At 35.1% G+C, this 97,672-nt stretch carries 83 protein-coding genes and 13 pseudogenes; 61 read left to right on the top strand and 35 right to left on the bottom strand.

What is annotated here, in order from left to right; translation table 11 throughout:
* Nucleotides 1-111: 111 nt before the first annotated feature.
* A complete protein-coding gene (gene ltrA, locus BVG17_RS00890; RefSeq protein ID WP_143688734.1) occupies nucleotides 112-1,425 on the bottom strand; it encodes a group II intron reverse transcriptase/maturase in 1,314 nt (437 codons plus the stop codon).
* A gap of 578 nt (nucleotides 1,426-2,003) precedes the next feature.
* Here ltrA (BVG17_RS00890) and BVG17_RS00880 point away from each other — a divergent pair.
* From BVG17_RS00880 to BVG17_RS00840, 10 genes and pseudogenes are all read left to right on the top strand, one after another.
* Nucleotides 2,004-2,570, top strand: coding sequence for a hypothetical protein (locus BVG17_RS00880; RefSeq protein WP_241654109.1), 567 nt, complete (start codon nucleotides 2,004-2,006; stop codon nucleotides 2,568-2,570).
* A 636-nt stretch (nucleotides 2,571-3,206) separates the two neighbouring features.
* Entirely contained in the window at nucleotides 3,207-3,662 is a 456-nt protein-coding gene (locus tag BVG17_RS00875; RefSeq protein WP_143688771.1) for a crossover junction endodeoxyribonuclease RuvC, read from the top strand.
* Between the two features lie 102 nt (nucleotides 3,663-3,764).
* Nucleotides 3,765-4,997: a DNA modification methylase gene (locus tag BVG17_RS00870; protein ID WP_143688770.1), complete on the top strand. Its 1,233-nt coding sequence runs from the start codon at nucleotides 3,765-3,767 to the stop codon at nucleotides 4,995-4,997.
* Nucleotides 4,994-5,473, top strand: a complete 480-nt coding sequence (locus BVG17_RS00865; protein WP_143688769.1) for a hypothetical protein — start codon at nucleotides 4,994-4,996, stop codon at nucleotides 5,471-5,473. The genes BVG17_RS00870 and BVG17_RS00865 overlap by 4 nt, the downstream gene beginning before the upstream one ends.
* A 3-nt stretch (nucleotides 5,474-5,476) precedes the next feature.
* Complete coding sequence (locus tag BVG17_RS00860) at nucleotides 5,477-6,961, top strand: ankyrin repeat domain-containing protein (RefSeq protein ID WP_143688768.1); 1,485 nt, start codon at nucleotides 5,477-5,479, stop codon at nucleotides 6,959-6,961.
* Nucleotides 6,958-8,781, top strand: a complete 1,824-nt coding sequence (locus BVG17_RS00855) for a phage terminase large subunit family protein (protein ID WP_143688923.1) — start codon at nucleotides 6,958-6,960, stop codon at nucleotides 8,779-8,781. The genes BVG17_RS00860 and BVG17_RS00855 overlap by 4 nt, the downstream gene beginning before the upstream one ends.
* Before the next feature lie 3 nt (nucleotides 8,782-8,784).
* Nucleotides 8,785-9,000, top strand: coding sequence for a gpW family head-tail joining protein (locus BVG17_RS00850; protein WP_143688767.1), 216 nt, complete (start codon nucleotides 8,785-8,787; stop codon nucleotides 8,998-9,000).
* Nucleotides 8,997-9,191 carry a hypothetical protein gene (locus BVG17_RS09360; RefSeq protein ID WP_241654108.1) on the top strand — a complete coding sequence of 65 codons (195 nt, stop codon included), beginning with the start codon at nucleotides 8,997-8,999 and terminating at the stop codon, nucleotides 9,189-9,191. Before BVG17_RS00850 ends, BVG17_RS09360 begins: the two co-directional genes overlap by 4 nt.
* Complete coding sequence (locus tag BVG17_RS00845) at nucleotides 9,175-9,702, top strand: glycoside hydrolase family 25 protein (protein WP_241654107.1); 528 nt, start codon at nucleotides 9,175-9,177, stop codon at nucleotides 9,700-9,702. Before BVG17_RS09360 ends, BVG17_RS00845 begins: the two co-directional genes overlap by 17 nt.
* A pseudogene (locus BVG17_RS00840) lies at nucleotides 9,696-10,670 on the top strand (phage portal protein); the annotation flags it as partial. The gene BVG17_RS00845 and the pseudogene BVG17_RS00840, both read left to right, overlap by 7 nt.
* A gap of 4 nt (nucleotides 10,671-10,674) precedes the next feature.
* Here BVG17_RS00840 and BVG17_RS00835 read toward each other — a convergent pair.
* From BVG17_RS00835 to BVG17_RS00820, 5 genes and pseudogenes are all read right to left on the bottom strand, one after another.
* Nucleotides 10,675-12,021 carry an IS110 family RNA-guided transposase gene (locus BVG17_RS00835; protein WP_143688718.1) on the bottom strand — a complete coding sequence of 449 codons (1,347 nt, stop codon included), beginning with the start codon at nucleotides 12,019-12,021 and terminating at the stop codon, nucleotides 10,675-10,677.
* Nucleotides 12,022-12,058: 37 nt separating this feature from the next.
* Nucleotides 12,059-12,343: a hypothetical protein gene (locus BVG17_RS09355; protein WP_241654092.1), complete on the bottom strand. Its 285-nt coding sequence runs from the start codon at nucleotides 12,341-12,343 to the stop codon at nucleotides 12,059-12,061.
* 7 nt (nucleotides 12,344-12,350) lie between these two features.
* Nucleotides 12,351-12,863, bottom strand: coding sequence for a hypothetical protein (locus BVG17_RS00830; protein ID WP_241654091.1), 513 nt, complete (start codon nucleotides 12,861-12,863; stop codon nucleotides 12,351-12,353).
* Nucleotides 12,864-12,994: 131 nt separating this feature from the next.
* Nucleotides 12,995-13,549 carry a hypothetical protein gene (locus BVG17_RS00825; protein ID WP_063630414.1) on the bottom strand — a complete coding sequence of 185 codons (555 nt, stop codon included), beginning with the start codon at nucleotides 13,547-13,549 and terminating at the stop codon, nucleotides 12,995-12,997.
* 74 nt (nucleotides 13,550-13,623) lie between these two features.
* Nucleotides 13,624-13,866: pseudogene (locus BVG17_RS00820) on the bottom strand (phage major capsid protein); the annotation flags it as partial.
* Nucleotides 13,867-14,244: 378 nt separating this feature from the next.
* Between BVG17_RS00820 and BVG17_RS09920 the strand changes: the two are divergent.
* The 16 genes and pseudogenes from BVG17_RS09920 to BVG17_RS09915 all read left to right on the top strand — a co-directional run bounded on the left by BVG17_RS09920 (nucleotide 14,245) and on the right by BVG17_RS09915 (nucleotide 25,191).
* The gene (locus tag BVG17_RS09920; protein ID WP_255447004.1) at nucleotides 14,245-14,367 is read left to right on the top strand and encodes a hypothetical protein; all 123 of its coding nucleotides are present in this window, start codon (nucleotides 14,245-14,247) and stop codon (nucleotides 14,365-14,367) included.
* A 43-nt stretch (nucleotides 14,368-14,410) separates the two neighbouring features.
* Nucleotides 14,411-15,637, top strand: coding sequence for a group II intron reverse transcriptase/maturase (gene ltrA / locus BVG17_RS00815; protein ID WP_143688717.1), 1,227 nt, complete (start codon nucleotides 14,411-14,413; stop codon nucleotides 15,635-15,637).
* Nucleotides 15,631-16,929, top strand: a complete 1,299-nt coding sequence (locus BVG17_RS00810; protein WP_143688766.1) for a recombinase zinc beta ribbon domain-containing protein — start codon at nucleotides 15,631-15,633, stop codon at nucleotides 16,927-16,929. Before ltrA (BVG17_RS00815) ends, BVG17_RS00810 begins: the two co-directional genes overlap by 7 nt.
* Before the next feature lie 138 nt (nucleotides 16,930-17,067).
* Nucleotides 17,068-17,382, top strand: coding sequence for a head-tail joining protein (locus BVG17_RS00805; RefSeq protein ID WP_143688715.1), 315 nt, complete (start codon nucleotides 17,068-17,070; stop codon nucleotides 17,380-17,382).
* Complete coding sequence (locus tag BVG17_RS00800; protein WP_143688765.1) at nucleotides 17,375-17,887, top strand: phage tail protein; 513 nt, start codon at nucleotides 17,375-17,377, stop codon at nucleotides 17,885-17,887. The genes BVG17_RS00805 and BVG17_RS00800 overlap by 8 nt, the downstream gene beginning before the upstream one ends.
* Entirely contained in the window at nucleotides 17,884-18,357 is a 474-nt protein-coding gene (locus BVG17_RS00795) for a hypothetical protein (protein ID WP_143688713.1), read from the top strand. The genes BVG17_RS00800 and BVG17_RS00795 overlap by 4 nt, the downstream gene beginning before the upstream one ends.
* A pseudogene (locus BVG17_RS00790) lies at nucleotides 18,344-18,764 on the top strand (phage baseplate assembly protein V). Before BVG17_RS00795 ends, BVG17_RS00790 begins: the two are co-directional and overlap by 14 nt.
* A gap of 1 nt (nucleotide 18,765) precedes the next feature.
* Complete coding sequence (locus tag BVG17_RS00785; RefSeq protein WP_143688712.1) at nucleotides 18,766-19,020, top strand: PAAR domain-containing protein; 255 nt, start codon at nucleotides 18,766-18,768, stop codon at nucleotides 19,018-19,020.
* Between the two features lie 22 nt (nucleotides 19,021-19,042).
* On the top strand, nucleotides 19,043-19,378 hold the full coding sequence (locus BVG17_RS00780) for a GPW/gp25 family protein (protein WP_143688711.1): 336 nt from the start codon (nucleotides 19,043-19,045) through the stop codon (nucleotides 19,376-19,378).
* A 2-nt stretch (nucleotides 19,379-19,380) separates the two neighbouring features.
* Entirely contained in the window at nucleotides 19,381-20,181 is an 801-nt protein-coding gene (locus BVG17_RS00775) for a baseplate assembly protein (protein WP_143688710.1), read from the top strand.
* Nucleotides 20,182-20,458: 277 nt separating this feature from the next.
* Nucleotides 20,459-21,625 carry a phage tail protein gene (locus BVG17_RS00770; RefSeq protein WP_143688764.1) on the top strand — a complete coding sequence of 389 codons (1,167 nt, stop codon included), beginning with the start codon at nucleotides 20,459-20,461 and terminating at the stop codon, nucleotides 21,623-21,625.
* 168 nt (nucleotides 21,626-21,793) lie between these two features.
* Nucleotides 21,794-22,495 (top strand): ankyrin repeat domain-containing protein, encoded by a 702-nt coding sequence (locus tag BVG17_RS00765; RefSeq protein WP_143688763.1) that lies wholly within the window; start codon nucleotides 21,794-21,796, stop codon nucleotides 22,493-22,495.
* 31 nt (nucleotides 22,496-22,526) lie between these two features.
* Nucleotides 22,527-23,000: an ankyrin repeat domain-containing protein gene (locus BVG17_RS00760; RefSeq protein WP_019236494.1), complete on the top strand. Its 474-nt coding sequence runs from the start codon at nucleotides 22,527-22,529 to the stop codon at nucleotides 22,998-23,000.
* Between the two features lie 4 nt (nucleotides 23,001-23,004).
* On the top strand, nucleotides 23,005-23,436 hold the full coding sequence (locus tag BVG17_RS00755) for a DUF2924 domain-containing protein (RefSeq protein ID WP_143688762.1): 432 nt from the start codon (nucleotides 23,005-23,007) through the stop codon (nucleotides 23,434-23,436).
* A gap of 10 nt (nucleotides 23,437-23,446) precedes the next feature.
* Nucleotides 23,447-24,931: a recombinase family protein gene (locus BVG17_RS00750; RefSeq protein ID WP_143688921.1), complete on the top strand. Its 1,485-nt coding sequence runs from the start codon at nucleotides 23,447-23,449 to the stop codon at nucleotides 24,929-24,931.
* 134 nt (nucleotides 24,932-25,065) lie between these two features.
* Nucleotides 25,066-25,191 carry a hypothetical protein gene (locus BVG17_RS09915; RefSeq protein WP_255447008.1) on the top strand — a complete coding sequence of 42 codons (126 nt, stop codon included), beginning with the start codon at nucleotides 25,066-25,068 and terminating at the stop codon, nucleotides 25,189-25,191.
* Nucleotides 25,192-25,351: 160 nt separating this feature from the next.
* On the opposite strand, the gene BVG17_RS00745 is transcribed toward BVG17_RS09915, so the two are convergent.
* On the bottom strand, nucleotides 25,352-27,757 hold the full coding sequence (locus tag BVG17_RS00745) for an ankyrin repeat domain-containing protein (protein ID WP_143688761.1): 2,406 nt from the start codon (nucleotides 27,755-27,757) through the stop codon (nucleotides 25,352-25,354).
* 61 nt (nucleotides 27,758-27,818) lie between these two features.
* Nucleotides 27,819-29,372 (bottom strand): ankyrin repeat domain-containing protein, encoded by a 1,554-nt coding sequence (locus BVG17_RS00740; RefSeq protein WP_143688760.1) that lies wholly within the window; start codon nucleotides 29,370-29,372, stop codon nucleotides 27,819-27,821.
* Between the two features lie 723 nt (nucleotides 29,373-30,095).
* Between BVG17_RS00740 and BVG17_RS00735 the strand changes: the two genes are divergently transcribed.
* The 3 genes from BVG17_RS00735 to BVG17_RS08755 are packed head-to-tail and all read left to right on the top strand — an operon-like array spanning nucleotide 30,096 to nucleotide 40,821.
* Nucleotides 30,096-31,379 carry a hypothetical protein gene (locus BVG17_RS00735; protein ID WP_143688759.1) on the top strand — a complete coding sequence of 428 codons (1,284 nt, stop codon included), beginning with the start codon at nucleotides 30,096-30,098 and terminating at the stop codon, nucleotides 31,377-31,379.
* A 29-nt stretch (nucleotides 31,380-31,408) separates the two neighbouring features.
* Entirely contained in the window at nucleotides 31,409-40,657 is a 9,249-nt protein-coding gene (locus tag BVG17_RS00730; RefSeq protein ID WP_143688758.1) for an ankyrin repeat domain-containing protein, read from the top strand.
* Nucleotides 40,658-40,677: 20 nt separating this feature from the next.
* Nucleotides 40,678-40,821: a hypothetical protein gene (locus BVG17_RS08755; RefSeq protein WP_162848921.1), complete on the top strand. Its 144-nt coding sequence runs from the start codon at nucleotides 40,678-40,680 to the stop codon at nucleotides 40,819-40,821.
* Nucleotides 40,822-40,994: 173 nt separating this feature from the next.
* Here the strand turns inward: BVG17_RS08755 and BVG17_RS00725 are convergent, their stop codons facing one another.
* Nucleotides 40,995-41,948: an Rpn family recombination-promoting nuclease/putative transposase gene (locus BVG17_RS00725; RefSeq protein ID WP_063630630.1), complete on the bottom strand. Its 954-nt coding sequence runs from the start codon at nucleotides 41,946-41,948 to the stop codon at nucleotides 40,995-40,997.
* 382 nt (nucleotides 41,949-42,330) lie between these two features.
* Here BVG17_RS00725 and rnhA point away from each other — a divergent pair, with 382 nt between their 5' ends.
* The 8 genes and pseudogenes from rnhA to wmk (BVG17_RS00690) all read left to right on the top strand — a co-directional run bounded on the left by rnhA (nucleotide 42,331) and on the right by wmk (BVG17_RS00690) (nucleotide 49,770).
* Nucleotides 42,331-42,867, top strand: a complete 537-nt coding sequence (gene rnhA / locus BVG17_RS00720; protein WP_063630631.1) for a ribonuclease HI — start codon at nucleotides 42,331-42,333, stop codon at nucleotides 42,865-42,867.
* Nucleotides 42,858-44,648, top strand: coding sequence for a DNA mismatch repair endonuclease MutL (mutL, locus tag BVG17_RS00715; protein WP_143688757.1), 1,791 nt, complete (start codon nucleotides 42,858-42,860; stop codon nucleotides 44,646-44,648). The genes rnhA and mutL overlap by 10 nt, the downstream gene beginning before the upstream one ends.
* Before the next feature lie 67 nt (nucleotides 44,649-44,715).
* A pseudogene (locus BVG17_RS09350) lies at nucleotides 44,716-44,974 on the top strand (helix-turn-helix domain-containing protein); the annotation flags it as partial.
* A 183-nt stretch (nucleotides 44,975-45,157) separates the two neighbouring features.
* Entirely contained in the window at nucleotides 45,158-45,562 is a 405-nt protein-coding gene (locus BVG17_RS00710) for a helix-turn-helix domain-containing protein (RefSeq protein ID WP_410543279.1), read from the top strand.
* Nucleotides 45,563-45,732: 170 nt separating this feature from the next.
* Nucleotides 45,733-46,398, top strand: coding sequence for a JAB domain-containing protein (locus tag BVG17_RS00705; protein WP_143688756.1), 666 nt, complete (start codon nucleotides 45,733-45,735; stop codon nucleotides 46,396-46,398).
* A 170-nt stretch (nucleotides 46,399-46,568) separates the two neighbouring features.
* On the top strand, nucleotides 46,569-47,753 hold the full coding sequence (locus BVG17_RS00700) for a hypothetical protein (RefSeq protein WP_177429425.1): 1,185 nt from the start codon (nucleotides 46,569-46,571) through the stop codon (nucleotides 47,751-47,753).
* Nucleotides 47,754-47,842: 89 nt separating this feature from the next.
* The gene (wmk, locus tag BVG17_RS00695) at nucleotides 47,843-48,745 is read left to right on the top strand and encodes a WO male-killing family protein Wmk (protein WP_143688755.1); all 903 of its coding nucleotides are present in this window, start codon (nucleotides 47,843-47,845) and stop codon (nucleotides 48,743-48,745) included.
* Between the two features lie 89 nt (nucleotides 48,746-48,834).
* The gene (wmk, locus tag BVG17_RS00690; RefSeq protein ID WP_143688754.1) at nucleotides 48,835-49,770 is read left to right on the top strand and encodes a WO male-killing family protein Wmk; all 936 of its coding nucleotides are present in this window, start codon (nucleotides 48,835-48,837) and stop codon (nucleotides 49,768-49,770) included.
* Between the two features lie 58 nt (nucleotides 49,771-49,828).
* Here wmk (BVG17_RS00690) and BVG17_RS00685 read toward each other — a convergent pair.
* Nucleotides 49,829-50,748 (bottom strand): annotated as a pseudogene (locus BVG17_RS00685) (patatin-like phospholipase family protein).
* On the opposite strand from BVG17_RS00685, the gene BVG17_RS00680 reads away from it, so the two are divergent.
* Nucleotides 50,739-51,260, top strand: a complete 522-nt coding sequence (locus tag BVG17_RS00680) for a phospholipase D family nuclease (RefSeq protein ID WP_143688753.1) — start codon at nucleotides 50,739-50,741, stop codon at nucleotides 51,258-51,260. The pseudogene BVG17_RS00685 and the gene BVG17_RS00680 sit on opposite strands and share 10 nt — an antisense overlap.
* Here BVG17_RS00680 and BVG17_RS00675 read toward each other — a convergent pair whose 3' ends face one another.
* The 19 genes and pseudogenes from BVG17_RS00675 to BVG17_RS00585 form a co-directional block, all read right to left on the bottom strand.
* Nucleotides 51,261-51,476, bottom strand: a complete 216-nt coding sequence (locus tag BVG17_RS00675) for a hypothetical protein (RefSeq protein WP_077188530.1) — start codon at nucleotides 51,474-51,476, stop codon at nucleotides 51,261-51,263.
* Nucleotides 51,477-51,555: 79 nt separating this feature from the next.
* The gene (locus tag BVG17_RS00670; RefSeq protein ID WP_158621799.1) at nucleotides 51,556-52,032 is read right to left on the bottom strand and encodes an ankyrin repeat domain-containing protein; all 477 of its coding nucleotides are present in this window, start codon (nucleotides 52,030-52,032) and stop codon (nucleotides 51,556-51,558) included.
* A gap of 46 nt (nucleotides 52,033-52,078) precedes the next feature.
* Complete coding sequence (locus BVG17_RS00665; RefSeq protein WP_143688751.1) at nucleotides 52,079-53,029, bottom strand: contractile injection system protein, VgrG/Pvc8 family; 951 nt, start codon at nucleotides 53,027-53,029, stop codon at nucleotides 52,079-52,081.
* A gap of 1 nt (nucleotide 53,030) precedes the next feature.
* Nucleotides 53,031-53,240 (bottom strand): tail protein X, encoded by a 210-nt coding sequence (locus BVG17_RS00660; protein WP_063631168.1) that lies wholly within the window; start codon nucleotides 53,238-53,240, stop codon nucleotides 53,031-53,033.
* Nucleotides 53,237-53,584, bottom strand: coding sequence for a phage tail protein (locus BVG17_RS00655; protein ID WP_077188534.1), 348 nt, complete (start codon nucleotides 53,582-53,584; stop codon nucleotides 53,237-53,239). Before BVG17_RS00655 ends, BVG17_RS00660 begins: the two co-directional genes overlap by 4 nt.
* Nucleotides 53,584-56,004 (bottom strand): phage tail tape measure protein, encoded by a 2,421-nt coding sequence (locus BVG17_RS00650; protein WP_077188535.1) that lies wholly within the window; start codon nucleotides 56,002-56,004, stop codon nucleotides 53,584-53,586. The genes BVG17_RS00655 and BVG17_RS00650 overlap by 1 nt, the downstream gene beginning before the upstream one ends.
* A 109-nt stretch (nucleotides 56,005-56,113) precedes the next feature.
* Entirely contained in the window at nucleotides 56,114-56,371 is a 258-nt protein-coding gene (locus BVG17_RS00645) for a phage tail assembly protein (RefSeq protein WP_143688750.1), read from the bottom strand.
* 82 nt (nucleotides 56,372-56,453) lie between these two features.
* The gene (locus BVG17_RS00640; RefSeq protein ID WP_143688738.1) at nucleotides 56,454-56,960 is read right to left on the bottom strand and encodes a phage major tail tube protein; all 507 of its coding nucleotides are present in this window, start codon (nucleotides 56,958-56,960) and stop codon (nucleotides 56,454-56,456) included.
* Between the two features lie 15 nt (nucleotides 56,961-56,975).
* The gene (locus BVG17_RS00635; protein WP_143688749.1) at nucleotides 56,976-58,151 is read right to left on the bottom strand and encodes a phage tail sheath subtilisin-like domain-containing protein; all 1,176 of its coding nucleotides are present in this window, start codon (nucleotides 58,149-58,151) and stop codon (nucleotides 56,976-56,978) included.
* Between the two features lie 319 nt (nucleotides 58,152-58,470).
* On the bottom strand, nucleotides 58,471-59,952 hold the full coding sequence (locus BVG17_RS00630; RefSeq protein WP_143688748.1) for a hypothetical protein: 1,482 nt from the start codon (nucleotides 59,950-59,952) through the stop codon (nucleotides 58,471-58,473).
* Nucleotides 59,949-60,143: a hypothetical protein gene (locus BVG17_RS00625; protein WP_143688746.1), complete on the bottom strand. Its 195-nt coding sequence runs from the start codon at nucleotides 60,141-60,143 to the stop codon at nucleotides 59,949-59,951. Before BVG17_RS00625 ends, BVG17_RS00630 begins: the two co-directional genes overlap by 4 nt.
* Nucleotides 60,143-61,336, bottom strand: a pseudogene (locus BVG17_RS00620) (hypothetical protein). The gene BVG17_RS00625 and the pseudogene BVG17_RS00620 overlap by 1 nt, the downstream one beginning before the upstream one ends.
* A gap of 20 nt (nucleotides 61,337-61,356) precedes the next feature.
* On the bottom strand, nucleotides 61,357-63,291 hold the full coding sequence (locus BVG17_RS00615) for a DUF4815 domain-containing protein (RefSeq protein WP_143688747.1): 1,935 nt from the start codon (nucleotides 63,289-63,291) through the stop codon (nucleotides 61,357-61,359).
* 6 nt (nucleotides 63,292-63,297) lie between these two features.
* Nucleotides 63,298-63,969: pseudogene (locus BVG17_RS10120) on the bottom strand (hypothetical protein); the annotation flags it as partial.
* A gap of 1 nt (nucleotide 63,970) precedes the next feature.
* Nucleotides 63,971-64,511, bottom strand: a pseudogene (locus BVG17_RS09345) (hypothetical protein); the annotation flags it as partial.
* Entirely contained in the window at nucleotides 64,508-64,702 is a 195-nt protein-coding gene (locus BVG17_RS00600; protein WP_143688746.1) for a hypothetical protein, read from the bottom strand. The gene BVG17_RS00600 and the pseudogene BVG17_RS09345, both read right to left, overlap by 4 nt.
* A complete protein-coding gene (locus BVG17_RS00595; protein WP_143688745.1) occupies nucleotides 64,702-65,895 on the bottom strand; it encodes a hypothetical protein in 1,194 nt (397 codons plus the stop codon). The genes BVG17_RS00600 and BVG17_RS00595 overlap by 1 nt, the downstream gene beginning before the upstream one ends.
* Before the next feature lie 20 nt (nucleotides 65,896-65,915).
* On the bottom strand, nucleotides 65,916-67,850 hold the full coding sequence (locus BVG17_RS00590; RefSeq protein ID WP_143688744.1) for a DUF4815 domain-containing protein: 1,935 nt from the start codon (nucleotides 67,848-67,850) through the stop codon (nucleotides 65,916-65,918).
* Nucleotides 67,851-67,866: 16 nt separating this feature from the next.
* Nucleotides 67,867-68,550, bottom strand: coding sequence for a hypothetical protein (locus BVG17_RS00585; protein WP_143688743.1), 684 nt, complete (start codon nucleotides 68,548-68,550; stop codon nucleotides 67,867-67,869).
* Between the two features lie 145 nt (nucleotides 68,551-68,695).
* On the opposite strand from BVG17_RS00585, the gene BVG17_RS00580 reads away from it, so the two are divergent.
* Together BVG17_RS00580 and BVG17_RS00575 are read left to right on the top strand one after the other, a co-directional pair.
* Complete coding sequence (locus BVG17_RS00580; RefSeq protein ID WP_143688742.1) at nucleotides 68,696-69,931, top strand: hypothetical protein; 1,236 nt, start codon at nucleotides 68,696-68,698, stop codon at nucleotides 69,929-69,931.
* Nucleotides 69,891-70,961, top strand: a complete 1,071-nt coding sequence (locus BVG17_RS00575) for a hypothetical protein (RefSeq protein WP_143688741.1) — start codon at nucleotides 69,891-69,893, stop codon at nucleotides 70,959-70,961. The genes BVG17_RS00580 and BVG17_RS00575 overlap by 41 nt, the downstream gene beginning before the upstream one ends.
* Before the next feature lie 328 nt (nucleotides 70,962-71,289).
* Here BVG17_RS00575 and BVG17_RS00570 read toward each other — a convergent pair whose 3' ends face one another.
* From BVG17_RS00570 to BVG17_RS00545, 6 genes and pseudogenes are all read right to left on the bottom strand, one after another.
* A complete protein-coding gene (locus BVG17_RS00570; RefSeq protein WP_143688740.1) occupies nucleotides 71,290-71,784 on the bottom strand; it encodes a hypothetical protein in 495 nt (164 codons plus the stop codon).
* Between the two features lie 19 nt (nucleotides 71,785-71,803).
* Nucleotides 71,804-72,169 (bottom strand): annotated as a pseudogene (locus BVG17_RS00565) (AAA family ATPase); the annotation flags it as partial.
* Between the two features lie 65 nt (nucleotides 72,170-72,234).
* Complete coding sequence (gene ltrA / locus BVG17_RS00560) at nucleotides 72,235-73,704, bottom strand: group II intron reverse transcriptase/maturase (protein ID WP_241654105.1); 1,470 nt, start codon at nucleotides 73,702-73,704, stop codon at nucleotides 72,235-72,237.
* 450 nt (nucleotides 73,705-74,154) lie between these two features.
* A pseudogene (locus tag BVG17_RS00555) lies at nucleotides 74,155-74,598 on the bottom strand (AAA family ATPase); the annotation flags it as partial.
* A gap of 34 nt (nucleotides 74,599-74,632) precedes the next feature.
* Nucleotides 74,633-75,442: an ATP-binding protein gene (locus BVG17_RS00550; RefSeq protein WP_063630521.1), complete on the bottom strand. Its 810-nt coding sequence runs from the start codon at nucleotides 75,440-75,442 to the stop codon at nucleotides 74,633-74,635.
* Nucleotides 75,443-75,496: 54 nt separating this feature from the next.
* Nucleotides 75,497-75,991, bottom strand: coding sequence for an RNA polymerase sigma factor (locus BVG17_RS00545; RefSeq protein WP_063630520.1), 495 nt, complete (start codon nucleotides 75,989-75,991; stop codon nucleotides 75,497-75,499).
* A gap of 231 nt (nucleotides 75,992-76,222) precedes the next feature.
* Between BVG17_RS00545 and BVG17_RS00540 the strand changes: the two genes are divergently transcribed.
* The 21 genes and pseudogenes from BVG17_RS00540 to BVG17_RS00435 all read left to right on the top strand — a co-directional run bounded on the left by BVG17_RS00540 (nucleotide 76,223) and on the right by BVG17_RS00435 (nucleotide 97,628).
* Nucleotides 76,223-78,304 (top strand): AAA family ATPase, encoded by a 2,082-nt coding sequence (locus tag BVG17_RS00540; protein WP_063630523.1) that lies wholly within the window; start codon nucleotides 76,223-76,225, stop codon nucleotides 78,302-78,304.
* Between the two features lie 864 nt (nucleotides 78,305-79,168).
* Entirely contained in the window at nucleotides 79,169-80,587 is a 1,419-nt protein-coding gene (locus BVG17_RS00535) for an AAA family ATPase (RefSeq protein WP_143688739.1), read from the top strand.
* A 69-nt stretch (nucleotides 80,588-80,656) separates the two neighbouring features.
* On the top strand, nucleotides 80,657-81,508 hold the full coding sequence (locus BVG17_RS00530; protein ID WP_007302946.1) for a BRO-N domain-containing protein: 852 nt from the start codon (nucleotides 80,657-80,659) through the stop codon (nucleotides 81,506-81,508).
* Between the two features lie 653 nt (nucleotides 81,509-82,161).
* Nucleotides 82,162-82,628, top strand: a pseudogene (locus BVG17_RS00525) (crossover junction endodeoxyribonuclease RuvC).
* A gap of 112 nt (nucleotides 82,629-82,740) precedes the next feature.
* The gene (locus BVG17_RS00520; protein WP_010405490.1) at nucleotides 82,741-83,955 is read left to right on the top strand and encodes a DNA modification methylase; all 1,215 of its coding nucleotides are present in this window, start codon (nucleotides 82,741-82,743) and stop codon (nucleotides 83,953-83,955) included.
* Between the two features lie 35 nt (nucleotides 83,956-83,990).
* Nucleotides 83,991-84,461 carry a hypothetical protein gene (locus tag BVG17_RS00515; protein WP_077188538.1) on the top strand — a complete coding sequence of 157 codons (471 nt, stop codon included), beginning with the start codon at nucleotides 83,991-83,993 and terminating at the stop codon, nucleotides 84,459-84,461.
* A 2-nt stretch (nucleotides 84,462-84,463) separates the two neighbouring features.
* Nucleotides 84,464-85,933 carry an ankyrin repeat domain-containing protein gene (locus BVG17_RS00510; protein ID WP_077188539.1) on the top strand — a complete coding sequence of 490 codons (1,470 nt, stop codon included), beginning with the start codon at nucleotides 84,464-84,466 and terminating at the stop codon, nucleotides 85,931-85,933.
* A complete protein-coding gene (locus tag BVG17_RS00505; protein ID WP_077188540.1) occupies nucleotides 85,930-87,765 on the top strand; it encodes a phage terminase large subunit family protein in 1,836 nt (611 codons plus the stop codon). The genes BVG17_RS00510 and BVG17_RS00505 overlap by 4 nt, the downstream gene beginning before the upstream one ends.
* Nucleotides 87,755-87,979 carry a gpW family head-tail joining protein gene (locus tag BVG17_RS00500; RefSeq protein ID WP_077188541.1) on the top strand — a complete coding sequence of 75 codons (225 nt, stop codon included), beginning with the start codon at nucleotides 87,755-87,757 and terminating at the stop codon, nucleotides 87,977-87,979. Before BVG17_RS00505 ends, BVG17_RS00500 begins: the two co-directional genes overlap by 11 nt.
* Nucleotides 87,980-88,250, top strand: a pseudogene (locus BVG17_RS00495) (phage portal protein); the annotation flags it as partial.
* A gap of 1 nt (nucleotide 88,251) precedes the next feature.
* Nucleotides 88,252-88,556 (top strand): phage tail sheath C-terminal domain-containing protein (locus BVG17_RS00490; RefSeq protein WP_276528478.1); only part of this gene is annotated, 305 nt, incomplete at its 5' end.
* A gap of 15 nt (nucleotides 88,557-88,571) precedes the next feature.
* Nucleotides 88,572-89,078 (top strand): phage major tail tube protein, encoded by a 507-nt coding sequence (locus BVG17_RS00485; RefSeq protein WP_143688738.1) that lies wholly within the window; start codon nucleotides 88,572-88,574, stop codon nucleotides 89,076-89,078.
* 82 nt (nucleotides 89,079-89,160) lie between these two features.
* Nucleotides 89,161-89,418 (top strand): phage tail assembly protein, encoded by a 258-nt coding sequence (locus BVG17_RS00480; protein ID WP_143688737.1) that lies wholly within the window; start codon nucleotides 89,161-89,163, stop codon nucleotides 89,416-89,418.
* Between the two features lie 109 nt (nucleotides 89,419-89,527).
* Nucleotides 89,528-91,834, top strand: a complete 2,307-nt coding sequence (locus BVG17_RS00475) for a phage tail tape measure protein (protein WP_143688736.1) — start codon at nucleotides 89,528-89,530, stop codon at nucleotides 91,832-91,834.
* Nucleotide 91,835: 1 nt separating this feature from the next.
* The gene (locus tag BVG17_RS00470; protein ID WP_143688735.1) at nucleotides 91,836-92,183 is read left to right on the top strand and encodes a phage tail protein; all 348 of its coding nucleotides are present in this window, start codon (nucleotides 91,836-91,838) and stop codon (nucleotides 92,181-92,183) included.
* Nucleotides 92,180-92,389, top strand: a complete 210-nt coding sequence (locus tag BVG17_RS00465) for a tail protein X (RefSeq protein WP_096676762.1) — start codon at nucleotides 92,180-92,182, stop codon at nucleotides 92,387-92,389. The genes BVG17_RS00470 and BVG17_RS00465 overlap by 4 nt, the downstream gene beginning before the upstream one ends.
* Nucleotides 92,390-93,100: a hypothetical protein gene (locus BVG17_RS09055; protein ID WP_241654103.1), complete on the top strand. Its 711-nt coding sequence runs from the start codon at nucleotides 92,390-92,392 to the stop codon at nucleotides 93,098-93,100. It abuts the gene before it with no gap.
* 442 nt (nucleotides 93,101-93,542) lie between these two features.
* Entirely contained in the window at nucleotides 93,543-94,856 is a 1,314-nt protein-coding gene (ltrA, locus tag BVG17_RS00455; protein WP_143688734.1) for a group II intron reverse transcriptase/maturase, read from the top strand.
* A gap of 332 nt (nucleotides 94,857-95,188) precedes the next feature.
* Nucleotides 95,189-95,560 (top strand): JAB domain-containing protein, encoded by a 372-nt coding sequence (locus BVG17_RS00450; RefSeq protein ID WP_241654102.1) that lies wholly within the window; start codon nucleotides 95,189-95,191, stop codon nucleotides 95,558-95,560.
* Between the two features lie 288 nt (nucleotides 95,561-95,848).
* Nucleotides 95,849-96,406, top strand: a complete 558-nt coding sequence (locus BVG17_RS00445) for a hypothetical protein (protein WP_241654101.1) — start codon at nucleotides 95,849-95,851, stop codon at nucleotides 96,404-96,406.
* Nucleotides 96,407-96,482: 76 nt separating this feature from the next.
* Nucleotides 96,483-97,628, top strand: a pseudogene (locus BVG17_RS00435) (IS3 family transposase).
* Nucleotides 97,629-97,672: the final 44 nt, after the last annotated feature.

Below are 97,672 nucleotides of genomic sequence, written 5' to 3'. Positions count from 1 at the left end.
GTCTGGTAGAGACTTATGACCTTGAAAACCAGCGATTTGGTCTCTTAATCATAGTCCCCCCAAAAGAACCGTGCTTGCGGATTTCCCGCACACGGCTCCACAATACAGCGTTCACACTAGTGCTCCTGTGTACAAAGAAGCATATATCTTTGGCTTTGGTAGTGGATTTATTTTTAAATAGTATGTAAACTGTTCCCAATCCATACTTTTCTTGTGACTACGTCGGTTTATCCACTTAAATGCTAGCTTTGTTATCGGTCGATAGAATTGAATCAAACACCGATAATTTCCGCTAACTCCGAAGTAGCTATAGTGTCCTGTTACTTTGGCTTTAAGTTTCTGCCACCAATCTTTGAGACAGATACGACTTCGTACCATCTTCAACCACTCTTTGATTTCTTTAATCTTTCTGGCTAGGCTTATTTTTGAAGTTTTCTGCTTCATCATAAGTTTACCATTACGACTTTTTCCACAATAATGTGTAAATCCTAGAAAGTTGAAGCTAGCCGTCCTACGTTTCTCTCTTTCTGCTTGATACCATTCTTTCTTACCAAACTTTACTATTTTTGTTTTATTTTCAGCTATTTCCAACCCAAATTTACTTAGTCTTTGTTTCAGTAATTCTAGAAATTCTTTTGTGTCTTCTTCCCTCTCGCAGCCAACTACAAAATCGTCGCAAAACCTTATTAGCTGTATATATCCTCTGGCTTTTGGCTTAAATTTCTTTTCAAACCATAAGTCCAGCACATAGTGTAAGTATATATTAGCTAATACAGGACTTACTATACCACCTTGTGGTGTGCCTTGATCGGTTGCTTTATAACATCCAACTTCGACTATTCCTGCCTTTAGAAATCGTTTTATTAACCACAATAAATTTGGGTCAGCTATTCGTTCCCTTAGACAATTCATTAGCCATTTATGTTGAACATTATCAAAGAACTTCTTGATATCCACTTCTACAATATAGTTAATTGGTTTGTGCATAACTGCTTTATCTAGAGCGTTTATCGCCTGATGACAATTTCTTCCTGGTCGAAATCCATACGAGCTGTCCATAAAGTTTGCTTCATAAATATTTTCTAATATCTTCTTTAGCATTACCTGTACCAACTTATCTTCAGTTGATGGTATTCCGAGGCCGCGCTTCTCTTTGCTCCCGGCTTTGGGTATGTATACCCTTTTCACTGGTTGCGGTTGATATTGTTTTCTCTTCATACTATCCACTAGTGTTTTAAGTTTCTCTTCTAGATTTTCTCCATAAGCTTCCACTGTCACACGATCTATACCACAAGCCTTGTTGCGTTTTAGTTCCTTGTAACACTCTGCAAGATTCTCTTCATTAATCAAATGAACTAGCGATGTAAATTTTACTCGCTTATCTTGCTTAGCCCTTACTGCTATCTGGTTTAGTTTTCCTTGCATACTCCTCCAATCTCTGTTGTATTGGTATAGCAATCCCTATACCAGTCACTATATTGCTAACCGCTTCCCCTTGTATGTGGCTTTCCCACACTCCGAGTACTATCAGTTAGTCCGACTTCCTTTGCATCTTCCTCCAGTCCTCGCCTTTATTGACTTGTTCCAGAGTACCCTTACAGGAATACAAAGGATCTCCCAAGTTCACGTAAGGTCCCTCTCAACACATGACGCGGCCTTCGATCCCGACGGGGTGAGTAATACCTTGCCTTAGCGTTATTACCCATGCTGCCTTCCACCAAATGTAAAGTGTCGGCCCCCATGACGCGTGAATTACGGGACTCAATACCTTCACTTTCGTTGCACCCTATGTTGTCCATTCCATTAGCTTTACTACGCTCGTTACCTTACGCAGCATAATGGTTTGTTCCAGGCTGCTGGCTAAGCTTTACCCGTGTTGGATTTTCACCAACTGTTCCTTACGCACTTCTTGGCGCACACAATTTGTCACCCCCCTTGAAATTAAAACAAAAGGTGGTAAACAGAATGTTAATTGTACAAATGTTGAGGGGTTGTTTCGTATTTTGCAGTCTATTCCTTCCAAAAGAGTTGAACAATTTAAACGTTGGCTTGCAAAAGTCGGGTATGAAAGGCTACAAGAATATGAAAATCCTGAGCTTGCACTCAAACGAATCTATGCCGATTATGCTGCAAAAGGGTACCCTCAAGAATGGATACAAAAGAGAATAGAATCAACAGCTGTCAGAAATCAACTAACAAAAGAATGGGGTAATAGAAATATATCTGACCACAATAACAAGTATATTGAAGGTAGGGAATACGCAATATTGACAGACGTAATTTCTGAGGGAACATTTGGAGTAAAAACAAAGCATCATAAGGAAATAAAAGGCTTGAAGAAACAGCCTTTAAGAGATCATATGACGCCGATTGAGCTAATTTTCAATATGCTAGGAGAACAGGCTACCATTGATGAAATAAAAGATAAAGATGCGCAGGGTTATAATAAAAATTTAGAAGCGGCAAAGGAAGGAGGTAAGAACGCAGGCACAGCAAGAGAGGCATTTGAAAAAGCTAGAGGTGTGAAAGTCGTTTCTTCAGATAACTTTTTAAAGAGGATTAAAGATTAAAGTTCTCACTATGAGAAATCTCTGAATTTTATGATTTAAAACGTTTTAGAAGGTTATTATAGCGTTATCTCTGATTTAGATAGTTTGTTTTGTATGCTTTTACCAAAACACTCATGTAATTTCTGAGCTGCATTAAAATTATTTTAACTTTTTTTTAGAAAATCCCGGAAAAAGTAGTAAGAAATCCGGTATATATATAATAGAAGGGCTATAGTTTGTGGATGCGCTTCAAATACAAAAGCTTTAAGTGTCAATTCAAAACTCGGCAAACAAACATTGAGTATACTTGTATTTTTTTAGATGAGGTAAAAACTCCATTTTAAAGATGGATGTAAAATATAGCACTGCGTAAAAGAACGAGTGTAGCACCCTTTAAAACTTAATTAAATGGCATTCTTAGTAACCTTACTACTATAGAACAAATCTTCATGTAAGTCTAACACGATTTTTATCCTTTGCAAAAAAAATTGAACAGTTTTCGTAATTTTGGTGAATATATATAACAAGAAAACAACTTTCTGCAGTAGCACATAATTCTCGTTGTTGGCCTACAAAAACCTATGAATTTCTAGTGTATTTTGCAGAAACCAGACGATATTTTGGAGTAAGTGCTACTTGTAATTTTAATAATAGCAAATGTCAATTCTAACACTCGACCTCGGCAAACAAACGGGCTGGGCAATTCTTACAGATGGAATAATTGAAAGTGGAAGCAAAAGTTTTCATGGTAGCCGGTTTAGCGGAGGTGGTATGTGCTTCTTGAATTTTCGTAATTGGCTTAATTCTTTGAAGGACATTTCTGCAGTGTATTTTGAGGAAGTAAGAAGACACTTAGGAACTGATGCAGCGCATTGTTATGGCGGTTTTCTCGCAGTTCTGTCTGCTTGGTGTGAAGAGAACAATATTCCCTACCAAGGTGTTAATGTTAAAACTATAAAACGCTTTATAACAGGCAAAGGCAATGCAAGTAAGAGTGAAGTTATTGAAGCGATACGTGAAAAAAGTTTTTTACCTAGAGATGATAATGAGGCCGATGCTTTGGCATTAATGTTCTATATTAGTAAAGATTTTAACACATTAAAAATACAGTAAAAGTGGGTCCTTTCGGCCATAATGGCGGGTTTGGTGGGTTCGACCCCAGGCCTTCTTTAGCGTCAGAGATATTTTAAATATTAACTTTTTAACTATCAAGATATGAATTTAGCAATCCACTATTATCCTACTCAAGATCTCATCGAATATGAGCGTAATCCACGTAAAAATGACGATGTGGTCAACAGAATGTGCGCTTCTATTCGAGAATTCGGCTTTCGTATACCAATAGTTGCAAAAAGCGATGGAACTGTGGTTGATGGTCATTTAAGACTTAAAGCAGCAAGAAAACTTGGTATAGAAAGTATTCCTGTGGTTTTAAGTGATAATTTAAATGAACCACAAACTAAAGCTTTTCGGTTACTTGCCAATCAATCAGCTAACTGGGCAAAATGGGACGATGATCTTTTGAAGGTGGAAATTCAAGAATTAGAAGATTTGCAGTTTGATCTTAAAATGACTGGATTTGAGCTAGAAAAAGTTCAACATTTCCTTGATGACTTAGATGGTGAAAAAGAAGATTTTTCTGACTTGGTTGGTGATGAAAAAAGGGTAGAAATAACAAAACCAGGGGATTTATGGATTTTAGGTGATCATAGAATCTATTGTGGTGATAGCTCTGTAGTTGAATCATATAAAGCGCTGTTAGATGATAAAATGGCAGACATTACTGTTTGTGATCCTCCATATAACGTTGATTATGGTAGCAGTCAAGAAAGAGAGGATAAAAAGATACTAAACGATAATCAAGGTGAAAAGTATGAGCTTTTTCTCTATGATATTTGTACTCATATTTTAGCATATACGAAAGGTGCTATTTATATCTGTATATCATCATCAGAATTTTCGACGTTACAAAAAGTATTTGAAGAAGCAGGTGGTCGTTGGTCAACATTCATCATTTGGGCAAAGAATCACTTTACGCTAGGAAGGTCTGATTATCAAAGACAATACGAAGCAATGCTCTATGGATGGAAAAGCGGTAATAAACGTGAGTGGCATGGCGGTAGAAATCAAAGTGATCTGTGGTTTTATGACAAGCCAACGCACAATACACTACATCCAACGATGAAGCCAGTAGAGCTAATGGAAAGAGCAATAGTAAACAGCAGTAGACCAGGAGATATAGTACTTGATCCATTTAGCGGCTCTGGAAGTACACTAATTGCCTGTGAGAGGACAGGAAGAATCTGCAGAACAATAGAGCTAGATCCCAGGTTTGTAGATGTAACGATAAAGCGTTGGCAAGTGTATACAGGCAGGGAGGCAATTCTTTCTGGTGCTGGTAAAACTTTTCAAGAGATTCAAGAAGAAAAAAAGGAGCAAAAAAAGTGAAATTAATAACACAAACAGAATGGGCAAGAGAACAAGGATTTTCAAAGCAATATGTCTGTTATTTAGTAAAAAAAGGAATAGTTGAGTTGGAGGATGGTTTGATCAATAGAGAACAAGCAAATGAAGCGGTGGCAGCAATAAGAGATCCAAGTCAGCCACTTAGGAGGAAAAATCCAGAAAACGAAAATACAAATAACCTTTCTACAATGTTGCTAAAAACGCGAATAAAAAATGAGATGGAACGTGGTAAATTGCTTGAGGCAAAAGCTAAGGCTGAAATAGGAGAACTTGTAGCAGTAGAGGAAGTAAAGCGCGATGCATTTAACGTAGCAAGAGTTGTCCGTAATAATTTGCTTAATATTCCAAATAGAGTTTCAGCACTGCTTGCATCACTGAGTGACACTGAAAAAATTCATGGAACATTGACCGAGGAAATTACAAACTCACTTGAAGAGTTATCTAATATTAAATTTTAAATAATGGCTGATAACTTAAGTTTGGAGTTAATAAAGTGTCTCATTAATCAACCTGGATTAGATGTTAATGTCAGAGGATTAAATGGAAAGACACCACTACATTGTGCTATAGAATTTGATGAATTAAGCATGGTGGATTTGTTACTCACGAAGAAGAACATTAATCCTTTTGTGGAAGATAATGAAGGTAAAACATCTCTTGATTACGCCAAAGAAGAGAAAAAAGCAGAAATATTACAAGCGCTAATTAATAACAAGTACGGGTCAGAACAAGATAGCTTACTTCATTTAGCTGCAATGATAGGTGAAGTTAATGCAGTTAGATATTTGATAGGAAAAGGTATTGACGTTAATGTACGAAATGCTTTGCATCATACGCCATTACATCTAGCAGCAGGGATAGGACATGGAAATGTTGTCAAAATTTTAGTAAAAGAAGGAAATGCTGAAATAGATGTCTTTGATGCACGAAATCAGACACCAATGCACTATGCAGTTAATAACAAAAAGTTAGAGATAGTAAAGTTACTGCTAAAGCTTGGAGCAGATGTAAATAGCGCACGTATAGGGCAAAACTCAATGAAATTGTCGCCTGTGCATATAGCTGTAAGTAATACTAATTATGATGAAAGAGACTTATGTCTTGATATCCTCAAATCCTTAATAAAGGAGCCTAATGCTCAAGTCAATTTGCAAGACTACGAAAATAAAACACCACTACATTATGCTGAAAGACTCAAAACAATAGAAGTTTTACTAACGCGAGAAGATATAGATCCATTGGTAAAAGACGATAGCGGCAAGACACCATTTGATTACGCTAAACCTGAGATAAAGAAGGCTTTGGTGAGTAATAAATACGGTTCTGAAAAGAATAGTCTACTCCATTTAGCTGCACAAAGAGGAGAAATTGAGATTGTAGAATCTATTTTAAAGGAAGAAATCGATATTGATATTGTAAATAATAAAGGTCTATCACCGATTTACCTTGCTGCAGAAAAAGGACATTTACATGTAGTAAAATTACTACTGAAAAAAGGAGCAAATTATACACCTGTTTTGCACTTAGCAATCAAATCAAATAATTTGGAGTTACTTAAAGTTTTATTTACTGAAAAAAATGGGTCATTGCTCTGCAGAGATACCGTTATTAATTTTCCAACCCTTCATAATAAATATATAGCACAGAGAGAAATAGCAGATAAAAGGATGAAAAAACATAATAATATTATCTGCATCTGTATTACAGTTAGCGCAGTAGCAATGGCAGCATATATAGGTTTAACAGCAACAACAATAAGCAGTGCAATCATTTTTGCAACAACAACAGGGATATTTGCGCTTATTATAGCACTAATGATAAGTGAGATGAGCAAAAGATATATAGAAAAGGAATTTCAGAAAAAGATGTTTATGGAACTGGAGGAGTGTAGTTCTACTATTAATGATGTTGAGTTAGAATCAATTATGAGTAGATGCAGACAATGATATATGCTAGAGCTTTTTCTGAAGGTTTAAAACCAGATCCCCAGCTTAAAGTATCAGAGTGGGCAAATGAGTATCGAGTTTTAGCGCCAACTGCAGCATCAGAGCCAGGCAAATGGAGAACAGAGAGAACTCCTTATTTAAAAGAAATAATGGATTCACTATCTCCATCTTCGTCAGCGGAGAAAGTAGTATTCATGAAAGGAGCGCAGATTGGGGGAACAGAAGCTGGCAACAATTGGATTGGCTATATCATCGATCAAACACCAGGACCAATGCTAGTAGTACAGCCAACAGTCGAAATGGGAAAACGTTGGTCGAAGGGAAGATTTGCACCGTTGATAGAGAGTACACCATGTTTAAAGAGTAAAGTAAAAGACCCAAGATCAAGAGACTCAGGCAATACTGTACAAAGTAAGGAGTTTCCAGGTGGAATAGTAGTAATAACTGGAGCGAATAGCAGTGTAGGACTTAGATCCATGCCAGTAAAATATCTCTTTCTTGATGAAATAGATGCCTATCCAGGAGATTCAGGAGGAGAAGGTGATCCAGTACTGCTCAGTATTGCTCGAACTAATACATTTGCACGTCGAAAGATTTTTTTAGTATCAACACCAACGATTCATGGAATAAGCAGAATTGAGAAGGAGTTTGAAGCAACAGATAAGAGATATTTTTTTGTACCATGTCCGCATTGTAATTACTATCAAGTTCTAAAATGGTCACAAATAAAATGGGAAAATAACGACTCAAGAACAGCACATTATGTCTGCACTGAATGTAGCGGCAAAATAGAAAATCATCAAAAGACAGAGATGCTAGAACGTGGAGAATGGAGAGCTACAGAGGCAAAAGAAGGTGAGAAAAAAGGATTTCATCTTTCAAGTCTTTATAGTCCAGTTGGCTGGTATAGTTGGCAACAAGCAGTAGAGGACTTTCTCCATGCAAAGGAAAGTGAACAATTACTGAAAGTTTGGATAAATACCACGCTTGGAGAAACCTGGGTAGATAAAGGAGAAGTACCGGACTGGAAGCAATTATTTAACAGGAGAGAATTTTTTCAGATTGGCACAGTACCAAAAGGCGAAGTAGTTCTCACAGCAGGAGTAGATGTTCAAAAAGATCGCTTGGAAGTAGAAGTTGTAGCCTGGGGAAAAGGCAGAGAAAATTGGTCAATAGACTACCGAGTATTTGAAGGAGATACAGGAAGTGGAGAAGTATGGGGAAAGCTTTCGGAGCTTCTGAGTCATCATTTTATCGGTGAAAATGGGCTTGAATATATGATAAGTATGATGGCAGTAGATGCTGGATATGCAACGCAAGAAGTATACAATTGGATAAGAGGTCATCAAGGCTGTGGAAGAGTAATGGCAGTCAAAGGTGTAAATAAAGCTCTAGTACCACTTAGCAGTCCAAGCAGAGTAGATATAACAGTTGGTGGGCAAAAGCTGAAAAGAGGAATAAAGCTCTGGCCAGTAGGAGTATCAATATTAAAGTCAGAACTTTTTCAATTACTTAATGTTTTAAAAGAAGAAGAGAAAGTGCCAGCAGGGTATTGTCATTTTCCCGAGTATGCACCTGAGTATTTTAAGCAGCTAACGGCAGAGCAGTTAGTCAGCAAGGTAGTAAAGGGATACACCAAACAGGAGTGGCAAAAGGTAAGAGAAAGAAATGAAGTGCTAGATTGCCGAATTTATGCAAGAGCTGCATCTATTGCGCTTGGAATTGATAGGTGGCAAGAAAATAAATGGAATAGTTTAAGTGAAAAACCAGAAAGTAAAAAATCAAAGAAAATAGTGAAAAGTAAGTGGATCAGCAAGTAGTAAATGTATAACGAAGAGTATTTAGTTCAAATTGAAGAAGCGATAAAGAAGCTGCAAAACGGAGAGCGAGTGGTATCAATTGCATATGGTGACCATGTGGTGAGATATGCAGAAGTAGATATAAATGATTTACTAAGCTTAAGACAACGAATTAAAGTTGAGCTAAAGATTGCTGGAAAGAGGAAAATTGTTTTTGCTACTAATAAGGGAATTATATGAGAGAATATCAAAATTTTCTGAAACAATTAAAGTATGTAATAGTCAATAGTGGTGTATTAGAAAAAGAAGGTAAATGTAAGAAAATAGCTGATTTATCAAATAAAGTATATGCGAATGCAGTAGTAGACCTATCACATTGGAATGCAGATGTAAATTTTAAGCTAGTCAAAGAAGATGGAATATTGGGATAAGGCAACTCAAGGATTAAAATTTGTAGATCTAAAGTACGCAGAGAGAAGAAAAATTGCTGAAGAAGAAGGACTTCTGTATGGCGCATACCATTTTGGAGTAGGAGAAAACGTAAAAGACCAAGCTGAGCATTTTTTAGAGACAGTAAGCGATAGTTCTAAAGTTCTACTTGCTCTAGATATAGAAGAAAACAAAAATGGAGAAAACATAACACCAAAACAGGCGGAAGATTTTGTTACTAGAGTTCAAGAAAGAACTAATCGCTTACCATTAATTTGCGGAGGAGCTTATTTTCTAAAAGATTTTGCTACACCAATTTTAACTGAGTGTACACTATGGAAAATAAGATGGTCTAAACTACCAAAAGGATGGAATAAGTGGGTTTTGTGGCAATATACTAATGGTCAAATGGGACCTGAACCGCATTCAGTAAGAGGAAGAGGACCATGTGATAGAAGTAAATTTAATGGAACGTTAGAAGAATTAAGAAATTTTTGGTTATCAGGATGTTAAAGACCTTAAAACAACTATTTAGTAAGCAAAAAATCAAAAGTTCTGCATGGGATGCAGCAGGCTCAGGAAGAAGGGTAATGTATTGGCAAGGAGAAGCGGGAAGCATAAATAATTTGCTGTCTCAAAACCTTGAAACTTTACGTAGCCGCTCTCGTGATATGGTAAGAAAAAATCCATATGCAGCAAATATTATTGATACAATAGTAAGTAACTCTATTGGAACAGGAATAAAACCGCAATCAAAAGCAAGAGATGGAGAATTTCGAAAGAAGGTGCAAGAATTATGGCTAAAATGGACAGATGAAGCAGATAGCTGTGGAATAAGTGATTTTTATGGATTACAAGCTCTAGTATGCAGAAGTATGATAGAGGGAGGAGAATGTTTTGTACGTCTGCGGATCCGAAAACCTGAAGATGGTCTGTGTGTACCTCTGCAATTACAAGTACTTGAATCTGAACATTTAGATAATAAAACAAATCAAACTTTAGCAAATGGTAACATAATCCGTAATGGCATTGAGTTTAACAGGCTTGGGCAAAGAGAAGCATATTACTTATTTAGAGAACATCCAGGAGAAGGCTCATTTGGCGAATCAGTTAGAGTACCAGCAAACGATGTTTTACATATCTATAAACCACTGAGACCTGGGCAAATTAGAGGAGAGCCATGGCTTTCGAGTATACTGCTAAAGCTCTATGAACTTGATCAATATGATGATGCAGAGCTAGTCAGAAAGAAAACGGCAGCAATGTTTGCTGGGTTTATTACACGACTTGACCCTGAAGCAAATATAATGGGTGAAGGTGAAGCAAATGAACATGGGGTAGCTTTATCAGGACTTGAACCTGGAACTATGCAGCTACTTGACCCAGGAGAGGACATAAAATTTTCAGAACCATCGGACGTTGGGGGAAGTTATGAAGCATTTATGAGACAGCAACTGAGGGCAATAGCGATTGGTACAGGANCTCCTAAGAAACTCCATTAATCAACTCTTCTTGTTGAACTAGTGTGTAGCCAAACTCCTGCGCTTTCTTGATCAAATTTTTCACAATTTTCTCTTTGTAGCGTGTTTCATAATAACTCATTCCTTTTTCCACATACTCTTGTCCATACTTCAACATTTGGTAAAAAATACATGCTAATTTTCTTGCTGTGGCAGTAATTGCTTTTATTGCTCCTAGCCGTCTTTTTAATCTCCTACAATATGCACCTAATGCACTTGTGCTATTTCCCACAGCATAAGCAGCCATTCGCAGGGCATTTGTAGCGCGATTAATGACTTTACGAGTTTTTGTCCCAAATACTTTTTCTCCTGTGATCTTGTTAGCAGGGCTAAGTACTAACCATGAAGTAAAGTGCTTTTCTGATTGCCACTTATTATGGTTAATGCCAACTTCTGAAATAATAGTTTGTACAGTTAGTATATCAAATCCAGGAATTTTAGTAAAATCTATTCCGGTTATCCTATACAATTTCTCACGCAAGGTGAAGTTTGGTCTGCCTCTTCTAGACTTGTTTTTTTCCTTACCTAACTCTCTACTCTCATCGGACTTTGTTTCAAATGTTTTATAGTAATTTTCTATGCTTTTATCACATTCAGTTATTTGCTCTTGAAAAAAAGTATATGCTGTATATTCTTGTTTCAGTACAAATAAATGTTCTTCTCTATAATCGCCTGTTAATGCTTTTGCTATAGTAGCTTTGTCGTTCTTCATATTCACACTTCTGAATTCAGCTAGCTTCTCGGGATTCTTTTCACCTTCTACTATTGCTTTAATAATTTGCATTCCTGTGACGCCAGTGATATCGCTTATTACTTTATGTAAATGAATATTCATTTGTACCAACGCCTTTTGCATACGATTAATATGTGTAGCAGCATTTTCAATTAAGTTTTTACGTTGCCGCACATAACTACGCAATACACACATTTGATTATCTGGCCTAAATGATCCTTCGATTAACCCATAACTGTGTAGTTGTTGAAGCCATTGGCAGTCCTGGACATCTGACTTTCTTCCAGGTACATTTTTTACATGTCTTGCATTTGCAAGTTTTACTTCAAGTCCATATGATTCAAGTACTTGAAACAAAGGAATCCAGTACACTCCGGTTGACTCCATGGCTACTGTAGTAACTTCACACTTTTTTAGCCATTTTGCTATGTTATGAAGGTCCTCTGTAAAGCAGCTAAATTTTTGTATATGCTGTTCATCACTTCCTTCTGGTACACACACATAATGTATAGCCGAACCAACATCTATTCCTGCTGCGTTAGGGTTCATTATTTCTAATTTACTTTTTGTTTTTTTCATGGTAACTCCTTCATATAATTTATAGCAGGGAAACGCTTCAGCTTGGGACGGTTGATATAATACAATCTCCTAACCGAGGTAGTCTAAGGACTCCATCAATGATTTGACCGTTCCTCCAAAACCATGCTAAACGACGGGCACTTATGGCACCAGTGAAGATTCCGGTTATAACTGCATGAGGCGCTTCCTTCACAACTATACTTAAAACTACTAGAAACTTAAATTGATGAGTTTCTTCCTGGTTTGACAGATTCATTTTGTTCGATGCTATACGGTAAGTGTTATCTTTTTTACTCTGAATTTTATTAAGATTTAAATACACACCATTTTCATTCTTTTTTTGTTACTTCTTCTATAAGTACATTTTTGATCTCACTCAAGCCATTATCATTACCAACGATTTTATATTCATTTTTACCGCACTTTACATATACAAGTAGTTTAATCAATGAACTAGATTGAGCACTGAGACGATTGAGATTTGTATACTCTCCTTCTGCTAAAGGTTTATTTAATGAAAGAAAGAATTGGTTATCCTTAAATTTAATCTCACCTACTGCTTTAGGTTCATCATTTAATCTTTCTGGAAAATTTTCTGCTGGCTCGACGTTTATATCTGTTTTAGATACAGATTCTTCAGTCTCATTTTGCATAGGGGTGCTAACAGTTGGACTTTTATTTACATTCTCATCTGAAGGTCTCTTTGGTGATATATTTTTTTGAGCAGCATTTGCTTTACTGCTAAATAACCAATTCCAACCTGATGAAATTTTTCTTGCAATCCATGAAATTCCTGTACGATCAGCAATCGACTGAAAAAAGTTTTTTATACTTTTCCACATACTTTACTCCTTAAATTAATAATTTAATTATTATATATAAAATTTAATTTGTCAATTTTCCCTGTGGAGAAAACTTATAAAGAAAAAAAGAGCACCAAAGGAGGTGCTCTTTTGTGAAGAAAAGATACTCTTTAGAAAGTTGGTATAATAAGTTTTGACTTCATAAGTTGTTCTTTAGATGGATTATTTATGAACTTACTAGGTTCTTCTGAGCTTAGTACCTTGCTATCACTTGCAGGCACTTTAGATGTAGAACTTGCAAATTCAGGTTTCTTAGTTAGAGTTACAATATTCCTACCATTTAAACCCAATATCCTTTTCATGCCGTCTAACTCGTTAGACGAAGCTTTTTTTTCCTGTACCGAGGTTACTAAAAAGGTACAAAAATTATGTTGAGAATCAATGCAATTTTCATAAGTGATTTTTGGTCCAGTGAATCCAATATTTCTATAATCCATAGATTCTGCTATATCCTTGGTCCTTATATGGATTACTAACCGCTCACTCTTATCTTCTTCAATAGCACAAGAAAAATTGGCTTCACCATTTATTAGTTTCATTACCACATCTTTTCTCGTCAGAATCTTTTTATCCGATTGACCAGACCACAAGTTCTTAATGCTGTCCCAGCCTGATAAAATTTTTCCTGCAATCGACTGAAAAAAGTTTTTTATTTTTTCTAACATATTTTACTCCTTAAATTAATAATAATTTAATTATTACATAAAAAGTATAATATGTCAACTATTTCATAAAAATTTTAGTACTTGCTCGCAATTTTCAACAATTTAATAGCACTGGTGTTGACAACCTCCCCACCGACACGCTTAGTGACAAAAAATCTAACATAAGGTTTGTTTGTATAAGGGTCTCTAAGTATTCTCATTCCTCTGTTATCTACGATCTTATAAGCTTGTTTGAAATCTGCTACTGCAATCATTGTAGGTGGCATATCAGCAGATTGATATACCGGTATTCCCATTAAAGTATCTGGTGTTTCAAGGTGTGCCGTAGAGACACAAAGAATGCTTAAAAATGAGCAAACTAAGTGCAAAGCTGCACAATAGATGAGGGTGGGCCCCTCGAAGTCGGTTTGCAAGAATAGGCTTCAAACAGCCATAAGCTGCTGTGGTAAAGAGCTATGGTAGTGAGCGTTATGGAAAAGGTGCAATTATGCATCATGTGTAAAATAGAGAGGCGAATGAAAATGAACCACTGATGAAGTGTCGAAATTCCAAAGACGACGTCAAAACCATGGGCTCTTGAATCTCTTGGGATAAACCTATCAGGAACTTGTTTACTGGATAGGTGGCGTCCGGCATAGAGGTGGCGTGAATCTATTTTAGGCTATTGTGTGGAACTGCGGGAACCTGTCGTTTCGATGATAAGGGAGAAATTCGAGGAGCTAAACTCTAAGGATGAGAGTACCGATGCGGAAAACAGGGGCGGATCGGCTCGTAGTAGTGAAGAAGTTTCTGTAATGGAAATGGAGCGAAGGGGCTGAGTTATTTAGTTTTAATTATTTATCAACCGAAAGGGAGGAGTTAATGAATAAAACAAAGTCTTTTGATATACCGAAGCAACTTATTTGGAGAGCTTATAAACAAGTATCGAAAAATAAAGGTGCTGCAGGTGTAGATGAGGTTTCGATAACAAAGTTTGAGGAAAATCTAAAAGATAATCTGTACAAACTATGGAATCGGATGTCATCCGGAAGTTATTTTCCAGAGCCAGTAAAAGCTGTGGCAATACCGAAGGATACGGGAGGAGGACAAAGAATTTTAGGTGTTCCTTCAGTATTCGACAGGATAGGGCAAACGGCAGCTTCTATGTATCTTGAGCCGCTAGTAGAGCCAAAATTCCACGAGGATTCATATGGTTATAGACCGAATAAATCTGCACTGGATGCGGTAGATACAGCACGCAAGAGATGCTGGAGGTACGATTGGACGATAGATCTTGATATAACCGGATTTTTCGACAATCTGGATCACGAATTAGTTTTACAAGCTATCAAGAAACATACAAACTGCAAATGGGTCATACTGTATGTTGAGAGGTGGATGAAAGCCCCTATTCAACAAGCAGATGGCACTAGGGAAGTGAGGAATAAGGGAGTTCCGCAAGGAGGTTCTGTAAGCCCAATCATTTCTAACATATTTATGCATCATGCGTTTGATATGTGGATGAGGCAAAACTACCCCACAATACCATTTGAAAGGTATGTTGATGATGCAATACTGCACTGCAAAACTAAGAGACAGGCAGACTTTATGAGAGTAAAGATTGAAGAAAGATTGGCTGAGTATAAGCTAAAGTTGCATCCTGAAAAGACACGGATAGTGTACTGTAAGAATAGCAACAGGAAGAATACATTTCCTATACAAAGCTTTGATTTTCTAGGATATACCTTTAGACCTAGAGGAGCAAAGAGCAAAATAGGGGAATATTTTGTTGGATTTCTACCTGCAATTAGCAATAAGGCCAAGAAAAAGATCACTCAAACCATAAGGTCATGGAAAATACATAGATTTACAGGAAAGAAGTTGGAGGAAATATCAAAGGAAGTAAATCCAATAGTCAGAGGCTGGTGTCAGTATTATGGCAGGTTTTACCAAACGGAGATGTATAAACTTCTTAATAATGTAGAGCGGCATCTAGAAAAGTGGGTAAGTAAGAAATATCTGATTGGAAAAAGACTAGCAAGGAAACTTCTAGGAAAAATGAGAACAGAAAATCCGAATACTTTTTACCACTGGAGGTTGGTATGGTAATCAAAGTACTGAATAATGGGAGCTGTGTGAATCGAGAGGTTCATGCACAGTTCTGTGAGGGGCTGGTGGGGAAGTTCCACTGGTCTACTCGACTAATAGATAAATATCCAGCTTATATAGATTGGGAAAGTTTTATAAAAATTCAGACAATGCTAAAAGATAATTATCCAGAATATATGCATGGAAAAACACGCGGAATACCTAGAAAAGGAGCCTTGTTATTGCATGGAATAATCTATTGTGGAGAATGTGGATACAAAATGATAGTGAAGTACAAAAAAGGAAACCAATATATATGTAATCACTCGTACAAACATGGTCTTGAACCTATATGTCAAAGTTTACCTGCTGATGCTATTGACAATGAAGTAGTTCCTAAATTTTTTGAAGCACTTAGTCAAATTGAGTTGGATGCTTATACCAAAGCTATTGATTCACAGTTACAATCTGAACAAGCAATTAATAAAGTACGTTTGCAACAATTAGAACGCTTAAGATATCAAGCTAAGCTGGCAGAACGACAATTTAATCAAGTTGATCCTGATAATCGTCTTGTGGCTGCAGAACTTGAAAAGCGTTGGGAACAAGCATTGAGTGACCTGAAGGATGCGGAGGTTATATTTGAACGTCAACATCCAAAAAAACCTACTCCTCAATTATCTGAGGAACTGAAAGAGGTATTTCTAGATATAGGTAGGAAATTACCTGAAATTTGGTATAAACCAGTTCTGTCACATCAACAACAAAAATCTTTTCTCCGTTGCATAATTGACAAGGTAGTAGCGCACCGAATTAAACGTGATTGCTTACAAATACGTATTGTATGGCATGGTGGAGAAACTACCACTTTTCAGATTCCTATTTCAGTGAATTCTTTTCGTGAATTAACCAACGCAACAGAAATGGAACAACTTATAGTAAAGCTAAGCAAAGATGACAAAACAGATATAGAAATTGCTCAGTACCTGGAAAAACAAGGATATCGCTCTCCCAAGAAGAACACTGTTTTAAAAAGTACAGTAGAAAGGATTCGATTAAAAAATAATATTTCTCAAAAAAAGTATCATCCACTTCCCATCGAAGTACCTGGCTACCTTACTATTTCGCAAGTTGCAAAAATCCTTAAAGTTTCTAGGCATTGGCTTTATGATAGAATTAATAACGGTAAAATTAAAATACAAAAAGATACTAGTAAAGCTAATTGCAAATATTTATTTGAGGATAAATCAGAAACTATTAGAATGTTAATAGATTTTAAAAATGGTAAACTCAACATCATAAATTTTTTATAGGAGCATCAATATGAACGATCAGTAAAAGTCGCTATAGCATAACATGCTGGCAGAGTAATTACAAGTTGGTGAGGCACAGAACGACTCTACCGGTATGCGCTTTCTTAGCATGTAAAGGTTAGTATATCAAAAAGAAATATGCAAGAGAATATTAAGCGATTATTGGAGGATTGTTTTAAGCATCTAGGAGTGGAAGCCATATATTGTAATCGAAATAAGGAGGGTATTCGTAGAATAAAAGTGCTAATAAAACGTCCTGAGACTACGTACTCTCTAGGTGCAGATGGAGCATTAACTCAGCAAATTGCTGTAGAAATACGTGATCAGGACGTTACTTCCTTTAGCATAGGTGATTATATCAAGATTGAAAAAAGGTTCTACAAGATTTTTGAACCACCGTTGAAAGATTCTTCAGGTAAAATATTAAAAATTGAGGCAATAGAAAGTGTTTGATATAAAAACTAGTAACAATATTAATGAAATAATCTCCAATGTTGAAAGAAAAGAGCAGAAAATAAAACTGGCAGCTATAAAAGCGTTAAACAAAACGGCACTATGGCTAAAATTGAAGACAGCAAAAGAAATTAGTGAGGAAAAGAAGATAAAATTAAGTTTGATAAGAAAGAGATTAAGAATTTTTAAAGCAAAAACAAGCAGATTAGAAGTGTTAATTAGAGCAAATCTCTACGACATTAGAGCATCGACAATTGGTAAAATACAAAAAACAAGAAGAGGATCGAAAGTAGGAAAGCATGAGTTTATAGGAGGATTTGCAGCAGTTATGCCAAAAGGAAATAGCGGTATTTTTAAGCGTGAAGGAAGAACAGCCCTGCCAATAAAGGAAATTAAGTTGCCACTAGAACCTGAGGCTTCAAGGATAATAGGAAATCTTGTTAATTATGAGGTTGAGGAAGTATTTACAAAATTTTTTGAACGTCAATTGAGCTATAAAGGATGAATTTGAAAGATTTACATCAAGCAATTTGCAGCACACTGAAGGAAGAAATACCGGCTATACAGACATGTGAAATTTATCCAGCAATAAGAAAAGAATTAGTAGCGCCAGCGGTGTTTGTAGAACTAGTAAGTTTAGAACCAGGTAAAGATGCAGGTACTGAAGAATTAGCATTGAAAGCCAGGTTTGAAGCACGAATTGTAGTTGATAGCACAATAGAAAATGCACCTATTATTGTCAGATCATTAGCAGCAGAAGTAGCAAGGGTAGTAAATAAAAATACTTGGAACGTGGAAAATGTTTCACCAGGAGAATTTATCTCTTCAGAAATTGACGGATTTAGGCCAGAGCTCGATGCATATTTAGTATGGATGGTGGATTGGGTGCACGAGTTGCATGCGGGTAAATCAGTATGGTCAACTGGCATAATGCCACATGTTATTGAGATAGGTGAAGTTTATGTTAGACCATAGTTTTGCAATTTCAGAGCTGAATAGGAAGCTAGCAAACGTTAGTAAGAGTTAAAATAGGAGAATTTTTAACAGATTATTTACCATGGATAACGAGCAAAGCAGGAAAAGATAGAGATTGGTCTCCTCCAGATATTGATGAGCAAGTAGTTATACTTTCCCCGCTGGGAGAATTATCTTTAGGAGTAGTACTTCCTGGAATATATCAACAAAAGTACTCTGCACCAGAAAATAAAAAAGAGGTGAGTAGCTTAACATTTCAAGATGGAACAAAGTTGTCATACGATAAAGATAAACATCATTTAGAGATTGAAGTAGTAGATAAAATAACACTGAAAGCTGGGGAATCGAGTATAGAAATGACAAAAAGTGGAATAAAACTGAAAGGAAGTAGAATAGATTTAAATTGACATGAGAAGAGCTATAGTTTGTACAGGTGATAATTGTAATGGAGTACCTATTCATGTTTGCGTAAGCGGGAGTAAAGATGTGCGTATTAATGGTAGATCTGTCTGTCGTAGAAGTGATACATTAACTATGGGAGAGACACTAACACAAGGATCAAACAGCGTATTTGTAAATGGTATTGGTGTAGCGAGAACAGGTGATGTGGCGTCCTGTAGTTTTCAAGTAGTAAGTAAAAATCAAAGTGTGTTTTCAAAATAAAAAAAATTAAAGTAGTCGAAAAATGAGAGGAATGGATGCTAAAACAGGGAAAGAATTAGAAGGAATAGAACATCTGAAACAATCAATAATTGATATATTAACCACTCCTATTAACAGTAGAATCATGAGAAGGGATTATGGGTCTAGGCTATTTGAATTAGTGGATAAACCAATCAGTAGAGATTTAACTTTGGAAATCTATGCAGCAACAGCAGAAGCACTGGGGAAATTTGAGAAGAGATTTAAGTTAGAAAAAGTAAAGATTGCTGAAGCTAAAGAAGGAAAAATGACTCTTGTACTTGAAGGTATGTATCTTTCAGAAGGCAAATTCATAGGTATTAGTGGAATAGTTGTTTAGAAATGCAGACATCTAATATTATTGAAAAACTAAGCTATGAGGAAATATTTTCAAGAATGAAGGAAGAGTTAGTCCGTAGAGATGAAACCTTTTCAGCGTTAGTAGAATCCGATCCAGCGATAAAGATTCTGGAGGTAGCAGCCTGGCGAGAACTTTTGCTCAGACAAAGGATGAACGAAGCAGTAAAGAGTAATTTACTGAAATTTGCAAGGGGAGAAGATCTTGATAATTTGGCTGAATTTTATGGAGTAGAGAGAGAAAAAGAAGAAGAGGATGAAAGATTTAGAAAGAGGGTAAAAGCAAAAATAGCAGGTTGGTCAACAGGAGGAAGTAAGGAATATTATAAATATCATGCACTGTCAGCAGATAGTAGAGTAAAAGATGCACTAGTAGAATCACCTATACCAGGAAAAGTACAAATTTCAATCTTATCAACACAATTATCCACAACTGGCATGGTGTCAGAAGAGCTACTAGAAATTGTAAAAAAGCAGGTTACTAGAGATGATATAAGGGTTTTAACAGATACGATAACAGTAATTGGTTGCAATATTACGGAAATAGATATTCACAGCAGAATGAGCATAAGTCCTGTAATATCGAAGGAGGAAATCAAGAAGCAGTTTATTGAGAAGTTTGAAGCAAATAGAAGGCTGGGATGGAATGTTACAAGATCATGGATAATAGCCAATTTATTTGTAGATGGTGTAGAAAACGTAGAATTAATCGAGCCAAAAGAGGATGTTGTAGTATTGGGGAATGAGTGTGCAGTGCTTGGCCATGTCAAGTTAGATAGGATTTAAAACGTATTTTTTTGTTTTGTGCCAGTGAGGGGATTGCGTGCAATAAGTGGTTTACTGGATCCAATGTTAGGAAGAAGAAAGTATTGATTTTCTTCCAGAAGTTGTAACTTGTTTTTTAAAGTATGGATAATATGGTCAAATTAACCCTCTGACATTAACATCTATTATGGAAAGTGTTTTCGATATTAAGAACATCTTTATTTTTCTGCAACGATCTCTTGGTTACTCATAAGCTACCTAAATAAAGGAAATTAAAGCAACTTGAAAGAAAAGACAAATGAAAAATTTATTACCGCCAAACGCAACAAAGCAAGAGCAAGCACTGGTTGATGCAATAGATTATAAGGTTGATCCAAGCTGTATCAAAGGATTTAAGTTTAATCTTAAAGAAGAAACATTGCCTTGGATAATAGAAGAATATGGTTTAGAAGAGATACTACGTTGGGTAAAAGATAGAAGAAAAGCCGTAATAGAAGGAGTAAAATTTCAAAGACTGAGAGGAACACCAGCATCACTCAAAATAGCACTAAAATGGGCAAATATAGAAGATATTAAAATTATCGAAGAACCACCTGGTAAACATTTTTTCGAGTTGCAAATAGGAATAAGAGATGTTCCAAATAACTTTTTTGTAGATGCAGTAGTAGAACTTGCAAAACTATCACTACCAGCAAGATCAAGGCTAATGAGGATTTTTAACGATTATTACAACGTTGATAGGTTTATATTAGATGAAAGTTTATTTGGAAGTTTGTTATCAGACTACTCTGGTATAAAAGTTGAAAAAAATGGGCCAGTGTTATCGTTTGGAAGAATAAATTTTTTCAGTTCTAGAGGTCCGTTAGTAGAGATTGTAGACAACTATTTAAGAGAGCATTATGAACAAACATTTAGTAATGACATATATCGATTAGATGTAGCAGTACTTGGAGAAACAGAGGCTCATACAAAGGATTACAAAGGCATTTATGAAAGAAGTCATCATTGGTACAACTTAAAAGCACTATATCCTCTATCACAGAGCTTATTACCAGAAATAAAGTTTGCCAAAGCACAGATTGTACTGTCAGATAGCTGGAAATTAGGAGAAATAAATGGGTGCTTTCCAGTAAGTAGCGTAGAAGAAAAAGGAAATAAATTTGTATTGGGAAACGATAAACTTTCAGGGCAACGTTGGAATTTAAAACACAAGCCAATTTTAGAAAGGTTTAGCGTTACTCACCACTACAAAATAGAAAACTATACAGATCAGAAGATTACAAAATATGGTTTGGCAGAACACAACGTTTACTATAAAAATGATTTAGATTCAGAGCAAAAAGACTCAATACACGAATTAGAAAATTACATTTTAGTATTTTACCCGGGAGTACTGAAATGGCACGAACATCGACATTTGCACAGAAGTTGGAAAAGTAGTCAAGCAATATGTGTAATAAGTTAAATACTTATATTTAGATCCTCATATATTATATTAATAATAGGTAAAAGTGTATGAAATAAAAAGAAAAGGACTTGCTTTCTCATGCTAAAACGGACATGACTTGAATAGCAGCAGGTAAATATAAGAAATTTGTCTGGCGCTAGAAAAGCTAATTTTGTGAGGTATGAAATGAGTTTTAGCAAGAGTAAGTTTTTTAAAGAAGTATCAAGTAACGGATTTAAAGACATTAATAAAAGAAATGAAGAAGGAGAGACGATCTTGCATCAAGCATCTGATTACAAAACAGTGAGATTATTAATAAAAAAAGGGGCAGAGGTAAATGCAAGAGATAAAAATGGTTATACACCTCTACACTGTGCAGTATTTGCGAAAAGCTTAGAAAATGTAAAAGTGCTGCTAAGGTCGGGAGCAGAAGTAAATGCCACTCAATATGTCACTGGATGTACGCCACTCCACTCTGCGTGCAAAATGGGAGGAGCAGGAGTTGAAATAATAAAAGAGCTAGTAAAAGCAGGAGCTGAGGTTAATCAACTTAATAAATATGGTGCAACACCAATGTATTACATTTGGGAAAGTGAAAAGTATTCTCTGTGTGATAGTAAAGAAAGTGAAAAGGCAAGTAAATTTTTGAGAGAACAAGGAGGAGTAACAAAAAGTAGAGAACTGACATGCTATGGAATAGAGAGGCTAGTGGGAGAAATAGCAGACATGTTGAATGGGAGTTATTTACCAGAGCTAAAAATAATAGAGATAGGAGAAATAAGGAAGAAAGATAAGTCACTAATAAAGGAAGAATGTAAAAATTTAGCAAGCGAGATAATGAGCCAAGTAAACGAAATGATAGATGAGGTGGTGAGAAGGAAAGCTTAAAAAAAAGGTCAAAGAAAAGGTGAGGTAAATTATGTTAAAGTTTGGCAAATTTAATAAGTCAGCAAAAGAATTATTAGAGAACTCATATGAAAATATTTATGAAAGAGACAAGAAGGAAAGAACAGCTCTGCATTATGCAGTAGACGCAAAAACAGTGAAGTTGTTAGTTGAAAAAGGAGTGAATGTGAATGCAGCAGATGTGAAAGGATACACAGCACTGCACCTAGCGGTAACGGAGAAACGTCTAGAAATCGTGAGGGAATTGATAAAATCAGGAGGGAATGTAAATGCGGAAGAATATGGAAATAAATGCACACCGCTGCACCTTGCATGCATGATAGGCGAAAAAGAGATAGTGAAAGAATTAGTGAAGGCTGGAGGAGAAATAGAACAAGCGGATAAATTTGGAATGACAGCAATGGATTATGCGAAAAACAGTAAGGAGATCACTGAAATATTGAAGAAAGAAATAGACAGAATTGAAAAGCTATTTATGAAGGGCTAAAAATATGGAGAAAGAAATAGAAAAGAAAGTAATGAATTTAGAGAAAAAACCTTTGGGTGAAATGAGAAAAATATGGAAGAAGGTATATGGGGAAGAGGCGCCTAGATACTCAAAGAAATATCTGATACCAAGATTAGCTTATAGAATGCAGGAAAAAGCATATGGAGAAATGTCAAGAAAAGGAGCAAAAAGACTAGAGTATCTGGCAGATCGGCTAGAGAAGGGAAAAAGAATAAGTAGTGACAAATTACCAGTAGCAGGAACAGAGTTGATACTAGAGAGAGGAGAAGAGACGCATGCGGTAATGGTGACAGATAAGGGTTTAATCTACAGAGAAGAATTTTTTACGTCATTATCAGCAGTAGCCGGAAAAATAATGGGAATGAGCTACAACGGACCTTTATTATTTGGGATGCGTGATAAAAATGAAAATTGAAGAGAATAAAATGCTAAAAGAAGTAAGGTGTGCAATATATACAAGAAAATCAAATGAGGATGGACTAGAACAAAAGTTTAATAGTCTTGATGCGCAACGAATAGCATGTGAAAAGTACATAAAGAGCAGAGAGGGTTGGGTAATATTGGCAAAAAGGTACGATGATGGAGGTTTCTCAGGAAAAAACTTAGAAAGACCAGCGATAAAGGAATTATTTGAAGATGTAAAGGCAGGAGAAGTAGATTGTGTAGTAGTATATACATTAGACAGGCTCTCAAGGGAAACAAAAGATAGCATCGAAGTTACATCATTTTTTAGAAGACATAGAGTAAATTTTGTAGCAGTAACGCAGATATTTGATAATAATACGCCAATGGGAAAGTTCGTACAAACGGTGTTATCAGGAGCAGCACAGCTAGAAAGAGAGATGATAGTAGAGAGGGTAAAAAATAAAATAGCAACATCAAAAGAGCAAGGGTTGTGGATGGGTGGAACTTTGCCACTGGGGTATGATGTAAAAGATAAAGAATTAATAATAAATGAGAAAGAAGCAAAGTTGGTAAAACATATATTTGAGAGGTATATAGAGCTGAAGTCAATGGCAGAGTTGGCAAGAGAGTTAAACAGAGAAGGGTACCGAATAAGATCTGATATCTTTAAAAAGGCCACGGTGAGGAGAATAATAACAAATCCAATATATATGGGAAAAATACGGCATTATGAGAAACAGTATAAAGGAAAGCATGAAGCAATAATAGAAGAAGAAAACTGGCAAAAAGCGCAAGAATTAATAAAGAATCAGCCATATCAAGGGAAAAAATATGAAGAGGCACTACTAAAGGGGATAATCAAGTGCAAGAGCTGTGACGTAAATATGATACTAACGTATGCAAAAAAAGAAAATAAAAGGTACCGATATTACGTGTGCAATAACCATTTAAGAGGAAAAAGCTGTGCGTCAAAGAGTCGGAATATAGTAGCAGGAGAAGTAGAAAAAGAAGTAATGAAGAGAGCAGAGCACCTATACAAAAATTGGCAAGAAAAAGCGGAAGAATGGGAAGAGTTAAGCTTCGGAAAACAGAAGGAAGTAGTAAAGAACTTAATAAATGGAGTAATGGTAAGAGACGATGGAATAGTAGTAAGTTCTGAATCAGGAGAGATATTTATACCAATAAAGAAGAAAGGAAAAAAATGCACAGTAGTAGAGCCAGAAGGCAAAACAAACAATGCATTACTGAAAGCAGTGGTAAGAGCCCATCTGTGGAGACGGCAACTAGAAGAGGGAAAATATGCAAGTGTAGGAGAGCTGAGTGCCAAAATTAATATAGGTACAAGACGTATACAGCAAATTTTGAGGTTGAACTATTTAGCACCAAAGATTAAAGAAGACATAGTAAATGGGAGACAGCCAAGAGATTTAAAATTGTTTGATTTGAAAGAAATACCGATGCTTTGGAGTGAGCAAAGGGAGAAATTTTACGGCTCAGCGTCGTAACGTTTATAAAAACAACAATATGAAAAAACATCGAAAAAAGTATGTGACAGAAAATTAAAAAAGGTTATTGCAAAAGGAGCTACTACAAAGGGCCACACAAAAAGATGTTGAAATTGATATAGAAGAGCAAATAAATGTTACAAAATCAATTATGTGAAAATATCAATATAAATGATGAAGATTTTAGCATATTAGATGCAACAGTGATAGAAAATGATCCAATTTTAGCTGCATATTTTAATAGTAGATCTGGAGTGTAAAAGGCAGTTCAGCCAATTGTATGTTCCATATCCTCATTTTGTAGCCAGCTTAAAACAATATAAAAGAGTATTCTTAAAAGATCATAGACATTGGTACAATTTCCTTAATCTATAAATTATAGTAGTTTATATTTAAATAATAATCTTTAACTTTTATGATCTACCTAGCCCTAGAATCAGAAGTTCTTCTTAACTCTTCACGTCCTGCCCATTTGTTCTTAGACTCGCTTATTACTTCAGGATGCATTAATTTTCCAGACCTTTCAAAATATCCCCGTTCAATAGCATAGTAGACATAATCATTACCAAGTGCACAATCCTCGCCTAATTCTTCTTCATGACCTTTGAATTTTTCCAATACTTCCTCTTTATTACTCACTTCTACTATAATTTTGCTTTTATCTTGTACGTCAGGATACAGTTTAATGTCTATCTTTCCTAAACTAGTATAGAAAGTTAGTACTATATTGCCCGTAAGGTTAGTATAATTTCTTATCCCATCTTCCGTTACAATTTCTACCTCACTTTCACCTATTGCTATTACATCTCTTCTAGATTCTATACTTCCATGAGTTAAATTTGCTTCATTTATGATTTTCGCAACCTCAACTACACTATTTTCTGAATATTCCAAATAGAGAATAGAGTTATCCACTTTTACATTTTTCACCTTGCCAGTAGTTGCACTTTTAACAATTTCCATAAATTTCAAACTACGCTTTGCATAACTTTCATAGGCTTTTACCATATTAGCTTTGTGGCTTTTAAACTCTTCTAGTTCATCAATGACAAGAATGCTGCTTATAGTATGTAGTACTACTCCTTTTGATACTAAGTTACATACTATACGACTAGCAACCTCTACATCACTTGCAATTCTAGAGTTCTTTTTTAATTCACTAATTTTTCTTATTACACAATCTGCAAAGCCATATTTACTCTCATATTTCTTGTCATATAAACTTCCTGACACAGCAAAGTTCAGCATTACTCCTGCTTCTATAGCTCTTTTTACAACTTGCTCTAACTCGTTCATGTTTTCGGCTGCATTGGCCATATCTAAAAAAGTTTTCAATTCTTCCCGTTGGTTTAATATTAAAATGTTCCATAAAGCGGAATCTTTAGGTAAATGTTCTTTGTCCTTCCATCCTTTGTAATCAATTGCTCCTGCTTCTAACAGCAACCTTTCTGCTTCTTTAAAACGAATTTTATCACCATAACAAGCATCTCTAATCTTTTGAAAAATACGAGACTTTCCTTTGCAATCACGAAGATTTAAAATCTCTTTAAGACCTTCGTTTCCTCTATGCTGATTTAAAAACTCTCTTAGTTGATTAGTGCCAAGGCTATGACCGCAAATATTTTCTAAATGGCTTTTTGCTCTCATTTGCTCCTGAGTTAAAAAGATTTGTTCTAAAATATTCACTTCAAAAGGTTTTTTGTTAATAACTACAATATCTAGAGGAGTTTTTCCTTGTTTGTCAGGTTGATTACGTGCTCCTTTGTTCAGAAGTAAAGGTATATTTAAAGTATTATAATAAGCAGCATAGTGCAAAGGTGTTTGTCCTTCACTGTCAACTATGTTAGGGTCAGCTCCAGCTTTTAAAAGTAAAGTTATAAATGCTCCAACTGCCCAGGCCATATCTTTTTCTACTGCCAAATGCTCCATACTTTGTATTGCATGCAGTATTGTCAACTTGGACTTTCCTCTTTGAAGATTGAGAACGACCCTTAGATCATCATTACTTTTGTTATCTTGTAAAAAATTCTCAAACTTTGTAATGTTAGAAAATGGAAAGTCTTTTAGGAGACTTAACAACGCCTTATTCAAATTTTTTTGGCCCTCTTTTAAGTCAGGTGCACCTGAAGACCACTCAGATATTAAATTATTGAATTCTTCCCTTTTTATAATAGAGATCAAAGAGCTGTTATCACTAAGCAGCAATGAGTATTTAAGTGATTCATATCCATCATCCACTTGCTCTTCTTTCTGTTTCGCTTCTCTCTTCTCCAAATTATCTATATCACCATCTTTAATGAGTGCAATTAAATACTTCAAAAATTCAACATTTCTATTTTCCAGTAAGGGACATGCTCCATTCTTCATAAGAATCGAGATCATTTTTGTATTTCGACCAGCCAAGTATAATGGAGTCCTACCTTTTTCATCTACTGCATTAACATCAGCCCCATTGTTTATTAGGTGCTCTACTATTTTTGTTTTGTTACCCAAGATAGCATGATGCAAGGGTGTACTTCCATCATTATATTTCTTCCTAACACTTGCCCCATTTTTTATCAGGACCTCTACCATTCGTGTATTTCTATGTAAGATAGCATAATATAATGGATCACGATTGTATATATCCATTCTATTAACATCAGCCCCTTTTTGTATAAGAGTCTCCACTATTCGTTTATTGTTTTTCAAAACAGCAAGCTGTAATAGGCCAGATGTATCTACTTGTTTTAGCTTTTTTTCTACTTTTCCGACCACGTTACTCTCACTTAAACCAACGTCAGTATCAATAGAAGCTAGTATTTCTTCCAACTTGTCAAAACTCATAACTCTCCTCAGTTTAAAAACTCATATTTTATTATTATATACTTGACATAAAAAACAAGAGCTATGTAACATTTACTCTTAAGATGTTATCGGTTTCTGGTAAACTTTGTATCTCTACTTCATATTCATTTAGCTTAGTACTAGGTTTTAATATTCTATATGTAATGCTGCCAGCAATGGCTCCAACTATCAATGCAGCAATAACTAATATTGATAAACTAACATGAGTAACAATACATCCCATAGTTACTGTCAACATGGCTATTACACCTACAGAGAAACTAGTCTTTATTGCTTTTGAAGTTTCAGAATGCTTCTTTTCTTGAAAATTAAGATACTCAACAATATTTTTGTGGCCGTTTCTATCAGCTAAATCCAGGGGGGTATTACAATCAACGTCCTTTACGTCAATAGTAGCCTTTTTTTCCTCTACAAGATATTGAACTATGTCTGAGCAACCCATTCTAGCAGCTTCATGCAACGCAGTACTGCCACTTTTGCTTTTTGCTTCAACGTTAGCCCCTTTGTCTAACAGAGCTTGAACTACTTCTAAGTGGCCAGTTTCAGCAGCTATATGCAAAGCAGTACAGCCTTCGTTGTTTCGTGTTTCAAAACTAGCACCCTTTTCTAACAGAAATTGAACTACTTCCAAATGACCACATCCAGCAGCTTCATTCAAAGCAGTATCGCCATCGTTGTTTTTTGCTTCAACATCAGCACCTTTGTCTAGTAGAGCTTGTACTATTTCTAAGTAGCCCTCTCGAGCAGGAATATGCAAGACACATTTGAAACTCTTCTTTAATATGTCAGCATTATCCATTTTATCCAATAGAGCTTGAACTACTTCTGAGTGACCATTTGCAGCAGTATAATGCAAAGCAGTTAAGTCATCATTTTCTTTTGCCTCAAAAACGGCTCCTTTTTCTAACAGAAATTTAACTACTTCTAAGCGGTCCTCTCTAGCAGCAATATGCAAAGGAGTTTCATTATCATCGTTCTCTTGGTTAATATCAATTCCTTTTTCGTCTACAAAGTACTTAACTATTGCTAAGCGACCGTTTTCGGCAGCAAGATGCAAAGCAGTATCGCCATTGTTGTTTTGTGCATCAATATCAGCATCTTTATCTAATAGAGCTTGAACTATTCCTAAGTGACCTTCTCTAGCAGCATAATGCAAAGCAGTACGCCCTTCGTTACCTGGTTCCTCAACACTAGCCCCTTTTTCTAACAGAAATTGAACTACTTCTAAGTGGCCATCTTCAGCAGCTATATGTAAAGGAGTTTCATTATCATCGTTCTTTTGGTTAATATTGATTCTTTTTTCATTTATAAAGTACTTAACTACTGCTAAGCAACCATTTTCAGTAGCACAATGAAGAGCAGTGCAGCCTTCGCTATTTTGTTCTTCAACACTGGCTCCTTTACCTAACAGAGCTTTAACTATTTCTAAGTGGCCTTCTTGAGCAGCTATATGTAAAGCAGTATCGCCATTGTCGTTTTGTGCCTCAACATCAGCATCTTTGTTTAGTAAAGCTTGAACTGCTTCTGAGTTGCCATCTTTAGCAGCACAATGTAACTTAGTATTACCATTACTTTCGTGTACATTAGGATACATAATTTACCTCACTTTAAAAACCTATGTTTTGATTATTACATACTTGATATGATCAGCAAGGGTTTTATATGTTTCTCGAAACTGCAAATTTGTTGTATATAGGTATAGAAAAATATCTTTTATTTCGAATTTGATAGAAAAATACTTCAACTTAGTGTCATAAGGATTTCAATTATTTACTCCTTCAAAAAAGGTCGTATATTTGTGAGAAAAAGCAGCATAAAATAAGATTATAAAAATAGAAGATTTAAATTATTTCCATAAGCTCAAGCAAAACAGTTCGTATATAGATGTGGATGAAATGGCCTAATATGGCTAATTTTAGCGTATAATGAAATCACTATAATAAAAAGTTCGTATGGTACACATGGTAGACCAACGCATCCCAAAACAAACTCTTCTCACGCTTGCTGGTTTTGAGCGCTGAAAATGGTTATTTTGCTTGAGATCTTAATAATATATTTTATTAAATTAATATTGATTTGTTTGCGGAAGAATAATGAAGACAAACTCATGACGAAACAGAATTCAAAATAAATAAAATGTCATGTGTTGGGCCTATATAAGGGTTTTTTGCCTAAAACTACTTTAGGTTAGAAAATTTTTCTAAAATAGTAATTGACAAGTTTTAAAGGTGGAATAATATACCTAAAATATATTAGACTAATTCATTATGGTACGTGAGGAGTAAAACATTCTTTTATTGTTCAAAAGGAGGTAATTATGGATCGTGAGGATATTGCAGAAGTTTTGTTTTCATCTATTAAGGAAGATGATCACTACAGGGCATCTAAGCTTTTACAAATTGAACGTTGGTGCTATGCGCATTGGAAGATACATGCAGGGTATGGTGAAATAAGAAATAATTTTCTTGCACAAGTGTTATCTAGTGAAGATTGCTGGGAGAAAGTTAATAATTTACATGGAGTTAAGCTCAATGGACAAATGGTAGGTAAAAAATTAATTACGCCAAGTTCAGATAATAATCCAAATCCTTTTGGCACTGATAGATACAAAATTGCATGTGAGTGTTGTTTAGAAGAGGATATCGTCAAAATATTTGAGGATTATAGGAAGGAACGTAATGTAGAAAATGATGATTCGTTAAAGAGGTTAGTAAGTAATTTAAGCTATGGGAATCCCCTAAAGACTTTTTGGTCGCACCATATTGGTGGTTATATGTCTGAGTTAGATTTGAAAGGCCGTCATCCATATGAGTATGGGCTTGACTGTGCTATAGATTGGAAACGGGCAGAGGCAGTGGAATTCTTTTGGAATAAGATAAAATCATTGCCTGAAGGTGAATTAAGTGCTCAGAAGAAAGATGAGATCTTGATGAAAAATGCAATATATGCAGCAGGGCCTAACTTTCGCGTTTATCCTAATATATTTGAGTTTTTCCTTAATCAGATAAGTCCTGATAGATATCCGGAACTTTTGAAAAGGGATTTAGTGAAAAATGGTCATTATGGTTCTTTAAATAGAATGATAGATATGCTTAACTTTGATAAATTTCAGAAGTTATTTGATTATTTACAACCAGGTAATATTTCAGAAAATAGTTATCATACCCGTTTGTACTCTATAAGAATACAAGACTATTCAGGATATTATGTAGATGCAGCTAAAAAGCTTTTCATGCACATATGGATAAAGGAAGGGTTTGATAGCCATCGTGCACTTGTAATAAATGAAGAAGTAATGGATTCATCTTTTTCTCATACAAATCTATTAGTATGTTGGGTGAAGAAGGGTACTATGGAACCGGTATGGGCGGTGCTAGATAAGCTGGACTCTAATCAAATAAAAGAATTCATGAGTTGCAAACAAGCAGATTACATACGTTCTATATTAGAGCAAGGAGATCATGATTCATTAAATAAGTTTTTAGCGTATGGTAAGTTTGCTGATAAAGAACTCGATCAAAAAAACATACCTGGCCCAAGTGGTGATTTAGCTGAGGTAGAGATTAGTAAACAATCTTATGTTAGGTTAAGTGATCATTAAAAATATTATATGTCCAAAAGGAGGATTATATGCCTAAAAGAAAACAAGGGGAAGTTGATAATGAAGGAGTACAGGACTTTGAATTAATAGAGTTGTTAATTAGAGAAAGAGAAACTGCTCCAAGCACTTCGACTCAACAAGGAAATGATTTTGAATCTTTCAAAGCAAGGTTTCAATCATATATAGACCAGATTCCATCTTATTTACATTCAGTAGGTAAAGAAGGATTTTTTCCTCATTTCTTTTTAGGAAGCTTTTCTACCTTGATAGATACAGAGATTGCAAAAAAGCTAGATATTGAAAAAATATATTTTAGGTTTGATGGTTCGAAGACTCTGAAGGTCACTGTTACAAAAAAAGGGGAAATCAAAAGTTCACAAGATGCTATTGATAAAGTGAACCTCTTTGTTATTGCGGATTCTGGTAGTAAAAATAAGGAGTTTAGTCATGGTGAGCTAGAAGAAATATTAAGTCAAATGAATGCTCCAGGAAAGACTCAGTATGTCAGTAATGCTAAGAGTGAGCTTGAGGTTAAGCTGGTAGAAATTTCTAAAAATGCTGATAACGAAATGACTGTCGAAATAAAAAATACAAAGTTGGATAAGAATGACAAACGCCTTCAATTTACAGAGATAAAAAAAGGAAAATGGAATAAACCAGAGAATGACATAGCTAAGCTTACTAATTCTGATAAAAAAGAGGTGGAAAAATCTTTGGACAAAGTTCTTAAAAAAGTTAGTAAAATCCACTCTGAATATAAGGGTTCGCTTATCTATGCTGATAAAGCAAGAGAAGCAGCACATCATGGGTTTATGGCAGGTGCTTTAGTGAATTTTCGCTATAGACATAATCTTAGGGTTTACTTAGAGCAACTTGCAGGAAGAGGTTATGCTGATATTATTCTAGTGCCTCGTGGTAAGGACAGATCATTGAATGCTATTCCTATTATTATAGAACTGAAAGCTGCCACTAAAGAAGAGTTAAAAGAGTTAGAGAAAGGAGGTAAAATAAAAGATGGTAGTCAAACTACTCCAGCTGTCGCTTTAAAGCAAGCAGAGGATTATACAAAAGGTTTTCAACCAAACGTAATGAGAGTTTTAACTACTGCAAATGATATTCTATGCGTTGGCGTAAATCTTGATTATCCATCTGCTATTTCAGATATCGCTACTAAATCACGTGATCAAGAAATCACTCCTCTCTTTAATAATATACTGGAATCTATTGATAAGCAAAATAATGGTGAGATTACACAAAAACAATTAAAAACACAGATTCAAGAGAATATAGAACGTATCTATCATACATTTCCTGGTACAGGAGAGAAGGGAGATAGTCACTACTTTAGTAGATTTTTGTCAGGGCAGTCAATACTGTTAGATAAAGCTTTGGAGGTTCAATTTAAGAAATATATTTTTATTCCTAATGTTGTTACTTATGCTAAGTTTTGTAATCTGCTTCTTGATGCTTGTGATCAGATATCTAAGCCTGAAATAAGCAAAATAGTAAGAAATCTAGTGAAAGAAGTTGAAAGTGTAGATCTAGGCTTGGTAGATCTAGAGATTGTGGATATTGTAAGAAAAATTAAAGAAGAAAATGGAAAAAACGTAGAAACAATAAAAAATATTATAAAAAAAGATATTATTGAAAAAGATGGAGTAAAAGAAAAAATAAAAGAAGTATTAAAAAATGAGAATATACCTACAGAAGCTCTTAGACCTAGCAAACAACCTCCACGTACAACAGCTCCTAAAAAAGAAATTGATCCAGATCCAAGTTATGCAGTTGTAACAATGGTATTCATTCCAGAAGAGGACAGTAAAAAGTTAACTTATGTAATGAATATTGTTGAAGCTGATGGAAGAGCTGAGGTGGTAAGTAAAGGAATTCCTCTTGATAAACTTAAGCAAGAAATAGGAAACAGAAAAATAGTTGAACTAAATCTTAATTTTAATATTAAAAAACAAAAGTCAGATTTTAAAGAATATTTTAGTATGGAAGTTGGTGAGCCTATCTCTCTAGAACAGTACAGTAATAAAAAGACTGATAAGTTTAAAGGTAATTTTGAGAATGTTCCTTATCCCGATGAGTTAAAAAGAACATTTGATGAAGCTCTAGGCTCTCAACGTCCTTCTACGCCAGGTCAGACTCTCTCGATAGATAAGTACAATGAATTATTAAAAGCAATTGGAAAAGGAACGTTTCCTTTAAAACCTCTGATTGAAAAGGAAGCACACTTTCAGGCAGTGCTACATGGAGCATTTAGCTACTATAGTGATATAAAGTTAGGAGAATCACAAGAAAACAGAGCATTAGTATTAACAGAGTTTCAAACTGGTAGGGGAAAACGTATTGATATGGTTGTGCATGGTATTAAGTTTGCAGATCAAGCTAGCAGTGCTACAGAATACGATCCAGTAGGGTTAGAGCTTAAAGGACCAAGGGAAGGTAAGACAGCTGATGCGTTAAAAGATGAGGCAAATAAACAAATAGCTGATGAATATACGAAGGGTGTAACTTATAAAACACTTACAGATGGAAAAGAAGTGGATTTTATAGGCGTTGTGTTTGATAAAGGTGCAAGTAATGCAGATTCTCTTATCTTAATGAGCAAAGATGAGTTTGCTTCTGTTAAAGTAATTCATAGCTCTATTTTTAGTATTAGTCAGCAGCAAACTAAGAAGAAATTCAACCTAAACAGGTGTGTAAAGCAAAGTAGTAGAAGCAAGAGAAGTGTTGGTCCTTGTTTATTTTCAAAGGACGATGTAGAGAAATTTAGTAAAGGAAAAGTAGATGAAAATAATGTAGATAAGGTCATAATTGATAGTGAAAAGTTCCTAACTTATGTTAAAAGTAGTCAAGATGAAGGGAAAAACGCTCAGCTAGTAGAGTTTATTGGAAACAAAAATATTGAAGGTGACTATAAATATTTAGTTGATAAGGTGATTGGAGATCAAGGATATGAGCGCTATATTCAGAATGAGCGTATTAAGGATTTGCAAAGTGATGTTTTACAGCAAAATAGTGGTTTAACAAAAAATCCAAAATTAAAAAGCAGGTTAATGAATGCTGCAGGTGGAATACAATTAATAAGAGGAATTCATGGTGCTATTGTATCTTGTAAAGATGGAACGGCAACAGATTGTGGATTAAATCTAGGCGGAATAGGATGGTCTTTTGCATCTCAACCAATTGAAAATGTAATGGTTAAAATTGCTCCAAAAGTTGTAACGTCATCTGAAAAGGTTGTAGCAAGAATTGTACCTGGTACTTTAGGTAGGCAGACAAAATTTGCTGTTAAATTGGCGGGAGTAAAATTTGGAAGTACAATAGCAAAAGGTGTGGCAGGGGCTGTAGCTGGTGTCTTTGATATTATCGATATAGGTATATCAGCAAATAATCTTGTAGACTGTAAAAATAGAGAAAGTAGTGATAATCCATGTGGAGAGAAAGAAATAAGGGATAATATAGCTTCTATATCCTTTTCTGGAGTGTCATTTGTTTCTGGTGTTGCTCTTACAGCAGCTGGTATGCCGGTGGTTGGTATTGCAGTTGGATTTGGGCTCATGGTAGGTTATGGAGTTTACAGTGGTGTCAGCAATATTGTAGAGTACGAGAAAAAGTATGATACGACCCATGGAGAAAACTGGAGCATATTTTGGAGAACAATTCTATTTCAAGATATGGCATCTGATGTGCAACACCTTGCAGATAGAAAAAACACAGTTGATAGTCTAGCTAAAGAAGTATGGAAGGCTTTAAATAATGCTCCTAATAGTGTTGTTGCTTATGGTGTTGGTCTTGGAAAATTGGATGGTCACATTCTTCGGCCTGATTATGCAAAGATTTTTATGGATAAAGAAGACAGCAATACCGGAGATCTTTCACGTGTTATACCTGATAGTATACCAGGTGCTAGCAGGATTTGTTTGCCAAAGGTTACCCAGAAGGATTATGAAAAAGGTATTACAAGTTCAGTTCAGCCGCCTTTGTACTACTGTGATAATGCAATGGTTATTAGTCACGTTAGTAGGGTAAAAACGAAACAAAAAGGTAGTACAATTGTTTATGATTTACGAAATATAAATAAAGGCGAAATTGTTGGAAGCAATAAATGGAACAATAATTTTCTAATTTATCCAGGTACAACAAAGATAACTGGTGGTAATAATGTAGTAAATAGGTTTGTTCTTGTAAATAACCCTAGCTTTTTAGGCAAAATGATTGGTGGGACCAATTCTATTAATATACTTGATCTAAGTCAATTAGCAGTAAATAAAGTTACAGGTGTGATTGGCTATCATTTTAAGCCTAATGCCTATGGGAAATTACAGGTAAGAATAAATAATCGTTTGTTAATTGATGATTATGTTAGTAATAACCTCTTTAATTACCATTATATTGGAAGGCAGAACAAGGTAGATGAGGTCTTGTGTATGGGTGATTCTGAGCATTTTACAGAAAGTGATAACCGTGATGTTATAATAGATAGTGGCGGTGGTCTTGATAGAGATAGGAAAGATGTAGTTGAAAATTGCAGAAAAGTAATTATTTCGCCGTATACTACAGTCAAGGGTGGAAAAAGCAATTATACTTTTTACGTAAAAACTGCAGAGTATAAAGGTAGGGGTTTATATTCAGAAATTGATGTAGATGGAACAGGAACTGTAGTTTTTCCTGAATTTGATTTATTAAGTGATTGTGATCAGATAACTTACTCTAAAAACAGTAATACTTTATCTTTGAGAATAAATTTTGGTCAAAATAATCAATTTACTCTTGATATAAGAAATTATGTTGAGCAAAGCAGTAATAAACCTCACTTTGTACTAATAGATAAAAATGGTAGTAATATTGTTCCTAAGATTGAAAGATCAGACTCATCAACTATAAAGATTAGTTCATTTGAATTACATTCAGAATATTCTCTAGGTAATTTTGATGACGTTGAAACTCATTACAAAAAGATTCTGAACGATGATAAGGATGATAAAGTTTTGAGTGTTATTAGAGACAAAACACAGAGTCAAGATAATAGTGTTGTTCCACATATGGTTTTTGGTTCTTCAGGAGACGATGTAATCAACTTCGATCAAGGCACTATGTTTGCAAGAGGAGGAAAGGGAAGAGACATGTATGTTATTGCCGATAGTATCGGTAATAAAGAAGTTAAGATTGATAATCATTCAGATGATGAAAAAGCGGATACGCTATTTATGCCAGAGGTTGAAAAAGATTTTTCAATCCAGCAATGTGACCTGCATTTAAAGCACAATAATAGTAACATTCGAGTAAAAAATTACCTTCAAGATCCTAATTATAGACATCTTATAGTTATGAATAACAAAGGAGAAGCATTTATTCCTTATGTACAATCAATGTCATGTTCTTCTTCAGAAAAAGGGAAATTAGTTCCTTTTTTACAAGCTACACAAACTCAGAATATGTTTTTATTGCCTAAGGACTTTCAAGGTGATCATATAGTAATAGATTCCCATCTTAAAGATATTGAGAAATATAAAGATAAAGATGATCTCTTATTAATAAGAGAAGGAGAAGTTCCTTTTATTATTAGAATAGAAGGTTTTTATAATGATCAAAGTAAATGGAGAGATGTTAATTTTCTTCTGTGGAACAATGGTAATTTTTCCCAATATTTAGGTTTACAGCAAGAAGTCAATGGAATAATAGACTATCAAGACAAACTTAAGGGTGATTATAGAAAGATCGTAAAAGAATATAATGTAGATTTTACTCAGTCTATCAGTATTACACATAATCAAGACGATACTTTAACTTCTCTAGGGAACGATGAAGAACGTATAGGAGTAGTGATATTAAAAAATATTGCTCCTAATCAGATTGAAGTTTCTAGTAGTGGTACAGATCTGATATTTCGTGATAAGAGGTCCAATCATACGGTCAACATAAAAGGTTGGAATAATAGTAAGTCTTATAGGATTTCTACATTGGAGTTTGATCTAGGCTTAGAACCGATAACAATACGCAGATTAGATAAGTTTAGCTTACATGAGGTAGGAAAAATACAAAGTTTAATTGATATAGCTTCAGAAAATTACCAGAATAAAAGTAAATATACTCCTAAAGTAGAAAATGACTTTAAATGTTTAATATCAGTTGAAGGTTTTGAAAGAGAAAACAAAGAACCAACATATCAATGTCTTGGTTTTTCTTCACTTCAGGACCAGGTTAGCTTTACAGAAAATTTCTGTAGTTTAGAGCAACTCACTGAATTTAGAGATAAATCGAATAGCACTCAGGTTTCAGCGTTATCAAAGAATTTACAAAATAATCTTTCGTTAAATGGATATGATCAAAATATAGCAGATAAGTGCTCTAAATTAATGTTAGCTGAAGAAAATAATCAGCAGAGTAAAATATCTTCTATGATTAAAGATATTGAAGAATCTACTTTCCTTGGCCAATCAGAAAATAAGTTAGATTTAGGTAGATGTTTAAGTGAAAGGAAGAAAAGAAGCTCTCATTTTTGTCCAGCGTTTTTGGAAAATATATACAATGAACTTAATAGAGAAGAAATTGAAAGAAGAAATATTGTTTTAGAAGAAAGCAGTATGCGCGTAATTACTTCAGACCATAAAACACTCGATATAGAAGACTTACCTATTCGAGAAGTAGTAATTAATGACAATATCAACAGAAAAAGGAGTTTAAGGAGTACGCTAGATTTGCGTAAGTTGGTACAACAAATAAATGAGGATTTGGGTATTAAACCAATATCAATGGTTATTAAAGATGCAAGTGATTTATTAATTAAGGTGTCTATATCAGCCACTGATTTGCAGCAAGATGTAATGACAATTAGGTTAAAAGATGCACTTATAAATAAGTGGTATAAGAAATTACAAATTATTTTTAATAACGCACCAATGGAAATAGACAATAGTCTAGATTTAAAGCCTTCACTTTTCATCTCTGATAAAAGAATCATTGTGGTAACGCCTCAGGAAGTAGAAGAAAAGAATAAGCTGGTTATATCTAAAAAGGCAGGGCAATATGCTTTTCTTTATTCTGGATATGACTTGATAGTTACCAACGCTTTTAATGCAAATATGGAGTTATGTATTATATATTTTAAGGATTTTTATAAAGAACCTAAAATGAAAACGTTGTCTATAAGATTCACTGATAAAGAAATACTATTAAGTGATGAAATAGATAAAATATACAACTCAGAGAGTGCTGATAAATTAAATTATGTTAGCTCTATTCTCAATTTACAGGAAAGTTCTTTACCTTTAGAAGTTTCAAGTAGTAGCGATATTGAGGCTCAAGGGAAATTTAAGAGAACACCTTTGCATTTTGCTTCTGAAGCTGGTGAGTGGGATAAAGTTAGGCTTCTTCTCGATAGAGGTGCTAATCCCGAAGTTCAAGATAAGTTTGGTTACACACCAATATTTCTTGCTACTCAGTCAGGTAAATGGAGTGTAGTAGAACTTCTTCTTAATTATGGTGCTAATATTAATGCTCAAGATGAGGAAGATCGAACACTTTTATGCTTTGCTGTATCAGGGAATAATTTAGATATGGTTCAATTTCTTCTTGATAGAGGTGTAAGCATTGAGGCTCAAGACAAGTTTGGTTACACACCTATACTCTATGCTGCTCGGTCAGGTAAATGGAGTGTGGTCAAACTTTTTATTGATAATGGTGCTAAATTTAATAATGAAACGACGTTTCAGGGAACACCTTTACATTTTGCGATTCAGGAAGGAAATTTGGATATGGTTCAATTTCTTCTTGATAAAGGTACTGATATTGAGGTCCAAAATGCATATGATCAAAAACCCCTGCATCTTGCTGTGAAAGCAGGTAGGCTGGACATATTAAAACTTCTCCTTGATCGAGAACCCAATATAAATGCTACAGATATGGATGGACAGACACCTTCAGATTTGGCTATTCAAAAAGGTTACAACAACATAGTGGAGATTTTAAGACAAGCACAATTAAATCTAGATAAAGAATTATTAATTGCTGTAAGAAGCGGAGACTTTGATAAAGTTCAAGATCATATTATACGAGGTGCTGATGTTAATGCTATAGACATTATTGCTGGTAGAAAACCTATCCACATTACTGCTAAAAGAAATTACAAGGATATTGTAGACCTTCTCCTGAGCAAAGGAGTAAGCGTTGATCAGGCTGATAAAAGTAATGGTATGACACCGCTACATTATGCAGCATCGAAGGGCTCCTTAGAAGTTGTAAAATTTTTAATAGAAAAAGGGGCTGGTGTTAACATAAAGGATAGATATGGAGGTACACCTTTGCATGTGGCTGCTGAGCAAGGAGAGCTAGAGGTGATAAAGTACCTTATAGAAAAGGGGGCCATTGTCAATGCTAAAGATAAAGATGGTAGAACACCGCTAGATATTGCTAGAGATAAAGGATATAATAATATTGTAAATTATTTAGAGGAAGAGCTCAATAAAGAGAGAGAAAAACCTGTACAACGCAAACGCCGTCATCACCATGGAGGTCATAATTCTCATCACTTATCACGCAAACCTCGTGCTATAGATTCAAGTAATCAACCTAAAATAGCAACAAGCAGTGGCGCAAAACCATCTTCATGGATAAATGATTTATTTGGTTGGATAAGAAGCTCTGTGAGTGGATTGTTAAGTTCTAAACCTGAGAGCACTCCAAGTCCAATCTCACAAGTAGATGCAAGAGTAGATGTAAATGGTATGATAATGTTACTTGACTTATTGATTAGAAGGGTTACAGGTCAAAAGTATATTTCTACAGTAGATCAGTCTATATCTCCACTAGAAGCAAAGGGCTATGCACTCAGTATTACAAAGGGATTTGAGAAAGTAGTAGAGCAAACTGCAAAGGATAGCAAAGTATCAGTGCATCGACTAAATATTGATTTTGTGGGAATACAGAAAGAAGTTACAGGAAAAATCATGAGTGGTAAATTTAATGAGATTTCAGGTATTTTAAAATCATATGTAGAGAAAGCATGTCCTGGTAAAGAAGCTGGTAAGTTAAGTTCTAAAAAGTTTGACAAGTTTATAGCTCAATTTAATAAGGGGCTGCTAAATCAATCAATAGAGCAGGCATTACACAATGGAGATGGTACATTAGAAGTTGATGGTGTAAAAAAACAGCAAATGAGTTTAGAGCCTCAAAGTTATTTAAGTAATGCTTCTATTCAAAGCCATTCAAAAGTATCAACTTGTCTTTCTGATGTAGGAGTAACCAAGCTTGGAGGTAATATCAATAGGTAGGTTATAATATAAGAGGTAATATGCCAAGTAGTGGAAAATTTAAAGTGAGGGTAGCCAAAATAGCTAGGGGAACCAGTAGCAAGTTTGATGGTTTTAATACTAACATGGATGAAGTAGACATTATAGGTAATAGTGCTAAGTGGTTAATGTGTTTTCCATGTTGAACTTACAGTACGTAGCTTTGATACAGAAGTTTGGGTAACGTTACGATAGTAATTTATATAATTCTATGTGCAATCTTTATAGCCTATTTAGACAGTTCATTAGACTCTTAATTAGGGGATATTTCTAACTTATAGAAGGTTTTCATAAATGTTGAAGTGAATAAGTAGGAATATTATGTTTTTTTCTTAAGTTGCAAAATTTCAGAATGGGAGAGACCGGTAATTTGAGCTATGACATCAATAGAGACACCTGCCTTGAGTGAGTTTTTGGCCACAGCTATTTTAGTCTGTTTTTCACCCTCTTCTCTCCCTTTTTCTGCACCAATCTTGATGCCACGTTCTTCACCAATGAGGATGCCTTCTTGTCTACCTTTTTCTTGACCTACTTTAAGACCCTCATCAAATTTTTGAGCGAAAGCAGCAATCTCATCCATTATGCGTTTTTTCATTTGCTCATATGCTAGTAACTCTTCTTCTGACCAATTAAACTTATTCATTTCTTCATACGCTCGTTTTATGATGACGTCACTACCAACTATTTTATCTAGGTCCTCTTCGCTTGTTTCTGCTGCATATCGAAAAAAATAACACCATTTTTCTACTATATTTTCTAATTGATCTTCCTTCGTTTTTGTAAATTTTGGTAATTCTATGAATACGAAGTAAAAATCCTTTAAGTCATGTTCAAAGCTATTTTGATCTAAAATGACATGATTAGATTTGTACTCAGACTTATCTGGAAAAATAATACAATCAGCAACAGCAATAAAGATAATTTCCTTGAGATTATGATAATTATCACCTTGATCAGCTTGACTTGAGTAGGCTTTAGCAGCATAATACTGAGCACGCTTTTCGAAGCCTTTGGTCTTAGTGAACTGCATTTCTATAATATATCTGGAACCTTGAGAGTCTTTACAAAGAACATCGACAATACTCTGCTTTTTAGCGGCAATTTCAGGGTCCAAAATGGTAGCTAAGAATTCAACATCGTGAATAGCAGCTAAGCCAGTGAAGCCTAAAATATCGTTCAAGAAATGAATGAGAATATCTTTATTCTTCTCGGTGCCAAATATTCTTTTAAAGGCATAATCGTTGCGTGCATCAAGAAATTTAGATAAAGCCATGATAAATTAACCTAAAAAGCATTAATAATTATACACAATTGTGAAGAAATATTCAACCCTTTTGTTTTTCTAAGCTTTGAATGTGTTGATGAAAAAAAACATCTGTCAAAGATCACCTGAGAATTACATTTTAGGCTTTAAATGTAGTGTTAGTCATCGTTTTATAACTGCCTTAAAACCCTAGCAAATGAACTGATAAGCTATAAAAAGTTTCAAAAACACTTTGGTGTAGGCTCCAAAAAAAATGCGAGTACAAAGACTCAAATACGATTACCTAACATCGAGAGGACGGGCTCCCTACACCTTGTATATGATAAAGATCTTGAAACTTCATGTCAACATTTTCAGTAGCAAATTTACGTTGAATCTATATCCTGTAAGTATGGGCGAAAAAAAGAAGGTTACAATATATACAGATGGAGCATGTTCCGGAAATCCGGGGCCTGGTGGATGGGCAGCCGTGGTGATGTATGAAAATAAAAGTGTCTTTATCAAAAAACGTATCTCTGGAGGTGAAGAAAACACAACGAATAACAAAATGGAGTTAAAGGCTGTGATTAACGGGCTAAAGATGTTGAAAGTTTCTTGCAAAGTTATTTTACACACTGATAGTCAGTATATTAAACAAGGTATAACAGGATGGATCAGCAAGTGGAAAACAAATGGTTGGAAGACAGATGATAAAAAGCCAGTAAAGAACAGGGAATTATGGCAGGAACTAGATGAAGTTGCTTTACATCATGATGTTAATTGGAAGTGGGTTAGAGCTCACAGTGGTAATACCTATAATGAAGAGGCAGATAGACTTGCTAGAAAGGAATCTAAAAAGCTAAAATATAGAGATTGTGAGGTCAAGAAATCACCAAAAAATAGAGGGAACTCTAAGTTTCATAGATTGGGTGGAGTATTATGGCAATAATTCTTTTAGATACAAAAACAATAAATCGTATAGCAGCGGGAGAGGTAATAGAGAGGCCAGCAAGTGTAGTAAAGGAATTAGTAGAAAATGTAATAGATGCTGGAAGTTCAGAGATAGAGATCAAAATAGAAAGTGGTGGACGTAACCTTATAACTGTGACAGATGATGGAAATGGAATAGAAAAGGACGACTTAGAACTAGCATTTATGAGGCATGCCACTTCAAAATTAAGCGATAGTGAGTTAATAGAAATCAAGCACCTTGGGTTTAGGGGAGAAGCTTTACCTTCAATTGCAGCAGTAAGCAGAATGAAATTATCGTCTAAGGCAAGTGGAGCAAAGGAAGCATGGTCTATAAGGTATGAGGGAGGAGAAAAAATAAGAGAGATTACCCCTTGTTCTTTGTTGCAAGGTACATATATTGAAGTTCGTGACTTATTTTTTGCTACACCAAATAGACTAAAGTTTCTAAAAACCGAAAGGGCAGAAACACAAAGTATTGTTGATATTGTGAATAACTTAGCGATGATTAATTATAGTATTGGGTTTACTCTCACTTCTGGTAATAAAAAGCTCTTAAAATATGTTAAGCAAACTTCGCTGTTCAACAGATTATGTGAAATAGAAGAAGAATTTCAAAGCAATTCACTGGAAGTTAAAGAGGAAGAAGAAGGCATCAAACTTAAGGGACACATCTGTAAACCTAATGTCAATCGTGGCAACTCAACTCAGATTTATACGTTTGTTAATGGAAGGCCAATAAAAGACAATCTACTTGTTGGTGCAATTAGATATGCGTATCACGATTTTATTCCAAACAATAGGTATCCTTTTGCAGTGTTGCATTTAGAAGTACCATATGACCAAGTAGATGTAAATGTGCATCCAAATAAATCGGAAGTAAGATTTCAGAATAAAAGGCTAATATATGAAATAGTGAGAAGAGGGATAATAAAAACACTATCAACGAGATTTGCAGCGGGTGATCAAGGTATTGAAGAGGAGCTAATTTTTAATGATAGTAAAAGCCAAGAGCAGGTTGATAGTCAAGAGAAAAAAGATCAAAAAGAGTTTTATGAAAAGAGACCAAGTCTTTTAGAAAATCGTCTAATGAAAGAATTCAGTGCACCAGATGAAAGAAGGCAAAGCTTACCAGAAATGTTTAAATATGGAGAATCCCCAGCCCAAAAGGGAACGATGGTTTTAGAAAGGAAGCAAATTGATTTGGTAGAGGATCATCCCCTAGGATATGCACGTTGTCAGGTCCACAATACTTACATTATTGCTGAGGCTGGAGATAGGCTGATTATAGTAGATCAACATGCAGCCTATGAGAGGTTGATATACGAGTGCTTAACAAGCATAAAAAGACAAAAACTTCTTCTTCCTGAAATAGTTGAGATTAAAAACCAAGCAGGGATGGAGATGGTTGAAACTTATAAAGATAAGCTTTTTGAAATGGGTTTTGGTATTGAAATAGAATCAGAAGATAAAGTAAGGGTGAAAGAAATACCTGCAATCTTGGGAACAATAGATATAAAAGAGATGCTAATTGATATAGTAGATAAGTTAATGGAAATGAAAGATACGGTGCCAATAGAGGATAAGGTGAATAAAATATCAGCCACAATCGCTTGCCATGGAGCAGGAAGAAAAATGAAATTGGAAGAGATGAATGAGATACTAAGACAAATTGAGAAAACTCCATATTCTGACCACGGAAAGCTAACTTATATAGAAATGAAACTAAGTGATATAGAAAAATTGTTTGAAAGGAGATGAGTTCAGTTTGTCACAAAGGTTCCCAATTAGGTATACGTAACGGCTCTTCTGATTATGAGTATAAAATGTGAAAAAAGAGAATAATTACTCTAATTTTTTATATTATAAAGTAGTAGGACAGAAAGTAAGAAGTTATAGGATAGCAAAGGGGTATACTCAAAAAGATTTAGCAAAAAAAATCGGAACAACATATCAGGTAATACTGCTATATGAAAAAGGAACGCGCAGAATTTCAATTAAGAAGTTATATGAATTAGCAGAAGCATTATCAACAACTGCTAGAGATCTAGCTTGCGTACAAGAAGTATCAAATGAGGGAAGGTATGNCGTATTAGTGAGGAAGAAATGGAAAGGCGGTAAAAATAGAAGTAGCAAAGGGTTTAGTTAAGGAAGGAGTTTCTACTCATGTTATCTCTCGAACAACTAATTTATCTATTGGTGAATATGATAATGATGAAAAAAAAATTTCTATTCCGTATAAAGTAGGTCGAAGAATAAAAGAATGGAGGTTGAGAAGAGGATACACACAAGAAGATTTAGCAAGTAAAGTGGGCATAATAAATCAAAGAATATATGAATATGAACAAGGACGAGCTGCTGTTTCACTTGAAATGTTAGATGAAATAGCAAAGGTACTATTAATTAATATTACAGATCTGCTTCCAGAAACAAGAGAAAATGAGAATAGTGAAGCAGAGCTATCAAGGTTAATAGAAGAATACAAAAAGATCAAAAGCAAAGAACTACGTCATGTACTAATAAAATCTCTGTTTGAAAGCATACAAATTTGCAAAGAGAAAGTGAAGAAAGTAGAAAAGATGAGAATTGCAAAGAATTTAGTTAAGGAAGGAATTTCTATCAATATTATTTTAAAAACAGTAGGCCTCTCCTTGAACGAAATTCAACAAATTTAAAATAAAAAATCAGTATATATTAATATCTTTACCTATTCATGAAAAAATAAGTAAAAAAGATTGAGAAATTGATTTGACTTCACTCAAAAGCTATGGCTTTATGCCAATGCTGACAAAAAAACAGCAGTAAATATATAAAAACATTTTGTTATTAGTGAAGGGTAATTTTTATGAATAATAAGAAAGATCGTAGAGAAGAAATAGAATTCAGAGCATTAGAAAGCAACGGTAAAGCACTACTTGATCGTGAAGTAATAGAAACGTTTCTAAGTGCAGTGCATGACAGGGAAGAAGCTCGAATTATTGCTAGAAAGCTAATAGATAATTTTGGAATAGGAGGAGTTTTAGGCCAGGAAATAGATGACTTGAAAACTATAGAAGGGATAACTGACTCTACAGTAGCAGTAATTTTATGCCTAAAGGAAGCTGCAAAGAGAGTACCAAGAGAAGAGTTAAAGAAAGGACCTGTAATGGATAACTTGGAAACCATCGTAAAATATTTAAGGGTGAGTATTGGTTATTCAGAGGAGGAAAAGATGAAAATAATATATTTTGATCAAAAGTGCCGTTTAAAGGGGGAAGAAGTGTTCACTGGTACAGTGGATAAGGTACCTTTTTACATAAGAGAAGTAACAAGAAAGGCATTAATAAGAAAAGCGACGTCAATAATAATATCGCATAACCACCCAGAAGGAAGGTTAAAGCCATCTGATGAGGATGAAGCTGTAACTAAAGACTTGGCTAAAGCTTGTCAGACTATAGGGATTAGGTTACTGGATCACATTATCATCACAAGTGTTGGGTATTTTAGCTTTAAAGAGCAAGGACTGTTATAAAGCAGATATTTGAAGATTTTCATGAGTTGTTTAACTACTTGAATGAAGAAAGTATTTGCAAGTACATTAATTATTGCTTACAATTAATGAGAAAGTATATATTGAATTAATAATAAAGTAATAAAGTCGGTTGTAGACTTAGTAAAGTATATTTAATAGCGGAGGCTAATATGGTTAATAAAATAATTGTACCTTTTGATGATCAAGAAGGGGGTGTTTACGAATTAAACGTTGATCTTGATAGATTATCAAAAGGTGAGATGTTAAATGCGATTATAGGAATTGGTCGTACTAACACCTTTGTAAGCAAAATTAATAAGGCTAAAAAGCCTGAGGAAATAGCACCTTTCCCTGGTAGAGAAGTTCGCGAAAACAAAATCAACTATGGGAAAGGATTTGACTATGTTTATGGCACAAAACCTGTAAGTGATCAAGAAGATAAAAATCCATTTGCTTCAGCTTTGAAAAAAATAAAGCCGAGTGAAGGTGAAAGTGAAACTTTGAGCTGGTTTAAAAGTGAAGTGGTAGAGGCAAAGAATGTAAATGAATTGCACAAAGTTATAGACAAAGTACTAGCATCTGGAGGAAGGCTAAATGCATGTAATGATGGGGAATGGAGCTTTGCTGAGTATGTAATATTGGGTACACATTTTCATAAATTTGATAAGGCTGATCGTAAAAAGCTAATACGTAAACTAATGCTAAACGGTGCAGAGTTTCATGATACTTTATTGGAGAATAAATTGATAGGTGAAATCTATAATGAGCTACAACCAGAAGTTCAGCCACAGATAGATGAGAGACTAGAAGAACTAGAGAAAGCTGGAGAAAGTGCTGTGCAAGAAGGAGAATTAATAGATATTGAGATAGATAATACAACATCGTATATAGAATTTTCTGGGGATAGCAAGGTAGAGGTAGCCAAAATACTGAGAGATTTAGGAAGTAATATTTTAAAAATTGGCAATGATGCAGTTGAGGTTAAAAGTGAGAAGGGAGGTATAAGAAACTATATCGATATGTCAGATGAAAGCTCTATTATATTAGAATTTCCTACAAGCATTGGTCAGCTAAATATTATATTGTACCACGATGTAAAAAAATATGATCAAGTACAAGTCAGAGTAGAAAACAAGGAAATGTGGTCTAAATTACAAGAAAGAGGAGAAGAAATAGGAAAAAATTGTCTTTTTGGAGGAGTGAAACTTCAAGAAGCAGTAGAGAAAGGTAATTTCACTAGATGTGGCATATGGAATGAAAAGTATGCTATAAAAGAGGTTAGCAATAATGAAGTATTGTCTCCGTGGGTAAATAGAATACGTGCAGGTAGTAAAGAAACCTTTAGAGAACTTTAATGTGTCTATAGCCAACTGTAAGGTTCCAGAGGTTTTTTCTTACCGTTATATCTGAGCTATAGTAGAAAATATTATATATGGTTCTTTGTATGGAAAAAAGTCTAGACTATGAAGTAGGGCAAAAAGTGAAAAGTTGGAGGTTAGAGAGAGGGTATACTCAGAAGGATTTAGCGGAGAAGGTTGGTGTAAAGTACTGGGCAATACTGCAATATGAAAAAGGGAGTCGTAAAATTCCAATTAAGAAATTATATGCTATAGCAGAAGCGTTATCAGTAAATGTTAAAGGTCTAGTTTGTGGAGAGATGCTACCAAATGAAAAAAGATATTTTGAAGATGAAGAAATATTAAATTTAGTAAAGGGGTATAAGGATAAAGAACTAAGCGAGGTATTTTATTTATTAATCAAATTTATTCGTTTGAGTGAGGAAAGAAGCAGAAAAGCGGTAAAAATGGAAGTAGCAAGGGGTTTGATGAAAGTAGGAGTTTCTGCTCATGTTATCTCTCGAACAACTAACTTATCTATTGGTGAGTATGAGGAGAACAAAATTCCCATTCCATACAAAGTAGGGCAAAGGATAAAAGAATGGAGATTGATACGAGGATATACACAAAAAGATTTAGCGAATAAAGTTGGCATAACAAATCAAGGAATATACGAATATGAACAAGGGAGAGCTGCTGTCTCACTTGAAATGTTAGATGAAATAGCAAAGGTATTATCAATCAGCATCATAGATCTGCTTCCCGAATCAGATGAAGAAGCGGAAGAAAAGCTATCAAATTTGATAGAAGAATACAAAAAGATTGAGAGTCGGGAATTACGCGATATGCTAATCAAGTCTTTATTTGAAGGTATACATGTTTATAGAGAAAAGGTCAGAGAGGAAAAGAAGATTGAAGTTGCAAGGAATTTAGTGAAAGAAGGAATTTCTGTTGATATTATCTTGCAAACGACAGGCTTATCAAATTATATGATTGAGAAATTTTTGTGATTTCATAAAAACTTAGCCAATAGTGGATTTTTTTGTGATAGAATATATGTTTGCTTCTGTAGGAAAAACAGCTTTTAGAGGATTTATCTATGATAATTCAGAGCATATTGAGCTACGAGCTGGGGAAAAAAATAGAAGGTTGTAGGATAGTACAAGGGTATACTCAGGCAAAATTAGCAAGCAAAATTGGTTTAACACATAAGGAAATACATAACTTTGAACTAGGGTGCAAGGCTATCACAATCAAAGAATCGTATATAATAGCAGGAGCATTGTCAGTTAATGTTATAGATCTACTTCCAGGACCAACAGTACTAAGAGAAAACAGTTGGTATGAAGATGAGGATAAAGAAATAGTCTATCTAACAAAAATACATAGAGAAATTAAGGATCAGGAATTACGCAAGAAGCTGTATCCATTAGTAAGGTTTGTATATATTAGCGAGAAAATTAGCCAAGAAGAAGCAAAAATAGAAGTAGCAAAGAATCTAGTGAAAGAAGGAGTTTCAGTTGATATTATTTCCCAAGTGACTCGCTTATCTACTTACGAATATGATGATATAGAGGAAGAAATTTGTACTGATTCTATACTCTACAAAGTGGGGAAAAGGATAAAAGAGGAGAGATTAATACGGGAATACACTCAGGAGGACTTGGCAAATAAAATAGGTTCAACACCTAAAGAAATACACGACTATGAACGAGGATATACAGACATTCCAATTGAAATATTATATAAGATAGCAAAGACATTATCAGTTAACATTAAAGCTCTTGGACTAACAGAATATGAAAATGAGCCAGTTTTTAGGTTTATAGGTAAATGCGAAAAAATTGAGGATCAAGAATTACTGGATACGGTAGTTAGATCTTTATCTGAAGGAATGCAAACTGGTAAAGAAAAGGTTAAAAAAGCAGAGAAAATCAAGATTGCAAAAGATCTAGTTAAGGCAGGTATTCCTATTGATATTATTGTGCGAACAAGTGCCCTAACTGCTGATGAGTTGGGTGATTGTGAAAATTAAATTGTGTTAAAGATAGTTAATAGTGTTAAATAATATATTAAGATATAAGTAAAAATAGTTATATATTTAATATTTCTATACAGAATTTATCTATCAGTTCCTGATTTTTCTCTATCATTGAATTTGCCTCCTCCTGCAGAGATTTGATATTTTTTGATGTAATATTATCCATGTCAGGTGATGCTATTTTTAATTGCGATTGTATGCGTATATATTTATCAGCTATAACTTGATCAAGTTGGTAGTTTACTGCATCTAAACTTGAAGCAAACATCACATGTAATAGTGGTTTTAATCCAGCCATTTTGCCAAATTTCCTTGATTAGCATACTCATTGCTTCTATCTGTTCTTCCAGTACCTATCGATACAAGTAGAATATCATCATTTGGAAATAACCTCTTACCACTTGCATATGCGCAAGCCGCTGGATTATTGGCAAACACCCCTCCATCCACTAGTACCATTTTCTTTTGGTTGATTTTAAGATATTTAGGTGCAAAGTAAGTAGGTGCTGCAGTTGTAGCTCTGAGTGCATCTTTCAGCTTAATATTACCTTCTTTCCAGCTTTTGAAGAAAAATGGGCAATTATTCTGAATATCGTAACTCGTAATCAACACATTACTTAAAGTGTTTTTTAGAATATCCTCTCCAAAATATTTATCCAGTACAGATTCAATATTTTTATGTGGATATTGTGCGCAGTTAAACCAAGATAGTATTGATCGCCTAAAAAATGAAGACTTAAAAATATATGGTCCATATTCCCGATAGAACTCGACTAAATCATTAGTAGAATATTGAGGTTTATCTTTTTTACATAATCCTGCTATAACAATTCCACCAGTTGAGGTTCCTGCCATAAGATCAAAGATTTCAGCTACTCTCTTTCTTGTTCTTTTTTCTATTTCTGCTAGAATGATGGCTGGTATTATGCCCCTTATGCCTCCTCCGTCAACTGAAAGGATGTATTTTTTCATATTTATTAGTTCTGTTAACTTGCTCACTTTTATCAGGTTGTGTTACCTGTCCAAAAACTACAGTCTGTTTTACACCTAGGGAAAATTGTGCCGAACAAATAACCAATGCTATAGATCAAGCTCAAAAATCCATATTAATTCAGGCATATCAATTTACTTCAAAGCCTATTGCACAATCTTTAATTAGAGCAAAAAAACGTGGTGTTGATATTAGGGTTATCCTAGATGAATCACAGGTCAGCTCAAAATACAGTGTCATCAATGAATTATTTAGGCAAAAAATACCGATATACATAGACTATAAACCTGCAATTTCACACAGCAAAACTATGATTATTGATGAGCAAAAAATCATAACAGGATCTTTCAATTTCTCTGACGCTGCGCAGAAAAGAAACGCTGAGAATCTACTAATTATAACAGGAGACCCTCCATTAGTTGAGCAATACATCAAAAATTGGAAAGATCGTCAATCTCAATCTGATGCTTACACACCAAAAGTAGCAGAATAATTACTTGTACTTCAAATTAGCTTTGAATTCATCCAATTCCTCGGAAAGATTTTTTACCCTTTCCTCAAGTACAAGCACCTTTTCCATTAAACCATATTCAATAAGTTTATCGTGAAATTGTACCCTTGAGTCTAACTTGGATAACCACCATATAAATGCTACTGTTTGTATTAATAACGTGATAATTACTGTAATTGGGATTTTTTGGTTCTGCATAACGATTTAATTTATTATGAAAACTATTGAAAGCTTTTGTTTCAAACTGTAGAAATGAATTAGTCGTTACTTTTCTGTTTTATAATTTTTTTTCTGCCTCAGCAAGTAGGTCTACGATTTCTCTATAAGACTTCTTATTTCCACTATAAGATGACCTCTTCATTGCTATAGTTTTTGCAGTTCTTCCTTTCCAGTCTACAACATGAGGGTTAGCTCCTCTCTCCAACAAAAGTTTTACAATCTCTAACTGACCACCTTCAGCAGCATCAAGTAATGCTAAACTAATAGTATTTATATCCATCCCTTCGTCTAACAAAAATGTAACAATTTCTAAGCATCCTTTCTCTGAAGCATAATATAATGCCTTTTTGCTAATACTTGAATCATCTCTACTTTTTTTTACTAATGATTTCACAGTTTCTAAGTCACAGTTCTTAGCTGACATTTCTAACATTTTCTGATACTCTTCAGCGGCCTTGGATTTTTGATAGTAATATGTAATAACAACACATATTATTACCAGTATAAACCACAACGTAGCTTGTTTCTTGCTCATGTTCAGCATTTTTTTTGCATTAAATCAGCAATTTACTTATTTTCTCTTAAACATAATTACTAAAAGATGCCGATAATGCAGTACGATATCCTGAACTATTTAAAGTATGTTCTGCTCTATCAATTACCCATTCACGATCTATATCCTGATTGAACCCTACAAGATTAAGTTTTGCCTCTGCAAATAGTTCTGGATTACCAGGCATAGTGACATCCAATACTGCATTATTACGCTTCAATTGTTTCAACTTGGCATTTGCTGCACTCAGTGTTGACTCTGCATTTGGATAAATTGTTTGTATAGCGTAACTTGGTTCGCCGCTACCTACTCTTTCCGATATGGTCTCTCCCTTTTCATAGCTATGCCATTTCGCTATCACTGAGTTGTACTTATTACGCACAGTAAAATGCACTTTCCAATTGATTGTATCTTGAGGTCTAATAGTTGTCGTTCCTAAAGCTTTTCCCGTTGCTGACTTTGCTGCACCTTTTGGAATAAACAATATATACCCTCCTGCCAGTTTTGCCATGGCTTCGCGCTCTATAGCTATTCTAGTCAACAAACTTATATCGCTCTCTTCAGTTTGGTCAATATGTAGTATTAATATGTCTTTAAATTCCTCAGCAACTTTGCATCCATATCCATGTTTATTTGCTATTTCCTTGACTAAATTACCTAACGTAATCTGGTGCCATTCTCTGGATACTTTTTCCTTTAGCGATATCATCAAATTTGTTGCATGAGCTTTGATTATTAAGGTTTTTGGTGGACTTTGTACTGTAATTTCATTGACTCTATATACACCTATGGGTAACACTTCTGTTTCTCTATATCCCAAAGCAATCTTTAGCTCTTTTGGAACTTTTATGTTATCATCCCTGTAATCGACACATATTTCAGCTATATCTTCTATAGTCCCTGATTCATCAGTAACATGCATTGACACCAAGAGGTCTTTTGCTAATTCATACCCTTCAATGACAAACTCTGGTTGCATCTTACCCCCAAATCTTCAAGGTTGATTTCTGTAGAGGTTTCTCAATTATAGGCAGCTTAATTTTCAGTCCTGCCGGTAAAAAACTTCCATATTCCGCAAGTCCAGGGTTTTCTTCTAATACTATTTCTACTGCTCCTGAAGTAAATCCATAGTGCTTCCAGCAAATATAGTCTAACATATCATTTTCTTTCGCTAAGTAGTATATAGTCATGAATAACGCTTCAAACTTAAATTAAATTCAACTTTTTTCGGCAATCCACAAGGGAAAAATGATGTTTGCTTTTCTTCTAATCTTGTAATCAAAAAATGTCCCAAAACATTTCCCATGCTATCAACTAAAGTGTGAGGTTCTTCTGCTTCTTTTATATTTTTTAACTGACTTAAATTTTTAGAGCTATGAAGATAAATTATTCCCTCTAAGTCTATATTTTCTACACCTTGACCAACGTTCTGTAGTAAAGGCATATTACCAATACATTCAATCACACTCCAACGATTTTCTTTGCTATACTTTAAGCTTATTGGAGAAATTTTATATGTACCAAAGGATAACATTAGTAAACTGGATCTACGGTATCAAACATAACATCTTGTGATTTTTCTCTTATCCTTTTTATTACTTCATCTGCAAGACTACGAACATCTTGATTTGGTTCTGCTCTAATATTGATATGATAATTATGAGTAATGTGTTGAGTTTTATTCAAAGTTTTCTCTTCTTTATTTTCAAATTTACTCCTTGCAAAATCTACAAGTATCTTATCATTTTCTGTGGACTTTTTCTCCTTAATAAGGCTTTTATTGTTCTTTCTTCTCTTAGACATTTCTTTAATTATACTATTACTTAGCAAAGGATTTCCATTACTGAAAATGTTGTTTTTCAGGGGAGTGTGAACTGCTTTTGTTTCAGTCACAATACTTTTTCTTTTTTCAAGTTCTTTCAGTGGAGCAAACTTTCCAAATACACTATCAACGGTATTTCCCATCCATGAGAACATCTCTTCGATGGGCTTTATTATTGATTTTATATACTCCCAAATACTAGAGAAGAAGTTTTTTACCTTTTGCCAATTAGTGATCACAAGAGCTGCACCAGTGACAAGACTTGCTATTAAAAATCCAATCGGGTTACTCATTATAGCGAGTGTTATTGCCCTAAGTCCTGTTACCACTGCAGGTAGAACCGATGATAATAGAGGAAAAGCTTTCATTGCTAAGCTCAGAGTTGTAGCTTTTAAAACACTCAGTCCAGTAATTACTGCTGGAATAGCATATGTCGCTAGTGATATTAGTGCAGGCTTCAGTACCCCATGCAAAATAACTGAGAAAGCAAGCATTCCACCTCTAACTAAATTCCATGCATAACCACCACTTACTACTAGAACTTTAAGACCTATTAGTGCTGCTATGGTACTCATTATTCCTGTAGTAATAACTGGAAATTTTTCTGCAAATCGAGCTATGGGGTTAGTTATCTCTCTTAAAAGGCTACTTATCCACTTTAAAGGAGGTAGCATTACTGAGCCCAAGTTCATTCCTACTTCTGCTATCGCATTTCTCAGTAATCGTAAATTATTTGCTGTAGTTGCTGCACGATTGTTAAACTCTTCTTGCATGGACTTTTCGAATTTTTTCTCGTCAGCTAAATGATTTATGGCGTCTTTATAATTCTTTAAGCTTCCAACCAGTAATGCAATATCATCTTGATATTCTTGACCAAAGAGGTTGAGAAGAATTTGAGAACGTTCCTGTTTATCTACTTTTTCCAGAGTTTCAAAAAAATAAAGTAGTGCGTCTTGACTATTTTCACCAATCCTTTGTACCATTTCTTCTGCAGCTATTCCCATGTCTTCTAATGCTGCCTTGAACTCTTTTCCTTGCCCTTCAGCAGTTTGGAGCTTAGAAAGTAGAGCATTTATAGCAGTTGCTGCTTTTGCTGGTTGTTTGCCTAAACTAATAAAGGCATTTACTAAACTACTTGTTTCCTTAATATCAAGACCAAACTGTTTTGCACTACCACCAACTACAGCTAATGCTTTAACCATATCTCCTGCTTTAGCAGCACTATTATCTGAAAGGTGATTTATGATATTACCTGCTCTTTCCATATCTGCTACTTTAATCCCATAAATGTTGGCAAGCTTAGCTATAGAATCACCTGCTTCTTCTGCAGACATATCAAACGCTGTAGACATTTTAGCTACTGTTGTTGTGAATCCTATTAAATCTTCTTTTGGAACACCAAGTTGCCCACCACTTGCAGCAATTTGAGCTAACTCAGCAGCTGACAGTGGTATCGTACGGGACAGTTCCTTTAATATCTGACCAAATTCTACGGCTCCTTGATTGTGAGCTGCCTCATCCTTAGCAAATCTCACTACTTTCTTAACATCAGCCATAGCACTTTCAAAATCAATCGCAACTTTAATTGGAGTTGCAAACCCAAGTGCAAGTGCAGCCGTTTCTACCATTTGTGATTTAAAGTATGCTTTTCTCCCCAAAAACATGTCCCGATCTTTGATGGCAGTACTCAATTTGCTGTATCTACTTTTTAGCATACTCACAGAAGCACCAAGTTTATGCTGATCCTTTATCAAAGACTGAACATTTCTTCCACTTTTTCTTGCTTCTTCATTGAATGAATGTAAAGCATCTCTCTTTTTCAAATATGCTTCTTTTGCTTTTGTTGCAGAAAATTTAGCTTTATCAAACTCAGCTTTTAAAGTTTTGCTTGGTTTCTCTACCGCTTTCATTTGTTTAGCTAAAGATTTTACTTGATCTTCAAAGCCTTTCCATGACCTCCTGCTAGTCAAAACATCACTACCCAACTGCTTAAATTTTGATACTGATTTTAAAGATGAGTCAAGCTTTCTTATATTCTCACCAAGGTTAGAGAGTTGACTACTACTTCCTTTTATTACAGTACTGAAACTGCCATCTAAAACTGCTCCGATTTTTATAGATAACGTTGACATTGTACCTTCCTCGCTACTTCATGCCATAAAATAAATTCATTAATCTCCATATCAAGTATTTGTTCAACCCCGCCTCCTACAACAGAGCTGAACATTAATACTTCTAATCTCAAGTTTTTTGGATAATTGGTGAAAAAAAATCCTTTAATACCTCTTGAATTTTCACATAATCAGCAATATCTAACTCTTCAATTGCTTCTTTTGCAACTGATGTCAGATTGGCAGTCAAAGTTACTTCCTTACTTAGATCACTACCATTTAAGCGTTCAATTGCAAGATAATCTCTAACTTTTGGACGTCTAACGGTAAGTTCTGAGACAGAAATTCCATCAACTGTTATTGGGTTGTTTAGTGTTATAGTTTGCATAAAATTCTCCTATAAAAAATAAAATCTTGTAAAATGTTGTAACTATTTGATCAACATCTAAAAAATAGAATTCTAAAAATCTTCATATTCCAAGCACCGTTTGAAGTAGTGCCATCTGATCAACACCATTTATCTTTCTAATCATATTTTCAGCATCGATTTCTATTAACTCATTACCACCTATAGTAAGTTTATAGTAATGAGCAGCGACAGTGCATTTGAGAGTGGCTTTTTCAGCAGGTTTCCAGCTACCAAAGTCAAATTCTTTGAATATGCCTCTAAGGTTGATAATTACTCCTTCAACCTCATTGCTGCCACTGCCTTGTAATCCGCCCCTTAGCGTCAAAGCTACTGAATTTCCATCTATCAAACCAAAAAGTCTAAAAAGTTCTGAATCATATTCTGCAAAAGTAAAATCTGCTTCAAGCTTTTCCATGCCCATGTCAATATTTATTGGAATATCCATACCACCAGCTCTATATTCTTCAGTTTTTATGGTAAGCTTCGGTAAGGTTATTTCATCTATTTTTCCTGCATAACCCCGACCATCTACGAATACATTAAAATTCTTTAAAATCTTCGGTAACATCTCTTTCTCCCATTTTTATAATATTGTACCACTCACAAGATGTGACCTGAAAGTAATCTGTTCTGCCGGATATGGTGGTGTAAACTCGAAGTCAAAATACACTTTCCCGCTTGCAATGTTTGCCGGTGTATTGAGCTCTGGAGTTGCGTAACATTTTCCGCTAATAATCGCTCCTTGTACTTTTAAATTGGCCAAATAAGAATTTACCCCCTCAATCACATCATCTATATAGGTTTTGGTAATATTGCGATCAACTGCCCATAAATGAGCTCGAAGTAAACTATCATTGATTAAATCTGCAGTGCGCCTTACTGATAGAAAAGCCCATTTCGAATCGTTTGAACATGTTCTATTTCCCCAAAGCCTATAGCCGTTTTGATGAATTATCGTTGTTACTTCATTTTCATTTAAGTGGTTTGCTCTGCAATTTGTATTACCGAGCGTAAAATCAATAGGCCTGCTTGTTCCAACAATACCGTTTATTTCTTTATTTGAAGGTGAGTGCCAGAATCCTTGTTCGCTATCTACTTTCGCTATTAAACCAGCTACAAACGGGCTTGCTGGCAAAATTTCTTCTTCAATAAGTACCTTAACCCAAGGATCAATAATATAAACTCTTGAGCTACCTACACTTTTTCTCCATTTTATTGCTTCTTCATCATTAGTATTTGGTCCATCTGCTACTATTATGCTTCTCAGCTTTTCTGCTATAGAAATTAAAGCGCCAACCACTGGATTTTTGCCATCTTCTGGTAGTTGGTGAGTAAATTGAGGTGCAATTAGTATTCTTGGCGCAACATGAACTATGCTTTCACTGCTGAGGAATGCCTCAATTCCCTGATATTCTCCGATTTCTTCATCAACACCGCCAATTATATTTTTCAGCGTCTCTTCTTCTTTTAATTTTTGATCGCTGTTTTCACTTTCTTTAACTCGAATAACTACTACTGTTGCACCAATTTGTGTAAAGATAGAGCTTACTGCTTGTGGAAGGGTACCTGTTTTACCAAGCTTAGCAGCCTCTTTTAAGCTTCCTGCTATCAGTACTGGCTTATTCAGTGGAAATTTTTGCCCATCTGCTTCAGGAGCAGTACCAATTACACCTATCACTGATGATTTAGCTGTACGTACTGCTCTTGACCCCGAGGTTACCTCAATGACATTTACTCCGTGTAAAAATTGTTCTGTCATATAGTTGCGTTATAAGTTTGCTAAAACTTGCTCTTTAAAATTGTTAAAAACTCTGTAACTCTTTGATTTCCCTAACTTTCTTCTTGTTCCAAATCTTCTGATTACTACTTTTTAAGATTTAGTATATTTATTAAAATAAAGACAGAAACTAGAAAGTATAGAAAATTTCTCATTTTGCAATAACTCCAACTCAATATCTTCTTTACTCCTCTTGGCAATTTCTCCCCCTTCTGTTAAACGATTACCAATAAAAATCCTCTCTAGCTTGTTTTCAAGTATTGTGGTTTCAACTTATTTGTAAGCGTATTTTCTTCCTCTTTTACTGCCAAAGTTTATATGTTGCATTTAACCCAGGACACTGCCACGCTCTTAGTGTTCTCTCTACATCGATCTCAAGTCCTGTGGTTAAAAAATTACTGCGAAAGTTGTATATTCCCCACTGGATAAATTGACCATAGATTGTGCTATACGTATGCTCACTTGCAAAGAACTCAGGTGTCTCACCAACTCTTTCACCTCCTGAGTGAAGATTGGATGACGTATAAAGTAACACTGTAACAGTTTTTCCTGCTGGAATGATTATGTTACCTGATGCAATAAATTCAGGACTGTTAATTTCATGCTGGTAAATACGTGTCCAAGTAATTCTCGAAATCTCTGACTTCCTTGTATTAGTTTTATCAGGTGTACCTATAAATAATCCTGCTCCTCCATAATTAACTTCATCTTTATACCACATTGCAGATCCAACAAAGTTTAGAGTTTTACTTATATCTACATTGCTTGTGTTTTTTACGAATATTACTCCCAGTGCAGCATAAGGGTATTTCAGCATATTGAATTGCTCAGAAAATCCATCATACATAAATCTTGGGTATGATTCTCCATAGATAAATGTACCTTTGCTTCCCTCTAAAAAACTGAGTTGTCTTGGCCGATAAAAACTAACATAGCTTGTATCATATGTGTGAGTACCTGCTAGTAGTTGTAGCATATAGTCTGTTTTTGTTACATCACTACTCCACTGACCAAGCTCAGTTGTAAAAGTTCCGTGGCCAAAGTAATTATTTTTTCTACTTAGTACACCAAATAAAAAAGGTAATGCTCCAGGTTCAATCATATGACGATTTCTTACTTCTTTCATGATTGATGAGCCACTTGGTACATCGTTTATGGAGTTAAGCTTGGTTGGTTCTCTGCTCCTTATTTCCTTCATAATTGATGAACCACTTGGCACATCATTAACAGTACGGAAGTTATTTACTAAACCTTTAAGACCATCTTTATGATCATTGCCAACACTGTTTATTGCTGCAATATTGGCATTCTTTCTTGTATCAAGTAGTGATATATGCGAATCTGATGATGCTTTTAAAGTATTTAAGGAATTATCCCTAAGCTTGTTGATTTCATTAACAGACTCTGTTTTTACTGCAGTTATTGCTGATATTGAGTTTGTTTTATTGCTGTTTATATCATTTAGGTGTTTTTTTGCACTATCAAGCAGTTCTTTTAGCTTACCATCAGTCATTTGCACAATTTCAGAAACCGCACTTTTGTCGACTATTGATTCCAATGCTTTAGCAAGATATGCTAATTGATCTGGTGTACTATTTGCTGCTAAATCTTTAAGCCTTCTCTGTAGTGCGTCAATTATTTCTTTTATTTTAGCCATTTGCACAATATTAGAAATAGCTTTTTTATCTGCTATCAATTCCAGCGATTTTGCAAGATATGCGAGTTGATCAGGTGTGCTACTTGCTGCTAAATCCTTTATCCTTTGGTATATTGCTTCTTTCATTCCCAAAAATTCAAAAAAGTTTCAAAGCTAAATCGTTCAAAATTACTTTTAAGTTGATTATGTTTATTTTCTCCCTTACTTATATCCTCATCTATTTTCTCTATAGCTCTTCGAATACGTACTACATCTTGAACTGCAATATTTTCTGGATGAGGCAGTGGATATCCTCGTTTGGTTTGGTCAACAGTCATTATGTGACAATCACTCTGAGATTTTTTACCTTAGGGCGATAAACAACTGTTCCACTTAAAACTAATTTTATCCTTGTCTCATTGCCATTAAAGTTTGTCAGCACATGAGTTCTCTCTACCCAGTTTTCCCCTATTGGTTTTCCTGATGTTAAATTCACTAACTGCCAATCCACGTTTTTTTGCACATATGCTTTAACATCTGCAGTGCCAGGTATTAGTGCATCATAGGTAATTGTTATCTTAGTGTTAGCTCCTGCTGTAATGCTCCTAGTTACATAATCTCCTTTTTCCCCTATATTACCTATAACTAGCTGTAACCCAGGATATAGCACTGGACTTTTTTCTCGCCCTCCCTTTAGGCTTGCTTTTACCGTTAGCTCTCCAGATAATCTTTCACGCAGTGCAAGTGGCAAATTATCAGACAGAAAGTTTTCTTTTCCTTCTTCATCTGTTAAAATAAATTACACATTGGTATCAAATGCTACTTTTTCGACGTTCGTCAAAACAATTAAATCTGAAGTATTGTTTGCGGTAACTTTACCAAGATCAATAATGTGAGAAACTTCGCTAAATTTTGCAGCCAAAAGCCGAAACGTTAAATCTAAGTTCTGATGTGGAGTCCAAGTACTTGCGTTGCTAGATGAGAGTAATACTCCTACTTGATATGGCTGACTCGTTACCCAACGGCTATTTACTGCATCATATTTGCCAAGTTCTGCTATTTTTACTGCAGTACCCTGATCATCAGTAAGCAGTACTATTGCATACTCTCGTCCTGCATGGCAAAACACTGGTGACCAAGTAATACGTGTTGCTGTGCCATCCACCTTTATATCTCTTGGCTCAATATAACTTTCAGCAATGACAGTCTGCGAGGGCATTCCCACTGCTGTTTCTCTAATCTGCACAACAACACGTTTTTTGCCTTTATTTATAAACCATAGCTCCACACCTCCTATGTGTCTGCTTTCATTTAGAGTAAATGTTTGGGCTAAAGGGTCAACTCGTCTTGCTGCGATAACTCTTCTTCTTTCCTCTATGGTAATTGTTTTTTTACCAGTATAAGTTGCTTCTCCATAACTGCCTTTATCACCGAAGAACTGCACTAACTTAGTCCCAGCAGGAATGTTTCTTGGTACAGTAAATCTTCCTTTTATTTTTCCTCTGTTATCAGCAATAAATGTTGCGATCATGTTTTTCTTTCAAATATTTTCTATGCTTGAGGTTGAATAAAAATTCCATCAAACTTTAATTCCTTAAGCTTTTCACCAGTTGCAAAACCTTCAATCTCAAAATTTTGAGTTGCTTCTCGCATAAATTCAGTTTCGTATGAGGTACTTGACAGCAGCTCTGTTGTTTCTTTAACATTAAATACTCTGGTTACTGGACTTTTCCAATTTGTTTTTACCTCCGTCCAGTGATCAATATTTTTATTTAAAGTAATTTGTGCTGGTACTGGATCAAAGGCTTGATACGGATTAATTTTTTCTCCTTTGGTCTGTAAAAGCTGCTCCAGTACCGGTTCAAGTTCATATGGCAAAAGATATCTTTCCCCACCTTTTTCAATATCTGCAACTTCTACATCTATTGGCAAAACTAGCTCCCTATTTACTATCGCTGCAGTCTGCAAAATTCCTTGATCACGCATATCATCGTCAAAAAATGAATCAACAAATACTCCTTTTTTGGTGGTAGGTTCTCTTGAATTTGCATCACTGCGTAAACGTTCCTCTGCAACCAGCGCATAAAGATCATTTATTCCTTTTTTCATTGCTTCAAGCTCATTCATCGGTACAGCATGAATAGCATTATTCACTATTTTTACCCCTTCTTTTTCTCCGTTTTTCCATGTTTGGTGAATGTAGCAGAGTAAAAGTTGTCCACTAGGCGCTTTAGGCATCGATGGTCTCCAAGGGTGAGCTATACCTTTTATTCTCCTTACTACTCCTTTGCTATCGATAGTAATTAAATCAAAGCGTGGCATCTTCCAGGTGTAATCAATCAGAACCAAGCTATTATCAACTGCTCCTTTTACTTTGCATCCCTCTTCACTTATATCTTCAGGGCTTACATGAGTACGACAGCGGTAAGTTATTTGATAACTACTTCCAGGAGCTGGTTCTTTACCTGGTAATGACCAATCAACGTTTCCTGCGTTTAATTTGTAATCTATACTATTTTCATAAATAACATTGCCTTGTTTAACTTGAATAATCTCAAGTACTGCAGAGTCAGGTATCGGATCAATAGCTCCAGAGTATGAACCATGAGTAACAGTAATGGTTTTCTGAACAGTTATATCTACTTTTTTAATTTCACTTATTGGAAAATCATTCACCTTCAGTTCCATTACTCTTTGGCTATTTGGCTGAAAAGTATGTGGTTCTGATTCAACTGATTTTATATCCGGATCTTCATCAAAAGAAACACGAATACTGTGAGGAAGTTCAATCTCATAGCCATCAGCATGAGCTTTGCCCTCATTAATCACAAATATTTTTTTTCCTCCTTCTCCCTCTTCCTTTTGCAGGAACATTACTTCAAGACCATTTACGACATAGGAACCATTGGCTTCTTTGTCATAACGAGCAAGAGCAGTAGTTACTATATTTGCTTGTGGTGGCGGTGAATGTTCTATTAATACTCCATTTTCAATATGGTAAATTGGGTAAAATTCGCCATTTGTAGAGTTAACAGTAACACTTTCTACTTGGTATCCCCAAATGGTAGAAACTTTAAGTCTTGCAGCTCCTACTTCCTGATAGTTTCTTGTACCAATAGCAGGATCACGAAGATTTTCGTCCTCAAGTTCTGTAATCGTAGATTCTACGTAATAAACACCTATACGCACTGTGGTACTTAATGGAATAATAAATTCTTCTTTTTCGACTTTTCTAACTGCTCCACGCAGATAGATTTTTCCTCCCTCAAGTGTAACTTTACCAGTTTCTCTATCTATAATACAATTGCTTCCTGTTATAACATCGCCATCACGAAATATTGCATCGCCTATGCCTTTAAGCTTAGAGAGAGCATATTCTTGCGTCTCATTTAATTCTGCTGACTGTAGACCTCTTCCAGCAAGAAACAAGCTTTTTTCGTATTCTTTGTCAGGATTAAAGCGGTTATAATAACTATTTAAGGTCATTTTGTTTCAAAAAGTTACAACGAATGAAAAAGTTTCCCGAGTTGCTGCAGTTCTAATAAGTGGTACAGTGTGTTCTAAAACTAACAAAATTCCAGGATCTTCTACATCTTTTGGCTCAAAATATCTCTGTCCAGGAGGTGCTTTCTTCTTTACCTGTGTACCAACCATAACCCCGAGTTCCCTGATAACTTGATTTGCTGCATCCGTGAAATCGAAAGTGAATTTGAGAAAAAGATTATTGGTTGGTACATTCGATGGTTTAAACCTTCCAGAAGGAGTTATAAGTTCGCCGTTTTCATCACCTGTGCAGAATAGCACTTCATCTGCAGTACGTCTGCCAAGTTCATTCAAGAGCTTTATAGAATTTATAGGTTCAGGTGGTGTGCTTTGAATGTACTCTATGGTAACTTTATCACTTGCTGGAATAGAGCTGTTTTCCGTACGTTTTATTATACCACTACTGCTCTCAACTATATAGTCAATACTGGATTGATACACTGTTTGTCCTGTAAAAACCCTTACATCTTTAATAGTGTGGTAATCTAGAGCTATTTCACCCTCAATAAAAACTTTTTCGACCTGATGGCTACTTTCCCAGCTCGTATCACCACTGCCCCAGGCAAGATGTAGAGATTGCTCTTTTATACTTGCTGCTATTGCTGCTCTTCCTGACTGTGTNTTACTAAACCTTTAAGACCATCTTTATGATCATTGCCAACACTGTTTATTGCTGCAATATTGGCATTCTTTCTTGTATCAAGTAGTGATATATGTGAATCTGATGATGCTTTTAAAGTATTTAAGGAATTATCCCTAAGCTTGTTGATTTCATTAACAGACTCTGTTTTTACTGCAGTTATTGCTGATATTGAGTTTGTTTTATTGCTGTTTATATCATTTAGGTGTTTTTTTGCACTATCAAGCAGTTCTTTTAGCTTACCATCAGTCATTTGCACAATTTCAGAAACCGCACTTTTGTCGACTATTGATTCCAATGCTTTAGCAAGATATGCTAATTGATCTGGTGTACTATTTGCTGCTAAATCTTTAAGCCTTCTCTGTAGTGCGTCAATTATTTCTTTTATTTTAGCCATTTGCACAATATTAGAAATAGCTTTTTTATCTGCTATCAATTCCAGCGATTTTGCAAGATATGCGAGTTGATCAGGTGTGCTACTTGCTGCTAAATCCTTTATCCTTTGGTATATTGCTTCTTTCATTCCCAAAAATTCAAAAAAGTTTCAAAGCTAAATCGTTCAAAATTACTTTTAAGTTGATTATGTTTATTTTCTCCCTTACTTATATCCTCATCTATTTTCTCTATAGCTCTTCGAATACGTACTACATCTTGAACTGCAATATTTTCTGGATGAGGCAGTGGATATCCTCGTTTGGTTTGGTCAACAGTCATTATGTGACAATCACTCTGAGATTTTTTACCTTAGGGCGATAAACAACTGTTCCACTTAAAACTAATTTTATCCTTGTCTCATTGCCATTAAAGTTTGTCAGCACATGAGTTCTCTCTACCCAGTTTTCCCCTATTGGTTTTCCTGATGTTAAATTCACTAACTGCCAATCCACGTTTTTTTGCACATATGCTTTTATGTCTGCAGTGCCAGGTATCAGCGCATCATATGTTATGGTAATCTTAGTGTTAGCCCCTGCTGTAATGCTTCTCGTTACATAATCTCCAGACTCTGAAAGATTACCCATAACTAGCTGTAACCCAGAATATAGCACTGGACTTTTTTCTCGCCCTCCCTTTAGGCTTGCTTTTACCGTTAGCTCTCCAGATAATCTTTCACGCAGTGCAAGTGGCAAATTATCAGACAGAAAGTTTTCTTTTCCTTCTTCGTCTGTTAAAATAAATTCTACATTGGTATCAAATGCTACTTTTTCAACATTTGTTAAAACTATTAAATCTGATACGTTGTTTACAGTAACTTTCCCAAGGTCAATAACATGAGAATTTTCACTAAATTTTGCAGCTAGTAGTCGAAACGTTAAATCTAAATTTTGATGTGGAGTCCAGGTACTTGCATTGCTTGATGATAGTAATACTCCTACTTGATATGGCTGACTTGTTACCCAACGGCTATTTACTGCATCATATTTGCCAAGTTCTGCTATTTTTACTGCAGTAACTGAATCATCAGTAAGTAGTACTATTGCATACTCTTGCCCTGCATGGCAAAACACTGGTGACCACTCTATACGTGTTGCTGTGCCATCTATCTTTATATCTTTTGGCTCAATATAGCTTTCAGCAATGACAGTCTGCGAGGGCATTCCCACTGCTGTTTCTCTAATCTGCACAACAACACGTTTTTTGCCTTTATTTATAAACCATAGCTCCACACCTCCTATGTGTCTGCTTTCATTTAGAGTAAATGTTTGGGCTAAAGGGTCAACTCGTCTTGCTGCGATAACTCTTCTTCTTTCCTCTATGGTAATTGTTTTTTTACCAGTATAAGTTGCTTCTCCATAACTGCCTTTATCACCGAAGAACTGCACTAACTTAGTCCCAGCAGGAATGTTTCTTGGTACAGTAAATCTTCCTTTTATTTTTCCTCTGTTATCAGCAATAAATGTTGCGATCATGTTTTTCTTTCAAATATTTTCTATGCTTGAGGTTGAATAAAAATTCCATCAAACTTTAATTCCTTAAGCTTTTCACCAGTTGCAAAACCTTCAATCTCAAAATTTTGAGTTGCTTCTCTCATAAATTCAGTTTCGTATGAAGTACTTGACAGCAGCTCTGTCGTTTCTTTAACATTAAATACTCTTGTTACTGGACTTTTCCAATTAGTGGTAACCTCGGTCCAGTGGTCAATGTTTTTATTTAGAGTAACTTGTGCCGGGACTGGATCAAAAGCTTGATATGGATTAATCTTTTCTCCTTTAGTCTGTAAAAGCTGCTCCAGTACCGGTTCAAGTTCATATGGCAAAAGATATCTTTCCCCACCTTTTTCAATATCTGCAACTTCTACATCTATTGGCAAAACTAGCTCCCTATTTACTATCGCTGCAGTCTGCAAAATTCCTTGATCACGCATATCATCGTCAAAAAATGAATCAACAAATACTCCTTTTTTGGTGGTAGGTTCTCTTGAATTTGCATCACTGCGTAAACGTTCCTCTGCAACCAGCGCATAAAGATCATTTATTCCTTTTTTCATTGCTTCAAGCTCATTCATCGGTACAGCATGAATAGCATTATTCACTATTTTTACCCCTTCTTTTTCTCCGTTTTTCCATGTTTGGTGAATGTAGCAGAGTAAAAGTTGTCCACTAGGCGCTTTAGGCATCGATGGTCTCCAAGGGTGAGCTATACCTTTTATTCTCCTTACTACTCCTTTGCTATCGATAGTAATTAAATCAAAGCGTGGCATCTTCCAGGTGTAATCAATCAGAACCAAGCTATTATCAACTGCTCCTTTTACTTTGCATCCCTCTTCACTTATATCTTCAGGGCTTACATGAGTACGACAGCGGTAAGTTATTTGATAACTACTTCCAGGAGCTGGTTCTTTACCTGGTAATGACCAATCAACGTTTCCTGCGTTTAATTTGTAATCTATACTATTTTCATAAATAACATTGCCTTGTTTAACTTGAATAATCTCAAGTACTGCAGAGTCAGGTATCGGATCAATAGCTCCAGAGTATGAACCATGAGTAACAGTAATGGTTTTCTGAACAGTTATATCTACTTTTTTAATTTCACTTATTGGAAAATCATTCACCTTCAGTTCCATTACTCTTTGGCTATTTGGCTGAAAAGTATGTGGTTCTGATTCAACTGATTTTATATCCGGATCTTCATCAAAAGAAACACGAATACTGTGAGGAAGTTCAATCTCATAGCCATCAGCATGAGCTTTGCCCTCATTAATCACAAATATTTTTTTTCCTCCTTCTCCCTCTTCCTTTTGCAGGAACATTACTTCAAGACCATTTACGACATAGGAACCATTGGCTTCTTTGTCATAACGAGCAAGAGCAGTAGTTACTATATTTGCTTGTGGTGGCGGTGAATGTTCTATTAATACTCCATTTTCAATATGGTAAATTGGGTAAAATTCGCCATTTGTAGAGTTAACAGTAACACTTTCTACTTGGTATCCCCAAATGGTAGAAACTTTAAGTCTTGCAGCTCCTACTTCCTGATAATTTCTTGTACCAACAGCAGGATCACGAAGATTTTCGTCCTCAAGTTCTGTAATCGTAGATTCTAGATAATAAACACCTATGCGAACTATAGTACTCAGTGGAATAATAAATTCTTCTTTTTCGACTTTTCTAACTGCTCCACGAAGATAGATTTTTCCTGATTCAAGCGTAACTTTACCAGTTTCTCTATCTATAATACAATTGCTTCCTGTTATAACATCACCATCACGAAATATTGCATCGCCTATGCCTTTAAGCTTAGAGAGAGCATACTCCTGAGTTTCGTTTAATTCTGCAGATTGCAAACCTCTTCCTGCTAGAAACAAGCTTTTCTCATATTCTTTGTCAGGATTAAAGCGGTTATAATAGGCGTTTAAAGTCATTTTATGCTAGAAAAATTCAAAAAGTTACAACAAATGAAAAAGTTTCCCGAGTTGCTGCAGTTCTGATAAGTGGTACTGTATGTTCTAAAACTAACAAAATTCCGGGATTTTCCACGTCTTTTGGTTCAAAATATCTCTGTCCTATAGGTAACCCTTCTTTTACTTTAGTACCAACCATAACCCCAAGTTCCCTGATAACTTGATTTGCAGCGTCGTTAAAATCGAAAGTAAATTTGAGATAGAGATTATTAGTTGGTACATTAGAGGGTTTAAACCTACCTGTAGGAGTTATAAGCTCTCCATTCTCATCACCTATGCAGAATAGTACTTCATCTGCAGTACGTCTGCCAAGCTCATTGAGCAGTTTTTCAGAAGTTATCAGCTCTGGTGGTGTGCTTTCACTATATTCTACAGTAACTGCACTATTTGCCGTGATAGAGCTATTTTCCGTAAGTTTTATTACACCAGTACTGCTATCAACTATATAATCTATACTTGGCTGATAAGTTGTTTGTCCTGTAAAAACCCTTACATCTTTAATAGTGTGGTGATCTAGAGCTATTTCACCCTCAACAAAAACTTTTTCGACCTGATGGCTACTTCCAGAGCTTGAATCACCACTTCCCCAAGCAAGATGTAGAGATTGCTCTTTTATGCTGGCTGCTATTGCTGCTCTACCTGATTGTGTAAGAATTGACATTTGAAAATTTGACTCCTGTATATATATTCACCAAAATTACAAAAACTGTTCAGTTTTTTTAGGAAAATTCTTCTTTTTTTCATAATAAATTTTTGTTGACTAATCTTTAATCTATTTTAGACATAATATATTTACTTTTAGATATATGATAGCTAGTGAGGAGTTTTGGGAAAGCAGTTTAGAAATGCCAGTATCCTTTTTGCTTAAGGACTTTCAAAATCCAAGTTTACGTGAAAGTTGGCTTGATTCTCTTTCTGGTAGACAATTAAGTGTGATCTTTAACCATTACTTTCAGAATAAACAAAACAGGCAATTATTTAAAGACTACGAAAAATGCGATGATATTTCAACTCAACAAAAACGCAAGATGCTTATTAAAATTTCTGAATCTCTGTTTGATTATTATTTAGTCAATCGTTTTAGTCGTACAAAATCAGAAACAACTATAGCTGAAGTAGCACAGTCTGTATTAGGCCAAGATCTTCTGAAGTCATTTCTGCTACAAAATAACAAATATGACAAAAAGTCCTTGTTGTTCACTCTCTTTATAACTAATCGTAACTTACTAAAACAAATTTTCTGCTTTAATCAAGTACAGAAAAAAGGGTTTTTACCTTTCATATTAAAAAATCCTCCAAGACAAAAGTCCACTTCATTTAAGGATTTTTTATCAGAAAGTACAATACAGCAAATATTAAAACAGCATGATCTATTTGAAAATGATAGTTTTGAAAGTCAGTTTCAAGAACTCTTTTACTACCAAAATAGTATTTACTTATTTATACGACGTGCTAGTAAAGATGAGGATTTATTAATCAGTTCAAATAAGGTAATACACGGTTATAAACCTAGTAGAATTATTATTGACTTTGCTTTAAATGCTAACCAAGTAAACTTATCTATTCAAAGTTTTGATCAAGGATTAAAAATAGCAAATAGAATAGTAAGCTGTTATTTTCAGCGAGAATGTTCATTTACTAACATGCGCCACCAAAATACAACAGCACAAGTGAGGACTTTTTTGAATGACTGTGTAAAACAACATGTACCTGATATTCACCTATTTGAATTGAAATTTGGTCCATCTAAATCTAAAACTAATCTTACGTTAAACACAGATAATATTGAAGAGTGGTTGCAGAAAATAGAGCCTTCGGTTGGTAGTGTACTGCATGATGTTTCACTTGTTCAGCATATCAAAGTATTGTTCAAAAGTAAAAAAGTTACTTTATCCTTTCAGACAGACACGCAATACGCAAATTATATAGAAATTGATTACTCAGAATATGTTCTCAATAGAAAAGAACGAGATGATTTTAAGTCTTTAATTAGAGATAGCTATGGAATTACCGTTTTGTCGAGAACACTCTCAAGATATTGATACTATGTTAATAAATAGGTCCTGGGTAAATCCTAACGAGAACTATATAAAGGCTGCAGAGCATCTCAGTCAGCTTGATTTTGTTAAACTTGAGAAGTATTATTTCGTTGTTTGCGCTAATGATTTAGATCTTGATTTTCCAAATATACAAAATCCTTATTGCAAAAACGAGGTTATCATTCCTCATGGTTTTGATGAAGATTGTGATGATCTAGCTTGCGAGGATTGTGGTCGTGATATTTTTCCTGATACTTATAAAAAACAGCGTTATCTTGTGCTTTCAATAAAACTTAATACGGAAAAAATTATAAGTTGGTTTGAAAAACTATTAATAGGACTCATATGGGAAAAGGCGGCAAATGGGATATATCATATAAGCTTTAAAAGTAAAATAGTAAGCATTATAATACCAATTTTATGTACTGATAAGTCATATTTAACTGTAGATAGGTTAAGAGCTAATGTTGCTGTTCTTATAACTTTTGGAAAGGTAGACCTAAAAACATTGTTAACCCTATACACTGTTCCCATGGCCGATTTAATTTGTGAACAAAAAACTCTAAATCAAATACTAAGCGAAGCAGTTGAAAAAGGAGTACCAGAATTATTACCTAACGTTTCTTTTCAAGCATTTCCTTGTATTCCACTACAAAAAACAGTTCATCAGGAGAAAAAAATATTAAGGTTGAAAATTATAGATAATACTATTTATGTTAATGACGTTGAAATTATAGGCAAACAAGCAACTTCAAGCATCCGCATCTTTAGAGTATTACTTAAACAATTTTTGCGTGACTTGGAAGAAGCTAAAGAATATAAATTTCTTAGTATCATTCAAATAGCAGATAGTTTAGGTATTGAAGACCCAGAACAGCAGGTGCGCAGACCTCTTAACAGAATGCAAAAAACAATAGCAGAAAAGCTAGCTAGCACCTTGGGACTAAATATAAGACGAGATGATGTGATACAAGCATGTAACTGGTCAGGCTACCGGCTTAATCCATCTACCATTAACTTAAGTGCTAGCTAAGCTCCTTAGTCAATGTTGGACAGAAAACGCAGAAGGATACTTCTCTAAAATATACAGATACAATTCTTCAGCGCTTTTTTTGTCACCTGCAATGAAAGTAAAAAATTCAACTACGTCTCCTTTAATTTTGGCTACAATCTCCTGCTCTTTCTCCTGTTGTCTCAACTATTATTTTATCTCCACGTGAATCTCCAATGTAAAACTCACCGCCAGGTAGTAAATGGAGTTTCAATTCTATCAATTACTAACGCTTTTATTTCTTCTAGAGATCTATTCATAAAAGGTGCCCTTCAATAATTTATGATAAAAAAATGATTCTTTTATTCGCTTAGAATGGAATCCAGTCATCCTTCTGAGTTTCATTCGGAGTAATGATCGTATCAATTCTGTTCCTGTCTCCGTACCTATTATCGGCCTCAATTCCCACTTTTGCCATAAACTCTAGTCCATTTAAATCTGCAATGGAGTTGATTTTTCTAGCAACAACTGCTTTTTCTGAAGTGTCATGTGGATGAATGTTCCGTGCTGACTCCAAAATACTTCTAAGCATAGAACGACCCATTTCTCCCCAAGTATCTTCTCCTTCAACGCTTGCTTTGCCACTTTTAATACCAATTACTTGATAAATCTTACGTTTTGTATATGGACCTTCAGTGACCGTAAATTCAGCGTTTAAATAGATGCTGCCAGTAGTATAGCTTTTAGTGAACCAAATTTCATAACCTCCAGGCTTAATAGCCATTTTGACTTTTACCGTTGTACCTTTAGGTATTAAATTACTTTGCGACTTTGCAGTGTTAAAATCAGTTAAATCTTGTAACATATATTATCTCCTATAAAAATTAACTATTCCATTTATCCACAAGTTGCCAATGGCCATTTAGTTTATCGACAAGCTTACTTGGCACACGTTCACCATTACGCAACTCAAATACTATTTGACGGACAGTGCTTCCTTCATCTTGACTGAACATCACCATTCCTGTAGTGTAGAAGCCCCTTAAGGACCCAGCACCGCTTAAACCTTGAAATGGATCTTCTTCTAACATTTTTTTGGATAATTTTTTTGTATGATGAGTAAGTACTACGCTGGCATCTGGATTAATAACATTTCTCAGTTTTTCAAGTGTTTTTTGCAAGAAGAATAGCATAGCGCTGTTGTCATTTTCGTTGCCATATTCACTTGAGTTAAAGATATTACGAAGAGGTAGGGTCGAGAACTGGCGCGCCTCTTTAGGGCTTGGTGGCTGATCCATTATTTTCATGTTGGGCCTCAATCCAAAATTCCCATGTTTACGTTTCCAGCTCCCGCCTCGTCAAACGCAGCATGCAGTTTTCCCGCACTACGCTTTCCTAGCAGATTCTTACCAAAGTTTATAACATCTTGTACTGGGGCTGCTTTCGGAACGTAATATCTTAATCTATAGTCTTTATATAGACCTAGTGTTTCGTATATCCATTCGCTACTCCACCTCTCCCAGCCAAATCCTTTTGCTTTTCTAGCTTTCATTAATTTGCGTCTTACTTTCTTCTCTACCCATAGTTTCACGTAGTTAAAGTTTCGACCTGAGTTTCCTATCCTAAAGTAGTTTGTCCACCCTCTCAGTATTGGATTAATGATATTTATCACTTTCCATATTGGTTGCGATTTGTGGTCGCGAAATACCTCCTTCAATTTTTGAAGTAAGTTTGTCCGCGCTTTCATCTGTGGTGTTGTTTGTACCCTCCACTTTCCTTGTTTTGTGATCTTCTCTCGAAAATCAAATCCTAGAAAGCTGAATGTCTCTCTTTCCTTTAGGTTAATTACTTTTGTCTTTTCTTTATTTACTTCTACCTTTAGTTTTGCTAATTCTTCTTGTACCCTTCTATACACTAATTTTTCTAGCCATTCCCATCTCTGGTGCCCATCTATCAGTATCACTAAATCGTCTGCCCATCTGGCGTATTCTATATGTCGATATTTTCCCTCTTTTGTCACCTCTTTTGCCTTCTCTAGCATTTTATCTACCTCATTGAGGTATATATTGCTTAATAGTGGTGAAAGTGGTGATCCTTGCGCTATTCCTCGTTTCCCTCCTACTTTGAGGATTAGCTTGATCAAGTGCATGATTTCTTTATCATTTACTCTTTTGGAAATCTTTTCCATAAGAATATGGTGTCGCACATTGTCGAAGTAGGATTTCAGATCTATGTCAATAACTTTTGTATTGCCTTTGATTGCTGCTTTCGATACTTTATCAATTGCTTCATGCGCTTTTCTCCTAGGTCTATATCCATATGATCCGTCCTGAAAGTTAGATTCAAATATTGGTTCAAGTATTAGCTTCAGTGCTGTTTGCACTATTCTGTCCCGGATGCAGGGTATGTTCAACGTTCTGAGTTTTCCCCCAACTTTTGGTATTTCCTTCCTCCGGTTCCTATTTGGGCTATAGGTTTTGGTTATTAGTTCGTGTCTTATTTGTTGAAGATACTTTTCTAAGCCTTCTGCCTCTATCGATTCAAATGTCACCTCGTCTATTCCTGGTGCCCCTTTGCTCTTCTTTGTCAGCTTATATGCTTCTTCTAGTGTCTCCATCTTGCAGATGTGAACATAGATTCCCCAGAATCGCCATTCCGGTTCTGTTTTCGCTTTGGTATATATCTTTCTTCTCAGGTCTTGTAATTTTATTGGCATTTTTATCATTTTTACCTTTACCTTCCTTTTTGTTAAAAGATTTCTACTAGTAGGGTGCCTTTGCTCCATGAGAGTTACCTCACTTCTTTACTACTACGCACCCATCCGCCACCCTCTCATCTTCGGTTCTTTTCCTGTTTTCCAGTTATAGAACCTACCACTCCAAGGTATTTCTCCTTGGGATGAGGAGGGCTTCTCCAGTTGCTTTGTATGTCCTCATTACCATGCTATCACTACCACCCCGCTGAAGTAGAACAATTGTATCAGTCGTTTTTCAACTGCCTATTCTGCTTTCGCCCATTGACCGCTGGCTCAGCCTTCAGTTCTTATCGTTTTCGAGGCCACCTATATGTTTGCTTTCGCTACGGCCTGGTAATTCGCCATTATCCTATGATAACGTTGTCGGTAGGCTTCAACATTTTGCTTTCCCTCCACATTGCTACCCTAGCTACAGGACTTCGACTTTTATCCTGGTGGGTCTACTTCCCACTGAACATACTTGCCTTCTCTGGACACACGATCAATCGCAATAATATCAGGTTTAAAACGCTCTTTAACAGTATTTTTGATTTCATCTATTTCTTCACTACTAAGCGATAATTGCACTCTTGGCGTGATAATTAAGTTATTGGCAGCTATATCCAAAAGTTCCTTATCAAGTTGAAGCTGTTGCAAACGTTCCTTCATATAGTCATACTCAATTTCAGTTTGCATGTAGAAGATCTTCAAAGGTCTACTTGGCATCATACCAAGAAATGATCTACCAGCAGCCATGTGGACAAGCCAAGAGATCAAAAAGTCGCTTTTACCGATTTTAGGTGGGCCACCAAATACCAATAAGCCTCTCTTGGTTAAAATTCTTGAGGAAACAATGTCTTCTGGTATTGGCGATTGATCATCCAAGTATTCTTTTACACTGAAAAAGGGAATTTTTTGAGTAATGGTGAAAAAGTCTTGTAACATATATAACCTCTAAAAGTTAACTTTGAGTAGAAATTTAAGCAGCAGTAGCAAAAGCCTTAGCTTTAATTTTCGTAAGTAATTTTCCCAGATGCGGTTCTTCAACCATATTGAGGCAGCCACTGCGATCTTTAGCAGGGTATCCCCAAGAGTTAATAGTCTGACAGACAAATGAACGTTTCTCTGTTCCATCATCTTTCTTGATTCCAACCATGCTAATTACTTCATCAACAATACCTGGAATTTCACTAGCAGTTTTAGCACCTTCACATTGAGGTAGCCATGTTGAACGATTACAGTCATCGAGATATTGACCTAAGGTGCCAACTATGATGATGTCTTTGTCTCTGATATGTTGAAACTGATTGAGCCAGGCCATCATTTCTTGTGCGAGTAATCCGTAAGCAGCTCTTTTATCTTCTCTCCCCGATCTATCTGAAAAAGCTTCAGGTTGCATTCTTGCCCATAAAAGACATAAACGTGATGCAACAGTTATGCTATCAATAAAAATAGAGCGATATTTAGAAACTTCAGAAAGAAGATCTTTGTGCTTGCTACAGACATGCTCATAGTGTTTTTGACTATACGCCTGATCAGACCTTAATGCAGGATTAGGACCACCAATAAGACAAGCAATATCTCTTGACTCATTCCAAGTGTGCATCTCGATTGAATCTCCTTTCCAGTCTTGTACAGCTAGAAGTCCTGCTTCAAAATCAAGGCAAAGTGTTGTTGATTCATCGAGGGTTTTGAGCAGACTGGTTTTGCCGATTCCATAAGGTCCAAAGATTACTACCTTTACACCTGTGATCAGTTTTGCTCTTTCTTTGCTGTTTATTATTTTCATGCTTTTACCTTAATTTGCCACTATATATAAATTCACCAAATTTCAAAAAACTGTTCAATTTTTCTTATGCTTTTTTCCGTAAACAGGTGCAAATTTAGATCGCATTTTCTTGAGAATGTTGTACAAAGTAGTCCGTGATATATTATTCATATCTGCAACTTCAGCAATGCTGTGGTGTTTTAATTGTTCACATAAAACTTGCCATTTCTTTGGTAATTTTGAAATAATTTGCTCAACATCAATACGTAGTATCGCTTCATCTTCAAAACAGTAACTTTCCTGTTGCACATTATTTTCAAGTTTAGGAGTAGTACGTGAGTGTTTACGGACTAGATTATTAATACGATTTTTAACAACTTGCTTAGCGAAAGTGGAAAGACTGCCCTTAGTTTTATCATACTGATCTATGCATGAAAGAAACTCACAGAAGAGGTCTTGTTCTATGTCTTCAATATCTTGATCAGTAAGCGACTTATAATGTTTTGCGTAAAATTTTATTAAATTAACAACTTTAGGATCAATACCTGAATAAGAGTTTCGAGATTTCATAAGATGTATCCTTAAATGAAAGACTTAAGGATGAAACTTTCTTAGTAAATATTGTAGGACATGAAAAAAATACCTCAGACAATCGTGAGTTTTTTACCCTCTGAAAGTCTAGAATCTTTTTTCAAACCTCAGACACTCAAAACTTTGATCAGACAATGCACCTATGAACTGAACAGTTTTTGTAAATCCGGTGAATATATAGAACAAGATTTTCAACTTACAGGTGATTTCATGAATAATGTTCAAGAACTTAAAGAACGACTTCTATTAAACCTAAGATCTTGTCTTTTGTACTTGCTACCTAACGGAACTTTTCGTGGTGATAAGTTTTATGTAGGCAATATACAAGGTGATAAAGGCAAGAGTCTGGTAGTAGAATTAAGTGGCAGTGAAGCTGGCCTATGGCATGATTTTGCAACAGGAGAAGGTGGTGATATCATTGATCTTTGGGCAGGAGTACATAGAAAAAGTACGAGAATAGAGTTTCCTGAAGTAATGACTTCTATAGCTCAATGGCTTGGTCATTTCAAAACTTCAACTGCATATTGGGATTATTACGATGAAAACGGCCAAGCTATTGTTAGAGTCTATCGTTATGATGATAATAATGGAAAGCGATATCTTCCTTTTGATATCAAAAAATCCACCTTTAGTGTACCAGAGATAAGGCCACTATATAATATTCCAGGTATTTTAAAGTCCGATAAAATTCTTCTTGTAGAAGGGGAAAAGTGTGCAAATGCTCTCATAGAGCAAGGTATTACTGCCACAACTGCAATGTCTGGAGCAAATGCAGACCCAAATAAAACAGATTGGACACCACTCAAAGGTAAACATGTTATTATTTGGCCAGATAATGATGAACCAGGTAAGAAATACGCTGAAAAATCTGCTATGAAACTTACTTGTCTTGGAGTTGAAGAACTTTGCATTTTGGAAATACCTAAAGATAAACCAAAGGGTTGGGACGCTGCTGATTGCGTGAAAGAAGGTATAAATGTTGAAAAATTCTTATCTTCAATTCTTCAAGTTCCATATGTGAAAAAACTATCAACTACCGAGGAATTCTCGAAAGTTCAAAAAGCAGGACGTCGCATTTCACTTTCAGCAATTCCAGTAATAAAGTATTTAAACGATAAATCACCAATGCCGAAAGACATAATAGCTCCAAGAATTTTAACTCCAGGAGGACTATTGGTGTTTGCAGGTGCACCTAAGGTTGGAAAAAGTGATTTTCTTATTTCTTGGTTATTACACATGGCAGGAGGAGTTCCATTTTTGAACATGATGCCCACAAGACCTTTGAAAATCTTTTACTTACAAACTGAAATTGGCTATCACTATATGCGTGAACGTCTACAGCAGATTAAACTAAATGAAGAACTTCTTGAAATTGCTGGATATAACTTAGTTATTACACCACAAGTGGAGTTGCTTCTAAATGATGATAGTATAGAGATTATTTTAGATAAAATAGAAAGTTCATTTGGCTCGAATGCAGTTGATATAATAGCAATAGATCCACTACGCAATATTTTTGATGCCGGCGAGAATAGTAGTGAAAATGACAACAATGCTATGTTATTCTTTCTACAAGAAAGGGTTGGTAAATTGAGAAAGCTGGCTAATCAAGATGCAGGGGTTATTTTAGTACATCATACAAAAAAGATTCAAAAGAAATCATTAGAAGAAGATCCCTTTCAAAGCTTTAGTGGAGCTGGTTCATTGCGAAGTTTTTATACTACAGGAATGATAATGTTTAGACCAAATGAACAACAAAGCTGTCGTCAGCTAATATTTGAGTTACGCAATGGTCATGCTATTGCATCAAAATACGTTGATAAAATTAACAATAACTGGTACGTAGTTGATTATGAATCGCAAAGACTTGTGAATAAAGATTATGGTCAAAGGTTAGATGCAGAACGTTCGCGTAGGTATGATACTATTCTACAATTAATTTATGATGAAGCACGGAAGGGACGTCTATATACAATAAATTCGTTCTGTCAGGCATTTGAGAATAAAGCAGGTCTTGGTAGTCAACATTCGATCCGTGAACGTATTGATACTTTAGCTACAAAAGGCTATATAAAATTTAACAGAGAAGGTAAAAATGGAGCAAGAACTAGATATGGGGTGCTTTGTGTTGCAGGCATGGAAAAGAAAAGTAAGGTATTTGATCATCAACTGAATAAAGAAGTGACAATTTATGAAAAGGTCTTACCAACCGACTATAAATCACTGGAGAATGGTAGCATTTTACCAGTTGAAAATCCGAATACTTGGGTTCATCATAGTATCTGCAATTAATAAAATTAAAATAGAAAATATGAGTTATTTCAGTCTTCGGATTTGCTCAGTTTGTCTTCAGAATTTGCTTAGTCTATGCAGACTGAATTTAGTAAGGATGAAAGAAATGCGAGATTTTCAACAACTTAGAGGGATTATTGAATTTTATAGCTGCAGACTGAGCAATAGGGAAAAAGTTCAGGAATATAGAGGGTTTTGTTCAACTTTCAGTTTTCAGAATAACTCCTATTATTATATAATAATAATATAGTAGTATGACTTTAAAACATACTACTCTGTTCGTTTCTCTTTTACTTACAATAATAAGTTATGTATATGTGTAAAGCTCTCTTTCAAAGTTATCTGATAAAAGAAATGAAAGAAAACGCTCAGAAAAAACAAATGGCCCGTAATTGCGTTTTAAAGCCATTCTACAACTTCAGGGTACAAATATAACACTAAGACCTAAATTACTTATGTAGAGTAGCTTAAAACTCGACCACGAGGCACCTCTAAATTATTTTTTACTTTAAACTTTTACTTGCTTATAAAAAAAAGCTTACTTTAGCTTATCACGTTTTTTATTTGTTGTAAAATATCTTTTCAAAAAGGTGAACAGTTTTTGTAATTTCGGTGAAACAAGAGCTGGTTATTTTGGAGGTCTTATTGAGATATAACGACCTTTATCTAAAATTCTTAAGTTGAGTCTTTAGGTAATCTCTATAAATAATTTGTAGATGAAGCTAAAGGAAAAAAGTTGCTGCCATAAACATAAGCTACTGATCTCGTAAACTGCTTAAAATGGAGACAAAGATCTAAATTTATTTATTTACGTCTCCAATTTTATCGCGTATAACGGAGATAAAGATTTATGTTTCGTATTTTATGTCTCCATCATTTATTGGTAGAAAAACTGAGTTAAAGCAATTACTGGAGCTTACAGAAAAAAATACTGCATCTTTTGTAGTAGTCAAAGGAAGGCGTCGTATAGGAAAAAGTCGTTTAATTCAAGAGTTTGGTAAGTATTTTGAACAATATTACTCCTTTATAGGTTTGCCACCAGAAAAGCATACTACAATGTCCTACCAACTTAATGAGTTTTCTAGACAAGTTGCTAGACAATTTAATACATCTTTTGCTAGGTATGATGACTGGAGCGATTTACTATGGGCAGTTGGTGAACGTCTACTATCAGGAAAAACATTATTGCTGTTTGATGAAATTTCTTGGATGGGCTCAAAAGATCCAACCTTTTTAGGCAAAATAAAAAATTTTTGGGATACGCAGCTAAAAAATAATAACAAGCTAATTTTCGTTGTTTGTGGATCAGCTTCATCCTGGATCGAGAAAAATATACTTAGTAGTACTGGTTTCGTAGGGAGAATATCGTTAACTTTAACACTCGGAGAATTATCACTTTCTGATTGCAACGAATTTTGGCCAAAAAATATTTCAGCATATGAAAAGTTTAAGGTGCTTGCAGTAACTGGCGGAATTCCAAAGTATTTAGAGGAGGTAAATTTTAAACATAGCGCTGAAGAAAATATTAAAAGGCTTTGTTTTACAAAAGGTGGGTTTTTAGTTGAAGAATTTAATCAAATATTCTCAGATTTATTCATGCGAAAAACGGCTTTTTATAAGCAAATAGTCAGAGCTCTTTCTACTGGAGCTAAAGAACAAGAAGAAATTTGTGTTACTTTAAATATCGTAAGGCATGGACGCATTTCTGAGTATCTATATGAACTTGAGCTTGCTGGTTTTATTGCAAAGGATCATACTTGGAGTATAAAAACTGGTACTGATTCACGACTCAGGAGGTACAGACTTCAAGATAATTATTTAAGGTTTTATCTAAAATATATCGAAAAAGATCTAGGAAAAATTAGTCGTGACACCTATTCTATAGGGTTCTTACCAGAGTGGTATACAATTATTGGGCTTCAATTTGAAAATTTGGTGCTGAACAATAGAAAGAGTATACATAATATCTTAGGAATTGATGGAATAATAAGCGAGAATCCATTTTTTCAGAAGAGAACGCGTAATAGTGCAGGTTGTCAAATTGATTATATGATTCAAACGAAGTTTAACACTCTCTACATTTGCGAAATCAAATTTTCAAAAGATAAAATTGGTCATTCAATAATGCAAGAGGTACAAAAAAAAATAGATGCACTAAATCGTCCGAAAGGCTTTTCATGTCGTCCAGTCCTTATCCACGTTAATGATGTAAGTGATGATGTTATAGATAGTGGTTACTTTTCACACATAATTGATTTTGGAAAATTATTGAATTGTAAGTAATGGTTTTTCTGACTTTAAAATAGTGTCTTTTTAGTTTTTATGTTTATTCTTAACTTATAGAGGTTGCTTATGACTGATACTTTAACTTTAAAAGAGGGAGATATTGAAACTACTGCTTTTGATAATAGCAATTTTACTAGAGTATTACATGATGGAGAATGGTGGTACGTAATAACAGAAGTAATAGCTTTTCTGACAGGTAGTAAGAACCCATCTGACTATCTAAAAAAGATAAAAAGCAGAGATATAGGGCTTTCTGAAGGATGGGGACAATTTGTCACCCCCCTTGAAATTAAAACAAAAGGTGGTAAACAGAATGTTAATTGTACAAATGTTGAGGGGTTGTTTCGTATTTTGCAGTCTATTCCTTCCAAAAGAGTTGAACAATTTAAACGTTGGCTTGCAAAAGTTGGATATGAAAGGCTACAAGAATATGAAAATCCTGAGCTTGCACTCAAACGAATCTATGCCGATTATGCTGCAAAAGGGTACCCTCAGGAATGGATACAAAAGAGAATAGAATCGATAGCTGTCAGAAATCAACTAACAAAAGAATGGGGTAACAGAAATATATCTGACCACAATAATAAGTATATTGAAGGTAGGGAATACGCAATATTGACAGACGTAATTTCTGAGGGAACGTTTGGAGTAAAAACAAAGCATCATAAGGAAATAAAAGGCTTGAGGAAACAACCACTAAGAGACCATATGACACCAATTGAATTAATTTTTAACATGCTAGGAGAACAGGCTACCATTGATGAAATAAAAGATAAAGATGCACAGGGCTATAATAAAAATTTAGAAGCGGCAAAGGAAGGAGGTAAGAACGCAGGCACAGCAAGAGAGGCATTTGAAAAAGCTAGAGGTGTGAAAGTCGTTTCTTCAGATAACTTTTTAAAGAGGATTAAAGATTAAAGTTCTCACTATGAGAAATCTCTGAATTTTATGATTTAAAACGTTTTAGAAGGTTATTATAGCGTTATCTCTGATTTAGATAGTTTGTTTTGTATGCTTTTACCAAAAACTCATGTAATTTCTGAGCTGCATTAAAATTATTTTAACTTTTTTTGAGAAAATCCCGGAAAAAGTAGTAAGAAATCCGGTATATATATTATAGAAGGGCATTGATGCAGTTTGTGGATGCGCTTCAAATACAAAAACTTTAAGTGTCAATCTGAAACTCGGCAAACAAACATTGAGTAGACTTGTATTTTTTTAGATAAGGTAAAAACTTCGTTCTAAAGCTAGATGTGGTTTTATAGATATTAACAACAGCAATTCACCAAAGAACGTACGTAATACCCTCTAAAACTTAATTAAATAGCATTGTCGGTAATCTTACTACTGCAGAACAAATCTCCGTTTAAGTCTAACACGATTTTTATCCTTTGCAAAAAAAAAGTGAACAGTTTTCGTAATTTTGGTGAATATATAATAAGAAAACGACTTTCTGCAGTAGCACATGATTCTCGTTGTTGGCCTACAAAAACCTATGAATTTCTAGTGTGTTTTGTAGAAACCAGACGATATTTTGGAGTAAGTGCTACTTGTAATTTTAATAATAGCAAATGTCAATCCTAACACTGGACCTCGGCAAACAAACGGGCTGGGCTATTCTGCATGACGGAGTAATTGAAAGTGGAAGCAAAAGCTTTCATGGTAGCCGTTTTAGCGGAGGTGGAATGCACTTCTTAAAATTTCGTAGCTGGCTAAATGAAATGAAGGAAAAGTTCTCAAACATTGAAGCAGTGTATTTTGAGGAAGTAAGAAGACATTTAGGAACTGATGCAGCGCATTGCTACGGTGGTTTTCTTGCAGTTCTCTCTGCTTGGTGTGAAGAACATCATGTGCCCTACCAAGGTGTTAATGTTAAAACTATCAAACGCTTTATAACAGGCAAAGGTAATGCAAGTAAGAGTGAAGTTATTGAAGCTGTAAAGAAAAAGGGGTTTCACCTAGAGATGATAATGAGGGGGATGCTTTGGCATTAATGTTCTATCTTAGTAAAGATTTTAATAGTCTAAAAATGCCATAAAAGTGGGTCCTTTCGGCCATACTGGCGGGTTTGGTGGGTTAGACCCCAGGCCTTTTCTAGTGTTAGACATATTTTGAATATTAACTTTTTAATTATTAAGAATTTAAATTATATGAATTTAGCAATCCACTACTATCCTATTCGAAATCTAGTTGAATATGAGCGTAATCCTCGTAAAAATGACGATGTGGTCAACAGAATGTGTGCTTCAATCAGGGAATTCGGCTTTCGTATTCCAATAGTTGCAAAAAGTGATGGTACTGTGGTTGATGGTCATTTAAGACTTAAAGCAGCAAGAAAACTTGGTATGGAAAGTATTCCCGTAGTCTTAAGTGATAATTTAAATGGACCACAAACCAAAGCTTTTCGACTGCTTGCCAATCAATCAGCTAACTGGGCAAAGTGGGATGATGATCTTTTGAAGGTGGAAATTCAAGAGTTAGAAGATTTGCAATTTGACCTTAAAATGACAGGATTTGAATTGGAAAAAGTTCAAAGGTTTCTCGATGATTTTGATGGTGAAAAAGAAGATCTTTCTGATTTAGCTGTTGATAACAAAAAAGTAACAAAACCAGGTGATCTTTGGATTTTAGGTGATCATAGAATCTATTGTGGTGATAGCTCTGTAGTTGAATCATATAAAGCGCTGTTAGATGATAAAATGGCAGACATTACTGTTTGTGATCCTCCATATAACGTTGATTATGGTAGCAGTCAAGAAAGAGAAGATAAAAAAATATTAAATGATAATCAAGGTGAAAAGTATGAGCTTTTTCTTTACGACATCTGTTCCAATATTTTAGCATATACGAAGGGAGCAATTTACATCTGCATATCATCATCAGAGTTTTCAACGTTACAAAAAGTATTTGAGGAAGCAGGAGGAAAATGGTCGACATTTATCATTTGGGCAAAGAATCACTTTACGCTAGGCAGGTCTGATTATCAAAGACAATACGAAGCAATGCTCTATGGATGGAAAAGCGGCAATAAACGTGAGTGGCATGGAGGAAGAAATCAAAGTGATCTGTGGTTTTATGATAAGCCAACACACAATACACTACATCCAACGATGAAGCCAGTAGAGCTAATGGAGAGAGCAATAGTTAATAGCAGTAGACCAGGAGACATAGTACTTGATCCATTTAGCGGTTCTGGCAGCACACTGATTGCATGTGAGAGAACAGGAAGAATTTGTAGGACAATAGAGCTAGATTCAAAATTTGTAGATGTAACGATAAAACGTTGGCAAGTGTACACAGGTAGGGAGGCAATTCTTTCTGGTACTGGTAAAACTTTTTCAAAGATTCAAGAAGAAAATTCGTAGAAAAAAGGTAAATAAAGAGAGAGAGGAGAAAAAAAGTGAAAATCACACAAACAGAATGGGCAAGAGAGATAGGAGTATCAAAGCAATATGTCTGTTATTTAGTAAAGAAAGGAATAGTTGAGTTGGAGGATGGTTTGATCGACCGAGAACAAGCAAATGAAGCGGTGGCAGCAATAAGAGATCCGAGTCAGCCATTGAGGAGGAAAAATCCAGAAAGTACAAGTAACCTCTCCACAATGTTGCTAAAAACTAGAATAAAAAATGAAATGGAACGTGGTAAACTGCTTGAGGCAAAGGCAAAAGCTGAGATTGGTGAACTTGTAGCAGTAGAGGAAGTAAAGCGCGAAGCATTTAATGTAGCAAGAGTTGTCCGTAATAATTTACTTAATATTCCAAATAGAGTTTCAGCACTACTTGCATCACTGAGTGACACTGAAAAGATTCATATGGCGCTAACTGAAGAGATCACGAACTCATTACAAGAATTATCTAACGCTAAATTTTAATAATGTCTGCTAACTTAAGTTTGGAATTAATAAAGTGTCTCATTAATCAACCTGGATTAGATGTTAATGTTAGAGGATTAAATGGAAAGACACCACTACATTGCGCTATAGAGTTTGATGAGTTAAGTATGGTAGATCTGCTGCTTACAAAAAAGAATATCAATCCTTTCGTAGAAGATAATGATGGTAAAACATCTCTTGATTACGCCAAAGAAGGGAAAAAAGCAGAAATATTACAAGCGCTAATTAATAACAAATACGGATCAGAGGAAGATAGCTTACTTCACTTAGCTGCAATGATAGGTGAAGTTAATGCGGTTAGATATTTGATAGGAAAAGGTGTTGACGTTAATGTACGAAATGCTCTGCATCATACGCCATTACATCTAGCAGCAGGCATAGGACATGCAGAAGTTGTAAAGATTTTGATAAGAGAAGGAAAAGCTGAAATAGATGTCTTTGATGCACGAAATCAGACACCAATGCACTATGCAGTTAATAATAAAAAGTTGGAGATAGTAAAGTTACTGCTGAAGCTAGGAGCAGATGTAAATAGTGCACGCATGGGACAAAACTCAATGAAATTGTCACCTGTTCATATAGCTGTAAGTAATGCTAATTATGATGAAAGAGATTTGTGTCTTGATATTCTCAAATGCTTAATAAAGGAGCCTAATGCTCAAGTAAATTTGCAAGACTACGAAAATAAAACACCACTACATTACGCTGAAAGACTTAAAACAATAGAAGTTTTACTAACCCGAGAAGATATAGACCCTCTGGTAAAAGACGATAGCGGTAGAACACCATTTGACTACGCTAAACCTGAGATAAAGAAGGCTTTGATGAGCAACAAATATGGATCTGAAAAAAATAGTTTATTACATTTAGCTGCAAAAAGAGGAGAAATTGAGCTTGTAGAGTCCATTTTAAAAGAAGAAATTGATATTGATATTTCAAACAATAAAAGTCTATCACCGATTTACCTTGCTGCAGAAAAAGGACATTTACATGTAGTAAAATTACTACTGGAAAAAGGAGCAAACTATACACCTGTTCTGCACTCAGCAATCAAGTCAAATAATTTAGAATTGTTAAAAACTTTATTTAAAGAAAAGAGTATCAAATTACCAGATGAGATAGGCAGATCTGTACCAATTTATTATAGGTGTATAGAGCATAGAGATGCAAAAGTAAGAAAATACAATAATGTGATCTGTATTTTTACCTCAGTAAGTGCAGTAGCAATAGCGGTATATATAGGGTTAACAGCAACAACAATAAGTAGTGCAATCATTTTTGCAACAATAACAGGAATACTTGCACTTATTATAGCAATAATGATAAGTGAGATGAGCAAAAGATATATAGAAAACGAATTTCAGAAAAAGATGTTTATGGAACTGGAGGAATGTAGTTCTACTGTTAATGATGTTGAGATAGAACCAGCAATAAGTAGGGTTAAGGTATGATCTATGCTACATCTTTTTCTGAAGGTTTAAGACCAGATCCGCAGCTTAAAGTATCAGAGTGGGCGAATGAGTATCGAGTTTTAGCGCCAACTGCAGCATCAGAGCCAGGAAAATGGAGAACGGAAAGAACTCCTTATTTAAAAGAAATCATGGATTCACTATCTCCATCTTCACCAGCGGAGAAAATAGTATTCATGAAAGGAGCACAAATTGGAGGAACAGAAGCTGGTAATAACTGGATTGGCTATATCATAGATCAGACACCAGGTCCAATGCTGGTAGTACAGCCAACAGTTGAAATGGGAAAGCGTTGGTCGAAGGGAAGATTTGCACCGTTAATAGAGAGTACGCCATGTTTAAAAAGTAAAGTAAAAGACCCAAGATCAAGAGATTCAGGGAATACTGTGCAAAGTAAGGAATTTCCAGGTGGAATTGTAGTAATAACAGGTGCAAATAGCAGTGTAGGACTTCGCTCTATGCCAGTAAAATACCTCTTTCTTGATGAGATTGATGCCTATCCAGGAGATTCAGGAGGTGAAGGAGATCCAGTACTGCTCAGTATTGCACGAACTAATACCTTTGCAAGGCGAAAGATTTTTTTAGTATCAACACCAACGATTCATGGAATAAGCAGAATTGAGAAAGAATTTGAAGCAACAGATAAGAGATATTTTTTTGTACCATGTCCGCATTGTAATTATTATCAAATATTAAAATGGGCACAAATAAAATGGGAAGATAAAAATCCAAATACAGCACACTATATATGTATAGAATGTGGTGAAAAGATAGAAAATCATCAAAAGACAGAGATGCTTGAGCGTGGAGAATGGAGGCCTACTAATAGAGTAAAAGGTGAGAGAAAAGGATTTCATCTTTCAAGTCTTTATAGCCCAGTTGGGTGGTATAGTTGGCAACAAGCAGTAGAAGATTTTCTTCATGCAAAGGAAAGTGAACAATTACTAAAAGTATGGATAAATACCACTTTAGGAGAAACTTGGGTAGATAAAGGAGAAGTACCAGACTGGAAGCAATTATTTAACAGGAGAGAATTTTTTCCCATAGGCACAGTACCAAAAGGCGAAGTAGTTCTCACAGCAGGTGTTGATGTCCAAAAAGACCGGTTAGAAGTAGAAGTTGTAGCATGGGGAAAAAGCCGTGAAAGTTGGTCAATAGACTATCGAGTATTTGAAGGAGATACAGGAGGAGGAGAAGTATGGGGAAAACTCTCTGAGCTCTTAAATCATCATTTTATCGGTGAAAATGGGCTTGAATACATGATAAGCATGATGGCGGTTGATGCTGGATATGCAACGCAAGAAGTGTATAATTGGGTAAGGAGTCATCAAGGATCTGGAAGAGTAATGGCAGTGAAAGGTGTAAATAAAGCACTAGTACCACTTAGCAGCCCAAGTAGAGTAGATATAACAGTTGGTGGTCAAAAGCTAAAGAGAGGAATAAAGCTATGGCCAGTTGGAGTATCGATATTAAAGTCAGAGCTTTTTCAATTACTTAATGTTTTAAAAGAAGGTGAAGAAGCTCCAGCAGGATATTGTCATTTTCCGGAGTATGCACCTGAATATTTTAAGCAGCTAACGGCAGAGCAATTAGTCAGTAAAGTAGTGAAAGGATATACCAAACAAGAGTGGCAAAAGGTAAGAGAGAGAAATGAAGTACTAGATTGCCGAATTTACGCAAGAGCAGCATCTATTGCGCTTGGTATTGATAGATGGCCAGAGAGTAAATGGAATAGTTTGAGTGGAAAAATGGAAAGCAAAAAGCCTAAAAAAGTAAGACAGAGTAAGTGGCTTGGTAATCAAAATGTACAGTGAAGAATATTTAACTCAAGTTGAGAAAGCAATTCAAAAACTGCAAAGCGGAGAAAGAGTTGTCTCAATTGCATATGGTGACCATGTTGTGCGGTACGGGGAAGTTCAAATAAAGGATTTATTGAATTTAAGACAACGAATTAAGGCTGAGTTAAAAGTTGCAGGCATGAGGCCAAAGAGGAAAATTGTTTTTTCAACGAGTAAAGGAATTTTATAAATGCTGCTAAAAACCTTCAAGCAATTATTTAACAAACCAAAGATAAAAAGCTCAGCGTGGGATGCAGCAGGCTCAGGAAGAAGATTTTTTCACTGTCAACCAGAGTTAGGAAGTATAAACAATTTGCTGTCTCAAAACCTTGAAACTTTACGTAGTAGATCACGTGATATGGTGAGAAAAAATCCTTACGCTGCAAATATAATTGATACGATAGTAAGTAACTCTATTGGAACAGGAATAAAACCGCAATCAAAAGCAAGAGATGGAGAATNTTCTATCAGTAAGGCGCACTGCAGATTTAATCAATGATAGTTTACTTCGAGCTCATTTATGGGCAGTTGATCGCAATATTACCAAAACCTATATAGATGATGTGATTGAGGGGGTAAATTCTTATTTGGCCAATTTAAAAGTACAAGGAGCGATTATTAGCGGAAAATGTTACGCAACTCCAGAGCTCAATACACCGGCAAACATTGCAAGCGGGAAAGTGTATTTTGACTTCGAGTTTACACCACCATATCCGGCAGAACAGATTACTTTCAGGTCACATCTTGTGAGTGGTACAATATTATAAAAATGGGAGAAAGAGATGTTACCGAAGATTTTAAAGAATTTTAATGTATTCGTAGATGGTCGGGGTTATGCAGGAAAAATAGATGAAATAACCTTACCGAAGCTTACCATAAAAACTGAAGAATATAGAGCTGGTGGTATGGATATTCCAATAAATATTGACATGGGCATGGAAAAGCTTGAAGCAGATTTTACTTTTGCAGAATATGATTCAGAACTTTTTAGACTTTTTGGTTTGATAGATGGAAATTCAGTAGCTTTGACGCTAAGGGGCGGATTACAAGGCAGTGGCAGCAATGAGGTTGAAGGAGTAATTATCAACCTTAGAGGCATATTCAAAGAATTTGACTTTGGTAGCTGGAAACCTGCTGAAAAAGCCACTCTCAAATGCACTGTCGCTGCTCATTACTATAAACTTACTATAGGTGGTAATGAGTTAATAGAAATCGATGCTGAAAATATGATTAGAAAGATAAATGGTGTTGATCAGATGGCACTACTTCAAACGGTGCTTGGAATATGAAGATTTTTAGAATTCTATTTTTTAGATGTTGATCAAATAGTTACAACATTTTACAAGATTTTATTTTTTATAGGAAAATTTTATGCAAACTATAACACTAAACAACCCAATAACAGTTGATGGTATTTCTGTCTCAGAACTTACCGTTAGACGTCCAAAAGTTAGAGATTATCTAGCTATTGAGAGACTTAATGGTAGTGATCTAAGTAAGGAAGTAACTTTGACTGCCAATTTGACATCAGTTGCAAAAGAAGCGATTGAAGAGTTAGATATTGCTGATTATGTGAAAGTGCAAGAGGTATTAAAGGATTTTTTTTCACCAATTATCCAAAAAACTTGAGATTAGAAATACTAGTGCTTGGCTCTATCATAGGTGGTGGAGTTGAGCACATTCTTGATATGGAGATTAGTGAGTTTATTTTATGGAGCAAATTAGCTAGGGAGTTCAAATGTCAGTATTATCGATAAAAATAGGTGCGGTACTTGATGGCAGTTTTAATACTGTAATAAAGGGAAGCAGTAGTCAACTTACTCGTCTTGGTGAGAATATAAGAAAGCTTGACTCATCTTTAAAATCAGTATCAAAGTTTAAGCAGTTAGGTCATGATGTTTTGACTAGCAAGAGGTCATGGAAAGGCTTTGAAGATCAGGTAAAATCTTTAGCTAAACAAATGAAAGCGATAGAGAAACCAAGCAAAACTTTAAAAGCAGAATTTGACAAGGCTAAAACCTCCGCAATAAAAGCAAAAGAAGCATATTTGAAAAAGAGAGATGCTTTGCATTCATTTAATGAAGAAGTAAGGAAAAGTGGCAGAAATATTAAGTCATTAGTAAGTGACCAATATAAACTTGGTTCATCTGTTGAAGCGCTAAAAGGTAAGTATGGTAAACTTGGGTCTGCAATACGTAGTCACCAAAGTTTTTTAGCAACCAAAGCACATTTTAAGTCACAAATTATAGAGACTATTGGGCTAGGGCTAACGCTTGCAGCGCCAATTAAAGTTGCTGTTGATTTTGAATCGGCTATGGCTGATGTTGCAAAAGTAGTTGAGTTTAACAAAGAAACAAAGGAAGCTGATAAATTTGTTAAGAAGTTAAAAGAGATGTCACGTACTGTACCATTATTTGCTGCAGAATTAGCACAAATAGCTGCAAGCGGTGGTCAACTTGGTATCAAAAAAGAAGATCTTTTCAAATTTACAGAAACGGTGGCAAAAATGTCTACAGCATTTGATATGTCTGCAGAGCAAGCAGGTGATTCCATAGCTAAACTCTCTAACGTTTATGGAATTGATGTTAGTGAAATGGAGCATGTTGGTAATGTAATCAACCACTTATCAGATAACACTGCTGCTAAAGCAAAAGATATGGTTGAAGCTCTAGCAATAGTTGGTGGTACTGCAAAGCAGTTTGGATTAAAGTTTGAACAAACCAGCAGCTTAGTAAATGCTTTTATTAGTTTAGGTAAACAACCAGCAAAAGCTGCAACTGCTATAAATGCACTGCTTAGCAAACTTCAAACTGCTGAAGGTCAAGGAAAAGAATTCAAAGCAGCACTAGAAGAAATGGGCATAACCGCGGAAGAAATGGTACAAAGGATCAGTGAAAGCGGAGAAGAAACACTACTTCACTTTTTTCAAACTCTAAAGAAAATGGATAATCAGGAACGTTCTACAATCCTTATGAAACTTTTCGGTCAGGAATATCAAGATGATATTGCATTATTAGCTGGAAGTTTTAATAAGTATGAGGATGCAATAAAGTTATTGGCTAATACAGAAAAGTACGGAAGCTCTCTGCAAAAAGAATTCAAAAATCGTGCAGACACTACAGCCAATAAATTAAGACTCCTTCGAAATGCAATAGCTGAAGTTGGTATGAACCTGGGCTCGGTGATGCTGCCTACTTTAAAATTTATAGCTGAATTTTTACAAGAAAAAACTAGATATATAGCAGAGTTTGCAGAAAAATATCCAACCTTAACTACAGCAATCATGGGAACTATAGCAGCTTTAATAAGTTTAAAAATTGTAGCAGTAGGACTAGGATACGGATTTACATTGCTAGGAAGTACGATTTTTAGTCTGAAAGCAAACCTACTTGGAGTATTTTCATTTTTATCAGCTACAGTTTTTCCTGCAGTAGTAACAGGACTAAGAGCAATAACACTCGCTATAATGAGTAACCCGATTGGATTTTTAATAGCAAGTCTTGTTACTGGTGCAGCTCTTGTTGTGACTAACTGGCAAAAGGTGAAAGACTTTTTTTCTAGCTTTTTGGAATACATAAAATCACTCATTAAACCTATAGGAGAAGCCTTTTCATGGATAGAAAATACAGTTAGTAGCATATTTGCTAAAAATAGTCCACTGAAAGAATTTGAAAAAAGAAAAAGTATTGTTACTGAAATAAAAGCAGTACATAGTCCCCTAAAGAGTAATATTCTCAACAGTGGAAATCCTTTGCTAGGTAACAGTATAATTAAAGAATTTTCCAATAGAAATCAGAATAGCTTCAGAATCAAAAGCCTTATTGAGGAGAAAAAGTTTACAGAGAGTGATAATGATAAGATATTTGCAAAGAGTAAATTTGAAAATAAAGAACAAAATAAAACTCAGAACATCACTAATAATTATACTATCAGCATTAAAGCAGAGCCAAATCAAGATGTTCATAGTCTTGCAGATGAAGTAATAAAAAGGATAAGAGAAAAGTCACGTGATGTTTTATTTGATACCATAGACTCCGTTTATTAAAATGTTGTCTCTTGGCCCTTATAAATTTGCTCCAACAAGTTTAAAGTATAATAGAGAAAATCGTTGGAGTACAATTGAGTGTATTGAAAATATACCACTATTACAAAATATCGGTCAAGGTACAGAAAATATAGATTTAGAAGGAACGATTTATCTACATAATCTCAACGGGCTAAATCAATTAAAGAATATGAAAGAAGCTGAAAACCCACATGTTTTAGTAGATAGTTTAGGTAATATTTTAGGACAATTCGTAATTACCAAGTTAGAAGAAAAGCAGATGTATTTTTTACCTAATGGACTACCAAGAAAAGTTGAATTTAGTTTGAGTTTGAAGAGCTATAGATGACTATATATTATTTAGCCAAAGAAGGAGAAATGCTAGATCTGATTTGCTGGAAACATTACGGATTTACGGATGGAGTAGTGGAATTAGTACTAGCAGAGAACTTAGGTTTGGCAGAATACGGAAGCTTTTTACCGGCAGGATTAAAGATAAAGCTCCCTACTATTCAAAAAACAATACAAAAGTCAAAATTGAAGATCTGGGAATAAATGCAGCCAGATTTTATAATAGATAAATGTGAATCAATTAAAGATAGAGTTATATCATTACGCCTTACCGATGAATCTGGGACAATAGACGATGTAGTTGAAGTGTGTGTTGATTACAGAGATGAAAACTTAAATATCCCAGATGAATTGGATATTTCTTTAGGGTATAGGGAAATCGGAGTGACGCCCATGGGTATATATACAGTTAATGAAATTACGGTACAGAGTCCACCTAAAACCTTACTAATAAAGGCTCATGCAACAAATTTAAGACTATCATTAAAGGAGAAAGTATCTAAAGAATGGCATCAAATTACTCTAGGTAACTTGGTTAAGGAAATAGCAGAAAAGCACGGATATGGATGCAAAGTTGCAGAAGAATTTGAAAATGTGTTGATTCCACATATTAACCAAACAGAAGAAAGTGATATAAGTTTATTAACAAAAATAGCAATAGAACGTGAGGCAATGGCAAAGTTAGCTGGCGGATACATACTTTTTATTCCAAAAGGCAGAGCAAAGTCGGCAACTGGAAAAGCTTTAGGAACAACAGCTATTAGACCTCAAGACACGATAAATTGGAAAGTGCATTTTACTGTGAGTAGGTACAACTCAGTGGTTGCAAAATGGCATAGCTATGAAAGAGGTGAAACTATGTGTGACGCCAAGAAAGTGCGTAAGGAACAGTTGGTGAAAATCCAACACGGGTAAAGCTTAGCCAGCAGCCTGGAACAAACCATTATGCTGCGTAAGGTAACGAGCGTAGTAAAGCTAATGGAATGGACAACATAGGGTGCAACGAAAGTGAAGGTATTGAGTCCCGTAATTCACGCGTCATGGGGGCCGACACTTTACATTTGGTGGAAGGCAGCATGGGTAATAACGCTAAGGCAAGGTATTACTCACCCCGTCGGGATCGAAGGCCGCGTCATGTGTTGAGAGGGACCTTACGTGAACTTGGGAGATCCTTTGTATTCCTGTAAGGGTACTCTGGAACAAGTCAATAAAGGCGAGGACTGGAGGAAGATGCAAAGGAAGTCGGACTAACTGATAGTACTCGGAGTGTGGGAAAGCCACATACAAGGGGAAGCGGTTAGCAATATAGTGACTGGTATAGGGATTGCTATACCAATACAACAGAGATTGGAGGAGTATGCAAGGAAAACTAAACCAGATAGCAGTAAGGGCTAAGCAAGATAAGCGAGTAAAATTTACATCGCTAGTTCATTTGATTAATGAAGAGAATCTTGCAGAGTGTTACAAGGAACTAAAACGCAACAAGGCTTGTGGTATAGATCGTGTGACAGTGGAAGCTTATGGAGAAAATCTAGAAGAGAAACTTAAAACACTAGTGGATAGTATGAAGAGAAAACAATATCAACCGCAACCAGTGAAAAGGGTATACATACCCAAAGCCGGGAGCAAAGAGAAGCGCGGCCTCGGAATACCATCAACTGAAGATAAGTTGGTACAGGTAATGCTAAAGAAGATATTAGAAAATATTTATGAAGCAAACTTTATGGACAGCTCGTATGGATTTCGACCAGGAAGAAATTGTCATCAGGCGATAAACGCTCTAGATAAAGCAGTTATGCACAAACCAATTAACTATATTGTAGAAGTGGATATCAAGAAGTTCTTTGATAATGTTCAACATAAATGGCTAATGAATTGTCTAAGGGAACGAATAGCTGACCCAAATTTATTGTGGTTAATAAAACGATTTCTAAAGGCAGGAATAGTCGAAGTTGGATGTTATAAAGCAACCGATCAAGGCACACCACAAGGTGGTATAGTAAGTCCTGTATTAGCTAATATATACTTACACTATGTGCTGGACTTATGGTTTGAAAAGAAATTTAAGCCAAAAGCCAGAGGATATATACAGCTAATAAGGTTTTGCGACGATTTTGTAGTTGGCTGCGAGAGGGAAGAAGACACAAAAGAATTTCTAGAATTACTGAAACAAAGACTAAGTAAATTTGGGTTGGAAATAGCTGAAAATAAAACAAAAATAGTAAAGTTTGGTAAGAAAGAATGGTATCAAGCAGAAAGAGAGAAACGTAGGACGGCTAGCTTCAACTTTCTAGGATTTACACATTATTGTGGAAAAAGTCGTAATGGTAAACTTATGATGAAGCAGAAAACTTCAAAAATAAGCCTAGCCAGAAAGATTAAAGAAATCAAAGAGTGGTTGAAGATGGTACGAAGTCGTATCTGTCTCAAAGATTGGTGGCAGAAACTTAAAGCCAAAGTAACAGGACACTATAGCTACTTCGGAGTTAGCGGAAATTATCGGTGTTTGATTCAATTCTATCGACCGATAACAAAGCTAGCATTTAAGTGGATAAACCGACGTAGTCACAAGAAAAGTATGGATTGGGAACAGTTTACATACTATTTAAAAATAAATCCACTACCAAAGCCAAAGATATATGCTTCTTTGTACACAGGAGCACTAGTGTGAACGCTGTATTGTGGAGCCGTGTGCGGGAAATCCGCAAGCACGGTTCTTTTGGGGGGACTATGATTAAGAGACCAAATCGCTGGTTTTCAAGGTCATAAGTCTCTACCAGACCAGTGCTTTTAGGAGCAGTTCATGACAGAAAGCAAGCACAAGATGTTACTAAAACTCTAATGGATAATTGCCCAGGAATAGGAGAAATTTTTGGGACGAGAAAATCGATGATCTGAAAAATGATAGAAGGAATGGACCGAACATGCAGCTGCAGCAATTGAAATGTGTAAAAAGAAGCTTACAAGAGAGCACTAAGAGAAGGGTTAAAGAGAGGTCCTGTAATGGATAGCCAAGTAAAAGCTGATAGATATGTAAGGGTAAATATAGGCTTTTCAGCAAAAGAAGCTGTTCAGATAATATATTTGGATAAACAGAACCGTTTGATAAGAGACGAAGTGTATTTTGGTACAATAGATGAAGTACACCTATCTGAAAGGAAAGTGGTAAAAAAGGCGTTATCAATGGAAGCAGCATCGATAATATTATCTCACAATCATCCAGGAGGAAGTTTAGAGCCATCAGAAGATGATAAAGTAATGACTAGAGAATTAGTGTCAGCATGTCAAGGAGTGGGAATTGAGTTAGAGGACCACATTATTATGACAGATAAAGGATATTGCAGTTTTAAGGAACAGAGAGCTGTTATAAACTAAATTTCAATTGCTTGAGAAGTTTGGCTACACAATGCAATATAAAATCAAGTAGCAAAAAAACTAAGTCAAGAATCTGGAGAGAGATATTGGAGAATTACAAAATATAAAAGATCTTTGTATAATTTGTATGTTAAGTAATAGTTAAAGAATAAAAGTCCTGAGAAAGGTATTCTTTTATTATAAATAGTTGCAAGATATACAAGATCTTTTTATAATTTGTGTATTAAGTTAATCATAAAGCAATAAATTGCTCTGTAGACTTGAATAACATGCTTAATAGGAGGCTATATGACTACTAAAAAAACAGTATCATCTGATGATACAGATGGAAATACTTATGAGTTAATCATTGATTCTAAAAAGTTACCAAAAGGACTATATAGTGCTATTAGGCGTACTGGCAAAAAAAATCAGCAGCCTATATTTGTAGATGAGACTGATCCGAAAATATTTGATGATAAAAGCAGGTTTGAGAAGCCTGAAGGTGTGCCTTCCCCTGGCGATGTTTCTGAAAAATCAATCAATCTTGAAGAAGGACGTGAGATTTATAACAAAAAATCTTCAAATCGTCAAAACCCGTTTATTCCATCTTTAAGCAAGATAGAGCCAAGTGCAAGTGAAAATGCAGAATTGAGGTGGTTTAAAAGTAGAGTGGTAAAGGCAAAAAGCGTAGAAGAACTGAACAAGACTATAGACCAAGCACTAAGTGCTGGAATCAGGATAAATGCGTATAGCGAAGGGCAGAAGAGTTTTGCTGATACAGTAATATCGAAAATGCCTTTGATCAAATGCAAAGAAAATGAGAAGGAAGACATAATATGTGAATTGATGCTAAATGGACAATGACCTTACCCAGAAAAAGTAGACAGAAAGTTAAGACGTTTTTGAAGTAAAATAAAACGTTTTTTCAAAGAGGTGTGGTATGACAAAAAGAAAAGAATATACAGCAGAATTCAAAATTGAAGCTATAAGACTAGTAAAAGAAACAGGTCAATCATCAGCAAAAATAGCAAGAGATTTGGGTATTAGCGGTAGGCAGATGGGTAAAAACATACAATGATAGAATGTCTGGAGTAGATGCGTTTCCAGGAAAGGGGAAAGTAGCTCATTGTGACAAAGAAAAGTTTGATTTAAAGAAAGAGCTGGCAAGAGTAACGAGGGAAAGAGACATTTTAAAAAAAGCCCTGGGATATTTTGCAAACCAAAAAGAGTAAAATATTCTTTTATAAAAGAACATGAAAACTGCTATAAAATACGGGAATTATGCAGATTTTTGAACGTATCTGCTTGTGGTTATTATAAATGGATTACTAAGGAAAAAAACAACAAAAAATCAATAAGAGAAGAGCTCATACAAGATATTCAGAAGGTATATCGATCATCACAATGCAGATACGGAGCTCCTAAAATTCACGCTGAATTAAAGGCTTTAGGTAAAAATTATAACATCAAAACAGTGCAAAATATTATGCAGAAAAATGGCATTCAAGCTAAGCTTAGACGAAAGTTTAAAAGTAAAAAACCACAAATAGACAATAGAGTTATAACTCCTAACATATTAAATCAGAATTTCATCGCTGATCAACCTAACAAGATATGGGTAACTGATATTACGTACATAAAAACTAATGAAGGATGGTTATATTTGGCAGCAATAATAGATTTATATTCACGCATGGTGATTGGGTGGTCAATGAGTAATGCAGTAAATAGGCAATTAGTTATAGATGCGTTATTCATGGCTATTGGTAGGCGCAAATCTCCTAAAAATCTACTATTTCATAGCGATCAAGGATCGCAATACACCTCTAAAAATTATCAATTTTTACTAAGTACAAAAAATATTACTTCTAGTATGAGTCACAAAGGTTGTTGTTATGATAATGCTGTTTCAGAGAGCTTTTTTAGTTCACTTAAGAGAGAGTTACTCATTGATACTTCACAACACTCTGCACAACAAGCTAAAACCGCAATATTTGAATATATAGAAATTTTTTATAATAAACAGCGTAGACATTCTACTATTAACTATTGCATTCCTGAGCTTTTTGATTCATCATTCTCATAGCAAAAACGTCTTAACTTTCTGTCTACTTTTTCTGGGTAAGGTCA

The sequence above is a fragment of the Wolbachia endosymbiont of Laodelphax striatellus genome (assembly GCF_007115015.1).
Classification (GTDB): domain Bacteria; phylum Pseudomonadota; class Alphaproteobacteria; order Rickettsiales; family Anaplasmataceae; genus Wolbachia.
This window is presented reverse-complemented; position numbering and strand designations above follow the sequence as displayed.

Excerpts from the sequence above, each read along its gene's own strand:
- BVG17_RS00480 (WP_143688737.1), top strand. The coding sequence starts at position 89,161 with ATGCAAACTATAACACTAAACAACCCAATAACAGTTGATGGTATTTCT.
- BVG17_RS00470 (WP_143688735.1), top strand. The coding sequence starts at position 91,836 with ATGTTGTCTCTTGGCCCTTATAAATTTGCTCCAACAAGTTTAAAGTAT.
- BVG17_RS00505 (WP_077188540.1), top strand. The coding sequence starts at position 85,930 with ATGATCTATGCTACATCTTTTTCTGAAGGTTTAAGACCAGATCCGCAG.
- BVG17_RS00650 (WP_077188535.1), bottom strand. The coding sequence starts at position 56,004 with ATGTCAACGTTATCTATAAAAATCGGAGCAGTTTTAGATGGCAGTTTC.
- BVG17_RS00570 (WP_143688740.1), bottom strand. The coding sequence starts at position 71,784 with ATGTTACAAGATTTAACTGATTTTAACACTGCAAAGTCGCAAAGTAAT.
- BVG17_RS00830 (WP_241654091.1), bottom strand. The coding sequence starts at position 12,863 with ATGTGGAAAAGTATAAAAAACTTTTTTCAGTCGATTGCTGATCGTACA.
- BVG17_RS00730 (WP_143688758.1), top strand. The coding sequence starts at position 31,409 with ATGCCTAAAAGAAAACAAGGGGAAGTTGATAATGAAGGAGTACAGGAC.
- ltrA (WP_143688717.1), top strand. The coding sequence starts at position 14,411 with ATGAATAAAACAAAGTCTTTTGATATACCGAAGCAACTTATTTGGAGA.
- BVG17_RS00810 (WP_143688766.1), top strand. The coding sequence starts at position 15,631 with ATGGTAATCAAAGTACTGAATAATGGGAGCTGTGTGAATCGAGAGGTT.
- BVG17_RS00855 (WP_143688923.1), top strand. The coding sequence starts at position 6,958 with ATGATATATGCTAGAGCTTTTTCTGAAGGTTTAAAACCAGATCCCCAG.
- BVG17_RS00475 (WP_143688736.1), top strand. The coding sequence starts at position 89,528 with ATGTCAGTATTATCGATAAAAATAGGTGCGGTACTTGATGGCAGTTTT.
- BVG17_RS00665 (WP_143688751.1), bottom strand. The coding sequence starts at position 53,029 with ATGCAACCAGAGTTTGTCATTGAAGGGTATGAATTAGCAAAAGACCTC.
- BVG17_RS00845 (WP_241654107.1), top strand. The coding sequence starts at position 9,175 with ATGGAATATTGGGATAAGGCAACTCAAGGATTAAAATTTGTAGATCTA.
- BVG17_RS00795 (WP_143688713.1), top strand. The coding sequence starts at position 17,884 with ATGAATTTGAAAGATTTACATCAAGCAATTTGCAGCACACTGAAGGAA.
- BVG17_RS00765 (WP_143688763.1), top strand. The coding sequence starts at position 21,794 with ATGAGTTTTAGCAAGAGTAAGTTTTTTAAAGAAGTATCAAGTAACGGA.
- BVG17_RS00860 (WP_143688768.1), top strand. The coding sequence starts at position 5,477 with ATGGCTGATAACTTAAGTTTGGAGTTAATAAAGTGTCTCATTAATCAA.
- BVG17_RS00755 (WP_143688762.1), top strand. The coding sequence starts at position 23,005 with ATGGAGAAAGAAATAGAAAAGAAAGTAATGAATTTAGAGAAAAAACCT.
- BVG17_RS00850 (WP_143688767.1), top strand. The coding sequence starts at position 8,785 with ATGTATAACGAAGAGTATTTAGTTCAAATTGAAGAAGCGATAAAGAAG.
- wmk (WP_143688754.1), top strand. The coding sequence starts at position 48,835 with ATGATAATTCAGAGCATATTGAGCTACGAGCTGGGGAAAAAAATAGAA.
- BVG17_RS00550 (WP_063630521.1), bottom strand. The coding sequence starts at position 75,442 with ATGAAAATAATAAACAGCAAAGAAAGAGCAAAACTGATCACAGGTGTA.
- BVG17_RS00735 (WP_143688759.1), top strand. The coding sequence starts at position 30,096 with ATGGATCGTGAGGATATTGCAGAAGTTTTGTTTTCATCTATTAAGGAA.
- BVG17_RS00805 (WP_143688715.1), top strand. The coding sequence starts at position 17,068 with ATGCAAGAGAATATTAAGCGATTATTGGAGGATTGTTTTAAGCATCTA.
- BVG17_RS09915 (WP_255447008.1), top strand. The coding sequence starts at position 25,066 with ATGTTACAAAATCAATTATGTGAAAATATCAATATAAATGATGAAGAT.
- mutL (WP_143688757.1), top strand. The coding sequence starts at position 42,858 with ATGGCAATAATTCTTTTAGATACAAAAACAATAAATCGTATAGCAGCG.
- BVG17_RS00625 (WP_143688746.1), bottom strand. The coding sequence starts at position 60,143 with ATGACTGTTGACCAAACCAAACGAGGATATCCACTGCCTCATCCAGAA.
- BVG17_RS00750 (WP_143688921.1), top strand. The coding sequence starts at position 23,447 with ATGCTAAAAGAAGTAAGGTGTGCAATATATACAAGAAAATCAAATGAG.
- BVG17_RS09055 (WP_241654103.1), top strand. The coding sequence starts at position 92,390 with ATGCAGCCAGATTTTATAATAGATAAATGTGAATCAATTAAAGATAGA.
- BVG17_RS00510 (WP_077188539.1), top strand. The coding sequence starts at position 84,464 with ATGTCTGCTAACTTAAGTTTGGAATTAATAAAGTGTCTCATTAATCAA.
- BVG17_RS00630 (WP_143688748.1), bottom strand. The coding sequence starts at position 59,952 with ATGAAAGAAGCAATATACCAAAGGATAAAGGATTTAGCAGCAAGTAGC.
- BVG17_RS00585 (WP_143688743.1), bottom strand. The coding sequence starts at position 68,550 with ATGTCAATTCTTACACAATCAGGTAGAGCAGCAATAGCAGCCAGCATA.
- BVG17_RS00875 (WP_143688771.1), top strand. The coding sequence starts at position 3,207 with ATGTCAATTCTAACACTCGACCTCGGCAAACAAACGGGCTGGGCAATT.
- BVG17_RS00740 (WP_143688760.1), bottom strand. The coding sequence starts at position 29,372 with ATGTATCCTAATGTACACGAAAGTAATGGTAATACTAAGTTACATTGT.
- BVG17_RS00485 (WP_143688738.1), top strand. The coding sequence starts at position 88,572 with ATGTTACCGAAGATTTTAAAGAATTTTAATGTATTCGTAGATGGTCGG.
- BVG17_RS00670 (WP_158621799.1), bottom strand. The coding sequence starts at position 52,032 with ATGAGCAAGAAACAAGCTACGTTGTGGTTTATACTGGTAATAATATGT.
- BVG17_RS00770 (WP_143688764.1), top strand. The coding sequence starts at position 20,459 with ATGAAAAATTTATTACCGCCAAACGCAACAAAGCAAGAGCAAGCACTG.
- BVG17_RS09920 (WP_255447004.1), top strand. The coding sequence starts at position 14,245 with ATGATAAGGGAGAAATTCGAGGAGCTAAACTCTAAGGATGAGAGTACC.
- BVG17_RS00835 (WP_143688718.1), bottom strand. The coding sequence starts at position 12,021 with ATGAAAAAAACAAAAAGTAAATTAGAAATAATGAACCCTAACGCAGCA.
- BVG17_RS00595 (WP_143688745.1), bottom strand. The coding sequence starts at position 65,895 with ATGATCGCAACATTTATTGCTGATAACAGAGGAAAAATAAAAGGAAGA.
- BVG17_RS00615 (WP_143688747.1), bottom strand. The coding sequence starts at position 63,291 with ATGACCTTAAATAGTTATTATAACCGCTTTAATCCTGACAAAGAATAC.
- rnhA (WP_063630631.1), top strand. The coding sequence starts at position 42,331 with ATGGGCGAAAAAAAGAAGGTTACAATATATACAGATGGAGCATGTTCC.
- BVG17_RS00535 (WP_143688739.1), top strand. The coding sequence starts at position 79,169 with ATGTCTCCATCATTTATTGGTAGAAAAACTGAGTTAAAGCAATTACTG.
- BVG17_RS00575 (WP_143688741.1), top strand. The coding sequence starts at position 69,891 with ATGGAATTACCGTTTTGTCGAGAACACTCTCAAGATATTGATACTATG.
- BVG17_RS00725 (WP_063630630.1), bottom strand. The coding sequence starts at position 41,948 with ATGGCTTTATCTAAATTTCTTGATGCACGCAACGATTATGCCTTTAAA.
- BVG17_RS00445 (WP_241654101.1), top strand. The coding sequence starts at position 95,849 with ATGACTACTAAAAAAACAGTATCATCTGATGATACAGATGGAAATACT.
- BVG17_RS00780 (WP_143688711.1), top strand. The coding sequence starts at position 19,043 with ATGAGAGGAATGGATGCTAAAACAGGGAAAGAATTAGAAGGAATAGAA.
- BVG17_RS08755 (WP_162848921.1), top strand. The coding sequence starts at position 40,678 with ATGCCAAGTAGTGGAAAATTTAAAGTGAGGGTAGCCAAAATAGCTAGG.
- wmk (WP_143688755.1), top strand. The coding sequence starts at position 47,843 with ATGGAAAAAAGTCTAGACTATGAAGTAGGGCAAAAAGTGAAAAGTTGG.
- BVG17_RS00825 (WP_063630414.1), bottom strand. The coding sequence starts at position 13,549 with ATGTTAGAAAAAATAAAAAACTTTTTTCAGTCGATTGCAGGAAAAATT.
- BVG17_RS00500 (WP_077188541.1), top strand. The coding sequence starts at position 87,755 with ATGTACAGTGAAGAATATTTAACTCAAGTTGAGAAAGCAATTCAAAAA.
- BVG17_RS00545 (WP_063630520.1), bottom strand. The coding sequence starts at position 75,991 with ATGAAATCTCGAAACTCTTATTCAGGTATTGATCCTAAAGTTGTTAAT.
- BVG17_RS00450 (WP_241654102.1), top strand. The coding sequence starts at position 95,189 with ATGGATAGCCAAGTAAAAGCTGATAGATATGTAAGGGTAAATATAGGC.
- BVG17_RS00655 (WP_077188534.1), bottom strand. The coding sequence starts at position 53,584 with ATGTTATCCTTTGGTACATATAAAATTTCTCCAATAAGCTTAAAGTAT.
- BVG17_RS00705 (WP_143688756.1), top strand. The coding sequence starts at position 45,733 with ATGAATAATAAGAAAGATCGTAGAGAAGAAATAGAATTCAGAGCATTA.
- BVG17_RS00760 (WP_019236494.1), top strand. The coding sequence starts at position 22,527 with ATGTTAAAGTTTGGCAAATTTAATAAGTCAGCAAAAGAATTATTAGAG.
- BVG17_RS00645 (WP_143688750.1), bottom strand. The coding sequence starts at position 56,371 with ATGCAAACTATAACACTAAACAACCCAATAACAGTTGATGGAATTTCT.
- BVG17_RS00520 (WP_010405490.1), top strand. The coding sequence starts at position 82,741 with ATGAATTTAGCAATCCACTACTATCCTATTCGAAATCTAGTTGAATAT.
- BVG17_RS00530 (WP_007302946.1), top strand. The coding sequence starts at position 80,657 with ATGACTGATACTTTAACTTTAAAAGAGGGAGATATTGAAACTACTGCT.
- BVG17_RS00870 (WP_143688770.1), top strand. The coding sequence starts at position 3,765 with ATGAATTTAGCAATCCACTATTATCCTACTCAAGATCTCATCGAATAT.
- BVG17_RS00785 (WP_143688712.1), top strand. The coding sequence starts at position 18,766 with ATGAGAAGAGCTATAGTTTGTACAGGTGATAATTGTAATGGAGTACCT.
- BVG17_RS00700 (WP_177429425.1), top strand. The coding sequence starts at position 46,569 with ATGGTTAATAAAATAATTGTACCTTTTGATGATCAAGAAGGGGGTGTT.
- BVG17_RS09360 (WP_241654108.1), top strand. The coding sequence starts at position 8,997 with ATGAGAGAATATCAAAATTTTCTGAAACAATTAAAGTATGTAATAGTC.
- BVG17_RS00590 (WP_143688744.1), bottom strand. The coding sequence starts at position 67,850 with ATGACTTTAAACGCCTATTATAACCGCTTTAATCCTGACAAAGAATAT.
- ltrA (WP_241654105.1), bottom strand. The coding sequence starts at position 73,704 with ATGGAGCAAAGGCACCCTACTAGTAGAAATCTTTTAACAAAAAGGAAG.
- BVG17_RS00775 (WP_143688710.1), top strand. The coding sequence starts at position 19,381 with ATGCAGACATCTAATATTATTGAAAAACTAAGCTATGAGGAAATATTT.
- BVG17_RS00640 (WP_143688738.1), bottom strand. The coding sequence starts at position 56,960 with ATGTTACCGAAGATTTTAAAGAATTTTAATGTATTCGTAGATGGTCGG.
- BVG17_RS00580 (WP_143688742.1), top strand. The coding sequence starts at position 68,696 with ATGATAGCTAGTGAGGAGTTTTGGGAAAGCAGTTTAGAAATGCCAGTA.
- BVG17_RS00660 (WP_063631168.1), bottom strand. The coding sequence starts at position 53,240 with ATGACTATATACTACTTAGCGAAAGAAAATGATATGTTAGACTATATT.
- BVG17_RS00600 (WP_143688746.1), bottom strand. The coding sequence starts at position 64,702 with ATGACTGTTGACCAAACCAAACGAGGATATCCACTGCCTCATCCAGAA.
- ltrA (WP_143688734.1), bottom strand. The coding sequence starts at position 1,425 with ATGCAAGGAAAACTAAACCAGATAGCAGTAAGGGCTAAGCAAGATAAG.
- BVG17_RS00635 (WP_143688749.1), bottom strand. The coding sequence starts at position 58,151 with ATGACAGAACAATTTTTACACGGAGTAAATGTCATTGAGGTAACCTCG.
- BVG17_RS00540 (WP_063630523.1), top strand. The coding sequence starts at position 76,223 with ATGAATAATGTTCAAGAACTTAAAGAACGACTTCTATTAAACCTAAGA.
- BVG17_RS00465 (WP_096676762.1), top strand. The coding sequence starts at position 92,180 with ATGACTATATATTATTTAGCCAAAGAAGGAGAAATGCTAGATCTGATT.
- BVG17_RS00675 (WP_077188530.1), bottom strand. The coding sequence starts at position 51,476 with ATGCAGAACCAAAAAATCCCAATTACAGTAATTATCACGTTATTAATA.
- BVG17_RS00745 (WP_143688761.1), bottom strand. The coding sequence starts at position 27,757 with ATGAGTTTTGACAAGTTGGAAGAAATACTAGCTTCTATTGATACTGAC.
- ltrA (WP_143688734.1), top strand. The coding sequence starts at position 93,543 with ATGCAAGGAAAACTAAACCAGATAGCAGTAAGGGCTAAGCAAGATAAG.